The organism is Cecembia lonarensis LW9 (assembly GCF_000298295.1).
Classification (GTDB): Bacteria; Bacteroidota; Bacteroidia; order Cytophagales; family Cyclobacteriaceae; genus Cecembia; species Cecembia lonarensis.
On sequence record NZ_AMGM01000012.1, the window covers coordinates 1 to 81,157 of the forward strand.

The window sequence follows — 81,157 nt, forward strand, 5'->3', positions numbered from 1 at the left end:
CCAGCTTCAAAGCGGGCGAATGAAGATGTATGCTTATACTTCGAATGAGCCCAATGAAGAAGATGGTATGCCTGAGGCTAGCCTGAAAATTTCGAATTTTGAAATTTTCAAGTGCACGCAAATCAAACTGGATCATTTAATAAGTTTGCACCCGCTTAAAAAGACAAGGCTTAATAAATTGGGTATTCATCAAAATTTAAAGAAATTATTCTCCAATTGGCGTTTTTCAGCACGCCCTAATTAACAGGGTTTAACCTAAGGAATACCCAAATAATTAAGCCTATTTATGGCATTATCAATTGAAGGAAAACATGATTAACTTGCGCGATTATAAAAACCACAACTTTAATGAGATTTTACATTCCCTTTATTTTCATGGCTTTTTGCGTACTGCATGCCAATGCCAATGAAGACAGTACCGCGGTGGACCTTGGAGGTATAACCATCATGGAAAACAGATTGGAAATCCCCTTTAATAAAGTATCCAGAAATATTTCAGTTATCCAGCGTAAAGCCATTGAAACAACCCCGGCAAGAAGCATTCAGGAGGTACTGGCTTTCACCCCGGGGGTAGATGTAAGACAGCGGGGAGTAAGTGGTGTGCAGGCCAATATCGGCATACGCGGGGGAAGTTTTGAGCAAACCCTGGTGCTGCTTAATGGCATTAAACTGACAGATCCTCAAACTGGTAATCATATGATGAACATTCCGGTACCTTTCCAGTCTATTCAAAGAATAGAAGTCTTGAAAGGACCAGGCTCCAGAATTTTTGGACAAAATGCATTTGCCGGTGCCATCAATATCATCACCGAATTGCCCGAAACAAAAAGCTTAAATATCCAGGGCTTCGGAGGTGACTTGGGCATGAGGGGAGGCCATGTGATTGCCTCTTTGCCCGTTGGAAAATACAAACAAACACTGTCTATCTCCCATGATGCTTCAGATGGACATTGGTATAATTCTGATTTTAAAGTCAGCAATGTGTTTTACGAGTCAGGTTATGAATTGAACGATAACCATGAATTCCATGCCATGATGGGTTTCAGCGACCGCAGCTTTGGCGCCAATGGTTTTTACACCAATGCCTTTCCTGACCAATGGGAAAGCCTCCAAACTTACCTTTCTTCGCTCAGCCACACCTATCGCAAGGGTAACTTTTATTTACAAAACAGGGCCTATTGGAGAAGAAACGTGGACGAATTCAGGCTGAGAAGAAATGAACCTGAATTTTTTACAAACAACCACATTTCAGATGTTCTGGCCTTAGAGATCAATGGGGCATATACTTCCAAATGGGGGACGACAGGATTGGGAATCGAAGGCAGAGATGAAAGGATTGACAGTAATAACCTAGGACAAAGAGACCGACAATTCTTAGGACTCTTTGCAGAGCATAGGGTTGAGTTTTTAAATAAATTTGATGCCAGGGCAGGCATTTACTCCAACCTATACGATGAATTTGGCTGGAGGCATTTCCCTGGGGCGGAAGTGGGCTATCAACTCAACAATTACTCCAGGTTTTATTCCAACTTTGGTATGAGTTACCGTATCCCTTCTTTCACAGAACTGTATTATGAAGATCCCAGCAATTTCAGTAATCCCAACTTACTTCCGGAGGAAGCCTGGAATTATGAATTCGGTTGGAAAATAGAAAAAAATAAAATGAGAGGGGAAGTGGTTTATTTTTATAGGTTTACGGAAAACCTTATCGATTACACCAGAAATCCCAGCGATCTGATTCCCAATCCCAACAGGTGGACCCCTGGCAACATCAGTCAGGTCACGTTTAGGGGTGTGGAAACCGCCTTTCAGTACCTTGCCAATTGGGGAGGCAGCCAAGCCAAGCTAAGGGAACTGAGTCTAAGCTATAATTATATCGATGCAGATTTGGTACAGGCCGAGGGTGTAGAGTCCCGTACTGCCCTCAATGCCCTGACCCATCAGGTCATTGCCGGCCTTCAAGCTGAGTTTTTACAGAAATTAGAATTCACCATGAAAGGCCGGTATATGGAAAGAATGGCTTTGGACCCTTATTTTTTATTGGACAGCAGATTGGATTACAACAGGTTGAAGAAATTGGGATTCTTTTTAGAGGTCTCCAACATCACCAATACCGACTACATTGAGGCCGGTTTTGTGCAGATGCCCGCTAGATGGGCGAAGGTGGGGTTTATGGTTAGGTTGGATTGATTTGGAAAAAATTTATTGCTTAAAATCAGATGATTAGTGTATACCAATAAAAATATCAAATCATTGTTTGTAGACAAAAAATTTAAATCATACATTTGCACTCCGTTCTGATAAAGATTAGGATTGTTCGGGATGTTAGCTCAGCTGGTTCAGAGCATCTGCCTTACAAGCAGAGGGTCGGGGGTTCGAATCCCTCACCTCCCACTTAATAAAAAGATTATTAATATTCCTCGGGAGTTTAGCTCAGTTGGTTCAGAGCATCTGCCTTACAAGCAGAGGGTCGGGGGTTCGAATCCCTCAACTCCCACAAAGCCTCATCAGAGGCTTTTTTCATTTTATGGCTTGCTACTTTTATATATTACATTCTGAAATCTTGGGAAAGACAAAAAAACACAAAATCCATAAGTAGGTTTTAAGGGTTTTGAAAGTGGAAACCTCAAGAAGTTTAATGCTCAAAATTAATGAATTAGGCTATACCCGAATCATGCCATCCTAATTATTCTATTCTTTTGTTCTCTTTTGTCTCTTTGTGGTTCATAAATCATTCATCCATTTACACAAAAAAAGCCTCCAAACAGGAGGCTCTTGACATCTTAAGTTTTTCTTACTTTCTGCTAAACGTCAGCTTTTCAAATATCAAACTTTATCCCCTGCGCCAATGGCAGGGCAGTGCTGTAATTGATCGTATTGGTCTGACGGCGCATATAGGCCTTCCAGGAATCAGATCCGGACTCTCTGCCTCCACCGGTTTCCTTCTCACCACCAAAAGCGCCACCGATCTCGGCCCCGGAAGTTCCGATATTCACATTGGCAATTCCGCAGTCCGAACCTGCCGCAGAAAGGAAGGCTTCTGCTTCCCGCATATCCAAGGTCATAATGGCCGAAGACAAGCCCTGAGGCACGCCATTGTGCATGGCTATCGCTTCTTCCAAGGTATTGTATTTCATCAGATATAAGATGGGTGCAAAGGTTTCCTCCTGAACCATTTCGTAATGGCTTTCGGCTTCAACAATACAGGGCTTGACATAACAGCCGGATTCATATCCGGCCCCTTCCAAAACTCCCCCTGGCACTACTTCCTTCCCTCCTTCTGCTTTGACTTTTTCAATGGCCTTCAAGTACATATCTACAGCATCCTTGTCTATCAGTGGGCCCACATGGTTTTTCTCATCCAATGGATTACCGATCACCAACTTGCCGTAAGCCGATGAAAGCCTTTCTTTCACAGTTTCATAAACAGAGGCATGAATGATCAACCTCCTCGTAGAAGTACAGCGCTGACCGGCAGTTCCTACCGCTCCAAACAAAGCCCCTCTGATCGCAATGTCCAAATCGGCATTTTCCGTAATGATGATCCCATTGTTACCTCCAAGTTCCAATAAAGATCTTCCCAATCTGGCAGCTACTTCCTGCCCTACAATTTTACCCATACGGGTAGAACCTGTCGCTGAAATCAAAGGCACCCTTTTATCTTTGGTCATCAGCTCACCTACCCTGTAGTCTCCTACAATTAAATTCGAAATCCCTTCAGGAAGGCCATTCTCCTTAAATACTTTGGCAACAATGTGCTGGCAGGCAACGGCTGAAAGCGGAGCCTTTTCTGAAGGCTTCCAGACACAAACGTCACCACATACCCAGGCGATCATACTGTTCCATGACCAAACTGCCACAGGAAAGTTAAAAGCAGAAATGATACCCACTAGCCCTAGCGGATGCCACTGCTCGTACATCCTATGACCGGGCCTTTCTGAATGCATGGTCAGACCATAAAGCTGTCTGGACAACCCCACAGCAAAATCACAGATATCGATCATTTCCTGCACCTCACCCAACCCTTCTTGATAGGATTTACCCATTTCATAAGAAACCAGTTTACCCAGGTCTTCTTTGGCATCCCGCAGGGCATTGCCTATTTGCCGGATGATTTCTCCTCTTTGAGGGGCAGGTTTCAACCTCCAGGTTTCAAATGCCTCCTTAGCTTTTTGGATGACTGACTCATAACTCTCTTGATCTGTTTCTTGTATTTTCCCTATCACGGCTCCATCTACAGGAGAATAGGAGGCAACATAATTACCTGAAGTTTTCAGCCATTCACCACCTGTGGATGTGCCTAAATTTTCAGCCTTAACGCCTAGCCTCTCCAGGGTTGCTTTGATGCCAAATGTATCCATCATGTTATTTTGGTTTATTCAGTTTCAACAGGAAGGTAAATCTAAATAAAAAATCCCGTGGCAACGGCTTAATTTTTATTCTTTTGTTTCCGATTGATGGGAAGGTATTTCTCGGGATCTATATAATCCAAGTATTTCTGTAACTTAGGACCAGGCTGGAAACGATAGATAAAATTGATCCGGTAATTGCCCGTAACGAAAGCTGAATTAAAATCTTCCACTTTTGAAAAGCGGACATAACTTCTTACATAATTGGCGTTCAATGACCATTTGGGTCCGTTATAACCTATAAAACCTCTTCCAAAAAAATTAGGCTGAACACCCCATCTATATTCCCTGCCTCTTTCCAGGTCAAGGAAACTTCTTCCCAGATCAAGATTGGCAGATAACATCCCTGTGATGAAAAACCTCTTCCAAAAAACCAAAGTATGAACATATCCTGCATTGGGACCTATTTGAAAGAATCCTAAGCCAGAAAAATTTCTATTGATAGGGACTGCTTCAGTTGAGAGCATCAACCCTTCATTATTGGCCCAGCCTCCATATACTTCAAACCCTGCCAGAAAACTTCCTGCAGATTTCCTTTGCCAGGCACTCTGTAAAAATGCAGCCTTCATGGAAAGCTTATCTCCGGAAAATAAATATTGAAAATTACCTCCAATCATCCTTAAGCGAAGGTCCGGATAAATAGACCCTAATACACCAGGGATATCGGCATTGAAATTTTGCACGAAATAGCCCCTGTAAAACTGACCGAAAAGATCAATGACAAAATTCTTGGGATATATATGTGCCTGCAAATCCAGCCATTGGGTCTCACCAGTGCCCCTGTCAGGATTCATAAAACCAAAACCAGCAGCTAAATTGAGGGTGAAATCATTGTAAGTAGCACCAACCCCTAAATTCAATGTAGTATTTGGCTCAAATCGCCACCGGTAATCATTGAATTTGTCATTCACAATCAAAGAAGTATATTTCCTTGAGGTATAAGCTCTCGTGGTGAGCTTGTTTTTATAATCAACATAGTAGGTACTATCCTGTGCTGCAAGACCTTTTAAAAGAAAGAGGGGAGGAAAAAACAAGACAACACTGAAGAGAAAAAAAACTTTTTTATAACGATTGGGATTGACACCATACAATTTACAAATTCTCAGCGGCCAAAAAAATTCCGCCAAGGCGGAATTTAAACTTAAGTGAAGGTCGGAAAAAGTAATTCTCAAAACAACCTTCATCTTATTTCATGCAAAAACAAATAGCAGAAAAAGTTGCTTAATCACCCGAGACAAATATAGATAAGTTTTGAAGTTAATTCCAAAAAACAACTTGGATTTTTTTGATTTTTTAGCAAAAAAGTAACAATTAGCACTGAACGACAAATTTAAAATATGCAAATTTTTGTATATTAAACGTAATAAAGACAGATTTCATTATTTTTCCAGCATTATTGAATTTAAAAAATAGTTTCCTAATTAATTTTTATAAATACATTTTTTTGTATCTTAAAATATTTTAAAGTGATTTTATTTAATTTTTTAAAAATATAGTTTCCAACAAACTTCCTTAGCAAATAAAACTTGACTTAAAATGTATTTATAAAAACCATGATTTTATACAGTTCAATAAATTCTTGTTTTTTTAATGTTTTTTAGAGTGAGATTTATTGAAAAATCCTATTACATACTTGACTAAAATCAAAAAAGCCTTCCAGTTTTGGAAGGCTTTTGAACTATCATATTGCATTAAGCCTACTGTATGCGGGCACAAGCTTCTTTAATCCGTTTAATTGCCTCAATAAGCTCTTCTTCAGAAGCTGCATAGGAGATCCTAACACAATTCGGAGCCCCAAATGCCTCACCGGTCACAAGCGAAACGTTTGCTTTTTCCAAAATATAAAGACAAAAATCGTCAGCATTCTTAATCTGAAAACCGTCCACTGATTTTCCAAAAAAATGAGAAACTTCTGGAAAGAAATAAAAAGCACCTTCTGGCACATGTGTTTTGAAACCAGGAATTTCTTGGATAAGCTGTAACACGAGATCCCTCCTTTTCAAATACGCTTTTTCCATTTCTTTGGAGGGAGATTGATCACCCGAAATTGCGGCCAAAGCAGCCCTTTGTGCAATACCAGTACCACCGGAGGTAAATTGCCCTTGCATTTTTTCACAGGCTTTGGCAATAAATAAAGGTGCACAAATATATCCTACCCTCCAGCCAGTCATGGCATATCCTTTTGAAAAGCCATTTACCGTGATGGTCCTGTCAAACATACCTGGAAATGAACCTATACTTGCATGATTGCCTGTAAAATTGATCAATTCATAAATTTCATCGGCAATGACAAACAAATTTTCCCTTTTCTTTACTACCTCAGCGATAGCCTCAAGTTCTTCCTTACTGAATACCGATCCCGTAGGGTTACAAGGAGAAGAGTATATAATTGCTTTGGTTTTATCGGTAAGTGCTGACGCTAATTGCTGAGCTGTAGCCTTAAAATTATTTTCTAAATCCCCTTCTATTAATACGGGGACACCTCCTGCCAATTTGATGATTTCCGCATAGGAAACCCAATAAGGAGAAAATATGACTACTTCATCTCCTTCATTCAGGAGGCACATAAATACATTGGCAATACTATGCTTGGCACCTGTTGAAACCACAATGTTTTCAGCCTTGGCCTCAGCAATATGGTTTTCTTCCCTCAGCTTTTTAGCAATTGCCTCTCTAAGGTCTTGATAACCAGCCACTGGAGGATAAGCAAAGTATTTGCCTTCATCAATGGCATTCTTGGCAGCTTCCTGAATATGTTTAGGCGTTTTAAAATCCGGTTCTCCTAAACTCAAGCTGATGATATCGATACCTTGGGACTTTAATTCACGGGCTTTTTTTGCCATGGCCAAAGTGGCCGACTCTTCCATTTGGATGATCCTTTCGGATAACATTTCAGTCATATTTTGGTAGGTTTGATATACGCGTTCAAAAATACGGATTACAATTATTAATTTTACCTTAAACTTGGAATTGATTTTGTATTTGTAACTTTATCGTAAAATAAACACAGCAAAACCTGCGTTACAAACACATGATCCGTAAACTCATATTAGTTTTAATTCTGGTACAGCTGAGCCAGGCGGTTCAAGCTCAAAAAAAACGAAAAGAGGAAAAAGCAGAAGACCCCGATTCCAGTGGGGTTGTGAATGATATTTTAATGCCTACCAGCCTTCCTCTGTTGTTTTTTGACGAAACAGAAAGAAAAGAAAAGAAGAAAAAGGAAAAGAAGTCAAAAAAGAAAAATATCTATTATGGGCAAAAAACCAAAAGGGTAAGGATAAAAACCACATTTCGTAGCCAGACACAATTCCAAAACTTTTTCATTACCCACGAAAAAAAGGTCATTGATCCCTATATCAGGGATATCTTTTGGTATGACAAAAAAGATGACGTCATAAGAAACCGTGATTTTGATCCAAGCAGGGGATATCTATTACATGGCCCCTATACCAAATCTATTGACGAAACAGTGGTTGAGGAGGGCAATTATTATTTTGGCACCAGACATGGGATTTGGTTAACTTTCGACAACAAAAGTGTCCTGCAGAATAAGCTCCACTTTTATGAAGGATGGCCAAAGGACTCAAGAGTATCTTATTATAGCAAAGCAGACAACAAAATCGAAACGCTTACACCCATTGAATACGATCTGAAAGAGGGTAATTTTTTTCATTTCTATGAAGATGGTCAGATTGCTGTTTCCGGAGAATACCATTATGGAGAAAGAGTGGGCTTATGGACAGAGTATTGGGACAACAAAAATAAAGTCATCAGAAAAAGGGAAATACAGTATCAGGAGCAGCCTTTCACCAAAAACTTCAGGCCATTTATACGAGCAGAATGGGACAAGGAAGGAAACTTGGTATATAGAAAAGATTGATTTTTACCCATCATTAGCCGCATATTCGATCCGTTAAATCGTATTTCCGATAAAATGACTTATCTTTGTCGTGCTAATTATTTGTATGACACAGGAACAGTTCAGTAAGTACTCCTTTCTATTGGACCGCACGGCCAGGACGGTTAAGCAATACGCCCAAAGGAAATTCAAACTTGGGGATTTTGACATTACAGTCGATCAGTGGCTGATCATGAAAAACCTATCCGAAAATGAATTACTGAGTCAAGCAGAGCTTGCCCAATTGGTATTCAAAGACCAACCTACCTTAACTAGAATCATCGACATTCTTAGCAAAAAGGGCTATGTAGCACGTAAACCTCACCCACAGGACAGGAGAAGCTTTCAACTGATACTGACAGATGCTGGAAAAAATAAAGTTAAAGAACTGAAACCTCAAGTTGCCTCCATTAGGGAAAAGGCCTGGGAGAACCTTGATGAATCTGATTTTGAAGAGTTTAAAAGAATTCTGAATACCATTTATAACAATTTGTCATAATTAAGTAAGGCATATAATGTATTTACTTGTTATGCTAATTATATTTACACGAACAAAAAAGTCCTCAATTGGTTGTACCAATTAAACGAACACGAACCATGATTACTACTGACATTTGTATCATCGGAGCAGGGCCGGTTGGCCTATTTGCAGTATTTGAAGCAGGTCTGCTCAAAATGCGTTGCCATCTCATCGACTACTTACCTCAGGTAGGGGGTCAGCTGTCTGAAATCTATCCCCAGAAGCCCATTTATGACATCCCTGGATATCCTGAGATCAAAGCCCAGGAGTTGGTAGATAATCTGATGGATCAAATCAAACCCTTCAAGCCTACCTTTACCTTAGGGGAGCGCGTAGACCATTTGGCCAAGCAGGCGGATGGTTCGTACATTATCACCACCAATGACAACACGCAAGTCCATGCCCAAGTGATTGTAATTGCCGGTGGATTAGGTGTTTTTGAGCCAAGAAAGCCTGTTTTGGAGAATTTAGATCATTTTGAAGGAAAAGGAGTAGCCTACATGGTGAAAAATCCGGAAACCTTCAGGAACAAAAAGGTAGTACTTGCCGGAGGAGGCGACTCAGCTTTGGATTGGACCATTTATTTGGCCAATGTGGCAGAAAGAGTAACGCTTGTACACAGAAATGAAACTTTTAGAGGAGCACCGGACTCTGCGGCAAAAGTTTTTGACCTGGCCAACAATGGTAAAATTGACCTGATCTTATCAGCCAACTTGAAAGAATTGAATGGCAATGGTAAGCTTTCCAGCATCAAGTTAGAAAGTAAAAACAAAGAGGAACTGACTATCGATACAGATTATTTGATCCCGCTTTTTGGTCTGAGTCCAAAATTAGGCCCAATCGCCGACTGGGGTTTGAATATTGACAAAAACGCCATAGAGGTGGATACCAGGGATTATTCCACAGGCGTGGAAAGGATCTATGCGATTGGAGACATCAATACTTATCCCGGCAAATTGAAACTGATTCTTTGTGGCTTCCATGAAGCCGCCATTATGATGCATTCAGCCTTTAAGTACGTCTATCCGGATCAAAAATTAAGCTTTAAATATACTACCGTAAACGGAGTGAATGCATTTTAATCTTACATTTGCGCCATGGTAACATTTACAGTAGAAGACCAAGAAGGTAACAGGCAGGAAATCGAGGCACCCGACGACATGGGTCTCAGCCTGATGGAGATTTTAAAAGCTTCAGAATATCCAATTCTAGCAACCTGCGGTGGTATGGCCTTATGTGCCACCTGCCATGTAGAAATATTGGAAGGTGAAAATGAGCTAGGTGAAGCAACAGACGCCGAATTAGATCAATTAGAAAATTTGCCTGAATATTTCCCTACCAGCAGGTTAGCCTGTCAGATAAGAATCAGCCCTTTATTAGAGGGCGCTGTGATCAAATTAAGAGGAGAAGACAACTGATATTAAAAAAGTGGCATTTACTTAAAATGCCACTTTTTACATTTTAATCGCTACTGATAATTCTATTTCTACATCCTGCCTGATTACTTCAGATATCTCTTTTTTGATCGCCGAAAGCTCATTGATATCCAAAGGCGTTTCAGAGACAATCGTCACTGATAGTTTCAATGGTTTGACTTGGATTACGCCCACTTCCCGTACAACACCTTGAGCAATCTCTTTTCCACTAAGTTCTTGAATAATTTTATTCTCCTTAACCATTTCTGAAAAACCGAAAGCTAAAGGCGCGCTGATTATCCCTACAAAAATCAATGAGATGAACAGCCCTTTTCTTGCTAGCCTAAAGGGACTGAATCCCAAAAACAAAAACGTCAAAGCAGCAGAAAGTACCATACCTGCCAAATTGGTTCCTAATAGCAGTAAAGCTCCCCAAAAAACCGACCAATTTCCCCAGCCAAATCCAATTCCCGAAACTGCCAATGGTGGAACAAGGGCAACGGCAATGGCCACTCCTGCCAAAGTTTTTGCTATTTCTTTTTTAGCATGGGCATAGGCGCCCGCAACACCCGATGCAGCTGCTACCCCAAGATCAAGAAGATTTGGCCTTATCCGAGCTAAAATTTCGCCATTCATAGTATTTAATGGCGTAAGCCAAGTGATGATAATTGCAAAAATATATCCAAGTGCCATTCCAAAACCGATTGTTTTAAAACTATCACTTATCAGTTTTTGATCTTGTCTCAAAACCCCCATACCTAAGGATATTATAGGAGCCATTAAAGGAGCAAGAATCATTGCACCTATAATAACTGGAGAGGAGTTACCAAAAAGACCAAATGTGGCAATTACTGTAGAGATTGCCATCAATACCAAATAGCTTGAATTTAACTGAGAGTTTTCCCTTAAGATTGTAAAAAGCCATTTAAACTCTTCTGTGGTTGCATGATTGGTCAGAGGGAGGCTTTTTCTAAGCAATTCCACCCTAAGTTCTCCTTGGGGCAAATTTTGGGTCTTAAATATTTTAGAACTCTTGACCTCTTTGTTGGTCTCCAAAAATTTTCCTGGAACTACATTAATCAGTTTGGGTTTGACCTCCAAAAAAATTTCTTTGGAGCTCAGCAAAATATTATCTATTGCAAAATCAATATTTTTTTTACTGAATATTTGAATTTTATCAGTTTTAAGATGGGCCACATAGTTAGGCAGTTTCTGATGCTTAGCAGACTTGAAAATACTATAAAGCCCAAATTTAAAAACTTCCCATATACTTTTCGGGGCAAGTACTAGACAATTCATCATCCCGTCATTTGGATCAGAATCCTCCAACATCCTCCTCGAAAGGAGCGAACTTTTGCCATGTTGAACAACTAACATTCCCAGCGCAGCCGTATCAATTGCATGTTCTCTCATTTCATCACTTTCAATGGACCAATTAATTGAAAGATCGTGTAAGTGAGCTTTTTTAAGGGAACTTAGAAAACGTTTTATCCTCAGATAATATTTCAAAAATCCGGATTTCCCCAAATCCCCAGCATGTAAAAGGCTAAAGGTATTGCCAATGACCATGGAATTAAAAACGGGCTGATCATTGACATAGAGCATATCCATTTCTACTGTTTCTTCTCTACTGAGTATGTTTTCAACAGAAAGTTCCAGATTGGATGACACCCCAAAACCTTGGGCGACCTCAGCAAGTTCAGGATGTGGTAGAAATCCAATTTTCCAATGCTTTTGGATAATGGAATTGATGATATCTCTAAATTGTTGATCCGATACGTAAAATACCAGAAAATCACTCTCCCCAAATTCAAATGTCTTACACTTACTAAAAGGGACAGTAATTTTCAGGTTACTTCCAAATAAAGGAATAACCTTTTGCTGAACCAGTTCAGTTAATTTATCATCAAAAACCAGTGTTATGGATTTCATATCATTTACAAAAAACTACTTACTCAACGTATCATGTTTCCATAAGTTTATTCAAAATATCAATAGCTGCTTTTGCTATCACAGTCCCCGGGCCAAAAACGGCAGCCACTCCGGCAGCATAAAGAAAATCATAATCTTTGGGAGGGATCACCCCTCCTGCAATTACCATGATGTCCTCCCTGCCCAATTTTTTCAATTCCTCAATCAGTGCGGGCACCAATGTTTTATGTCCTGCCGCTAAGGATGATGCCCCTACTACATGTACATCATTTTCCACCGCTTGCATGGCCACTTCCTCCGGTGTCTGAAACAGGGGACCTATATCTACATCAAAGCCCAAATCTGCAAATCCGGTAGCAATGACTTTGGCCCCTCTGTCATGGCCATCTTGTCCCATTTTGGCCACCATAATTCTAGGTCTTCTCCCCTCCAGTTCTGCAAAACGGTTGGCCAATGCCTGAGCCTCTTTGAAACTTTTATCGTCTTTTGCTTCCCCTGAATACACGCCTGAGATGGATTTTACAGTAGCTTTATGTCTTCCAAATTCTTTTTCCATAGCAAAAGAAATTTCTCCTAAAGTAGCTCTTTTTCTGGCCGCATCCACAGCCAAAGCCAAGAGATTTCCTTCACCAGTACCAGCTGCTCGGGTTATGGCCTCCAAAGCCAATACTACCTCCTCTTGGTTTCTTGTTGCCTTTAACTCACCGAGTCGCTGAATTTGCTTTTCCCTTACAGTCTTATTGTCCACCTCCAAAATCTCAAACGCATCCTCTTCTTCTGTCTGATACCTGTTTACCCCAACTATCACATCTTTCCCACTGTCAATTCGGGCCTGCTTGCGTGCAGCAGCTTCTTCAATTCGCATTTTGGGAATACCAGCTTCTATGGCCTTGGCCATTCCGCCCAATTCCTCCACTTCTTGAATTAATGCCCAGGCTTTTCCCAGCAATTGATCTGTCAGATATTCCAAATAATACGACCCACCCCAAGGGTCAACCACCTTTGTGATACCCGTTTCTTCCTGCAAGTAAAGTTGGGTATTTCTGGCTATCCTAGCTGAAAAATCCGTTGGCAGAGCAATGGCCTCATCAAATGAATTGGTATGTAAGGATTGGGTATGCCCCAAAACGGCAGCCATGGCCTCAACAGCAGTCCTTGTAACATTATTAAAAGCATCCTGCTCAGTGAGGGACCAACCTGAAGTCTGACAATGTGTTCTTAGAGCCAGAGATTTGGGGTCTTTTGGGTTAAAACCCTTAACCAATTTGGCCCACAAAAGTCTGCCTGCACGCATCTTGGCAATCTCCATGAAGTGGTTCATCCCTATGGCCCAAAAAAAGGAAAGCCTAGGCGCAAAATCATCAATATCCAATCCAGCCGCGATTCCAGCTTTCAGGTACTCCAATCCATCTGCCAAGGTATAGGCCAATTCAAGTTCTGCTGTGGCACCAGCCTCCTGCATATGGTAACCTGAAATGGAAATAGAATTGAATTTGGGCATATTTTTGGAGGTGTATTCAAAAATATCCGCTATGATTCTCATCGAAGGTTGTGGAGGATAAATGTAAGTATTCCTTACCATGAACTCCTTCAGAATATCATTTTGGATCGTACCGCTGAGCTGCTCTGCTTTCACTCCCTGCTCCTCTGCAGCGACAATATAAAACGCCAAAATTGGAATTACGGCTCCATTCATAGTCATCGAAACAGACATTTGATCCAAGGGAATTCCATCAAACAACAGCTTTATATCCAAAATAGAGTCAATGGCTACGCCTGCTTTTCCTACATCCCCAACTACCCTTGGATGGTCTGAGTCATAACCCCTGTGGGTTGCCAGGTCAAAAGCCACTGAAAGTCCCTTTTGACCTGCAGCCAGATTTCTCCTATAAAATGCATTTGACTCTTCTGCAGTTGAAAATCCAGCATATTGCCGAATTGTCCAAGGCCGCATCACATACATGGTGCTATAAGGCCCTCTGAGATAAGGAGGTACTCCCGCTGCAAAATCCTTATGGAAAATGGATTGATATACCTTATCCGAAAACTGCGACGGCACTACAACTTTTTCTGCTGTTTCCCAAAACGCTTCAGTAAAGGTTCTGTTTTCTTTATTACTTGAAAATGATAGGTTTTCTAAATGCGGTCTCATGATGAAATTCTTGATTTTTCCTCTAACAATTCAGTTTCTCTTGCCCCAAAAAGTTGCCAATCTGCTTCCTGGATTTCATCATTTACAGTAAACCGAAGCACATCCTTATCCTGTCTGTACCTGTTGGCTCCTATCTTAACCACTTCCCCATTCAGCACTTCCACCTGACGCTTATTCCTACGGCCCTTAATGGTCTCTTGCATACTTTTATCGGAAAACATCTTGTACCAACCACCCTGTTGCTCGATAATGAGCAGTTCGGCCTTCAGTTTATCCAGCAAATGAGCAGTCAGGCTTTCGATAAAAAAGCTGCCTGCTACAGGATCTACTACCTTATCCAAATAGCTTTCTTCCTTCAGTATATTGGAAATATTTCTTGACATCCTGCGTGAAAAAGCCGTGGTGATACCTGTAACCTCATCATGCGGCCTTATCCAAAGGGCATTACAGCCTCCCAGGATAGCCGCCATTCCTTCCGTAGTGTTTCTTAGCATATTGGTATAAACGTCTAACCTGGACTTGGTCCAAGTACTGCTTTGACAAAAAACCTTTATATCCTCTGTAGGAAAGTTTACACTGTACAATTGTGCCAGGGCCTCATAAAAAATCCTTGCTGTCCTGACCTTGCTGATCTCCTCAAAATAGCGGGCACCAACCGAAAATCGCAACATGGTGTTTTTGAAAATGGCCTCTGATTGCATTCCCATCTCAGTCAGCTTATCAAGAAGCTCTATAAAGCCGGCAAAGGTATATTTCAACTCGTCCAAGACAGTACCTCCTGCCTCATGATAAACGGAGAAATCTAGCGTCAAAGCAGAAAAATCAGGGAATTCCGACAGTCCTTTAATCAATGATTTGGCGACATTTATTTTTTCTTCCAGCTTTCCTTCTACTTTCAAAAGGCCGGAAAGGGGATCCCACAACAACCCGCCATTCAGCTGTTCTTTATCAAATCCTTTTGTCTTTGCCCACTTCAATAAGTTATTCATTACATCTGTAGGACATACTCCTTCTTCAGGTTTGATATATAGCTGGATGTAGGCTATTTCAACATTTTTGAGCAGGGCATCTAAATCGGTATTCGCCGAAACCTGCAAAAACAAGGCATCACAACCATTCATCAACCCTTCTAAAATCTGTTTATTACCTTCTTTGGTATCAGTTTCGGATACAAAAAGGACATTTGACCAAACCCTGGGCGAAAGCCCTGGAATTTTGGGGGCTGGATGAAATTTATTTTGATAAACTTTAAGGTCTTTCGAGATGACAGCATCTTCAGCGGTATAGAAGGGCCAAATTTTTATCCCATCCAAGGTTTCAGAAACAAGCGCCTCACGGAAATCCTTACCCTTCAGGTCTTTAGTTGCCTGTTCTATCCATTGTGACTTACTGATGGGGTCAAAATCATCAAAAAGGTTATTTTTCATAGTGGATTCATATTATTCGGTATCATACCAAATTTAAGCTTGAGGTGTAAATATAGTTAAAGTTTAAAGGTTATCTTTACCTCAAAAATAAACGGTAGATATTTGGAAAACCCATTAATGCATTCAAATAGAACGATGGCGGGAAATAAATTTTATCAAATTCTCTTTCTGGTTGCTGGTCTATTTTTATTGACCAACTGTAAACAACAGCTTTACAAGTCCGGCAGTGCAGAATTCCTGACAGTAAGTGAAGAAATAGCCCCAGACCCTTTTTTGGATGACTTCATCCAGTCTTACAAAACCGCTTTGGAAGTTGAAATGAACAAAATCATTGGGGAAACCGATGAGGCAATTATAAAATCGGGGCCTGGAGAAACGGCTTTGGGAAACCTTGTTGCAGATTTCCAAAAGGAATTTGCAGAACAAAAATTAGGTCAGGTTATTGACATTTCCATCATCAATAATGGCGGCTTACGAAATAATCTACCTAAGGGCCCAATCACCCTAGGGAACATTTATGAGCTTTCTCCATTTGATAATTACCTGCATATTTTGGAACTCAACGCCGAGGATGTGAGGGCATTGGCTTCATTTGCAGTCAATCGAAGGATTTTGGGCATTGCAGGCATGAGTATTTTGGCAAAAGATGGTGAAATCATTGATATAAAAGTCGGAAACAAGGCACTCGTCGAAGAGAAAAATTACACTTTAGCCGTCAATGACTATTTAGCCAATGGGGGTGACGGTATGGAACTGCTCACCCAACTGCCTAGACTAGAAGAGACAAATATTTTACTCAGGGAACTATTAATCGACCGTATCAAACATAAAACTGATTTGGGTCAGAAAATTACCGCTAAGGTTGAAGGAAGACAAAAACTGGATTGAAATGGACAGAAGGAAATTCATCAAAAACAGTTTAATGGCAAGTGCCGCATTGGGTTTTGGTCAGGAAACCTTTGCTACAGGATTAAGCCCGGTTAAAAGTAAAACCATCAGTATCCTCCACACCAATGATATGCATTCGAGAATTGAACCCTTTCCCAATGATGGTGGAAGATGGGCCAATCAAGGGGGGATGACAAAATTGGCTGCTTTGGTATCAGACATTCGAAAACAAGAAGAAAATGTATTATTGCTGGACGCCGGAGATGTATTCCAGGGCACACCTTACTTCAACTTTTATGGAGGGGAGCTGGAGTTTAAACTCATGAGCAAAATGGGCTTCGATGCTGCTACTATGGGCAACCATGAATTTGACAATGGGTTAACGGGGTTTTATGATCAGTTGCCCCATACAAATTTCCCATACATTTGTTCAAATTATGATTTTTCACAAACTATCCTGAAAGATGCGGTACTACCTTACAGGGTTATTAAAAAGTCAGGACTTCGTATTGGAATATTTGGCCTGGGTATTGAACTTTATGGGCTTGTGGCCAAGAAAAACTTTGAAGCAACAGTATATGAAGATCCTGTAGCTGTATCGAGGGAAATGGTCCAAGAATTAAAATCCAAAAAAGCAGACTTAGTAATCTGTCTTTCCCACCTTGGCTATTCTTATCGGACTCAAAAAATTGACGACCTGAAACTTGCTGCTGCAATCAGTGGAATTGACCTCATTATTGGTGGGCATACGCATACCTTTTTGGAGGAACCTACCTTAATAAAAAATGCTGATGGTCATCAAACAATTATTCACCAAGTTGGTACTGGAGCATTGAGATTGGGAAAAGTAGATTTTGAGTTCGGAAAAGAAAACCAAATAATACACGCCAAGGCAAATAGTTTACCTATCTTTTAGAAAGTCAAGGCGTTTTGGATTTTTTATTTAAATTTATTTTCCCCAAATTTGATGCCCTTATAAAACAGGGTTAGATTTATATTAACTATTCTTCGCGTACCTATTTACTGAAGTACTAAATGAGTTCAGAGGCTAATGCAGTTTGGAGTGAATGTTTGCGTGTAATTGAACAGCACGTCAATGAACAGAGTTTTTCTACCTGGTTCAAACCCATCAATCCTGTAAGATTAGAGGGAAGTAGCTTGACCATTCAGGTACCAAGTCAGTTTTTTTATGAATGGTTAGAAGATAATTATGTTCAGGTTCTGAAATTGGCTATCAAATCTACTTTAGGCCCCAATGGGAGATTAGAATATGCTGTGGTGGTAGATCGTGGAAATTCACAGAACCAACCTTATGTGGTGAGTTTTCCCCAGAGCAACGCAAGCACGACGCCTAAAAAACCTTCTCAGCCAATAGTCAATGAAAATAAAAGCCCATTTGACCTGCCCTCACTGAATAGCGAAATGCTGCTTCAGTCAAACCTTAATCCTAATTACTCTTTTAGCACTTATATTGAAGGAGATTGTAATAGATTGGCAAGGTCAGCGGGTTTTGCAGTAGCAACCAAACCCGGGGTGACTTCTTTCAATCCGCTGATGGTATATGGGGGTGTTGGTTTAGGTAAAACCCACCTGGTGCAAGCCATAGGTAACGAAATCAAAAATGGACCCGAAGATAAATTTGTACTCTATGTTTCTTCGGAGAAATTTGTCAATCAATTTATGGATTCCATCAAAGACGGTAATATCAAGAGTTTCACCAACTTTTATATGCAGGTGGATGTTTTGATCATTGACGACATACAGTTTTTGGCGGGGAAAGACAGGACACAAGAAATGTTTTTCCACATATTCAATCACCTTCATCAAAATAAAAAGCAGATTATCATGACCTCCGATTGTCCCCCTAAAGACCTGAAGGGACTAGAGGAAAGGCTATTGTCCAGATTTAAATGGGGACTCACAGCCGACCTACAAATGCCGGATTTTGAAACAAGGGTTGCAATTATCAGAAAGAAGATGCAGTCTGAAGGTATTTTTATACCGGATGATGTGATTGAATACTTGGCCTACACCGTTGATACCAATGTAAGGGAACTGGAAGGGGTATTAATTTCCCTAATCGCCCATGCTTCTTTAAACAGGGTAGACATAGATCTTACTTTGGCCAAAACCATCATGAAAAATATTGTCAAAGATATCGAAACGGAAGTAGGGATTGATTTTATTCAAAAAACAGTCTCTGAGTATTTTGACATTAAAATGGATGACCTCAAGGCTAAAACCAGAAAAAAAGAAATAGTCACTGCCCGTCAGGTTGCCATGTACTTTTCTAAGGAGTTTACCAATCATTCTCTGAAATCCATAGGCTATCATTTTGGGGGCAGAGACCACAGTACTGTAATTCATGCCGTGCAAACGGTTAACGACCTGATGGAAACAGATACTGCTTTCAGAAACTCTGTCAACGAATTAAAAAAGAAGTTTAAAATGCGGTCTTATTGATCTTTTGAATGCAAAAACAGGTCAACAAATTCTTTGGCCTTAGAGATTGCTGAAACCTCTCCTTTTCTTATTTTTTCCATCATCTCGCCCATATTTTGTTTGATTACGGGGTCTGTATAGAATTTCATTTCCAAAAGATACCGTATGTGTTCATGCATCCAATTGACCCGCTGCGCTGATCTATTGAGCTCAAAAAAACCATTGAATTTCATTTTTTCAGCAAAATCCTGAACCATTTCCCAAATTGCATCCAACCCATGACCCGAAAGTCCAGAACAGATCTTCACCTGAGGATTCCAGCCATTCTCTTTGGCAGCAAAAAGATGAAGGGCGTTAGCGTATTCTCTTCTGGCTTTTTTGGCTGCTTCTAAATTTTCGCCATCTGCTTTGTTGATGACAAGAGCATCACACATTTCTATTATCCCCTTCTTAATCCCCTGCAGCTCATCCCCAGCACCTGCCAGCATCAGCAAAAGAAAAAAATCAGTCATCCCTTTCACTGCCGTCTCAGATTGTCCCACTCCCACTGTTTCGATGAGGATCACATCAAAACCTGCCGCTTCACAAAGCAGCATAGCCTCCCGTGTTCTGGCGCTTACCCCTCCCAATGTGGTTCCTGCGGGACTGGGTCTGATGTAGGCACGCTTATCCGAGGAAAGTTGCTCCATCCTCGTCTTATCACCTAAAATACTTCCTCGGGATGCGGGACTACTTGGATCAATGGCCAAAACAGCCAATTTATGACCTTGATCTACGAGCATTGTACCAAATTGCTCTATGAATGTACTTTTTCCAACACCGGGCACACCGGTAATGCCAACCCTAATAGATTTGCCTGTATAGGGTAAAACCGCTTCCATCACCTCTTCAGAAAGCTGTTGATCTGACACCAGAGTACTTTCAACAAGGGTAATAGCCCTACTAAGAACCATCCTGTCTCCATTCAAAACGCCATCTATGTACGCTTGGGCACTTAGCCTGTTCTTCTTTTTCAACATTTCAAACGATTGATGAGTATTGGATATAGCGAACTGGTTTCAACAATAAAATAACAGCCATTGATTTTTATCTAAGATCTAAAATTATCGATAAGCCAATATATGTCCAAAAGAAGAACAATTAATTCAACTGTTAATTAGGTACTCCGGCTTTTGAAATTACTCCTACTCGAATGGAAAACGGATAAAACGCTCCTGCCCCATGGCATTCTTTTCATAAAAAGCAAGGCAATGGGGTTCATAAGCCGGATCAAAATGGGGTTGATTAGACCTGATTTCTTTCGGTGAATTTTCCATAGAATTGAAGAAAAAAACCTTAGTGTTCCCATATTTGGTATGTGGCATAAATTCAGCATATCCTTTCATGGCCTCCAAAGAAGTATCAGCGGCATATATTGCATATATTCGGACTACTGGCCCTGTGTTATTTTCATTTCTAAAAAAAGCTGTTTCTACAAATTCTCCTTCCAAATCCACCACGCTGGGTTGATTTATGGTATCGCTGATAATCCAGACGACCATGGCCAAGACTGCCAGGAAAAGCGCATAAAAGACAAATCGGTTAGACATAATAGACAATAGTTTAGAATATAAGCCGTAATTTAGTGGAAAAATTCCATCATGGCCTTTGAATATCTAAAAGCGCTACACATCATTTTCGTAGTAACCTGGTTTGCCGGTTTATTTTACATCGTAAGGATTTTCATCTATCAGGTAGAAGCCATGGAACGCCCAGAAGAAGAACAAAAAATTCTCCTTCCCCAATTGAACCTGATGGCGCAAAGACTTTGGTATATCATCACCTGGCCTTCAGCCGTATTGACTTTGATTTTCGGTATCGCTGTTTTATACTATCGTTGGGGTTATATGCAGCTTGGCTTCATGCATGCCAAATTAGCTTTTGTGCTATTCCTGTACGTTTATCACATCATTTGTGACAAAATATATAAAGATTTACAAAAAGGGAAACCCAAATGGACCTCTACACAGTTACGTATATGGAACGAGGTGGCTACTGTATTGTTATTCGCCATCGTTTTCCTGATCGTCTTAAAAAGTATGATGAGCATGGTTTGGGGTATTGTAGGTTTAATTGGCCTAAGTCTCTTGATGATGCTCGGAATTAAATGGTATAAAAAAGTAAGAGAGTCAAAATGAAAAAACATAAGTTCACCATGAAGGTATTTTCTAGTATCCTATTTCTTATCATTGGCATATCTCTTTTGGGCTGCTCTGAGAAAAGCACGGAAGATCAAAATGCTACTTTACCCATTTTAGGCAATTGGCATATCAATGAATTTGAAATGGAGGGAAAAGTGGTACAAGACACCGTTTACCATTCCATTGCCAATTTTTCCTTCACCAATCAGGAAGGCAAAGAAATCAGTAATTATTCAACAGATGGGAAAGTTTATGTGGCCGATTTTTTCTTTACCACCTGTCCTACCATTTGCCCAATCATGAAAACACAAATGCTAAGGGTTTATGAAAAATTCAAAGATGAACCCAATTTCATGATATTGAGCCACACCCTTGACCCAGAACACGACACAGCAGAACTACTTAAAGACTATGCTTATAAGATTGGGGTTGAGAATGATGCTACCTGGCAGTTTCTAACTGGTGATCAGGAGAAAATATTTGAAATAGGGCAGACAAGCTATCTTACCACTGCAATGACTGATAAAAATGAGCCAGGAGGCATCTTACATTCCGGTGCGTTTGTATTAGTGGACCAAAATGGCAGAATCAGAGGTGTCTACGATGGGACCAAAGAAGATCAAGTGAACCGGTTAATGAAAGATATCCCAAAACTTCTGCGTTAATATTGATGAAAGGAAGTTGGACAATTTTAATTGCTTGGCTATTTTTCCTTGCTGCTTGCAGTTCAAAGGATAAAAAAGAGGAAAGTAGTACACTTGCCTCCATAAAGGATACCAAAGTACTTCAATATGCCATCGAGGGAAAGAATCTTTATGAAGCATATTGTGCCAATTGCCATCAAAAAGATGGGACAGGTTTAGGCAAATTAATTCCACCCTTGAACCCTTCTGATTATATGGCTGAGAACATAGGCAGAACGGCCAGAATCATCAAATATGGACAGACTGGAGAGATTATTGTCAACGGTCAGGTTTACAATCAAGCTATGCCGGGAAACCCTAGGTTAACCAACTTAGAAATAGCGCGTATCATGACCTATATTTACAATATATGGGGAAACCAAGAAGGGGTAATTGATGCCAATCAGGTAGAAGCTTTTTTAAAAGAGAGGGATTAAGTTGACTTAAGCTCTTCTTTGGCCACTTTCATGGCTTGTTTAATATCCGCATTTACTTTTTCTACCAGTGCTTTTTGATTAAGTAAGTAAGATTTAGCTTCATCCTCCTCTATTGTTTCATCAGGAGCCTTGAATTGTCGCATCCATACGAACATCCCCTCAAATGCATCTTCAAGCTGTCTTGAGACTTCCTCAAGACGTTTGATTTCTTCTGAAAAAGCTACCGAATCCATTACATTCAGACTATCTGACTTCAAATCAACCTCTTTTTTCAAGGTTCTCAACTCACCCATATAAGGCATTACTTCATCATGGATAGCAATGACTTCATCTTTGAGCAATTGATTCTCATCCACTTTTTCACCTTGACAAGAGAAAAGGATGGTAATTATAAAAAAAGGCAAGGGCTTAAAAATATTCCTCATTAGAAACTGATATTTTTTTTGCAAGATAGCACAAAACCGAATAAAAAAATTGATATTTTTCTTAATTTTTGAATTATGCTTAAAAAAATCTACTTTAAAATTTGAAAAATTATGATTTTCATCAGATTCAAAGTAAAGCAAGCCAAAGTCAAAAAATCCTTTTTCCTATTAAAAGAAACCTTATTTTTGATAAAAAATTAAAAGCCTTATGAAGCCCTTTTGTTTTGCCAATGACCGTATCATTGCTTCAGATAAAGCAACTCTTCACCCAATGGATATAGGGTTGATCCGTGGTTACGGTATATTTGATTTTTTCAGAACTGCTCACCACACACCGCTTTTTTTGAGTGACTATCTGGACAGGTTCATTCGATCAGCAGAAAAAACCCACCTTAAACTTGACTTAAATAAAGAAGAGTTAGCTCAAATTGTCCATGATTTGATAAGCAGGAACGATCTCGAATTTGGAGGCGTCCGAATGGTTTTGACAGGAGGTGTTTCAGAGAACCATTTCTCTCCGACTGCTGGCCAATTATTTATCTTTTGCGAAGCATTGGATTTCCCTGCACCAAGTAAATATGAATCAGGCATCAAATTGCTAGCTGTAGAACATATCAGAGCCATTGCAGATATCAAGACGACAAACTATGCCTTCCCTGTTTGGCACAGTGCCATCTGGAAAAAGGAAGGAGCAGATGATGTCCTTTACCACCTCAACGGTCAAGTATCTGAAAGCTCGAGGTCAAATATATTTGTAATAAAAGATGGGGAAATAGCCACACCAAATAAACATATCCTTCACGGCATTACAAGAAAGCGGGTGTTAGAACTTATTCCTCAAACAGAAATTAAAGCGATAAGCTTGGAAGAAGTTTTGAGGGCAGATGAGCTATTTATCACCAGCACCACGAAAAAAGTGCTGCCAGTTACTCAAATTGATAACAATAAAATAGGTTCAGGCAAACCAGGCCCCATAACACAAAAACTGATGCAAGACTTTGCAATCATGGAAAAAGAAAACTTACAAAAAGTGTAAAAAAAGGCGGTCATATTCAAAGTTTGACCGCCTCTTTTGACATGTTTGTCCATTAATTGCTGAGCAATTCAGCATCTTTTAAGATATACATCAACTTTTCAGGGTCTCTGTCATTTAAAGTCAGCTTACCTCTTACTTTCACTTTTTTGGAGGTATATTTTATAGGGTTTTTAAGCATCACCTCCATTACCGTTTCTGGCCCACCTGAGCCACAGAAAAAACATTCTGCCAACGGTAGAGAGGATAAAATGATATGTTCAGGCTTAAACATACCTTCAAAAGGAATAATAAACCCATCAGCCTCCACTACCTTACCCTCCAAACTCTTGATTTTCTGACTGAAAACCGGAATGTATAATTCTCCAAATTCATCCTGTCCTATTTTATAGGTCACATCAGAAAGATCACGCCAAACATTCTGGCTATATCCTGTGATGGCAAATGCAAAAAGCAATAGGCCAATGAACAATATTCTTTTCAATACCATGTGTTTAATCAATTACAATTAATCTGTTTTAAATTTAAGATTTGGTCAATTGCTTTGCAATATCAGTTTGATAAGCACTCCAAGCAGGTATAAGAGAGGCAATAATCCCTACAGCAACCGCATAAGCAATAATCCAAAGCTCCTCCACCAAGAATACCGATGCACTTAAGGTACTGATGGCTCCTTGGTCATTTTGCATAACAAGTATACCAATAAATAAGTGCCCTATAAGGATCCCTACTATTGCTCCAAGAACAGTTAATATAACACCTTCTAAAACAATGTGAATAAAAAGCTGCCCGGAGGAAGCACCTAAAGTTCTCATCACGGCGAGATCATATTTTCTTTCTTTCAAAGAATTGAACAAAGCAATGAATATGCCCAAGCCAGCAATGACAATAATAACAATGGCCAATCCTTGAATAAGTTTCACACCCACGCCCAATAATTCAAACAACCTGGAAATCTCAAATGATGGTGATGCTGCCTGTAAAGCACTTCTGCTATTAATATAACGGGGCAATTGAACAGCAGCCATGGGGTTTCTGTATTGAATAAGTAAAGAAGTGACCTCTCTGTCCTCATCTGTTTCAGGGAATCCGGTTTTGGCAACTGATTCTTCAAATTTTCCATGGTCATGATCATCATCATGGGTGTACCAAACAGATTCTATACTGGTCAGGATTAATTTGTCCAATACATTGCCCATGGGCTGTAAAATTCCGGTAATGGTGTAGGGGTGCTCATCATGCTCGTGGCTACTGCTCCCAATACCATGGGAGCCTACAAAATTATCTCCGATACCAAGACCCAATTTGGTAGCTACTTCAAAGCCTAGTACCACATCAAAAGGCTTATCCCATTTTGAACCTTCCTGAACTTGGGCATTATAAAGATCCAAATAATCATAATTGGTGCCCACAATTCTATATCCTTGGTAGTTATCCCCCAACCCCATAGGAATAATATTTTTTACCAATCGGTTTCTGGACAAAGCCATCGCATCGTTCATATCAATGTTTCCAGTAGGAAAATCGATATGATATACACTGGAAAGAATTAACTGCAAAGGGCTCCCTTTGGCACCTACTACTAAATCAATGCCTTGAGCATCCCGCGTCATTTTACTTTCAAACTGGTCTTGAATGACAATCAATACAGTGATAATGGCCAAGCCTAAGGCCAGTAACAGGATGTTCAAGCCTGTATTCAGCGGCTTAGCAATAAGATACTTCCAACTCAACTTCAACATATTCATGCTTCGCCTCCTATCGTAATTTGATTGGCAATATGATCTTTTACCCTCTGATCATGGGTAACAATTATTAAAACTGCATTGAATTTTTCTGCTTGCTCTTTCAATAATTTGACCACGTTAGCAGCATTTACATCATCCAAACTGGCTGTGGGTTCATCTGCTAAAATTACCTTAGGCGAATTGGCAAGTGCCCTGGCGATAGAGACCCTTTGAGCCTCACCTTCTGACAGGGTGTTTACTTTAGCCTTTCTTTTATGCAAAATTCCCAAATCACTTAGCAGGTTTTCATTTTTTCTTCCATCTTTACCTGAAAAAAAATTAGCCAACTTGAGGTTCTCCTCTACCGTTAGTGGCGCCAAAATATGAGGCTTTTGAAAAATAATGCCAATGTTATTCCCCCTGAACTTATCCAAAGCTGCCCCACTTAAACCATATAGTGAAGTCCCATTAATGAATACTTCACCTTGATGAGGTTTCAGTAGTCCTCCAAGAATATTAAGGATGGTCGTTTTACCGGAACCCGACTGACCGAGAATCAGTAATTGTTCCCCTTCTTTTAATGTTAAATCGGGTATATTAAATTTTTGGTCTTTTTGGTAAGAAAACTCAATGTTTTTCGCAATAAGCATGTCTATTTATTTACGGGTATCTTCACAAAAAATGTAGTACCTTGGTTTTGTTTACTATCAAAGGTAATCTCTCCTTCCAGCACATCCACACATTTTTTGACAATGGACAGGCCTAAACCTGAGCCTTCAATGATACCTACATTTTTTGCTCTAAAGAAACGGTCAAAAAGTTGATCATGTTCGCTTTCTGGGATACCAATACCATGATCGGTTATTTTAACCAATAAGTGGTTATCCTCTTCGTTGATTTCAAATTCTACAGACTGACCATCCTTAGAATATTTTACGGCATTCGAAAGCAGGTTTTCAAAAATCTGGTAAAGTAAATCAGAGTCTGAGGTCACCGTTTTAGGTATTTTACCCAATTTCAAATTGATTTTGACATCATGCTCACTTCCTGCTTTCACCACATCAACCACTTCATTGATCAAGGCATTGAGAAAAAGTTTTTTGGGTTTGTAGTCAATCTTGTTGGCATCTGCTTTGCCAAAGAAAAGTACTGAAGTCAGCAGGCTGTTCAGGTTTCTGACGGAGTGTTCTATTTTATCTGCATGCTTCATGATTTTTGCTTTAAAAGGATGTTCTTTTTCAGCGTACTTTTGAAGCAATTGCGCGGAACTCAAAATTGAAGTCAAGGGTGTTTTAAAGCCATGTGACACATTCAAAACAATCCTGGATTTCAGCTCCCCTATCTCCCTTTCTTTTTCCAATGCCCTGGTCAACTCCTTATTGGCTTCTGCCAAATCCTTAGTCCTCTGACGGACTTTCTCCTCAAGTTCATTATTGAGTTTTTGAAGTTCTTTTTCTTTCCTGTCCTTGAATATGGCCAATTCAATCACCATATTCAATTCCCTGATATTAAATGGTTTGATTACATAAGCAGAAGGATTGGTACCTACCACTTTTGTAAGTGTCTCGGCATCAGAGCTGGCAGAAAGATACACTACAGGAATATCATATTTTTCATTGATGATTTCAGTAGTACGAATACCATCCAATTCACCCGCCAAGTTGATGTCCATCATGACAATATCTGCATGATGCTCAGATAAAATCTCCAGGGCTTCTTCCCCGGACTCAGAAATACCAATTATCTGGTGATTATTTTTTTCAAGCGCTTTTTTAAGCAGAAGAGCTGATACATGATCATCTTCAGTAATCAAAATCCTTAATGGAAACATAGGCGTAGTCACTGTAACCTGCAAATTACAAGATATTATGGATTTGAAAAATCATTTATTCCCAATAGGCAAAATAATCAGCACACGGGTACCTTTATTCTTTTCGCTTTCAATAATTATTTTTCCTCTCATTAAATCTACCAAATTTTTGGTAATAGTCAAACCTAATCCTGTTCCTTCAAAGGTTCTTTCAAAACCCTGACTCTCCTGTTCAAAAGGCTTAAATATTCTATCCATAAAAGCTTTATTCATTCCAATACCCTGATCTATTACTTCAAAATGTAAATTTCCTTCCTTTTCCTCCATAAAGATGCTGATCAAACCTTTCTCTGAATATTTGATGGCATTTCCAACAATGTTATTTACAATCATTTCAAAGTACAATGGATCAATTTTGATAATACATGGCTCAGTCAGGCATTTCGCTGTTATTAAAAGGCCTTTTTTTACAGCAATTGTCTTAAGAGGAAGAAGTATTTTAGATAAAAATTCACCCGCGTTTATAAAAACAGGGTTCAATTCAATCTTATTGGCTTCAATTTTAGAAAGGTCCAATATGTTGTTGATGGTTTTTAATAGCCTTTCACCTGATTCCTGAATAATTTCCAATTGAGCAATCAATTCCAAATCATGCTTGCGGTTTAACATGATGTTTTCAGCTGTGCCTAAGATTCCATTTAGCGGAGTTCTGATCTCATGGCTCATATTCGATAAAAAGCTGGACTTCATTTTGCTGGCTTCTTCTGCTTTTTCTTTTGCTAATTTCAAGCCCTCTTCATATTGTTTTTTTTCTGTAATATCTCTAAATACTGAAAGGTATACATTTTGATCGCCTAAATTGGTCTTTAGCAAACTTGAGTAATAATCTATATACTTATTGCCGGCCTTAAAAGGAAGTTTTAACTCTATATTAATACTGGTTTCAGAAATCCCACTGTAACTGTCTTCCAGACGCTTTCTTTCTTTTTCATAAAATTCACGGTCACCAAATAAATCCCAAATATACCCAGCGCTTAATTGTTGGATATCAACACCAGCCAGCCGGGCAAGTGCCTCATTTGCTGCTATTATTTTACCATTTTCTGTAGACAGCATGAGGCCATCTTTGGAGCTTTCCCAAACATTCTTAAACTGGTCCTCTGATTCCTGAACCTTTTTATCCTTTTCGTTAACGACTAATTTAAGCTCGCCCGTTTCCTTAGTTTGTTCCAAGAATGATTTGATCAGGTACCCCACAGCTAGCAGAAACAAGGCCAAAACTACTAAAAACCAGATTTGTAGATAGATGGGCTTTAAGATTTTAAATGATGGGGATACAACAGTCCCTGTAAAATTAACACCATCATTACTGGCCTGCAAAAACAGCTGATAGCTTCCTGGAGGAAGGTTATTAAAGACCAACTCGTTGTCTCTTGGATTTCTGATTTCTACCCAATCATTGTGTAAACCTTCCAGTTTATATCGAACAATCAGTCTGGTATCTGGCAAAAAAGTGACTGCTTTATAAGAGAATTTAACACTGTTATTGGTATAGGGTATTTTGTTTTTATCTGTTATGTGTTCAGGAAAGTTTGTCAAAACAATGGGGCCTATCCTAACAAATGGGAAACTTCTCGTTGGAAAATCCGCAGAAGGATCGAACATGGAAAGCCCTTTTGAAGTACCTATCCAAACATTTCCATACTCATCCTCCAATAGTGCCCCTCTATTGATTTCCGCGCCTGCAAGCCCACTGCCCTCATCCAGTTGCCTGATGCCTTGCTCTTCAATAAGAAAAATTCCTTTATCTGTGCCAGACCATACCCTACCCAAGCTATCTTCAAGTAAAGCGAAAACGGGTCTATTAATTTTTTGCCCATACCATTCAAAATCCTTCAATTTGCCATCTAGAAAAACTTTGAGTCCAGTCTCAGTGCCTAAAAGTAAGTGGTTACCCCACTCCAGAAAATCATAGCCAATGATGGCCATACCCTTATCAAAGTTGATTACTTTATCCATTTCTGGGGTAGCACTTCCACCCTGCATCATGATCATACGGCCATCACTTAGCCGGCCAATCTTTCTTAAAAACACCTGCTGCTGTTCAAGTATTCTCTTTAGATCTGAGGATATTTCATTTTGAAAGTGTTCTCCCTTAGCGCGATTTATAGAAGAAAGATATACCCTGGTGTTAGCTATGATAAAAAGAGTATCACCTACCGCATAAACGGAATTAATAAATCTATCATTAGGACTTTTCTCAAAACTGGTAGTTTTGGTCTTAGGGTCAAACTTTCCAAGTCCCATGGCATTAGCTGTAAACCAAATTTGGCCATTCTTATCTTTGGAAAAATTTGTAATGCGAATTTCAGGCTGCCCTATTAATTCTTCATCTTTAAAAATGGTATGCACTTCACCATTCTCCCATAACTGAAGCCCATTATTAAAGCCAACCAACATCCCATTTCCATTGAGAGAAATTAAAGCAGTAATTTCGTCATCTAAAAATGGAGGCGAAGCAAACTTTAGAAATCTAAAAGAATTGATATTGATTAAACCCCGATGTGAAGTAACCCAAAGGACTCCTTCCCTGTCCACGAGAAAATCGTAAATGGCAGAAGTTCTTAATTGATTGAATGTACCGATATCAAAAACCTCATCCTTGTTAAGAGAATATTTAAACAATTGGGAGTTATGATGAAAAATTACATTTCGATTTGAAAGTTGAATACCACTAAAAGTCTCCGTAATATAAGAACTCTTCACAAATCCTTCGAAGATCATCCTATTTACAGTATCAGAACTTGGGCCTGATGCAAAATAGCCATCACCAAGGAAAAAGTACGTAGCAGTTGATTCATCAAATGCCATTTGAGAAACCGGGCCTGGCAGTTCAATTCCCTTCCATTCTACCTCAATGAAGCTTTCCCCATCAAAAAGAAGCGCTCCTTCCCCAAACATCAAGACGGTCTGTTCCTTGCCATGAAAGACACTTTGATACGTCCCATTTTTATCGAAACTTTCAGGGCTTTGATGCCAATTCTCCCCATCATAAAAATATATATAATCTCTAATGATAAAAAAATAGCCTTCAAAGCCTAGGTGATAGTAAAAATCAAAACGCTGATAATTTATATTTATCCCTTCTACTTCATTTGGCAATCGAAGTCTTGTCCAATTCCCTTCCTTGTACCGAAAGATGGCGGGAAGCCCAATTCTATTAAAAATCCAAATGGCACCGTCTTTCCCACTTAACATCCCCACCCTTTTGGAGAGTTGGGATTGAACGGAATCAGGTATGCTATAGGTGAAAAATCCATCTGAATAAAAGACACCCAAAGCTGTATTGAACCAGATTTGTCCTTCGGTGTCCTGTTGGATATCGTATATCACATCAGAAGGAAGGTCTACCCCCCTAATCTGATTGTTAATGGGGAAATATTGCGCATGAGCTTCACAAATCGTGACCAGGGCAATTATCCAACCAAATAAAACTCTCATAGGTACAGGGTAACAGGGTTCTAAATTAGAAAAAGATATTTATTCTGTAAATTAATTGGAGATTGTTTCCCATTTCTTTTTGTGGTAGGGCTGAATCTTTTATTTTTGTCCAAACTTTAAAAAACGAAGCATGAGTGTTTTAGTCAATAAGGATTCAAAAGTGATCGTGCAGGGATTTACCGGTTCTGAAGGTTCTTTCCATGCACAGCAAATGATAGAGTATGGCACCAATGTAGTCGGTGGTGTTACTCCAGGAAAAGGAGGCACCAAACATTTGGAAAAGCCGGTTTTCAATTCTGTGGAAGAGGCAGTCGCCAAAACTGGTGCAAATACTTCCATTATTTTTGTTCCACCCGCATTTGCAGCTGATGCCATAATGGAAGCAGCTGATGCGGGCATCAAAGTAATCATTGCCATCACTGAAGGAATTCCTGTGGCTGACATGATGAAAGCCAAACCTTACATCAAAGAAAGAGGCGCAGTATTGGTGGGGCCTAATTGTCCTGGTGTTATCACTCCAGGGGAAGCAAAAGTTGGCATCATGCCAGGTTTTGTGTTTAAGCAGGGAAGAGTAGGTATCGTCTCCAAATCAGGAACATTGACCTACGAAGCAGCTGATCAAATTGCAAAAGCTGGGTTAGGTGTTTCTACCGCTATTGGTATCGGAGGTGATCCAATCATCGGTACTTCTACCAAGGAAGCCGTACAACTATTGATGGAAGATCCTGAAACTGATGCCATCGTGATGATCGGAGAGATTGGTGGTAACTATGAAGCAGAAGCTGCCAAATGGATCAGAGAAACAGGCAACAAAAAGCCGGTGGTTGGATTTATTGCTGGACAGACTGCCCCTCCGGGACGTAGAATGGGCCATGCCGGTGCCATCATTGGTGGTGCTGATGATACAGCAGCAGCCAAAATGAGAATTATGGCTGAAAATGGTATCCACGTAGCCGAAAGCCCTGCAGAAATCGGAGCTGTTATGGCCAAAGTATTGGGCGTGGAAGCTTAATGAGATTTAGTAATTAGTTACTAGTTATTATTAGTTAGTAACTGACTGGTTAATATCAAGCCGCTCGGAGTAATCCGGGCGGTTTTTTTTGTTGACTTCAAAAAAATATCTGACTATTCGGAAAGTTACACGTATCAATTTGAGGGCCTCGGCAAGCTCGGCCACCGGGACTAGAATAAATAGGGGGGGGGGGTAGGGAAGAAATGCGGCAAAGCCGCATTTCTTCCCTACCCCCCAGGTTTTCCAAACCTAAATCCCGTTCCCCGAGCTCGGTTAGTGAGCTTGCCGAACTATGCCGAGCTTCAAAAGACTAGTCTATCTAGGATGATTGAGTCTTATCTTAATTCATTGGTCAATGAAAAAGATTTACTTTCTGAAAAAGGCCCTGAAATATCGCCATTTGTTAAAAGTATGCAAACAGGGATCAACATCCCTGAAGATTATGAATACAAAAAAGACTATAGGGATCACGTAGAGAAAAGACACCTATGAAAACAACATTCTTTCTCGATACCAATGTTGTTCTTGACTTGTTGGGTGAAAGGATTCCATTTTATGATCCGATAGCAAGGATAGCCTCTCTTGCAGACAGGAATGAAATTCAATTTATCTCAACCCTATCTCAATATCCGCCAATTACTTTTCTTTTTATTTCTAACCCAATATCAAATCAATATCAAAAAATATCCATCAATATCAATCTCTATATTTCCACTTTATTTCCATTAAAGCCTACCTTTGCCCCTTGAATTCCTAATCCCATGATATCAGTTGACAATATTGCCGTCATCCACGGCGGACATGCCTTATTCAGTGATGTTTCCTTCTCCATCAACCCCAATGATAAAATCGCGCTTATGGGGAAAAACGGAGCCGGAAAATCCACCATGCTCAAAATTATCGCAGGAGCAACCAAACCCTCCAAAGGTGGTGTTTCCGCTCCTAAAGATGCGGTGATTGCCTATTTACCCCAGCATTTGCTGACTGCGGATGATGCTACTGTTTTCGAAGAAACAGCCAAGGCATTTGCCTCCTACTTGAATCTCAAAGAGGAAATAGACAGGCTGAATGAAGAGTTGACGGTGAGAACGGATTATGATTCTGAAGAATATTACAAAATCATCGAGCGGGTTTCAGAAGTATCGGAGAAGTTCTATTCCATTGAAGAAGTGAATTATGAGGAAGAAGTGGAAAAGGTACTGCTGGGTCTGGGTTTTGAAAGGAACGACTTTCAACGACCAACCTCAGAATTTTCAGGGGGCTGGAGGATGCGGATTGAGCTGGCCAAAATCCTTTTGCAGAAACCGGACCTTATTCTGCTGGATGAACCTACCAACCACCTGGATATAGAATCCATTCAGTGGCTGGAAGAGTTTTTGACCGAAAAGGCCAAAGCGGTAGTGGTAATTTCCCACGACCGTGCTTTTGTAGACAACATCACCAACCGCACCATTGAGGTGACCATGGGCAGAATCTATGATTACAAAGCCAAGTATTCGCACTACCTCGAACTCAGAAAAGAACGCAGGGAACAGCAGCAAAAGCAATACGATGAGCAGCAGAAGTTTATTGCAGAGACTACCCAATTTATAGAACGCTTCAAGGGCACCTATTCCAAAACCCTTCAGGTCCAATCCAGGGTAAAAATGTTGGAAAAATTGGAACTGGTGGAAGTGGATGAGGTAGATACATCCGCTCTGCGCTTGCGCTTTCCTCCCTCCCCCAGATCAGGAAAATATCCGGTAATTGTGGAAGACCTTTCCAAATCTTATGGGGACCATGTGGTCTTCAAGAATGCCTCTATGACCATAGAAAGAGGACAAAAAGTGGCTTTTGTGGGCAAGAACGGGGAAGGTAAATCCACCATGATCAAAGCCATCATGGGGGAAATTGACTTTGATGGAAAATGTGAATTGGGACACAATGCCCAAATTGGCTATTTCGCTCAAAACCAGGCTTCCCTCTTAGATGAAAGTTTGACCATCTTTGAAACCATCGATCAGATTGCAGTGGGTGAAATTCGCTCCAAAATCAAGGACCTATTGGGTGCATTCATGTTTTCCGGAGATGACATCAACAAAAAAGTAAAGGTGCTTTCCGGAGGAGAGAAGACCCGATTGGCCATGATCAAACTTTTGTTGGAACCGGTCAATCTGCTGATCCTTGACGAACCTACCAACCACCTCGATATGCGGACCAAGGACATCATCAAGGATGCTTTAAAGGATTTTGACGGCACTTTGATCCTGGTTTCCCACGACAGGGACTTCCTGGATGGCTTGGCCACCAAGGTCTTTGAGTTCGGCAATAAAAGAGTAAAAGAGCACTTCGAAGACATCAATGGCTTCCTGAGAAATAAGAAATTGGAGAATTTGAGAGAGGTGGAAAGGAAATAATTTCATTGAAATAAATGGAAATATGCTTGAGATATTATAGTGGATATTAGAAGATATTAGCTTTAAGGTATTGATAGACCTGATCCTATAGTAGCCATTAAAATAAGAATGGAGGAAATGCAAAAAAAATGAACAGCTTGTAAAACGGTATAAGTTCATACTTTAAGGGTTTAAACAAATAATTTAATTAATTTTTTCGTTATTGCTAACCCTTAAACATTTCCTATCCGGGAGCGTATATGACAATATTGCTCTGAGATTGGTAGTAGCTTCCTTTTTGGTCAAAAATGTGTTTTCAATGGATGCCTTTTTCATCATAGTGATCATCTTCCTTCTACTCAACATTGGTTTGGGTCTAATTCGGCTTTGGCGGGGTCCCTCTATAGCCGACCGCTTGCTGACCACCCAACTTTTTGGCACGGCTGGTATGGCCATTCTGATGGTAATGGCCGGTTACCTAAATGATCTTACCTTGCTTAATGTAGTGATAACCTTCAATGTACTGTCTATTATTTTGGTCATCTGTTTGGTTCAGGTCTGGAAAAAAAAGAAAGGGGAAGCACCATGATGATCAAGGAGATATTCATTGTGATATTATTAGTAGCCGGTTGTTTCTTTTTTCTGGCAGGAACTTTAGGTCTGCTTCGTTTTCCAGATTTGTTTTCCCGACTTCATGCCCTTACCAATGCGGATAATCTGGGGCTTGGTTTTATAGCGGCGGGGATCGCTTTGTATATTGCCTCCCCATGGGCGACGGTGAAAATTTTCTTTATCTGGATATTGACACTATTATCAAGTGCTACCTCCAGTTATCTTATCGCTAGATTCCAAAGAGAGCAGGAAAAATCTAAAAATGGAGAGGAGGAGTAATGGATATTCTGATCGACAGCTTATTGGCCATTTTGACCATATATCTTGCCTTCCGTTGCATGCTGGCACCAAAACTTAGCAAGGCAGTATTTGTATTTTTTGCATTTGGTCTCATGCTGGCCCTTGCCTGGATCCGATTGGGTGCTGTGGATGTGGCCATTGCCGAAGCTGCGATAGCCTCAGGGTTTATGGGTGTACTTATGCTTGACTCCTTAAGGGATTTTTCCCTTATTTTTTCAAAAAACCAGGAAAGGCTTGAAGAAACAGCGTCTAAAATCCCTATAAAAAAGGACAGTTACCATTGGACCACAGCATTGGCTTTAGGTTTAGGTTTGATCCTTTTTTTGCTCATTTCGATACAGGCCATCTGGGAAGTCCCTCAGGGTGGTGGATTGACGGCCATCGCAGAAGCGAATCTTCCGATGTCTGGAGTTGAGCATCCTGTTACTGCAGTTTTATTGAATTACAGGGCTTATGACACTTGGCTGGAAATAGGAGTGATACTCATGGGGCTATTGGCCATATTTGCTGCCGGTGGCTTAAAGCAGTACCGTAAGCCTGGTCTTGCTCCTGCCCAAGACCCCTTACTTCGAAAAACGATATTGATTTTTACTCCGGTATTGTTCCTGTTTGGTGCTTTCCTCTTGTATTTCGGAAAAATGGGACCTGGTGGTGCATTTCAGGCGGCTGTCCTTTGGGGTGCCATTGGAATATTGCTTCACCTGGGAGGTTGGACGGTATTCACTGTCATTCCTCGCCGGATGCGACAAATTCTTGTAACAATAGGACTTGGGTTTTTCATGATATTGGGTTTTACCCAAATGGCTACAGGAGGAGCCTTCTTTGAATATCCCCCTGCCTATGCAGGATTCCTGATATTGGTGGTAGAAACCCTGGCGGCCATCAGTATCGCGGCAGCCCTGACTGCAATATTTGCCTTTTTAACCAAATAGAAGCATTCCAAGATGAAATCTAACCTAGCACTTAAAAATGAAAATAGGAACTTATGAAATTTACAGTTTAACTTCCGCAATACTCTTTGCCATCGGTCTTGGCGGAGTATTTTTGGCAAAACATTTTTTAAGAAAAATCATTGCCACCATCATCATGGGAGCGGGAGTGTTTCTTTGTTTCGTCAGCTTTGCTAAACGGGATGCCCTCACTTTTGCTGATCCAATTCCTCATGCACTTGTAATTACTGGAATTGTGGTAGCAGTTACAGCTGCTGCTTTTGCCCTTTCATTGGCCAGGCGCATTCATAAACTTACCGGAGAAGACACCTTTGGAAACGAAAAATGAAGGAATTTCCCACATCTGCATTGCCCGCGCTTTTGGTAGGATTGCCCATGTTATTGGCAACCATGAGTCTATTTTTTAGGGTCAAGGGTAGGGCTTTGCTGGGCGTATTGGGGAGTTTCTTGGTAGGATCTTTGGCATTTTTTGCCTTCATCGAGGTAGCAAAATATGGCACGATCATTCATATTCTGGGTGGTTGGGAACCTCCTTTGGGCATATTGTTGCGAATCGATCCTTTGGCAGCGGTGTTCATTGGTTTGACTGCCATCATAGGTATTTTCATCAGCCTTTATTCCTGGTGGTATTTTCGAGCACGGATTGCATCTATAGGCAGATTCCCCCTTTTCTGGCCTTTGTGGTTTTTCCTTTGGGCCGGACTAAATGGTCTCTTTCTCTCCAACGACCTGTTCAACCTGTATGTCACCATTGAGGTCATCACCATATGTGCAGTAGCATTGGCAGTGCTATCGGGTGAGGCAAAAGCACTGAAGGCAGGCTTACGCTACCTCCTGGCCGCCATTATCGGTTCAATGGCTTACCTTTTTGGGGTTGCACTGATCTATGGAAGCACCGGCACACTTGACTTAAACCTGCTGGGAGAAGTCCTTAAGCCAGGCAACACCAAAACTTTTGCATTGATTGTCATCACCTTAGGCCTATTGATTAAAAAAGCGGCTTTCCCTTTTCACTTTTGGCTCCCGCCTGCCCATTCCGCAGCCTTGGCTCCTGTGAGTGCCTTGCTTTCTGCTCTGGTGGTTAAAGGGGCATTTTACATGATGCTCCGGTTGTGGACGGAAGTGTTTGAGGTCTCCCTGACCTTCGCTGCAGGACAACTCATAGGGATTACAGGCGCAGCAGCGGTACTTTGGGGTTCTTGGCAAGCGCTTTTACAGACTAATTTCAAGCTGCTTGTGGCCCATTCCAGTGTCGCTCAAATGGGGTATTTGCTGATGATGTTCCCTTTACTCATCATGGCGCCAGGCCAGGATGCTGATTCAGCTGAATGGCTAGCACCAGCATGGACCGCTGGCATTTTTCAGGTAATGGCCCATGCTTTTGCCAAAGCCTCTTTGTTTTTATCCGCGGGGATTGTTGTGATGGCTTTGGGACATGATCGCATTGAGTCGCTGAGGGACTTGGTCGCCTGGATGCCTATGACGGCAATGGCTATAGGTATTGCTGGAGTGAGTTTAATCGGGCTTCCCCCAAGCGGAGGTTTTTTGGCAAAGTGGATGCTCTTAAAAGGCGTATTCCTCAGTGGCCAATGGTGGTGGGCACCTGCCATATTGGCCGGAAGCTTACTTACGGCTGGTTATGTATTTATGCTCCTGCGCTTGGCATTTGCTCCCGCACGGGTAAAGGATCCCTTCCGGCCAGTACCAAAAATCCTACAAGTCTGCGCCCTGCTACTTGCCTTGGGCTCCTTCTTGATCGTAATTCCTGCAGAAAACCTGATCCAGTTTCTGGAAGGCAGCAAAAGCTTTGGCTCAGGCATTGAATCCATAATGAAAGGAGGTGGGTATGGAAACGAATAGCTTACTGCTGATATTGATCCTGATCAGTTCGCTTATACCGGGAATCCTGATCCTCTTACTCGATGAAGCGCAAGCGTTTCAAAGGAATTTTTTAAACCTCTTTGGAGCAGTTGCCAAGGTCGCTTTGGTGGGATGGGTTTTTGTGGGGTACATGCAGGGAGAGACCTATGCTTTCATTTACGGTCTTGCACCTGATTTGACATTTGCCCTGAAGGCAGACAAAATGGGGCTGCTCTTCGCTGCACTCTCTTCTGTTTTATGGCTGGTCACTACGCTATATGCGATCGGATATTTAAAAGGCGGCAAACACCAAAGGCGGTTTTTTGCTTTTTTCAGTCTTTGTGTCACTTCCAGTACAGGCATAGCCCTTTCTGGAAATGTGGTCACCTTCTTTGTCTTTTATGAATTCCTTACACTGTCCACCTATCCCTTGGTCGTACACAGGGGTGATGATAAGGCCGTAGAAGCAGGAAGAACCTACCTTTGGTATACCATTGGAGGCGGTACGGTTTTGTTTTTGGGCGTGGTTGCTTTGTTTGTCCTTGCTGGCCCAATTTACTTTGGACAGACAGAAATCATTGCCAGCCTGGTTTCGGAAAATACGCTTCAATTGACCCTCATCTTCTTCCTGATGCTAAGTGGTCTGGCTGTAAAAGCAGCGATATTTCCTTTGCATGGTTGGCTTCCCATTTCTATGGTCGCACCAGCTCCTGTGAGTGCGCTTTTACATGCCGTAGCAGTAGTAAAAGCAGGAGCATTTGGCATTGCAAGATTGGTTTATGATGTTTATGGCATCCCTACTTCCGAAGAACTGAACCTGCTGACACCATTGGCAATTTTCGCTGGCTTTACCATAATCTATGGTTCGGTAAAGGCCTTTTACCAGGATGACTTCAAAAAATTATTGGCCTATTCTACAGTCAGCCAACTATCCTACATTGCCTTGGGTGTAGCCATTACAGGTGTACTCAGCGCCACAGGAGCAGTCGTTCACCTTGTACATCAAGGCATCATGAAGATCACGATGTTCTTTGCAGCTGGAAATGTGGCCGAGACTTATGGATTTTATAGAATCAGCCAGCTCAATGGCATAGGTCGAAAGATGCCCCTCACCATGGGTGCATTTACCATTGCTGCCTTTGGGATGATTGGACTTCCACCAATTGCCGGTTTTGTCAGTAAATGGTACTTGGGCTTGGGTGCTGTGGAAGCAGGGAGTTACTGGGTAGTTTTGGTCTTACTCGCTAGTAGCGCCTTAAATGCGGCCTATTTCCTTCCCATTGTTTACAGGGCTTGGTTTTGCGAACCGGACCAAAAAGAGGTTCTCCCCAAATATAGAGGGCCTTTTGAGGCCAAAGCCTTATTATTGATCCCAGTGGTACTGACAGGGCTGTTTTCTCTTGCTGCCGGATTATTTGCCGGTTCCAATTACAGTCCGCTTGCTATTGCCCGGGAAATAGCCGAAAAACTTTACCCCAATCTGCCATGATATGGTTGTCAGTCATCATATTGCCACTTTTGGCTGCATTGCTTACCAGCCGCTATCCTTCGGGGAGAAGGAATGCTGGGCCGATATTTGTTTTGGCCTCCTTACCTGCCGTTGGACTTGGGCTGGCTGAGGTGCCAGGTATCACTTTAGATTGGTTCATTTTGGGGACACAGTTTTCTCTGGATACTCCCCGGCGGATCATCCTACTGCTTACCGGTATACTTTGGGCAAGTTCGGGGCTATTCTCAGGAACTTATCTAAAAGACGACATCAGGCGAGGATCATTCAATTTCTATTTTGGAGGCGCCATGGCTGGAAATTTTGGACTGCTAATTACCGAAGATGCGGCCTCTTTTTACACCTTCTTTGCACTGATGACCTTTGCCTCTTATGGCTTGGTGATCCATAGCCAAACTGCTGCTGCCCGCAAAGCAGCCAAGACCTATCTGGTCATGGCCATCATTGGTGAACTATTTATTATCAGTGCTTTATTTCTGGCTGTCCAAAGTGCAGGGAGTATGCTACTCTCCGATTTACCTCCCGCCCTGGCAAATGCTTCGAATGGCCCCTTCATATTCCTATTGGGTCTAATCGGCTTTGGGGTTAAAGTAGGCGCCATTCCTTTGTATTTCTGGCTTCCCTTGGCACACCCTGCAGCTCCTGTACCGGCCAGTGCCGTCCTGAGTGGAGCGATGATCAAAGCGGGACTTATCGGCTGGATGCATTTGGCTCCTGTTGGCTTGGTAGATTGGCCTTCTTTGAGTCTCATGATGATCAGCTTGGGTTTTACGGCTACATTGGGCGCAGTCATCATCGGTTTACTACAAGTAGATCCCAAAACCAATCTGGCCTATTCAAGTATCAGTCAAATGGGGTTGATGACGGCATTTTTGGGTATAGGTTTATATGGCGGCATTCCAGGTAGCCTGCTTCTTCCTGCGATTGCCTTATATGCCTTTAACCACGGCACAGCCAAGGCCTTATTGTTTTTAGGGACAGCGCTGCCTGGAAAAGTGGGTGGATACTGGAGAATATTGATGTGGTTGGGTTTAGGCCTGGCCGTATTGGCCATAGCAGGTGGCCCTCTAACCGGTGGCCTTTGGACCAAATATTTACTTAAAACATTCCTTAGTAAAACCAGCTTACCCGGTATTGATGTCTTCGCGTATTTATTGACCCTTTCTGCGGTTACCACCACCTTACTGTTGAGCCGCTTTTTACACATCCTACGACAGGTAGAGTCACCAAAAGAAAGTAAGACTCCATCCTTTATCCTGCCATGGTTTTTTCTCTTGTTGGCAGGTGGCTGGTGGACGATGTCCCCTACCCTTTTACCAGAAGGGCTGATGTATCAGATTTTAGGAGAAAAAGGCATGATGGCTTTTTTCTGGAACCCCATCACCATCTGGGCTGCACTTTGGCCTATCATTCTTACTGCAGCCACACTTGTGGTGGTTTTCACCCTGAAGTCTTCATTCCTCAACCGATGGATAAAAGAAAAACCGCTAATTCCTCCAGGTGATTTCCTTTATGTCATCCTCTGGATAGGTAATTTATTTGAAAAGCAAATTCAGAAAGTAATTGCTTTCATGCATTCCTTTGGAGAATCAAGACATAGCGCGGAGAAAATCATCTATAAATTCATAGATAACAAAAAGACCATCCAGATCAGTACCCAAGCAGAGTCATTACTCAGGCGATGGGAGGTGGTAGGCATTAGCTTTTTTATCTTTTTTGTAGCCTTATTCTTCCTTCTTCGATAAATAAGATGACCATGAAGACAGATATCAAGCAACTGAAAAAAAGCGTACTTATCAAAAGCTTTGTTGGGCGTTTTTTGCTTTTTGCCGCAGGTTGGATTGTTTTGTTGGGAGGGCAAAAGCCCAGCGAAATCTGGCTGGTAGCGCTTTTTTTAACGGCAACCACAGTAATCAGCATTTACAGTATCCCTCCTGGAAAGTGGATGCTAAGGCCGATTGGTGTTATCCGCTTTTTTTTGTACTTTGTTACAACAGCCATAAGAGGCGGTTGGGATGTAGCAAAGCGGGTATTTCTAAAAAGGGTACCCACAGATCCAGAGTTCATCACAGTGAATCACTACAGGGATCCACTCAAAACCCTGCTTCTTGCCTGGGTAATCAGTCTGCAGCCGGGTACTACCAGCTGCATGATCAAGAAAAAAAAGATTGTCATCCATGTACTCGATAAAAAGATCCCAGTGGCAAAAGAAATCATCACCTTACAGCGCCGGATTGACGATATGTTTGCAGAAGGCTAATATTTACAGCCAACAAATTTTAATCCATTTGTGTTGAATCATGCTACATCCAACCCCCTTGCATCAAAATCAACAAAAGCACCTGCTGAATCGCCAAATGTCCATCCTTATTGATCCACCATTCGTCCAAGCTATGGGCACCGCCTCCCAAACCTCCACGGCCAATGGTTACCGCTGGAACGCCCATGGAAAAGGCTATATTACTGTTGGTCGAACTGGAACTCAATCTGGGATCATTCCCTGAAAGGTGTTTCGCAATCGCCATGGTCCGCTGAATCAAAGGGGAATCAGGGTCTGCCAATCCACTGGGCCTGTCCCCAACTTTTTCAATATCCACAGTCAAAGCCTCACCTCTTCGAATAATTGCATTTTCCTTCTCCAAACCTTCTTGGATAGATTCTAAAAATAATTGATTGATGCCCTGGAGTTTTTCTTGGGTTTCTGAGCGCATATCCACAAGCATCCAAGACTCGTAAGGAATGGAATTCACCGAAGTACCCCCACCGAGAACTGAAATACTGTAGGTAGTTTTAGGGCCATCTTTGGTAAAAGCATCAGCCTTAGGCACAAAGGAAACCACTGCTTGGGCTAAGGCATTGTGAGGATTGCCAATCCCAAATGCACCATAAGAATGTCCACCTGATCCCTTGAAAGTCACTTTGTACCTTAAAGACCCAATACCCCCATTGACGATATCTTCCAATCCTCCCCCATCAATGGCAATATGGGCAGCCAATGGATATGCACCCTCCCTAAACAGGTGCTTCATGCCCTTCAGATCTCCCAAACCCTCTTCACCCACCGTGCCTGCAAACCAGATATCGTCTTTGGTGCGGATATTTTCATGGATCATGGTTTTGAGTAAGGCCACCACAATGGCCAAAGACCTGTTGGCATCTGTAATCCCAGGGGCAAATAGGGTGTCCCCTCTTTGCTTGACGGTCACATCGGTACCAAAAGGAAAAACCGTATCCAGATGACCTTCCACCAAAAAAGTCCTTTCGGATTTCGTTCCTTTCCTAAGGGCAATCACATTCCCTACTTCATCCGTCCAAACTGAATCTGCTCCGGCATCCCTCAGCATTTGGGCGAAGACCTTCCCTTTTTCCTCCTCATGATGGGAAGGCGATGGAATTTCTGTCAGGGTAATCATATCCTGTACAGTCTGTTCATCAATACTTAGGATATGGTCAAAAGCTTTTTTTACAGCAGGATCTTGCACCAAAGTTTCTACCTGGTCTTTATAGGATTGTTGAATTACCTGGGCCTGTACAGAAATGGAAATAAGTACACCGAAAGCACTCAATGCGAGGAAATTGATTTTCATAAGGGTTTAATTTGGGATTTGAAATACTCAAAAAAATAGGTTTATGGCAATACCGTTTGTCAACTTATCCTTTTTCTGCGCTAATGAGCATTCATCTCAAGGGGAAAAATGTAAAAATCAGACAAAACTCTTGACTTAGTTATTTTTTTTTTAACTTTCATAACTAAATCATTAACTAAAACCAAATCTTTATGAAAAATTTCTTAAAAGCTTCAATTTTGACATTGATTATGTCAGCAGGAATCAGTTTTTCAAGTAATAGTGCATGCGCTGTTGATCCAGATACAGGATGTCTAATATGTGCTTTCAAAACAGTTCCTAATGACCCAGGAGCATGTAGAGGAACAGGTGGGGACTGTCCTGATATTCAGTGTGGGGGTTCCCAACAGTAAATCAATCTAATTTATAATCAACTTGTTACTTAACTTTCAAGTTGATTATATTTATTTTAAGATTTTAAAAAATATAGTATATGAGGGTACTATTTATCAACGTTTTGGTTATTCAATTATTATTGATCTCATGTGATAATTCCACAATTTCCAAAAATTCGGGAAATCAATTCTTAATTAAATCTAAATCAGTTAAATTTCCACTAGATGAAGTATCCACTTATGAATTTTTCATTTATCAGTCTGTGGGTGATTCTTTATTGGTTTTAAATCAGGTCAACTATTCATTGGACATCTACAGTTTATCTGAACAAAGCCTTATTGGCAGAATCAACATTGATAGAGAGGGAGTGAATGGAATAGAAAGACTCAATACGTTCTATTATCATAATCAGGATTCAATTTTTTTATTTTCACAATTTATTTTGAAGAATTCTCTTATTGTAAATGTAGAAGGTAATATTATAGATAGAATTAGGCATAATGAATTCAACAGTGACGTGGATGGCTTAATCAACCACGTAGGTACTCCTTCCATGCCAAACATAATCTTTGAAAATGAATTACACTTTTCAGTCTTTCAATTAACAAATGAAAGTATAGAGAATGATGATTTTATCCATGAGCATAGTCTTGATTTAGAATCAGGAAACTTTAAATCATATCCCTATGTAAAAAAACCTTCATTTATGAATAACCAAAGGTGGATTGATGAAACCTTTTCAAGAATAAAAATTGATAAGGAAGAATGGTATTTTTCATGGAACCTCTCAGATACAGTTTATCATATCATAGGCGAAAATGGAGTTTTAATTGAGTCAAAAGCAATACCTATGAATGGAGGCATTGGCACCAACCCAAAACCAGTCCCAAAAGAAAATTATGATGGAAAATGGCTGGAAATGTCATTAGAAGGATATGTATATGGAAAAATTTTATTGGATAGAAATAAAAATATTATACATAGGCTGAGGTATGTTCCAACAGTCAACCCTAATTCACCAAACAACTATTCCAATAATCCTTACTTGATAAAGAATTTTGAAATTCTTTCTTATAGGCTTGATGGTGAATTTTTAGGCACCACCAGAATCAATTCCAGAACTTATGATCCAAGACTATTATTTCTTGGTCCAAAAGGCATTTACATACCAAGAATTCATCCCAATTATGATGGTTTACAAGAAGATGAAATTGTATATGATGTGTTCAGTGTGGAGTAAAGTATCCTTTGTTTTGATTTTATTGTTCATGGCATGTACTAAAGAAACCAGTCAGGTAAATAGGGAACTTGAAAATAAAATCAATGCAGTGCCTCAGTTTGCTATCATTGATCTTGACCGTTGTAATTCCTGCTTTTCAGAATACGCAGACAGATTGAATCTCAGCGCAAACGATACATCTACTTTAGTCATAGTGCTTTCCAATTCCAAGAAAAAAGCCATGTTATTCGGTAATGAAAACAAGATTAAAGTTCTCTGGGACAGCACGCGTTATTTTGAAAATTATTTGGAAAAAAGCAGTCATTATTTCCAAACTAATCCTTCTGTAAAATGAAATCAGCAAAACATTACCTTCGGTGTATCTGTCTTTTTTGCCATCTGATTTTTCAATCTTCCTGCGAAAACCAAAAGGAATCATTTCATGATATTGAGCAAACAATAAAGATTGAAAAAATCAGAAACCCCAATGAGCTGCTTATGTCTTTTCATCAAGATGCTTTTTTTATTCTCCACAACTTCCGAACACAGCTGGATATATACAGGGAGAACAAATTGGATTCGGCCATTCAGCTGGTCGAGATGAAGCAAACTTATGCAGGATTTGAAATCAAAGGCCAATATGTTTCCAAATTAAATTATTTCGACCTAGAGACTCTTGCGATTTTAAAAATCTCCCCAAATGAATTTCATTTTATCGATACTGAAAATCCCTATAATGTCAAAGTATTAACCATAGACACTCCCTCGACCGAATTCATTTCAGATTTTACCAAATTTGATAAAAACCACCTTATTATTGGCACTTTTGAGTTCGAAAAACTGAATCAATTCAAAATTCATCTATACAATATCAAAAATCAAAGCTCAAAACTCCTGTTTGAAGAAACCTTGGCACACCCTGTTGCGGAGTATATCAAAGTGTTTGTAAAAGACAACAAAATCCACCTTTTGAATCCGTTCCATCAAATGCTTCTGACTATTGATAAAAAAGGAAAACTGCTTTCAAAAAGAAAATTCTCAGTTCCGGTAGAATTCAACTATAATTTCACAGAAAACAAGTGGTATGCCACCATGGAAGAATTCAATAAAGCAGAGGTTGATATACAAGAATACACCAGAGTAATGGATTTTACACTTTACAATGATCAGCTTTTATTAATTGTAACCCAGCATTCAGACAGGAAAACGTTGAGCAGACATTTGATAAAATGTGCTCTTGATGATACTCCTACAGCAGCATTAATGGATATCCAGCATATGCCTATTCATTTTGGGCCAAATGACCATTTATTTAATTATTTTGAAAAAGACAGTTTACAATACATAGAAATCACACCACTAAGTTCAGTTTTTAAATAAGTTCAAATGGCATGAATTCAAGTCCTCACAAAAGTTTTCCCGAAAAGGTATAATTTCTGTATCTTGAGGTATGAAATTTCGGATTACCCTCATTATTTTACTTTTAGCTTTGGAAAGCTCCGCCCAAAGTCTTTTTAATGGAAAAAACCTTAATGGTTGGTATATGGATGTACCCGAACTGGAAAAGGATTTCTCTTTGAGAAAACCATTTGTCGCTCGAGAGGGAATGTTGGTAAGTCTAGGCACCCCACTAGGACACTTAATTACCGAAAAGGAATTTGAAAATTACCGCTTGGAGGTGGTATACCGATTTCCAGGTGAGCCTGGCAATTGTGGGGTATTGGTGCATGCTTCTAGCCACAGGTTTCTATATGACATGTTCCCCAAATCTATAGAAGTACAGATGATGCATGAAAATGCTGGTGATTTTTGGGTAATCGGTGAAGACATTCAGGTTCCGGATATGGAAGCCCGAAGAGGTCCAAAAGAGAACTGGGGCGTGACAGAAGGAAAAGGCCGGCGTATCCTTAACCTCACAGACGGCTCAGAAAAACCTTTGGGAGAATGGAACCATATGCTGATCGAATGCCAAGGAGATGAGGTCAAGGTATGGGTCAATGGTGACCTGATCAACCATGGCTTTGGCGCTACCGCCACCAAAGGCAAAATCGCCATTCAGGCAGAAGGAGCTGAGGTGGAATTCAGGAAACTGGAACTGACCAAACTTTAAACAGTGATTCCAATCCAAATAAAAAATACACTCAAGCTTTACAAAATATTGGCTTTTCTTAATCAAACCTGAAAAAAACTTAAACACAAAAGACCACAACAGTCACAAAAACTTCCTGAATTAGCCCTAGACCCCATAAGCCGCCTCTTTTACCCTCTTTTGTCCCTTTTGTGGTTCAAAATAAAAAGCCGATTATCGGTAAATCTTGTCTATCCCAACCAACAAATCCAACAATTTTTCCAAACACAAAAGAACACAACAGTCACAAAAGCTTCCTGAATTAGCCCTAGACCCCATAAGCCGCCTCTTTTGTTCACTTTTGTCCCTTTTGTGGTTCAAAGTAAAAAGCCGATTATCGGTAAATCTTGTCTATCCCAACCACCAAAACCATCAATTCCCCCAAACAAAAAAGAACACAATAGTCACAAAAGCTTCCTGAATTAGCCCTAGACCCAAAAAGCCGCCTCTTTTGTTCACTTTTGTCCCTTTTCCCGACTTTCGGGACAGGTTGTGGTTCAAAACAATGCCGTTACCTGCATTCGGCCGATATGCACCAGCCTGCCCAATCCTTCCGAGTTTCTTCCCTCATACACCATATTCATCTGTAAACCCTCCCCGATTTTCTGCAGCCAATTCAATGACCAGGTCACATTGTTCCCAATAGTCAAAGCCTGTAACATTTCATAGCCTGTGGGGGTATTGGGCTGTCCGTTGTAATCGATATAAATGTACCTGAAGTTGGCATTGATGGTGGTTTTAATAGCCTTGGCGAACCTAAAATCAAGACCAGCTTGATGGATCTCCGCCCTTTCATTGAACTCTGTATTGGCCTGATTCACTTTATCCAAGTACTGATACATGAGGGTTGTCCTGAATACACTGCTCGGTTGATAGGCGAATTCCGGCCCATAACCATACTGTCGAATGTCATAATTGCGGTTGTCCAAAAAGTCTGAATTGGCTACCCTGTTTCCGGTTTGCCCTATCAACCGGAAGTTGAGATTTGGATTGATATTGTAACGGGTATTTAGCCGCCAGTCCTTTTGGATCAAATCATCAAATCCCCCGGCCAACAATTGCTTATTCTGACTGTCAAAAACAGAAAAATCAAAACCATATTTGGCCGAGGATCTGTTGAAGAAAAAAGAAGAACGTATCACCTGTCTTACAGAAATCAGGTCTTCATCTGCAAAGCCCCCCACAAAAGGGTTGATCCTGTCCCAAAATTCATTGGATGTAATTTTTTTCTCTATACTCACACTTGTCGTATTGGAAAATTTTTGCATAAACTGCTTAAGCCCCGCCTCTTTTCTCCAAGCATCAGGAAATCTGGCATTCAGGCGATAATTGAAAATCGTGGTGAAAGCCTGTACAAATTCAGTAGTGGGTACAAACACTTTGATGAAGTTTTTTTCTTCAGGATTCACTGCAAGGTAAAACTCATTCAATTGCTGAATGCCATCACCATTGTCATCCCTCCAAGTATGAGTACCCTCTCCAGTGGGTACAGGAAGAAAAACAAACTCCCGGCGAAATTCCCTGCCATTACCCAGGGCATAGCTGAGTTCATTTCTTATTGCACCTTTAGCCATGGTTCCTAAGTAATCTACTTTGCCCAAAACTGTGGTCTCTTTTTCTGAATTCAGCCTTAAAAATTCCAATTCCCGGTAAGTAAAGGTTGCGCTAAGGTCATGCCCTTTAAACCTTCTTTTTAATCCAAACATGGTTTGAAAAGCTTCTGTATCAGGAGACAATACACCATTTACCGGAAAAAGATCTTCCCTGAAAGAGGCATTTACAAAAAATGAATACGGTAAAGTATCGTTGCTGTTGATATACGCCATGTGCTCTATAAAGTTCATGGCAGTACTCACCACCGAATCCGTCTCTATATTTCTGACCGCATTTCTATCGAGCATCAGCCTGTAACCGGGAACCAAAATCTTTGATCTATACTGAACATCACCGGTATACCTGACCCAGTCTGAATTGAGATTACGCACGTCAGAGTCCAAAACAAAGAGCTCATTTTTTAAAAAAATCCTCCTTCCCAATTGCTGATTGAACTTGGCCATATGTTGGGTTCCGGACTGAATAGCACCCCGATTTCGGAAATTAAAGCGATAACTCATTTGGTTATGCAGGTCCTTGTTCAATTCAAATCCAGCATTGAAGATCCTTTCATGACCAGCCAGCAACATATCCTCTTGGGTCAAACTCCAGTCCCGGTCAAATTCTATGTATCGTAAGCGATCAATAAAGCTAAAATTGCTGGAGTTGTACTCAAATTCGGTCAAGGCATTGAATCGGTAACCTTTCAATTTTTCTAAGGGCCTGTTTTCGGAAATAAAACCTGACTTAATACCAAAACCATTATTCGTTTCATTGTCTATTTCTGAAAATAGGTTTTGATCCACGCTGGAAAAAGCCATTTCCGTGTAGACCTGCTCAAAAGCACTCAGTTTCACTTTAGCACCGGTAGTAAACATTTGCTTCTTGTTCGGTGCAGGCAATGGGGACAATATAGAGTAATTCCCCTGTGGCACTCCATTGATCCTGGGCCTAAAGACAAATACAGGTCCATTGGCCAATTGCCGGTCTCTCACGTAGTCACCATTGCCCTGTCCAACTTCAGAAAATCCCACAGCAAAACGGGCTTGTTCTGGGTCTGTGGAATACTCAAAAAATTCTATAGGGTTCCCTTGGTCATCCACATCCTGTACCCTCCTGTACAATACCCTGTTAGGGTCAAAGGCAACGGAGTCCACCCTAGGGACTGCAGCGGCATTTAAATCATTGCCTACTGAGGCCAAAAGTACTTTATCTGCATCGCTGAATTCAAAGAAAAGCGGTCTGTTTCTATTGTCCATTTCCCGGTAAAAATTCATGTATAAGGTTACCTTATCCGTTTCCTGAATATGATTGGCTGTCAAAATAGACCGGGTAAAATTCCTTTCGGCATATTCGTAATCAATTCTTATCCGGGTATATTGGGTAATCAATACATTAGGGGTAAAAGTGATTTCACCTTGATTGTAATCAATCACATAATCATAATTAAAGCCCCTTTGCAGTTGCTTACCATCTAGGAAAACCCTTTCCGAATTGGCCATAATGATTACAAAGCGCTCATTCTGTGGCCCGGGAATCCTATATGGCCCCAATGTACCCTCAGTTACTTCCAGAACAATAGAAGCAAATTTACCTTTAGCTACCGATGCCGCTGCTTGGGTAGAGGCTTTCCACTTATCTCCTATGGCATAATTGGTGGTCAATTGTGCACCTTGCACGTTTTTGTAATAGCGAAGAAACTCTGATTTACGCTGCTGTAAAACAACATCTCCCGCAGCAAGATTAAACTTGTCATTGTACAGCTCTACCAAAACATTGTCAAAATCCTGCAATTGTTGGGTATTACCTTCCGGCTGAAAAGGCACATTTTGGTCAGTAATACTGGCCCTAATATTAAGATTTTCGGATAGCTCACCACTCATTTGTAAGTTTAGTGAGGAGTTGACAAAAAGGTTTTGTGTATTACCAAAAGAAATTCCTCTGGTGAGGTTACCGGACTTATTCAGGTTGGTAGAGGGGAAAAGCTCCTCTCTAAAGTCAAAGGCAGGAATTGCTGCTTGCCTCCCATCCTTGAAATAAGCCATGGAGTCATAATCGGCCAACAATGTCCTTTTGGAAATTCTTTGTTGAAAGGAATAAGGGAAGGTTTTGTAACACACCATTACCGTCTCTTCTGCATAGCCTTCAGGAAGGTAAACCTGCAACATCCCTGATCCAAAATGGAAAGAAAAATCCAAAGCCCTTTCCTTCCCATCAGTGACCTGGATACTTTCTTCCAAAACACTCAAGGAATCCAGCAAAAACGGTTCAGATGCCACCGCAACTGGGACGTGCTTACAGGTTTCCGTCTGAGCTAAAACCCACGGAACCTCCAGAAAAAAGAGCATGATAAGAAAAAGAAAATATTTCCCCCTTGGCATATTCCCACACAAAATTCACACTAATGTAAATTTTATGCATGAAGAATGAAAATCGGGTAGTTAAACTACAAGAAACCAAAAATCAAACTCAAAAAATATTATTTCACCAATTGAAACTCCAGGTAAAAAACAGAACCCTCTCCCAAGTTGGTGTCAAACCAAATCCTACCTCCAGCGGTTTCAACTCCTCTTTTGGCTATTGCCAATCCAAGACCTGAGCCTTCAGACTTTGTACTGAAGTTGGGCATAAAAATCTTATCTTTTAATTCTTCAGGAATTCCTTTCCCATTGTCTTCTATTTCCAGAATCACTTTCCCTTCTTTCTCTTTGAGAAAGACTTTTATTTCTGGCTTGACCGGCTCCTCAACAGATTGGATACCATTGATAATCAAATTAGAAATCACCCTTCCAAACAAGTGATCATCACCCATAACCAACAGTTTTTCGGATTGGCTAAAGTCCTCAAAACTGATGGTTCCTTTTTCCCTGTTTTTGAAAAGTTCGAGCGTATCATGAACCACCTTCCTAAAGTCCATCACTTCATTTTTGGGTAAGGGCATTTTCGCAAAGGTTGAAAAAGAAGTAGCAATATCACTCAATGTATCAACTTGGTGGATTAAGGTTTCTATCGGTTTTTTGAGTTTTTGAACATCATCAAGCTTCCCCTCAGACTGAAGTCTCAATAAGTGTTGCAAGGTCAGCTTCATGGGAGTCAGCGGATTCTTGATCTCATGCGCCACTTGTTTGGCCATTTCCCTCCATGCAGACTCCTTTTCCGTACTGGCCAATACATTTTTACTGGACTCCAATTTGTATAGCATGTTATTGTATTCATTGACCAATAACCCGATTTCATCTTTAGCAGGCCAGTACATAGGTTCATTATTTTCCAAATCAGTAACTTTCAGTTTTTGGGTCAACAGTTTGAAAGGAAAGGTGAGATTTTTTGAAACGAAATAAGAGACAAAAAGAAATATTATAAAAACCAAAACAAAGATATTGAGGATATTGCTCAAAACATCCGCTATCAACATGTCCAGTTCATTTTCAGACTCAAAAAATGGAATGGACACAATGGCCTGAATATTCTGCCCATCCGAGGACCTTACAGCAGCATAAACGGTTTTATAGTTTAATGAACCTACCTGCTCTTGGATCAGTGCCAGATTATTTTGCCCCTCCACCAAATTCACGATTGCTTTTGGATTTATATTCTTAGTTAAAACGCGCTTATCAAAAATATTGAGCTGAGAACTAGTCATCAAATATCCATTATTATCATAAACATTGATTTCTAAATTCGTAGTACTTGCCAAACTGTTGACCATTTCTATGAAATCATCCCGATCAGCAACTCCTGCTTGCATTCTTTCCATCATTCCTGCAAGATTGTCTTTGATCAAGGTAGCTTTTTGGAAATACTGTCTGTGCAATTCTTCTTGATAAGAACTGGTCAAAAGTCCAAGAATAATAGCCGAAATAATAAGGATCGGGAAGAAGAATGCAAAATTGAGGTACATCTGCAGCTTGGTAGCGTAATTAAACTCAAAAGTTTTTAAGCCACGGGCTAATGCATAAACGCCTAAACTGATCAAAGTGAGAAGGATAAATGATAGAAAAAATAGCGATATATCTGCCAAAATATAATATAATGGATAAATAGGAGAGGATACAATGATGGTCTTGTCTCCACTGCTAACGCCTAAATGATGATAACCCTTTCTGTAAATCCCAGTTCCAAACAACTCAGATGCAGATAAAAGTGAAGCAAAATCCAAAGCCCTATAATTGAATACCCCAACAGAATATAAAAGATCATTATCCTGAAAAACTGCGTAATCATAATTTTTCTCGTTGATACTGGCCATATAATTTTTGTCCATCAACAACTTTGGGAAAACAGATCCAGGTAAAATCCTAAGTTGCTTCAACTCCAAATAGACTGTTCCAATCAAAAAGTCTTCTCTATAAATGGGCACAAAGGCGAAATATTGATTGCCAATATTTTCTTCATTCCCTTTTATGAAATACAGGTCCCTTATGGACGTGACATAATCACTTTTGACATAGCTGAAGCGGAGTGTTTCCAAGGTTTCATCATCATTCCTTGTCAATACATTTTCACCCAAAGGGCTGAATACTTTTACCCTGAGCGCATATTGATCAAAATAATTGGTCATATGCACTCTCCGTATTTTTCTTTCTATTTGCTCTTTTGACTGAAAGGGATCAGTCAATACATTTTTAATAAAAAGATCTTCCCTGATCCGTTCCATGATGTCGGATAGAAAGAATTCAGCCATCACATCATTTTCTGCCAGTTGTTGGGTGCCAAACCTAAATTTGGACTGCAGCTGCTTATTCAAATAGACATCATGAGCAGCAATACCGGCGATAATAGCTGTGATCATACAGGCAAAAAAGAAAGTTAAAAATGTATTGAGACCGATTTTAAAAATATTTTTATGTAGGTCGAATGTAATTATGGAAATCAAAAAAATAACATGGCTAATAAAAGCCAATAAATGTACCCAGTTGAAAACTAACAATAAAACTACAATGGGAATTGAGTAAATCAATAAAACTTTGAGGGCATACAATTTATCCTCTTTGATATTCCCTAATAATAGACTCAAGCCTAGGATAGAAAAAAGAATATAACTGGCAGCACCAATAAAAATAATAAGCAAGCTGATTATTTTAAGATAGTTAAGAGAGGGAAGGCTAAGGATATTGAGTTCCCATTGGGAATTACTGAGAATGTTGATATACAGCCCATAGAATATCACCAGTAAAAACAAAGAAATTGTGAAAATCAATACCAGGAAAAACCAGCGGTGGAAATAGATCTCTAATTCAGCGACACGACTGAGAAACCCTTTCATTCTAGAATAAGCCAAGATCATCGAAAAAAGTACTGCCAAACAAAGGATGTTGAGCAATAAGTCCCCCAAACTTGGATTCAACCAAGAAGATGCATATTGTCGCGCATCAAAAAGTTCGAAATCAAAGTAATTTTGGGGAAATCCAAAAAACAGCATGAATAGCCGGATAGTAATTAAAATAGCGGCTGTATAAAAAATTGCTGTCCCTCCATGACCTTTTAGCCATATCGTTTTGACAAAGCCATAGCCTAATATGAGTACCAAAAACAACAATGAAAAGAAAAAAACAAGAAGGGTAATATTATTTGTTTGTTCTACAGGCTGATAGTCTGGCTCGAAGCTCACAGAAAAAAGGTAATCCCCTTTTTCGCTAAGAATATCTTCATAACCCTCAATAGGCTGGGCGGCTATATTCAGAAAATCATTACCAAAAATTGTTTTGTTGAAACCAGACTGAAGAAATTCATTCTGAATTTCCCTTTTAAAATAAAGGGGATAAGTCTGTACCAAGAAGTATCCCTTCTCGTTTCTAGTAAATCTCCTGATTTTAGTAAAGAAAATCCCTTGACGATCTTCATATATAAATGGATTGCTTTGCTCTTTTATAACCTCAAAATCCGGAATAAAAGTAAAATCTGACCAATAGATTAATCTACCCTGATCTTCAAATACAAAGTAGGATTGTTTTGCGTCAATAGATAACCTACTGAATGCCAATGGATCCTCAGGCCGGTTTTGCATCAACAACTCTATAAAGTCTTCATCGAAATCCTGAAGAATTAAATTTAGCTTAAGGGTAACAGCTTTGGCAAACTTTTCAGAACTCTCCCTTCCGGCTGAAAAAAAATTTATCGCCAGCAACACCCCAATTGCAAAAATGGCAAGAAGTAGAAGATTTCTTTTTTTCTTTAACATATGGAGCTTAAAAGTAAAAAAGCAAAGTTTGAATGTCAACTTTGCTTTTTATATCAGAATTTATCCCCGTGAAAGATAAATTTGGTTTTCCTCTTTTTTGCGTTCCTGTACCACAGAAAACCAATTACCATCGCAATCAAATACGGCATGGTCAACAAGTACAAAATACCTGTGTTAAGACCTGCACCTATGCTGGTCTCTCCATTACTCACATTATTCTCTACAGTTGCCCTACACATGGCGCACTGCGCATACAAAGATGACACATTCACCATGAGATTAATTAGCATAGCAATAAAGGATATTTTAAATACTTTAATCATTACTTTATCAACGTAGCTTTCTTAAAATTAGTTTAAAAGTTATAGTAAGGGCTGATCATAAGATACACCAACACACCGGTAACTGTCACGTATAACCAAATGGGATAGGCAAACTTAACGATTTTTCTGTGCTTTGCTCGCTGATCGGTATACCCATAGTAATAGGCCAACAATATAGGAAATAAGGCTATAGCTGCCAGGATGATATGGCTGATCAAAATGAAATAATAAACAGGCCTGATCCAACCTTCGCCCCCAAAAACTGTACTTTCTGCTGCTGCATGATAGATAACATAAGACACCAAAAACACAGCACCCAAACCAAAAGCAACTGTCATGGCTGCCCTGTGCAAAGCAATATTGTTTTGCTTTATAAACACCAATGCCATTATCAAGGCTACTGTAGCAGCTGTATTAATGACAGCATTCAAATGGGGTAGAAAAAACACCCATTCACTTGCTACATCAATCTTAGATGGCATAAAGAGCAGCACTGCTACAACAAGAGGTACAAGGATTGCTATCACGGTAATTAATGTGATAATACCCTTGTTATCCTGATTCTGAATTAAACTATTGTTTTCCATGTAATAAGATTTTCGTCTCTAATATCAAAAGATCTACATCTTCTCGGTTAGTACCACTGTAATAGCCTCTGATCCTACCCAATTCATCGATTAGAACAAACTTGTCGCTATGAACAAAGTCATCCGGCTCCCCATAGCCATCAATGGTTGGAAGAATAAACCCACATCTTGCCAAATTATAAATTTCTTCCTTATCTCCTGTAAGGAAGTGCCATTTCCCAGGAGTTGCATTATGCCTCTCAGCATAATCCCTCAAAACTTCAGGTGTATCATACTCAGGGTCTATGGAAATAGAATAAATTTGAACCTCCTCAACATTCCGGAAAGCATCATCCACCCTTTCCATTTCCGTTGACATTACAGGGCATATACTGGGACAAGATGTGAAAAAGAAATCCACTATTGTGATTTTTCCTTGCATTTCTTGTCTACCTAATGGTAAATTATCGTGAGAAATCAATTCAAAATCCGGAATGTAGTGTTGGCCAGTTTCATTCACTTCACACTCACCAAATGGGTTTTCAACACCATCTTCAAAGAGAATGGGAATGTCATAGTGGTTTGTGCCAAATGTTTTCAAAAAAACGATTATCAGCACGGGAACCATGAGAATGCATACTAAGACCAAACCCTGAAGAATTCTAATACCTTTCATAATTGACCTTTTATCTATAACAAAAAATTAGGTTGGAGATTCACTCCCCAACCTAATTTTTTTATTTATTGGAAGGAAATTACCACCTCAACAGAAAGATGTCAGCGCCTTCCCTCATCAATGCGATCACCAACCATACAAGGAATATCAGTGGTACAACGATGGAATAGAATAGCGGCTTTGCTTCTTCCCCAAGGTGCATGAAATCCATCATGATATACTTTGCTTTCCAAATCGTAAGTCCTACGAATATAAGATAAAGTAGGATACCTCTAGGCAGGGTAAAAGCAAAGAAGAATTCAATTGAAGTCAACACCAAAAGGATGAGCGCAGTCTTCCATATTTTTTTTATTTTTTCCTCATTTCTAGGAATAACTTCCAAAGAGGACTTGTTTTCTTGTAGTGCCATTATAATATAATTTAATACCTTAGATCAAATAGAAGAAAGTAAATACGAACACCCATACCAGGTCAACAAAGTGCCAGTATAAACCGATTTTTTCAACCATTTCATAGTGACCTCTTCTTTCATACACGCCGACAGCTGCTTGATAAAAAGCAAGAAACAGTAAGAAAACACCAATAGTAACATGAAATCCATGGAAGCCTGTAATGAAAAAGAACAACTGAGCAAAAGCAGCAGGTCCATATTCATTTACAAATAAATTGGCTCCATAAACTGTTTCTGTTACCACTTGCCCCATCCTGTTTACGTAGGTCAACATTGAACCGCCATCGGTTCCATGGATAAAGTGGGACCACTCCCAAGCCTGACAGCTTAAGAAAGTAATACCTCCCAAGAGCGTCCATAATAACCATTTTACAACATCTTTTTTATCGTTTCTATGTCCTGCTTCCACCGCCAATACCATGGTCACTGAACTCATGATCAAAATGAAGGTCATTAAGCCTACAAAAGCCAATGGAATATGAACACCGTGGAAAAAAGGAATAGCATCAAAAACCATTTCTGGTACCGGCCAGTATTCATTTGAACCTACAAAAACATCATCTGGACCTGCATATCCAGGGTAACTTACCCTAATTGCAGCATAAGCCACCAAAAAGGCTGCAAATGTGAATATATCAGACAGAAGGAAAAACCACATCATAAGTTTTCCATAACTGGCTTTCAGCGGCTCATTACCACCTCCCCAGATTCCTCTTTTAGGGCTCAAGCCCACAGCAGTTGCAGTCGTTGACATAGTCTATTAATTAACAGTATACAAATTTTAATGATTCAATAATAAGAACATAAAGAGATAAAGCCAAAGCCCTCCAAGAAAATGCCAGTAGGTAACGCACATTTCCATGGCATTCATATTTCTAGAATGGACCTTATATCCAAAGGACGAAATTAATACAATAATCAGAAATATCACACCACTGATAAGGTGGATTGCATGCAAACCGGTAAATACATAAAGAAATGACCCTGCAGGATTCCCTACAAAGAATACTTCTCGGTCTACCAAGGCCACCCAACTGTACCATTGCATTATGAGGAACACAACTCCCAAAATCGAGGTTACAATCATTCCAACCTTTAACTTAGACAGTTCATCCTTTTTCGCTGCAAGATAAGCGAAGTGAAGTGTCAAGCTACTGACCACAATTACGATGGAACTATACCAGAAGATTGAAGGGAGTTCAAACTCCAACCAATTTCCTTCTGCCTGCCTAACAATATATGCACTGGTAAGGGAAGCGAAAATCATTACCACGCTCACTATGAACAACCACAATGCAAACTTTTTTGGATGCATGGCTATGGGCTGTTCAGCACCTTCTATGTATGCGAATTTTTCTTCCATTTTTTATACCTTATCCAACAAATACGCTATTTGCACAATTGGCAAATACAGAAACGAACCAAACATGATTTTCAAGGCAGACTTCCTGGAACAATCTTTCATTAATGAAAATGTCTGAGCTAAAAACAGGACCCCACAAATTGTGGCTACAATTCCGGAATTGATTCCAGTTAAACCAAAATAGGTTGGCAACAAACCCAGTGGCAAAAGAAATAACGTATAAATCATTATTTGGATAGCCGTATTAAGGTCTTTTTTACCCCCACTAGGTAATAATTTAAAACCAGCTTTTTTATAGTCTTCATCACTCACCCATGCGATGGCCCAGAAATGAGGAAATTGCCAGATAAATTGGATTCCAAACAGGATCAAAGCTTCATGGCCTATCATACCTGTAGCAGCAGTCCAACCCAACAAAGGAGGCATTGCTCCGGGTATTGCACCAACAAAAACGGCAATAGGACCAACCCTTTTTAATGGCGTATACACAAAAATATACAGAATCATACTTAATACACCTAAAGCTGTAGTAAGTGGATTTGTAAATAGCCACAAAATGGTGATTCCAGATATACCAGTTATAAAGGTGAACCAATAAGCCTCAAGCAAAGAAATTTGATTTAATGGAAGGGGACGATTTTGTGTACGCTTCATTAATTTATCAAAATCCTTTTCTAAAATTTCATTAGCCGCTCCAGAAGCTCCAGTGATTAGGAAACCTCCCCAGACTAAGGCAAAAAAGGCACCCCAGGAAAAGAAAGACCCTGAATCTCCAAGGATGAAACCAAATGCAGCAGAGAATGTAACTAAGGCACTTAATCTGAATTTGATTAATTCATAATAAGCACCAAGCCTTGAGGATATTAATTCTGCAAATGAAGTGTCAGATATATTAAGCGCTCTCATGAAACGATTTTTTCAACTTTCAACTTTTTTTGATCCTTTAGCAATAAAAGGATGACAAATTGAATCCCAATAATCAAGGATCCAAACAACAAATGGAGCGGCTGAAGGAAGGCTGGAATAGCAAAATAAGCCATTCCGACACCGGTTGCTATTTCTAGCATTACTACCAGCCCATAGGCCTGAGTCCATTTAAACAGGCTAACATTTCTAAGACTGTGCTTGTATACTTTAAAGATAAACCAAAGCGTAAATCCTAGTAAAATCAAGGAATAAGAACGGTGAATAAGGAACGGCAAACCAAGCATATCAACCCACTCACCTCGTAACATATTACCCATTTGAAAGGCAACAGTATCTACCGCTTCCCGGACTTGTGTTCCAAGCACAACCTGTACGACCATCAACACAATACTGACCAACATAATCCAATACAAAAGTGATGCTTTTTCGGTTTTAAACTTTATTTCGTTTTTCAACCTATAAGATCGATAATGTATGTATAACAATAGGCAGACAATTAATAGAGCCAGCAACATATGAATGGTGATCATCCAAGGCAATAAATTAGTGGATACCACAATGGATCCTATCCAAGCTTGAAAGAGCACCAAAACCAAATTAAAGAAGGCTAAAACTGTAATACCTCTATCCAAGGGCCATAATGCCAAGGAACGATAAAAGGTAAACAAAACCAGTAAACCAATGACCGCGCCTATAAGACGGTTCACGTATTCTATCCAAGTCTTTACAGCATTGAATTCCTCTTCAATTAAAATGGTCGGATCATTTTTGATCTCTTCGGCTTTATTATGGAAGCCTAAACTAGCCAATTGAGCTGCGAAACTTTCGTTTTTCTTAACCCTTTTGGCTAAGTAAATGTCCTGATAATCATTTGGGAGCTGATCCACATGTGTTGGTGGAATCCAGCTCCCAAAACATTTTGGCCAATCAGGACAGCCCATTCCAGAACCTGTACTACGGACTATACCACCGACTAATATTAGAAAATAAACAGCTAGCACAGTTATCAATGAGATACTGCGAAATCTGCTTATATTTTTAAACTTGTTTTGCTTCATTGGCAACTAATTCAGTTTCTTCATCAGCCATAATTTCCTTCTCAAGTTTCACCAATTCCTGCTCATGAGGAAGGTTGGACTCAGGAGTGGCAGATAAAGGAACTGTTTGAGGTATAAAGTCCTCCTTAGCACCAGGCTTGGAATAATCATATGGCCATCTGTACACCGTAGGAATTTCACCAGGCCAGTTACCATGTCCAGGATGAAGTGGGGTTGTCCACTCCAAGGTGGTCGATCTCCAAGGATTCAGAGAAGCCACCCTGCCTCTATACATGGAATAGAAGAAATTGAATACAAAGATAAACTGTGCAGCAAAGGTTATGATTGCAGCAACAGAAACAAACATATTCAAGTCAGTATACATGTTGGAGAATTCAAAACCAGTCCAAGAATAGTATCTTCTTGGGAAACCAGCGATACCTATGTAGTGCATTGGGAAGAAAACCAAATAAACACCTATAAAGGTCAACCAGAAGTGAATATAACCTAGTCTTGCATCCATCATTCTACCAAACATTTTAGGGAACCAATGATAAACACCAGCCATAAGACCAAAGAACGATGCAGAGCCCATTACTAAGTGAAAATGGGCGACAACAAAATAAGTATCATGTAGCTGGATATCTATTGCAGAGTTACCTAAGAAAATACCAGTAAGACCACCAGATATAAAGAAGGATACAAGACCTATTGAAAACAACATTCCAGGAGTAAATATCAAATTACCTCTCCAAAGTGTAGTTAGATAATTAAACACTTTTACCGCAGACGGGATCGCAATAATCAAAGTCAAGAACATGAAGATAGATCCCAAGAAAGGGTTCATACCAGACACGAACATATGATGCGCCCATACTACAAAAGACAAGATGGTAATACCAAGCATGGATATTACCATAGCTTTATATCCAAATATTGGTTTTCTAGAATTCGTAGCTATAATCTCCGAAGTAATACCTAGTGCTGGCAACAAAACAATATATACTTCAGGATGTCCTAAGAACCAGAATAAATGCTGATACAATACCGGACTACCGCCTGTGTTAGGCAACGCTTCATTACCAATATATATGTCTGATAAATAAAAGCTAGTACCAAAACTTCTGTCAAAAACCAAAAGTAATGCGGCTGAAAACAAAACTGGAAAGGATAGTAGACCAATGATAGCTGTCAAAAAGAAAGCCCATATAGTCAAAGGAAGCCTAGAAAAAGACATACCTTTTGTCCTTAAATTGATGACAGTAGTAATGTAATTTATACCGCCCAACAAGGAAGATGCTATGAAAAATGTCATAGCGATCAACCATAAAGTCATACCCAACCCAGATCCAGGCATAGCTTGTTCAAGTGCAGAAAGTGGCGGATAAACCACCCAACCACCTGAAGCTGGACCAGTTTCAATGAATAAAGATATGAACATAATCACGCTGGAAACGAAGAAAAACCAGTATGACAGCATATTCATGAAACCTGAAGCCATGTCCCTCGCACCAATCTGCAAAGGAATAAGGAAATTAGAAAAAGTACCACTGAGCCCGGCTGTTAATACAAAGAACACCATAATCGTACCATGCATTGTAACCAAAGCAAGGTAAAATTCTGGGTCCAAAGCACCGTCAGGGGTGATCCATCCACCAAGAAGTGGTCTTAACCACTCCAGGTTCATATCAGGAAAACCTAATTGCAATCTGAAAATTACAGATAATAATCCACCAATAAATGCCCACAACATACCGGTAATCAAAAATTGCTTACCGATCATTTTGTGATCTGTTGTAAAGATATACTTGGTGATAAAATTATCGTGATGCTCATGATCATGATGATCATGGGCCGTAGCACTGTGTGTAGCTGTGTTAGCTGTTGCCATAATTTGATAATTTAATTACTTATGTTCGCTGATTGTAATTTCAGCCAATTCTTTTAACTCTTCAGGAAGATCTGCTACCAAAGAAGGATTATTGACAATGTAAGGTTTTTGTTCTGCCATCCACTTTCTAAATTCGTCAGGCTCAACCACCCTAATCTCCTTTCTCATTGAGAAATGGCCTCTTCCGCATATTTCTGTACATGCTATTTCATATACAAAATCTGGATCGTTAAGCTCTGCCCTCATTTCTTCAGTAGTTTTAGTAGGCATAAACCAAAATCTGGTCGGCATACCTGGAACAGCATCCATTTTCAAACGCATGTGCGGTGCAAATACAGAGTGCAAAACATCTCTAGCTCTAATTTTGAACAATACAGGCTCACCTTTAGGAATGACAACAACAGGAGACATAAAATCATCCAATGCATTTTTATCCGTAAAGTCTACACCTGAGACATTGGTAGCGGAAGTAAGTCTGTAATCGTGATCGCCCAAAACATTATCCATGCCGGGGTACCTTACTTCCCATGCAAACTGATACCCCATAATTTCAACAACATGGGAGTTTTCGGGCGCAGGAGCAGTGATGTCGGACCATGCTTTCCATCCACCAATCACAAGTAGAGCCAATACTACTGCTGGAACAGTAGTCCAAATCACCTCAAGTTTGTTGTTGTCAGGATAAAAATCAGCCTTTCTGTTTTCTTGGTACTGATACTTATACGGAAACCAGAATAATAGAATGTGTGTGATTATAAACACAACACCAGTAACTGCCATGGTTATCCAAAAAAGCTGATCCGTAATTACACCGTGCTCTGATGCCACGGGTAGGTTATAGTTATCAAACTCTTTAATGGAATACCAGAACATTAAACCTCCTGCCCCAACAAGGAACAGGACAAACATGAAGGCATTCACTTTATTACTTCCGGTAGCGACCTTCTTGTCACTGCCTTTCATAACAGAAACTAATGTCTGTATCCTATATACCATCCAAATGATGGACAATAATAAAAGGATACCAACTGCAATAAGAAATCCGTACATAATGATTGTTTTTTCGGATAATTAAATATGATGATGATAACTTTCCTCTAGCATTGGGTGATTTTTCGTAATCAAAGGCTTCTTGGCTAAAGCACTCATTGCCACAAGTGTGAATGAAGCTCCATATACCAAGAACATACCAGCCTCCATAAGGCCAAATCCACCATGCTGTCTTAAAGTTCCTGGTTGAACCATCAAGAAGAAGTCAAACCAGTGTCCTAAGATAATTAAAGAACAAACCACTTTAAGAAAAATAGCATGTCTTTTTGCATCTCTTGTCATTAAAACAAGGAAAGGCAAGAAGAAGTTTAATACTAGATTTACAAAAATGAACGGGCTGTACACATCACTTTGCATCCTCTCAACAAAGTAAACTGACTCCTCAGGAATGTTGGCATAATAGATCAACAAAAACTGTGAAAACCACAGATAAGTCCAGAAAATGGAAAATCCAAATATCAATTTACCGAGATCATGAACATGGTTTTCATTAACCATTTCAATGTAACCTTTTTCCCTCAGGAATATTACTATCAATGTGATGGCAGATAAACCTGCAACAAACCAGGAAGCGAAAACATACCAACCAAATAGTGTTGAAAACCAGTGTGTATCGATGGACATCACCCAATCCCAAGAAGAAATGGAAGAAGAAACAGCAAAGAAAACAAGAAACAGGGCGGACCAAGTTCTCATTTTACGCCAATAATCAGTACCACCATGAATATCCTCTGCAAGTGTGAGTGATTTCATCTTGTTAAAGAAGAAAATCCAAAACCCAAAGAATAGGAATAACCTTATAACATAGAATAAGGGGAAAGAGCCTTTTTCCATGGGCCAATAGAAATATCCTCCCTTATCATCAATGATTTTATCATATTCAGGATGGCTTTTATCAAAAATATAACTATGAGTCCAGTGGAATAGATCATGATTGGCTATAAAGAAAGTAACAACCATTAATCCAAAAGCAATAGGTAACCAGGATCCAAAAGCGAGAGGAATTCTTAGAATAGGAACTGACCATCCAGCCTGGGCGGCATATTGAAGGGCAAAGAAAAACACGCCAATAATGGCAATGCCTGTAAAGTAAACATTGTTAATCCACAAATTAGCAAATACCCTTTGATACCAATGGTACGCATGGCCAGCTTCATCAGCATGATCATGGCTTGCACCAAACATTTCGGTGATGACACCAATAGCAAGAAGTACCGCACCGATAACCAATACGGTCATGATCGACTTTCTCAGCGCGGCTGTGAAGTCGAATTTTTGGTCTAGATTAAAATTCGTAGTACTGTGCGCCATGATTATTGTTTCTGAATTTCTTGTTTGACATAGTGAACAATTTTCCAAATTCTCTCTTGAGAAATTTGAGAACCGTGTGCTCCCATCCTACCTTTTCCTTTCATGATCACATGAAATATATGGCCTTCCGGAAGATCAATGTATGCGCCACCTTTAAGGTTGGCAACACCACCAACTACTTCACCGGCTTTACCATCTCCTTCACCATTGGGACCATGACAGGTTGAGCAATATTGCTGGTAAAGAACCTTACCTTGAGCAATAACCTGATCGCTAAGCTCAACAGGATTAGGAATAGTTGCCGCTTCTTCCAGTTCAAAGGCTTTTAATCTGTAAGGAAGAGAGCCATCTTTAGTTCTAGGAACAGTTCCCTCAACTGGCTCCCTCATGTTCATCCTATGAGGATTATTGATATTACTATTAAAGAATTCTCCTTTACCGTCTTCTCTTGTAGAAAGCCAAGATCCTTCTTCTTCGTTCACAATTTGAGTTAGTGGTTCATAGGCAACTGAATTATACATTTGGGGTGCATATTCGTAACCTGGATGATCACCTGAAGCACCACAGGAAGCCATTCCAAATGCTATTCCTGCTAATGCCAATGTGTATATAGAATGTTTTATTTTCATGACTTCTATTTACCTATTCAAAACTTTTTTTATTGACCTCTGTAGCACCTGAAGATTTGAGTACATCAGAAATGTTTTCTTCACCAAGACCGGCATTGGTAGCCAAATCAATCGCCATCACATGCTTATCATCTGTAATCCTAATATCAAAAATTCTGGGTTGTCCCCAAGGTTTCAAATTACTGGATATCATGAATACGCCCACCATACCGAAGGCAGCCAATAAAACCGTCATCTCAAATGTTACTGGTATAAAGGTAGGCAGAGAAGCATAGTCTTTACCGCCGATAATCATTGGCCAATCCCACTTCATCATGTAAAACTGCATGATTAAAGCAAGTGTAGTGCCGAGCATTCCAAAAAGAAAAGCTGCAATGGGAAGTCTGCTTCTTTTATAGCCCAAAACTTCATCAAGGCCGTGAACTGGGAAAGGTGAATATACTTCGTGGATCTTCACACCACTTTCTCTCACCTCAGTAACAGCACTTAGCAATACATCCTCATCATCGTATACACCGAGGATAAAATTTTTATCTCTTTCCATGCTTATTTATTTACTTTTTCAGATGAACTCTTAACAATGGATTTAACCTCAGCCATATTGATTACTGGGAAGAACTTAGCAAACAAAAGGAACAAGGTAAAGAATAGACCAAAGGTGAATAAGTAAACACCAATGTCTGCCCATGTTGGATAAAACATTGCCCAAGAAGAAGGCAGGAAATCTCTATGTAAAGAAGTAACAATAATTACAAACCTTTCAAACCACATCCCGATATTCACAACCAAAGAAAGGATAAACGTTAGTACAATTGACGTTCTGATTTTTTTGAACCAGAATAATTGTGGAGAGATCACGTTACAGGTCATCATGGACCAATACGCCCACCAATAAGGGCCAAATGCTCTATTAACGAAAGCATACTGCTCTGCCTCAACACCTGAATACCATGCAATAAAGAACTCTGTAATGTAAGCAATACCGACTATTGAACCTGTAATGATGATTACTATGTTCATTAGTTCGATATGCCCTATGGTAATATAATCCTCTAATTTAAACACCTTCCTTGTGATGATCATCAGGGTCAGTACCATGGCAAACCCAGAGAAAATCGCTCCAGCCACAAAATATGGAGGGAAGATGGTAGTATGCCATCCTGGAATTACAGAGGTAGCGAAGTCAAAGGATACAATGGTATGAACAGAAAGTACAAGTGGTGTCGCGAGACCGGCAAGAATCAAAGCAACCGACTCATACCTGCTCCAAGTTTTTGCAGCACCATCCCAGCCAAAAGCTAAAGCCCCGTAAATTGATTTTCTAATACCTGTAGCCCTGTCTCTGATAGTGGCAAAATCCGGAATAAGTCCGATATACCAGAAAACCAGAGACACAGAGAAATAAGTGGAAATCGCAAACACATCCCAAAGCAAAGGTGAATTGAAGTTTACCCACAGAGAACCAAAGGTGTTGGGTAAAGGCAAAGCCCAATAAGCACCCACCCATGGACGCCCCATGTGTATGATCGGGAACATCGCTGCACAAATTACAGCAAAAATCGTCATCGCTTCTGCTGCTCTGTTAATCGCCATCCTCCATTTCTGTCTGAACAATAAAAGTACAGCGGAAATCAAAGTACCCGCGTGGCCAATACCCACCCACCATACGAAGTTGGTAATGTCCCAGGCCCAGCCGATGGTTTTGTTAAGTCCCCACATACCAATGCCTTCCCAGAGTGTCGCACCTAGTGCGATGCCTCCAAGTACAAGGGCACCAACAGAAACCAAAAGGCCAAGAAGCCATCCTATGGTAGGCTTACCCTCAACCTGTCTGGAAATATCATGGGTAACATCTTTTAAGGTTTTACCGCCTGTAATAAGCGGTTCGCGTACGGATGAAGTAACCTGCATATCTTATAAAATTATTATTACGCTTCTGATTTATCCTTATTTCTGATTTTGGTAAAGTACCATACGTTTGGATTCACATTTAAGTACTCCAGTACATGGTATGCCCGCTCTTCATTCACTTCTTTCGTAGCAGAATCATCCTGGTCGACAATCTGCAACACGTTAGAAATTTTGCTTTCTGGATCATTCATATCACCAAACACGATAGCATCTGTAGGACAGGCTGTAGCACAAGCAGTGTTGATTTCACCATCTTTTACTTTCCTACCCTCTTTCTTGGCCGTCAACTTACCAGCTTGAATTCTCTGTACACACATGGAGCACTTTTCAATAACTCCTCTAGCTCTTACCGTTACATCAGGATTAAGGACCATCTTACCAAGATCATCATTTTGCGCCATATTAACGTTAGCGAATTCCTTATTATCGTGATATTTAAACCAGTTGAACCTTCTTACTTTGTAAGGGCAGTTATTGGCACAATACCTTGTACCGATACATCTGTTGTAAGTCATTTGGTTCAAACCTTCTGAAGAGTGCGTGGTAGCTGCAACAGGACATACCGTTTCGCATGGTGCATTATTACAATGCTGACACATCATAGGCTGGAAAATAACCTCTGGATTATCAGCAGCTTGTTCAAGTTCTGCATTGGAAGAAGCACCTTCTGGAGAAGAATAATACCTGTCTATTCTGATCCAGGCCATTTCCCTTCTGTTGAGCACCTCTTGCTTACCAACCACAGATACGTTGTTTTCAACCTGACACGCAATGGTGCAAGCGCCACAACCTATACAAGAATTCATATCTATGGCCAATCCCCAGTGATGCTGAGAGTACCTATGACCTTTCCATAACGATATTTTAGACGGTTTTACAAACTCCCCGTCCTTATACACTTTAGGAAAATCTCTTCCGGCAGAAGGGTTCTCTTTATATTCACCAAGTGTAGCTTCTTGAATCACAAACTCCCTTCCCATATAGGTCTGGTGGGTTTGCGTCTGAGCAATTTTATAAGTATCGGTAGTCAATTCAACACTTACACCTTCGGTAAGCTCAAAAGCTGTAAACCCATTGGCGTTATTCAACATTTCGTAGGCATTAACTCCAACGCCATTAGCCACTCTTCCAGCTTTTGTTCTTCCATAGCCCACTGCCAGACCAAAAGTACCCTGGGCCTGCCCAGGCTGTACGAGAATAGGTACTAGGATAGATTTATCACCAACAGTCAGCCTGGCTTTTCTGGTGGCACCTTCAAACATTTTGACACCGTTTTCAGCAGCCCAAGATTGGGAAACAGTAAGATAATTGTCCCAAGTTGCTTTAGAAATTGGGTCTGACATCTCCTGTAACCATGGATTATTGGCAAAAGTACCGTTTCCAATACCAACTTTAGTATAGACTATAAGCTCAGCGCCAGCATTATCAGCTTTGTAGACCCTTCCTATAGCAGAAGCAGCAGCATTTACATCAGCAGTTCCGCTGACAGTAGAAGGCTCAGCAGGGATAGCATAAACGCCATTGAATAAAGATCTGTCCCAGAACTCCTGAAAATTGGAAATTTCAGATTGAGAAGCAAAAAGTGTAGACCTCCAGTTATCCTGAAGAAAATCATAATAATTAGTGCTGTCCCCAGCCCAAGTCAGGAAAGAATCCTGAGCCTGCCTTGTTTTGAACAAAGGAGAGATAGTAGGTTGGGAAAGACTATAATGTCCTTTACGCGGATTGAAGTCATTCCAAGACTCTAAATAATGATGATCTGGAGCAAGATATTGACAAAGAGAAGCGGTTTCGTCTGGTGTCGAGTTTGTAGCTATTGAAACTTTAGCCTTAGCTATACCTTCTGCTACCTCTCCTCCTCTGATGTAATCATAAACGGGGTTACAGTTAAAGAATACTACTCCACCTACTCTACCCGCATTCAAATCAGTAACAAACTGATTCATTTTAGCATCATCACCTTTTCTGAAGTAAGATGGAGTAGAGAAATCTACAGTTGCTCCATTATTATCTAACAAATCATTGATTGCATTGATAACAACTTGAACGTTTGGATCATTTGAACCAGAAACTACCAAAGATTTTCCTCTATTGGCCCAAAGTTCATTGGCAGCTTTATCCAGGTATTCAACTTCTATAGCAGGGGAAGAAACAGTAGTACCTCCTGCTTTTCTAGCAATGGCATTATATAAGGAAAGCACAGCCAAACCGCTTTGAGAAGCCCGGATCGGAGTTCTGTAATCAGCATTGGCCCCTGTCAAAGATAGATTTGACTCAAACTGGAAATGCCTTGACATATAAGGCTTTTCTTTGGTGATCTTTCTTGTCTTGCTGTATTGCTTTGCAAATTCAATAGGAGAAATCCAAGTTCCCAAGAAGTCGGCACCAAAACTTACAATAACGGAGGCCTTATCAAAATGATAAGTTGGCAATATGGCTTCACCATAGGTAGATTCCGCGGCTTTGGTGATACCATAGCTGGAAAGCGCATCGTAAGTAATTACTTCAGCACCTCCAAGAGCGGATGAAAAAATATTTAACACCTTTTCAGTAGATGGTGAAATGATGGTATTGGTCACGATTTTTACCGTACCAGCACTAGATAGTTTGGATTTAACCTCAGCATCAAATGCATCCCACTCTGCTTTCTCCCCATTTATCATTGGTCCGGAAAGCCTTTGTTTATCATAGAGGGATAAGACAGAAGCCTCTACAATAGCAGAGACACCACCTTGGGAAATTGGAGACAAATCGTTTCCGTCTATTTTTATTGGTCTACCTTCACGCGTCTTAACCACTACAGAAGCATAATCGCCTCCAGAAGCAAAAGTAGATGCATAATAGTTAGGTATCGATGGGTTGATATCAACTGGCTTATTCACATAAGGAATAGCTTTTCTAACAGGAGCCTCACAAGCAGCCAAAGAGGCAGCCGCTAAGCTAAATCCCATTAGTTTTAGAAAGTCCCTTCTTGAGGATCCATCTAGATTGGATGGTCCCTCGGGAAATTCTCTTTCAGCGTTTTTTACAAACGACTCGTCATTTGTAAGTTCTTCTAACCCTTTCCAGTAGGTCTTTTTATTTTCTTTCATTGTATATTCAAGAAAAGTAAGTTCTGAATTGATTTAATTAATAGTGACACTTAGCACATTCCAACCCACCAATATCCTTGACTTTAAGTGCGTTTTTAGATCCGCTATGAAGCTGAACCAACTTATCATAATACTCATTTCCATCAGCACGGATATCAGTTTGTCTGTGGCAATCAATACACCAGCCCATGGTCAGTGAACTGTGCTGATAGACAACTTCCATTTCTTCTATAGGACCGTGACAAGTTTGGCATTCTACACCACCTACCGCTACGTGCTGCGCATGGTTGAAATATGAAAGATCGGGGAGGTTGTGGACCCTTACCCATTCAATCGGCTGATTATTGTCTACTGCCGCATAGATCTTAGCAATTTCAGGGGAAATACCGTCCTTGCCATCAACATTTTGTATATGCATGTGGCAATTCATACAAATATTTGCAGAAGGAATATTAGCTGATTTACCGATTTCCACGCCTGTATGGCAATATTGACATTCTATTTCATATTGACCGGCATGAAGGGCGTGTGAAAAAGCGATTGGCTGCTTAGGCGCATACCCCTGTTGAACACCTACGGTGTATAGTTCATCCAATGCTGTCTTAGCTACAAAAGCTATCACCAAGGCCGTAACGATTACCAAGAAGGCATCAGAACGAAGTATTTTTTTGAATTCAAACTTTTGTTCTAAGAATTCTTTATCATCCTCCTCAAGCGGCTGGGATTTCAGGTATCTGGTCAGTACTGATATAATCAGTCCTAATACTACAAGAATTAATAAAAGGACAACAACCAATACGCCAAGTATGATAGTCAGGTATTCACTAGGTACTCCAGCGCCACCAGCGGCTACTGCCCCGCCTTCACCTGCAGCTGCTGCTGTCGCATCAGCTTTATCACCATATTCAACGTATGCCAATAAATTCATTAAGTCATCGTCTGACAAGAACTCATGTGATGGCATGACTAATTGGTTGTATTCATTGTAAATCGCTACCGCTTCAGCATCACCTGATGCAATTAAAGCTTGAGAATTACGGATGAAACTTTTGGTCCAATCAATGGAATGACGGTCTGTAACGCCTCTAAGAGCAGGACCTACGTTTTTTTGGTCTAATCTGTGACAGGATCTACAATTGGCATTGAAAATAGATTTTCCAGCCGAAATTGCTTCTTCGCTGTCAGAAACTTCCGGATTAGCCGCAAAGACCTGTGTTCCCATCAGGATAAAGAAGAGCATCATAAAGGTGCTTAACTTCACCGGAACACTTGTTAATGAGCGCTTGATCGACATATTTATTCTTAATTAAACAGTTTGGTGCATTTTTAATAAGCACTGCAAATGTACTACCCCAATTCTATTTTTCAAACTTGAACGGAATAGTGAGGTAAAGGGTTAGATAGCAACACAAGACATTATAATAAACTGTTTTTCAATTATTTAAATAAAAAAAATGGTGCCAGGCATTAATTTAGAACTATTATAAATAATACAATATCTTGTCTTTTAGACCAATTCATATTCGGTCCCTCATTGAGTTCCCAAAAGTCTTATAAAATTTCTTGATGAAATGAATAAAGAGCCTTTATAAATAAGGGATAAATTTTATACTTGCTTTTGTAATAAGGGACAGATTCTCTACATTTGCATTCCAATTACAACAGGGTCGCGTGGCCGAGCGGTTAGGCAGAGGTCTGCAAAACCTTGTACAGCGGTTCGAATCCGCTCGCGACCTCTAATTAAGCATCCCCGCAAAGGATGCTTTTTTATTTTATACCTCCTTGAAACTTCTTACCGTTGGTCGGGAACATGGTACCACTAATACCTCATTCATTGGATTTTTTTATCTAAATGCTTAGATTAAGTGTTCATCGTTTTTGATAAAATATGAAAAAGCCCCTTGAATTACAGGTCAATGGAGCCGTCAAAACTGTGGAAGTTGATCCGGAAGAACCACTTTTATATGTCCTCAGAGAAGAATTTAGCTTAAATGGCCCCAAGTTTGGCTGTGGTTTACACCAGTGTGGTTCCTGTTTGGTTTTGGTAGATGGTGAAGCCAGTTACACCTGCAGAATACCATGCGCCTCTTTTGAAGGTAAAAAGATTCAAAGCATAGAAGGGCTTTCCAATGGGGATAAACTTCATGTGTTACAGGAAGCTTTTTTTGAAGTCCAAGCAGCCCAATGTGGATACTGTGTCAACGGAATGATGATTGCTGCACTGGAATTGTTGGAAGGGAATTCAAACCCTAAAATGCAAGAAATCAAATCCGCATTGAACAGGGTCATTTGCCGCTGTGGCACACACAGCCGCTTTATTAAGGCTGTAAAGAAGGCCACATCCTCCAATTCAAACCTGTAAATCATGCATCTTCCAAACACTGATAGACGGACTTTCTTGAAAACTACCGGGCAATTCCTCATAGGTTTCAACCTGTTTCCCTTATTGAACTGCAGCCCTTCTGAAAAGGACCCTAATATCCTTCAGGCCTACTCAGGCATTCCTGAGAGACCTCATGGTGGTAGAGACCTGATTGATTCCTGGATAAGGCTGGATGCAGAAGGGCATGTAACCGTATTAACCGGTAAAAAAGAGTTGGGACAAGGTATCCGGACTGCCCTGATCCAAATAGCAGCCGATGAATTGGAAGTGGATATCCAAAGATGCCATATCATCAATGGTGACACCGGTCAGACAGCCAATGAGGGCTATACTTCAGGCAGCAACTCTATTGAAGGAAGCGGAAAAGCCATCCGTGAGGCAGCAGCAGAGGCCAAATTTTTCCTCTTGCAACTTGCATCCGCAAAATTGGAATGCTCCCTGGAAGACTTGAACTTATCCGACGGAACTATCGAAGGGCTTCAAAACAAAAAAACCAGTTACTGGGAACTCCTGGATGGCCAATACTATGAAAAAACCATTTCCGGAGAAGCTCCGATATTGGACAATAAGAGGCACCAATATGTGGGAAAACCCATTCCAAGAGCGGATATTCTTGAGCTGGTTAAAGGAAAAGCCCACTTTGTTCATGACCTGAGACTTCCTGACATGGTGCATGCACGCGTTTTGCATCCACCTACCTATGGTGCCAGACTTTTGTCTATAGACAAAGCAAAAGTGGAAGCACTACCTGGTGTATTAGGGATTTTTGTGGATGGAAGTTTTATTGCGGTCATTGCTGAAAGAGAATTTCAGGCTGTAAAGGCTTGGGAAAAACTCAAAGAGTCAACAGTCTGGGAAAAACCAAGCATAAACCCTCTACCCGACCGCCTATTTGCCGACATGCGCAGCAAAGCCCAAAAGCCGGAAATCATACAGGAAAACCCCAATATCTCTGAGAAGCTGAACAACTCTCCTATCCGACTTAAATCTGCCTTTCAACGACCTTATCACATGCATGGGTCTGCGGGCCCTTCCTGTGCTTTGGCAAAATGGGAAGAAGAGAAGCTTACGGTTTGGTCTCCTACCCAGGGCGTCTACCCTTTACAGTCCACACTGGCAGACCTTTTTCAGGTGGAGCTGACAAATATCAGGTGCATTGGTGTACCTGGTTCTGGCTGTTATGGACACAATGGTGCTGATGACGTATCCGCAGAAGCAGCACTCATCGCAAAGGCCTTTCCTGGAAAAACTATCCGACTTCAATGGATGCGGGAAGATGAGCACCAATGGGAACCTTATGGTTCTGCCATGATCATGGAATTGGAAGCCGGTGTATCAAAGGAAGGGATGATTCAAGCTTGGGACAGCAAAATCTGGTCTGACTCCCATAGTACCAGGGCACGTGGAGATGCGGGACACTTTATCTCTGCCCGGTATTTGGAAAATCCTTTTGAATTCAAAAAAGGAGGATTTTCAGGAGGGGCCTACCGAAATGCCATTCCTCTATATGATATACCTGCCCTGAATTTAAAATTATTCAACTATGATGGTCCCTTGAGATCCTCTGCGCTCAGGGGACTTGGTGCTTATGCCAATATTTTTGCTTTGGAATCTTTTATGGATGAACTGGCTGAGACTTCTGACATGGACCCATTCACATTCCGGATCAATAACCTGAAGGATGAAAGGGCTATCGCAGTTTTGGAGGAATTGAAATCAAAGACCAACTGGAATGCCATGGGACGATCAGGGAACGAAGGGTATGGAATTGCCTTTGCCAAATACAAAAACACAGCTGCCTACTTTGCAGTAATGGCTGAAGTAGAAAAAGATCCAGAGCGGAAATCTTTCAAATTGACAAGAATGGTGGGAGTCATTGAAGCCGGACAGTGCATCAATCCTGATGGAATCATCAATCAGACAGAGGGAGGCATGATCCAATCTGCCAGTTGGACACTTATAGAAGCGGTCAAGTATGATGAACATGGGTTTTTAAGTAAAGACTGGAACAGTTACCCTATCTTGAGAACAAACGATGTCCCTGAGGTCGAGGTATATGTCATCAACCGTCCTGAACTCCCACCTTTGGGTGCTGGGGAAGCAGCTCAAGGTCCTGTAGCGGCAGCCATTGCCAATGCTGTTTTTGATTGTACAGGGACGAGGATTAGGGAATTACCGATTACAGCAGAAAAGATTAATTGGTGACATATTGCAACAAAAAAGCACGGATAAAGAAACCTATGTCATCCGGTTTCATTCATTTTCTCCTCAACTGTAGCTTATAAAACGTCAAAAAATCATGTTCTTCCCCAATGAAATCGTCATCTCTTAAAGCGTAAAAAGGTTTCTCTACTGATTCAATATTGAGGATCAGTTTGATTTTGGCAGGAATCATTATCGGGTTGGACCATCCTAATTCGTGGTTATAAATTTTGAGGTAGTTTTTGAGAAATTCCGGATATCGGTAAAAATTCTCCCTTTCCTTTAATTCGTTAATGGTGAAAGTTTCCTCATCAATCCCTCCATGATAGGTGAGGATAATATTTTTGGCATCAGTAAATATACCATAAACACTTGCTTCATACATTCTGATCATTTCCTGATAAGTGACAGGCGTTTTCTGTCCAGGCATTAATTTGAAATCTGATGCTCCTATATCAAAACTTCTCGTCCATGCGATACTATCCTCCATCGAATAAACATGAATCAAAGGTTCATTTGAAAACACTAAATAAAGACTATCATTGGCTATAGCAAAAGATATACTTGGACTTACATGAAAATCCTCGCCACTAAATTTTGAGGTAGAAGGTGTTCTTACTACTGGTATTGAATTTCTGGTTTTCAAGTCAAATAATTCCAAAAGTGGATAATCTCTATGAAAATAGTCTATGTATGGACTGACACCATCGCGCCCCGGATACCACAAAAGCAATTTTTCATTCCAAACAGTAATATTCTTTCTATTGTAAGCCCCTCCTCTCGCTTCACCTAAAAAAGGCATTTTAAGCGTTTCTTTGATATTAAGTTCTTTATCGAAATGATAGATATCTTTGAATGAGGTCAATCCAAAATATTCTCCATTATGTTCAACCAAAGTCTGCAACCACATTACTGATCCAGGACCTTCTTGAGGGAATTCCTTTTTAAGAAGAATTCTGCCTGTTGTATCAAACTTAACTAACGTGCTACTGGAAATATCCTTAATCAGACCTATCCCATTATTAAAAGTACCCTCCCTTACATCAGCTAAATAATCCACCTGAATAGAATCCAAAATAACCAGTTCCCATTCATTGGAACCAGTGGCCAATGAGGCTTTCTCTTCACTTTTAGAACAGGAGAAAAACAGCCCGAAGGCAAGAAAAGAAATCCCCAGTACAAATAATCGAAAAGCTTTCATAAGCCATTTAATTTTTAATTCAAAACTCAGAACAGGAATATTAAACTAAAAATTTATCCAGAAATCCCCAACTTTTGCCCTTAAAAATACAGCGCACACGTTGCTTATGAGGGTTTAACCCGAAATACGCATTAGGAGTTCTAAAATTTGGTATTTTCAGAGAATAGAATGAGGGTAAAAATGGTTGAGACAGGGCAAACTAATAAAGTTGTGTTTGTTAGAATCAATTTCCTGTTGGGCGGTAGTACGCCAAAAGTAATGTCTGAAATCCATGATAATAGAGGGAAAAAGCCTTATTCACTAATTTAATATAATTTTTGTGAATGTATTCACAAAAATTATATGATTTTTTCGATTTGATTCACAAATCTTCATATTTAATGTATTGTAGTACTCCAACAACACTATCAATTTTATAGGCATGGTTTCCTAAACCGGAATATTTTACTCACAACAATAAAAAAAGTGGCCACCTTCCGGCAGCCACTTTTTCAATTTACAAGACAAATCCCTACTTGGTAGGTTGTACTTAGTACATCAAAAATCCATTCATTTTTTTCTCAACAGAAGTTTATAAAATGTAAGGAAATCTTGTTCTTCCCCTAGAAAATCATCATCTCTTACTGCGTAAAATGGGTTTTCCAACTCCTCAATATTCAATATTGCCCCTATCCGGTATGGAATTATTATTTCATTGGAAAGTGAACTGTCCCGAAAAACAATTTTCAATACTTTATTTTGAAAGTTTTTATGTTTTGGAAAGTTGTTAGGATCATTCAATTCATTTTGTAAGAATGTTTCTTCATCGATTCCTTCTTCGTAAATCAAAACTGATCCTTTTTCGGTGACAAAAAACCGCTTTACACGTCCATCAAGCATTCTTATACCCGATACATACTGATATTTTTCTTGGTGTTCACCATTATCCAAAAATTTGGAAGGCTTGAAATCTATGGAATACAAATACGCTCCTCCATTATTTAGGTCATACTTATGGACAAACGTCTCATTGCTTAACACTAACTCAAGTGTATTTTCCTGAATGCCAAATTGTAACCAAGGCCTTTCGTAGAATTTATCCGATGCATATCTTGATATAGATGGAATTCTAATGATAGGTGTAGCCTCCCAAGTTTCAAGGTTGATTTTTTCCAATAAATAGTGATCTCTAAAAAAATGGGGATCATAGGGATTTGCACCGTCTCTCCCAGGATAAAAACTAATCAAAGAATTATCCCAAAATTCCAAATTTCGAAGAAAACCGCCTCCGTCCTTTGCCTCAGTTGGAAAAGCAAGTTTTATTTCTTCTTTCAGCGATAGATCTGAATTTAATTCATATAACCAACCCATAAAACTTGCTGCAAAAAGTTTTCCATCAGCTGTATACCGCAACTGTGTTGGATATTGAACTTTCCCTGGCCCATCCTTTGGATAAGAAGATTCGTGGATAATTTCTCCATTGGTATCAAATTCAATCAATTTATTTTCCTGAAAATTGAAAAATACCCCCTTTCCATTCCTAAAATCCCCTCCATCAACAGTTCCCAAATAATCCACCTGAACAGAATCCAAAATCACCAATTCCCATTCGTTGGAACCGGAAGCTATTGAAGCGTTCTTTTCACTTGAAGAGCAGGCCAAAAGTAAGCCAAGGATAAGAAAAGAAGCCCCTAATCGAATCAATTGAAAAGTTTTCATTAGTTATTCAATTTTAATAAACCCAGATCAGAACCATTAATCTAAATACTTCTTTTTAATTTCTTGGCTTTGCCGTTAAAAATAACAGCAAATCACTACATATGTTGGTTTTAAAAAATCCTTGAGGTTTAGGAGCAATTCACTGGATTTTAAGAGAAAAACTTAGAAGCTTGGAAAACCTCAAATCAATGGGTTTGAGAAAAAACCTTCGAGGTTTGGTAAACCTCAAAGGTTATAAAAAAAGTGGCTGCCTTCCGACAGCCACTCATTGTATTACTCACAAGATACTCATCTTGTTTCTTGCGTCTTATTTTTTCCCGCCTTCCATCTTCTCTTTCAACTCCGCCAAAGCATCGATATCACCTAAAGTGGATTTCTCTGCAGGGGTAGCATCAGCAGCAGGCGCAGCTTTCTTCGCCTTTTTAGGCGCAGCAGCAGGCTTGGCTTCTTCTTTGAAAGTAGCAGTGTGGGAAAGAACGATTCTCTTATCGTCTTTAGAGAATTCGGTCACTTTGAAGTCCAAAGCTTCACCAACTTCTACCTGAGAACCGTCTTCTTTTTCCAAGTTTTTAGAGGTAGCGAATCCTTCCAATCCGTAAGGAAGTTCAAGAACAGCACCTTTGTCATTCTTGGAGTTTACAGTACACTTATGTACGGAACCTACAGGGAATACTGATTCAAAAGTATCCCAAGGGTTTTCTTCCAATTGCTTATGACCAAGAGCCAATCTTCTGTTTTCAACATCCAATTCCAAAACAGCTACTTCCAACTCATCACCTACTTTCACAAACTCAGATGGGTGCTTGATTTTCTTGGTCCAGGAAAGGTCAGATACGTGTACCAATCCATCGATACCTTCTTCCAATTCAAGGAAAAGGCCGAAGTTGGTCAGGTTTCTTACCACACCTGTGTGCTTGGTACCTACAGCATATTTGGTCACCATGTCACCTTTGGTCCATGGATCTTCAGTCAATTGCTTGATGCCCAAAGACATTTTTCTTTCGTCTTTGTCCAAAGTCAATACTACCGCTTCGATTTCATCACCCACTTTCACAAAATCAGCAGGGTTTCTCAAGTGCTGAGACCAGCTCATTTCAGATACGTGGATCAAACCTTCAACGCCGGCAGCCAATTCCAGGAATGCACCGTAGTCAGCGACATTGACAATTTTACCTTTAACTCTGGAACCAACTTCCAACTCAGCAGAAAGCGCATCCCAAGGATGAGCAGTCAACTGCTTCATGCCCAAAGAAATTCTCTTCTTGTCATCATCGAAGTCAAGAACCACCACCTGAACTTTGTCGTCCAAGTTGAGGACTTCTTCCGGATGGTTGATTCTTCCCCAAGAAATATCGGTAATGTGCAATAGACCATCTACACCTCCCAAATCGATGAATACACCGAAGTTGGTCATGTTTTTGATCACACCCTCCAATACCTGACCTTTCTCCAGGTTATTCAAGATCTCTGCTTTTTGCTTCTCAAGATCTTTCTCGATCAACACTTTGTGAGAAACAACTACGTTATCATTGGTGTGGTTGATTTTAACCACTTTAACTTCCATTTTCTTACCTACGTAGACATCAAAGTCTCTGATAGGCTTTACATCAATCTGGGAACCCGGCAAGAAGGCCTCAACACCGTAGATATCTACGATCAAACCACCTTTGGTTCTTCTTTTTACAAGACCTTCGATGACACTGTCATTGGCCAAGGCATCTTCGATATCCTGCCAAGCACGTACCATTCTGGCTTTCTTTCTGGATAATACCAATTGACCCAATGAATTCTCCTGCTCTTCGATGAAAACTTCAACTTCATCACCGATTTTAAGATCAGGAACATCACGGAATTCGGAAGCAGGTACCAATCCGTCAGATTTGAAGCCGATATTGATAATGATATCCTTGTCATTGATACCCACTACAGTACCTTTGATCACCTCTTTTTCAGTGATTTCATTCAAGGTACCTTCGTAAAGAGCCTCCATTTCGGCTCTTTTTTCTTTGGAATAACCTTCACCAAATCCTTTGGTGTCGAAATCGTCCCAGTTAAACTCTTTTTGATTAGACATAATAATGATTGACCCTGATTTTCAACAACCCTAGGGTCATGGGGTTGAGGTTTTTAGTTTTACATCAAGTCTTTGATTAACAATCAAAAACCCCGTTCACCCGAACGGACTGCAAAGGTAAGGAATTTTCATAAACCGAGTACCCCGAAGAGAAAAAAAATGAATATATATACGTATAGGGATGGTGCCTTTCAGAAGGAATTAGCCTACACGCACTCTTATTTTGCTAATTCCATTTTTAATAAAACAGGCAATTCCGAATCATCTATTGACGATAAATCTTCTTGGATGTAAGCCCTGAAATTTGACAATATATCCGCATCTGCTAGTTGAATCAAATCCTTTAGTAAGATGTAAAAATAAACATCATTGCCAAAAGCTGCCAATGGACCAACTAATTTCCTCGTAAAATCGTCCGCTAAACTTATTTTTGACTGTTTATTTCTTTTATCGAATACACCAATCCTAAAGTCAACAATCCGATTGCTTGATGGACTTTTTTTCCTATTCCACTGAAAAACCAAATGGGATCCTGTCTCTTCAAAAAATCTGCCTAAGAAGTCTAATTCTCCCTTAGAAAGTTCCATGAAAAAAGAATTGAGCTTGTGTTTTTCAGTTTCTGGCCACATCGGATTTTTACTGGAAAAAGCATACTTTGCTTGTAATTTTTCTTTTGATATTTCCCAAATTATGGATGATGCGGGTTCATTATATAATAATTTACCATCAAATCCTTTGGTCAAGTGGCCCGAGATATTTTTTAAACCAATTGCAAAAACATCTTGAGGGAAAGGAAAAAAATAACCCAAGTTTTTAATCTCAGAGTTGATCAATTGAAAATTGTGATAGGCTTCATTGAAATAGGTAATTGACAATCCGATCTCATTGTCTTTATTCAATCCAATCATATCTGCTTGATGATCTAATTTCTTTTTTCCAATGAATCTATTGTCAAAATCAAAAGTGTGCAAAGATTTCTCTTCTTGATTTAAAAGGATTATAGTCTTGGAATTTTGATCAACCGTGAAATCCGTAATCACTGGCATTTCCTCAGGGCCATTCCCAAATTTGCTGATCCTATTGAGTGGTATTCCTTTTGAATTGTACCTTATCAGGTTTGTGAACTGCTCATCCAGCACAAAAATAAAATCTTCTGTAACCACTAATCTGTTAATCTGACTCAAAAAATTACCCTCCAATTGTCTTAAAGGAATAATTTCAGTTACGTTTAAGATATCATGTATTGGTGTCTCCGATTCCACCGAAACCTCAAAGGTGGGTCTCATATTTTCATAAGGATCATTTGATTTTTCCGAGCAAGCTGCTAGGACTAGCAAAGCTAAAGCTTTAAAAATGTGTTTCATTATTATTGATATTGAATTAAATTGTTTTGATCAATCAACTAAAAATACCCCCCCATTTCAAAAACAAATATTTTGTCCAGTTTTTTTGTTGCAAATCCAGTGCTATGTTCTCTAATGTGGTTAAAAATTACACCACATAGCAGCATAGCTAACATAGCTCAACAGCAGCAAACCTTTATTTTTAAAATCAGGCGGCAGATATAGGGGAACTATGTGTGCTATGTTCTCTAATGTGGTTAAAAAAAAACACCACATAGCAGCATAGCTAACATAGCTCAACAGCAGCTAACCTTTATTTTTAAAATCAGGCGGCAGATATAGGGGAACTATGTGTCCTATGTTCTTTAATGTGGTTAAAAAAAGCACTACATAGCAGCATAGCAAACATAGCGAAACAGCATCAAACCTTTATTTTTAAAATCAGGCTGTA

At 40.1% G+C, this 81,157-nt stretch carries 68 protein-coding genes and 3 tRNA genes; 34 read left to right on the top strand and 37 right to left on the bottom strand.

The window, feature by feature from the left end; genetic code table 11:
* From B879_RS23145 to B879_RS05675, 4 genes are all read left to right on the top strand, one after another.
* Positions 1–244: hypothetical protein (locus B879_RS23145; protein WP_238542087.1), on the top strand; the 244-nt coding region annotated here is incomplete at its 5' end.
* 104 nt (positions 245–348) lie between these two features.
* On the top strand, positions 349–2,190 hold the full coding sequence (locus B879_RS05665) for a TonB-dependent receptor (protein WP_009184196.1): 1,842 nt from the start codon (positions 349–351) through the stop codon (positions 2,188–2,190).
* A 129-nt stretch (positions 2,191–2,319) separates the two neighbouring features.
* Positions 2,320–2,394: transfer RNA gene (locus tag B879_RS05670), tRNA-Val, on the top strand.
* 28 nt (positions 2,395–2,422) lie between these two features.
* Positions 2,423–2,497, top strand: a tRNA-Val gene (locus tag B879_RS05675).
* A 322-nt stretch (positions 2,498–2,819) separates the two neighbouring features.
* Here B879_RS05675 and amaB read toward each other — a convergent pair.
* The 3 genes from amaB to B879_RS05690 form a co-directional block, all read right to left on the bottom strand.
* Positions 2,820–4,364 carry an L-piperidine-6-carboxylate dehydrogenase gene (amaB, locus tag B879_RS05680; RefSeq protein WP_009184197.1) on the bottom strand — a complete coding sequence of 515 codons (1,545 nt, stop codon included), beginning with the start codon at positions 4,362–4,364 and terminating at the stop codon, positions 2,820–2,822.
* Between the two features lie 65 nt (positions 4,365–4,429).
* A complete protein-coding gene (locus B879_RS05685) occupies positions 4,430–5,536 on the bottom strand; it encodes a DUF4421 domain-containing protein (RefSeq protein ID WP_238542088.1) in 1,107 nt (368 codons plus the stop codon).
* Between the two features lie 570 nt (positions 5,537–6,106).
* A complete protein-coding gene (locus B879_RS05690; protein ID WP_009184199.1) occupies positions 6,107–7,309 on the bottom strand; it encodes a pyridoxal phosphate-dependent aminotransferase in 1,203 nt (400 codons plus the stop codon).
* Between the two features lie 131 nt (positions 7,310–7,440).
* Between B879_RS05690 and B879_RS05695 the strand changes: the two genes are divergently transcribed.
* The 4 genes from B879_RS05695 to B879_RS05710 all read left to right on the top strand — a co-directional run bounded on the left by B879_RS05695 (position 7,441) and on the right by B879_RS05710 (position 10,245).
* Positions 7,441–8,289: a toxin-antitoxin system YwqK family antitoxin gene (locus B879_RS05695; protein WP_009184200.1), complete on the top strand. Its 849-nt coding sequence runs from the start codon at positions 7,441–7,443 to the stop codon at positions 8,287–8,289.
* A gap of 85 nt (positions 8,290–8,374) precedes the next feature.
* A complete protein-coding gene (locus B879_RS05700) occupies positions 8,375–8,806 on the top strand; it encodes a MarR family winged helix-turn-helix transcriptional regulator (RefSeq protein ID WP_009184201.1) in 432 nt (143 codons plus the stop codon).
* A gap of 98 nt (positions 8,807–8,904) precedes the next feature.
* Complete coding sequence (locus tag B879_RS05705) at positions 8,905–9,909, top strand: NAD(P)/FAD-dependent oxidoreductase (RefSeq protein WP_009184202.1); 1,005 nt, start codon at positions 8,905–8,907, stop codon at positions 9,907–9,909.
* A gap of 15 nt (positions 9,910–9,924) precedes the next feature.
* Entirely contained in the window at positions 9,925–10,245 is a 321-nt protein-coding gene (locus B879_RS05710) for a 2Fe-2S iron-sulfur cluster-binding protein (RefSeq protein ID WP_009184203.1), read from the top strand.
* 36 nt (positions 10,246–10,281) lie between these two features.
* Here B879_RS05710 and B879_RS05715 read toward each other — a convergent pair whose 3' ends face one another.
* Genes B879_RS05715 through B879_RS05725 form a run of 3 tightly spaced genes read right to left on the bottom strand, consistent with a single transcriptional unit; the run spans position 10,282 to position 15,753 of the window.
* Complete coding sequence (locus B879_RS05715; protein ID WP_009184204.1) at positions 10,282–12,174, bottom strand: TIGR00341 family protein; 1,893 nt, start codon at positions 12,172–12,174, stop codon at positions 10,282–10,284.
* A gap of 31 nt (positions 12,175–12,205) precedes the next feature.
* Entirely contained in the window at positions 12,206–14,326 is a 2,121-nt protein-coding gene (scpA, locus tag B879_RS05720; protein WP_009184205.1) for a methylmalonyl-CoA mutase, read from the bottom strand.
* On the bottom strand, positions 14,323–15,753 hold the full coding sequence (locus tag B879_RS05725; protein ID WP_009184206.1) for a methylmalonyl-CoA mutase family protein: 1,431 nt from the start codon (positions 15,751–15,753) through the stop codon (positions 14,323–14,325). The genes scpA and B879_RS05725 overlap by 4 nt, the downstream gene beginning before the upstream one ends.
* Before the next feature lie 117 nt (positions 15,754–15,870).
* Here B879_RS05725 and B879_RS05730 point away from each other — a divergent pair, with 117 nt between their 5' ends.
* From B879_RS05730 to dnaA, 3 genes are all read left to right on the top strand, one after another.
* The gene (locus tag B879_RS05730) at positions 15,871–16,641 is read left to right on the top strand and encodes a 5'-nucleotidase C-terminal domain-containing protein (RefSeq protein ID WP_009184207.1); all 771 of its coding nucleotides are present in this window, start codon (positions 15,871–15,873) and stop codon (positions 16,639–16,641) included.
* Between the two features lies 1 nt (position 16,642).
* On the top strand, positions 16,643–17,557 hold the full coding sequence (locus B879_RS05735; protein ID WP_009184208.1) for a bifunctional metallophosphatase/5'-nucleotidase: 915 nt from the start codon (positions 16,643–16,645) through the stop codon (positions 17,555–17,557).
* Between the two features lie 119 nt (positions 17,558–17,676).
* Positions 17,677–19,104: a chromosomal replication initiator protein DnaA gene (dnaA, locus tag B879_RS05740; RefSeq protein WP_009184209.1), complete on the top strand. Its 1,428-nt coding sequence runs from the start codon at positions 17,677–17,679 to the stop codon at positions 19,102–19,104.
* On the opposite strand, the gene meaB is transcribed toward dnaA, so the two are convergent.
* Together meaB and B879_RS05750 are read right to left on the bottom strand one after the other, a co-directional pair.
* The gene (gene meaB, locus B879_RS05745) at positions 19,098–20,102 is read right to left on the bottom strand and encodes a methylmalonyl Co-A mutase-associated GTPase MeaB (protein WP_009184210.1); all 1,005 of its coding nucleotides are present in this window, start codon (positions 20,100–20,102) and stop codon (positions 19,098–19,100) included. The two genes, dnaA and meaB, sit on opposite strands and share 7 nt — an antisense overlap.
* A gap of 165 nt (positions 20,103–20,267) precedes the next feature.
* Positions 20,268–20,672 (bottom strand): hypothetical protein, encoded by a 405-nt coding sequence (locus B879_RS05750; protein ID WP_009184211.1) that lies wholly within the window; start codon positions 20,670–20,672, stop codon positions 20,268–20,270.
* 51 nt (positions 20,673–20,723) lie between these two features.
* Between B879_RS05750 and B879_RS05755 the strand changes: the two genes are divergently transcribed.
* From B879_RS05755 to B879_RS05765, 3 genes are read left to right on the top strand one after another with little or no spacing between them, the layout of a single operon-like run.
* A complete protein-coding gene (locus B879_RS05755) occupies positions 20,724–21,260 on the top strand; it encodes a CopD family protein (RefSeq protein WP_009184212.1) in 537 nt (178 codons plus the stop codon).
* Positions 21,261–21,277: 17 nt separating this feature from the next.
* Positions 21,278–21,928, top strand: a complete 651-nt coding sequence (locus tag B879_RS05760) for an SCO family protein (RefSeq protein WP_238542089.1) — start codon at positions 21,278–21,280, stop codon at positions 21,926–21,928.
* A gap of 5 nt (positions 21,929–21,933) precedes the next feature.
* Positions 21,934–22,383 (top strand): c-type cytochrome, encoded by a 450-nt coding sequence (locus tag B879_RS05765; RefSeq protein WP_009184214.1) that lies wholly within the window; start codon positions 21,934–21,936, stop codon positions 22,381–22,383.
* Here B879_RS05765 and B879_RS05770 read toward each other — a convergent pair.
* Positions 22,380–22,808, bottom strand: coding sequence for a hypothetical protein (locus B879_RS05770; protein WP_009184215.1), 429 nt, complete (start codon positions 22,806–22,808; stop codon positions 22,380–22,382). The genes B879_RS05765 and B879_RS05770 overlap by 4 nt on opposite strands.
* Positions 22,809–23,016: 208 nt before the next feature.
* Between B879_RS05770 and B879_RS05775 the strand changes: the two genes are divergently transcribed.
* A complete protein-coding gene (locus B879_RS05775; protein WP_009184217.1) occupies positions 23,017–23,844 on the top strand; it encodes an aminotransferase class IV in 828 nt (275 codons plus the stop codon).
* A 52-nt stretch (positions 23,845–23,896) separates the two neighbouring features.
* Here B879_RS05775 and B879_RS05780 read toward each other — a convergent pair whose 3' ends face one another.
* Genes B879_RS05780 through B879_RS05800 form a run of 5 tightly spaced genes read right to left on the bottom strand, consistent with a single transcriptional unit; the run spans position 23,897 to position 30,879 of the window.
* A complete protein-coding gene (locus B879_RS05780) occupies positions 23,897–24,331 on the bottom strand; it encodes a hypothetical protein (protein WP_009184218.1) in 435 nt (144 codons plus the stop codon).
* A 34-nt stretch (positions 24,332–24,365) separates the two neighbouring features.
* The gene (locus B879_RS05785) at positions 24,366–25,589 is read right to left on the bottom strand and encodes an ABC transporter permease (protein ID WP_009184219.1); all 1,224 of its coding nucleotides are present in this window, start codon (positions 25,587–25,589) and stop codon (positions 24,366–24,368) included.
* The gene (locus B879_RS05790; RefSeq protein ID WP_009184220.1) at positions 25,586–26,218 is read right to left on the bottom strand and encodes an ABC transporter ATP-binding protein; all 633 of its coding nucleotides are present in this window, start codon (positions 26,216–26,218) and stop codon (positions 25,586–25,588) included. Before B879_RS05790 ends, B879_RS05785 begins: the two co-directional genes overlap by 4 nt.
* A 2-nt stretch (positions 26,219–26,220) precedes the next feature.
* Positions 26,221–27,399: a hybrid sensor histidine kinase/response regulator gene (locus B879_RS05795; RefSeq protein WP_040400312.1), complete on the bottom strand. Its 1,179-nt coding sequence runs from the start codon at positions 27,397–27,399 to the stop codon at positions 26,221–26,223.
* Positions 27,400–27,450: 51 nt separating this feature from the next.
* Positions 27,451–30,879, bottom strand: coding sequence for an ATP-binding protein (locus tag B879_RS05800; RefSeq protein WP_009184222.1), 3,429 nt, complete (start codon positions 30,877–30,879; stop codon positions 27,451–27,453).
* A gap of 130 nt (positions 30,880–31,009) precedes the next feature.
* Here B879_RS05800 and sucD point away from each other — a divergent pair, with 130 nt between their 5' ends.
* From sucD to B879_RS05855, 12 genes are all read left to right on the top strand, one after another.
* Entirely contained in the window at positions 31,010–31,891 is an 882-nt protein-coding gene (gene sucD, locus B879_RS05805) for a succinate--CoA ligase subunit alpha (RefSeq protein WP_009184223.1), read from the top strand.
* A gap of 276 nt (positions 31,892–32,167) precedes the next feature.
* Positions 32,168–32,383: a DUF6364 family protein gene (locus tag B879_RS21740; RefSeq protein WP_051012662.1), complete on the top strand. Its 216-nt coding sequence runs from the start codon at positions 32,168–32,170 to the stop codon at positions 32,381–32,383.
* Complete coding sequence (locus B879_RS21745; protein WP_009184224.1) at positions 32,380–32,640, top strand: hypothetical protein; 261 nt, start codon at positions 32,380–32,382, stop codon at positions 32,638–32,640. Before B879_RS21740 ends, B879_RS21745 begins: the two co-directional genes overlap by 4 nt.
* 12 nt (positions 32,641–32,652) lie before the next feature.
* Positions 32,653–34,287, top strand: a complete 1,635-nt coding sequence (locus B879_RS05815) for an ABC-F family ATP-binding cassette domain-containing protein (RefSeq protein ID WP_009184225.1) — start codon at positions 32,653–32,655, stop codon at positions 34,285–34,287.
* Positions 34,288–34,489: 202 nt separating this feature from the next.
* Positions 34,490–34,855 carry an MrpF/PhaF family protein gene (locus B879_RS05820; RefSeq protein ID WP_009184226.1) on the top strand — a complete coding sequence of 122 codons (366 nt, stop codon included), beginning with the start codon at positions 34,490–34,492 and terminating at the stop codon, positions 34,853–34,855.
* Complete coding sequence (locus tag B879_RS05825) at positions 34,852–35,157, top strand: cation:proton antiporter (RefSeq protein WP_009184227.1); 306 nt, start codon at positions 34,852–34,854, stop codon at positions 35,155–35,157. Before B879_RS05820 ends, B879_RS05825 begins: the two co-directional genes overlap by 4 nt.
* Positions 35,157–36,110: a hydrogenase subunit MbhD domain-containing protein gene (locus tag B879_RS05830; protein WP_009184228.1), complete on the top strand. Its 954-nt coding sequence runs from the start codon at positions 35,157–35,159 to the stop codon at positions 36,108–36,110. Before B879_RS05825 ends, B879_RS05830 begins: the two co-directional genes overlap by 1 nt.
* A 37-nt stretch (positions 36,111–36,147) precedes the next feature.
* The gene (locus tag B879_RS05835) at positions 36,148–36,456 is read left to right on the top strand and encodes an NADH-quinone oxidoreductase subunit K (RefSeq protein ID WP_009184229.1); all 309 of its coding nucleotides are present in this window, start codon (positions 36,148–36,150) and stop codon (positions 36,454–36,456) included.
* A complete protein-coding gene (locus B879_RS05840) occupies positions 36,453–37,988 on the top strand; it encodes a complex I subunit 5 family protein (RefSeq protein WP_009184230.1) in 1,536 nt (511 codons plus the stop codon). The genes B879_RS05835 and B879_RS05840 overlap by 4 nt, the downstream gene beginning before the upstream one ends.
* The gene (locus B879_RS05845) at positions 37,975–39,477 is read left to right on the top strand and encodes a proton-conducting transporter transmembrane domain-containing protein (protein WP_009184231.1); all 1,503 of its coding nucleotides are present in this window, start codon (positions 37,975–37,977) and stop codon (positions 39,475–39,477) included. Before B879_RS05840 ends, B879_RS05845 begins: the two co-directional genes overlap by 14 nt.
* Positions 39,474–41,240: a complex I subunit 5 family protein gene (locus tag B879_RS05850; RefSeq protein WP_009184232.1), complete on the top strand. Its 1,767-nt coding sequence runs from the start codon at positions 39,474–39,476 to the stop codon at positions 41,238–41,240. The genes B879_RS05845 and B879_RS05850 overlap by 4 nt, the downstream gene beginning before the upstream one ends.
* Before the next feature lie 11 nt (positions 41,241–41,251).
* On the top strand, positions 41,252–41,755 hold the full coding sequence (locus B879_RS05855; RefSeq protein WP_009184233.1) for a Na+/H+ antiporter subunit E: 504 nt from the start codon (positions 41,252–41,254) through the stop codon (positions 41,753–41,755).
* Positions 41,756–41,798: 43 nt separating this feature from the next.
* Here the strand turns inward: B879_RS05855 and B879_RS05860 are convergent, their stop codons facing one another.
* Positions 41,799–43,082, bottom strand: coding sequence for a M20/M25/M40 family metallo-hydrolase (locus B879_RS05860; protein ID WP_009184234.1), 1,284 nt, complete (start codon positions 43,080–43,082; stop codon positions 41,799–41,801).
* Between the two features lie 472 nt (positions 43,083–43,554).
* Here B879_RS05860 and B879_RS05865 point away from each other — a divergent pair, with 472 nt between their 5' ends.
* The 4 genes from B879_RS05865 (at position 43,555) to B879_RS05880 (ending at position 46,786) form a co-directional block, all read left to right on the top strand.
* Positions 43,555–44,697, top strand: a complete 1,143-nt coding sequence (locus B879_RS05865) for a DUF4221 family protein (RefSeq protein ID WP_009184236.1) — start codon at positions 43,555–43,557, stop codon at positions 44,695–44,697.
* A gap of 28 nt (positions 44,698–44,725) precedes the next feature.
* Positions 44,726–45,031, top strand: a complete 306-nt coding sequence (locus tag B879_RS05870) for a hypothetical protein (RefSeq protein ID WP_040400316.1) — start codon at positions 44,726–44,728, stop codon at positions 45,029–45,031.
* Entirely contained in the window at positions 45,028–46,056 is a 1,029-nt protein-coding gene (locus B879_RS05875; RefSeq protein ID WP_009184238.1) for a hypothetical protein, read from the top strand. Before B879_RS05870 ends, B879_RS05875 begins: the two co-directional genes overlap by 4 nt.
* 70 nt (positions 46,057–46,126) lie before the next feature.
* Complete coding sequence (locus tag B879_RS05880; protein ID WP_009184239.1) at positions 46,127–46,786, top strand: 3-keto-disaccharide hydrolase; 660 nt, start codon at positions 46,127–46,129, stop codon at positions 46,784–46,786.
* A 515-nt stretch (positions 46,787–47,301) separates the two neighbouring features.
* Here the strand turns inward: B879_RS05880 and B879_RS05885 are convergent.
* From B879_RS05885 to B879_RS05970, 18 genes are all read right to left on the bottom strand, one after another.
* Positions 47,302–50,778, bottom strand: a complete 3,477-nt coding sequence (locus tag B879_RS05885) for a DUF8818 domain-containing protein (protein ID WP_009184240.1) — start codon at positions 50,776–50,778, stop codon at positions 47,302–47,304.
* A gap of 98 nt (positions 50,779–50,876) precedes the next feature.
* Positions 50,877–54,578: a sensor histidine kinase gene (locus tag B879_RS05890; protein WP_009184241.1), complete on the bottom strand. Its 3,702-nt coding sequence runs from the start codon at positions 54,576–54,578 to the stop codon at positions 50,877–50,879.
* A 53-nt stretch (positions 54,579–54,631) separates the two neighbouring features.
* Positions 54,632–54,868, bottom strand: coding sequence for a hypothetical protein (locus B879_RS05895; protein ID WP_157231541.1), 237 nt, complete (start codon positions 54,866–54,868; stop codon positions 54,632–54,634).
* Between the two features lie 65 nt (positions 54,869–54,933).
* Positions 54,934–55,488 (bottom strand): DUF420 domain-containing protein, encoded by a 555-nt coding sequence (locus tag B879_RS05900; protein ID WP_009184243.1) that lies wholly within the window; start codon positions 55,486–55,488, stop codon positions 54,934–54,936.
* Positions 55,475–56,143 carry an SCO family protein gene (locus tag B879_RS05905; RefSeq protein WP_009184244.1) on the bottom strand — a complete coding sequence of 223 codons (669 nt, stop codon included), beginning with the start codon at positions 56,141–56,143 and terminating at the stop codon, positions 55,475–55,477. The genes B879_RS05900 and B879_RS05905 overlap by 14 nt, the downstream gene beginning before the upstream one ends.
* 79 nt (positions 56,144–56,222) lie before the next feature.
* Entirely contained in the window at positions 56,223–56,552 is a 330-nt protein-coding gene (locus B879_RS05910) for a cytochrome C oxidase subunit IV family protein (protein ID WP_009184245.1), read from the bottom strand.
* 19 nt (positions 56,553–56,571) lie between these two features.
* On the bottom strand, positions 56,572–57,348 hold the full coding sequence (locus tag B879_RS05915; protein ID WP_009184246.1) for a cytochrome c oxidase subunit 3: 777 nt from the start codon (positions 57,346–57,348) through the stop codon (positions 56,572–56,574).
* A gap of 27 nt (positions 57,349–57,375) precedes the next feature.
* On the bottom strand, positions 57,376–57,957 hold the full coding sequence (locus B879_RS05920) for a cytochrome c oxidase subunit 3 (protein ID WP_009184247.1): 582 nt from the start codon (positions 57,955–57,957) through the stop codon (positions 57,376–57,378).
* Between the two features lie 3 nt (positions 57,958–57,960).
* Positions 57,961–58,863 carry a heme o synthase gene (cyoE, locus tag B879_RS05925; RefSeq protein WP_009184248.1) on the bottom strand — a complete coding sequence of 301 codons (903 nt, stop codon included), beginning with the start codon at positions 58,861–58,863 and terminating at the stop codon, positions 57,961–57,963.
* Positions 58,860–59,942: a COX15/CtaA family protein gene (locus B879_RS05930; protein WP_009184249.1), complete on the bottom strand. Its 1,083-nt coding sequence runs from the start codon at positions 59,940–59,942 to the stop codon at positions 58,860–58,862. Before B879_RS05930 ends, cyoE begins: the two co-directional genes overlap by 4 nt.
* Complete coding sequence (locus B879_RS05935) at positions 59,923–61,812, bottom strand: cytochrome c oxidase subunit I (protein WP_009184250.1); 1,890 nt, start codon at positions 61,810–61,812, stop codon at positions 59,923–59,925. The genes B879_RS05930 and B879_RS05935 overlap by 20 nt, the downstream gene beginning before the upstream one ends.
* Before the next feature lie 15 nt (positions 61,813–61,827).
* On the bottom strand, positions 61,828–62,862 hold the full coding sequence (locus B879_RS05940; RefSeq protein ID WP_009184251.1) for a cytochrome c oxidase subunit II: 1,035 nt from the start codon (positions 62,860–62,862) through the stop codon (positions 61,828–61,830).
* A gap of 21 nt (positions 62,863–62,883) precedes the next feature.
* Positions 62,884–64,173 (bottom strand): hypothetical protein, encoded by a 1,290-nt coding sequence (locus B879_RS05945; protein WP_009184252.1) that lies wholly within the window; start codon positions 64,171–64,173, stop codon positions 62,884–62,886.
* 2 nt (positions 64,174–64,175) lie between these two features.
* Positions 64,176–64,802: a c-type cytochrome gene (locus tag B879_RS05950; protein ID WP_009184253.1), complete on the bottom strand. Its 627-nt coding sequence runs from the start codon at positions 64,800–64,802 to the stop codon at positions 64,176–64,178.
* A gap of 13 nt (positions 64,803–64,815) precedes the next feature.
* Positions 64,816–65,346, bottom strand: a complete 531-nt coding sequence (locus tag B879_RS05955; RefSeq protein ID WP_009184254.1) for a DUF3341 domain-containing protein — start codon at positions 65,344–65,346, stop codon at positions 64,816–64,818.
* Positions 65,347–65,348: 2 nt separating this feature from the next.
* Entirely contained in the window at positions 65,349–66,713 is a 1,365-nt protein-coding gene (nrfD, locus tag B879_RS05960) for an NrfD/PsrC family molybdoenzyme membrane anchor subunit (protein WP_009184255.1), read from the bottom strand.
* A 17-nt stretch (positions 66,714–66,730) separates the two neighbouring features.
* The gene (locus B879_RS05965; RefSeq protein ID WP_009184256.1) at positions 66,731–69,805 is read right to left on the bottom strand and encodes a TAT-variant-translocated molybdopterin oxidoreductase; all 3,075 of its coding nucleotides are present in this window, start codon (positions 69,803–69,805) and stop codon (positions 66,731–66,733) included.
* 37 nt (positions 69,806–69,842) lie between these two features.
* On the bottom strand, positions 69,843–71,099 hold the full coding sequence (locus B879_RS05970; protein ID WP_009184257.1) for a c-type cytochrome: 1,257 nt from the start codon (positions 71,097–71,099) through the stop codon (positions 69,843–69,845).
* A gap of 371 nt (positions 71,100–71,470) precedes the next feature.
* On the opposite strand from B879_RS05970, the gene B879_RS05975 reads away from it, so the two are divergent.
* From B879_RS05975 to B879_RS05985, 3 genes are all read left to right on the top strand, one after another.
* Positions 71,471–71,541 (top strand) — tRNA-Cys (locus tag B879_RS05975).
* A 152-nt stretch (positions 71,542–71,693) separates the two neighbouring features.
* Positions 71,694–72,167 carry a (2Fe-2S)-binding protein gene (locus B879_RS05980; protein WP_009184258.1) on the top strand — a complete coding sequence of 158 codons (474 nt, stop codon included), beginning with the start codon at positions 71,694–71,696 and terminating at the stop codon, positions 72,165–72,167.
* Between the two features lie 3 nt (positions 72,168–72,170).
* The gene (locus B879_RS05985) at positions 72,171–74,393 is read left to right on the top strand and encodes a xanthine dehydrogenase family protein molybdopterin-binding subunit (RefSeq protein WP_009184259.1); all 2,223 of its coding nucleotides are present in this window, start codon (positions 72,171–72,173) and stop codon (positions 74,391–74,393) included.
* Between the two features lie 52 nt (positions 74,394–74,445).
* Here B879_RS05985 and B879_RS05990 read toward each other — a convergent pair whose 3' ends face one another.
* From B879_RS05990 to B879_RS06005, 4 genes are all read right to left on the bottom strand, one after another.
* Positions 74,446–75,591 (bottom strand): hypothetical protein, encoded by a 1,146-nt coding sequence (locus B879_RS05990; RefSeq protein ID WP_009184260.1) that lies wholly within the window; start codon positions 75,589–75,591, stop codon positions 74,446–74,448.
* Positions 75,592–76,140: 549 nt separating this feature from the next.
* A complete protein-coding gene (locus tag B879_RS05995) occupies positions 76,141–77,289 on the bottom strand; it encodes a hypothetical protein (protein WP_009184262.1) in 1,149 nt (382 codons plus the stop codon).
* 307 nt (positions 77,290–77,596) lie between these two features.
* Positions 77,597–79,363, bottom strand: coding sequence for a 30S ribosomal protein S1 (gene rpsA, locus B879_RS06000; RefSeq protein WP_009184263.1), 1,767 nt, complete (start codon positions 79,361–79,363; stop codon positions 77,597–77,599).
* 218 nt (positions 79,364–79,581) lie between these two features.
* Positions 79,582–80,727 carry a DUF4934 domain-containing protein gene (locus B879_RS06005; RefSeq protein ID WP_009184264.1) on the bottom strand — a complete coding sequence of 382 codons (1,146 nt, stop codon included), beginning with the start codon at positions 80,725–80,727 and terminating at the stop codon, positions 79,582–79,584.
* Positions 80,728–81,157: the final 430 nt, after the last annotated feature.

Excerpts from the sequence above, each read along its gene's own strand:
- B879_RS05665 (WP_009184196.1), top strand. The coding sequence starts at position 349 with ATGAGATTTTACATTCCCTTTATTTTCATGGCTTTTTGCGTACTGCAT.
- amaB (WP_009184197.1), bottom strand. The coding sequence starts at position 4,364 with ATGATGGATACATTTGGCATCAAAGCAACCCTGGAGAGGCTAGGCGTT.
- B879_RS05690 (WP_009184199.1), bottom strand. The coding sequence starts at position 7,309 with ATGACTGAAATGTTATCCGAAAGGATCATCCAAATGGAAGAGTCGGCC.
- B879_RS05695 (WP_009184200.1), top strand. The coding sequence starts at position 7,441 with ATGATCCGTAAACTCATATTAGTTTTAATTCTGGTACAGCTGAGCCAG.
- B879_RS05700 (WP_009184201.1), top strand. The coding sequence starts at position 8,375 with ATGACACAGGAACAGTTCAGTAAGTACTCCTTTCTATTGGACCGCACG.
- B879_RS05705 (WP_009184202.1), top strand. The coding sequence starts at position 8,905 with ATGATTACTACTGACATTTGTATCATCGGAGCAGGGCCGGTTGGCCTA.
- B879_RS05710 (WP_009184203.1), top strand. The coding sequence starts at position 9,925 with ATGGTAACATTTACAGTAGAAGACCAAGAAGGTAACAGGCAGGAAATC.
- B879_RS05715 (WP_009184204.1), bottom strand. The coding sequence starts at position 12,174 with ATGAAATCCATAACACTGGTTTTTGATGATAAATTAACTGAACTGGTT.
- scpA (WP_009184205.1), bottom strand. The coding sequence starts at position 14,326 with ATGAGACCGCATTTAGAAAACCTATCATTTTCAAGTAATAAAGAAAAC.
- B879_RS05725 (WP_009184206.1), bottom strand. The coding sequence starts at position 15,753 with ATGAAAAATAACCTTTTTGATGATTTTGACCCCATCAGTAAGTCACAA.
- B879_RS05730 (WP_009184207.1), top strand. The coding sequence starts at position 15,871 with ATGCATTCAAATAGAACGATGGCGGGAAATAAATTTTATCAAATTCTC.
- B879_RS05735 (WP_009184208.1), top strand. The coding sequence starts at position 16,643 with ATGGACAGAAGGAAATTCATCAAAAACAGTTTAATGGCAAGTGCCGCA.
- dnaA (WP_009184209.1), top strand. The coding sequence starts at position 17,677 with ATGAGTTCAGAGGCTAATGCAGTTTGGAGTGAATGTTTGCGTGTAATT.
- meaB (WP_009184210.1), bottom strand. The coding sequence starts at position 20,102 with ATGTTGAAAAAGAAGAACAGGCTAAGTGCCCAAGCGTACATAGATGGC.
- B879_RS05750 (WP_009184211.1), bottom strand. The coding sequence starts at position 20,672 with ATGTCTAACCGATTTGTCTTTTATGCGCTTTTCCTGGCAGTCTTGGCC.
- B879_RS05755 (WP_009184212.1), top strand. The coding sequence starts at position 20,724 with ATGGCCTTTGAATATCTAAAAGCGCTACACATCATTTTCGTAGTAACC.
- B879_RS05760 (WP_238542089.1), top strand. The coding sequence starts at position 21,278 with ATGAAGGTATTTTCTAGTATCCTATTTCTTATCATTGGCATATCTCTT.
- B879_RS05765 (WP_009184214.1), top strand. The coding sequence starts at position 21,934 with ATGAAAGGAAGTTGGACAATTTTAATTGCTTGGCTATTTTTCCTTGCT.
- B879_RS05770 (WP_009184215.1), bottom strand. The coding sequence starts at position 22,808 with ATGAGGAATATTTTTAAGCCCTTGCCTTTTTTTATAATTACCATCCTT.
- B879_RS05775 (WP_009184217.1), top strand. The coding sequence starts at position 23,017 with ATGAAGCCCTTTTGTTTTGCCAATGACCGTATCATTGCTTCAGATAAA.
- B879_RS05780 (WP_009184218.1), bottom strand. The coding sequence starts at position 24,331 with ATGGTATTGAAAAGAATATTGTTCATTGGCCTATTGCTTTTTGCATTT.
- B879_RS05785 (WP_009184219.1), bottom strand. The coding sequence starts at position 25,589 with ATGAATATGTTGAAGTTGAGTTGGAAGTATCTTATTGCTAAGCCGCTG.
- B879_RS05790 (WP_009184220.1), bottom strand. The coding sequence starts at position 26,218 with ATGCTTATTGCGAAAAACATTGAGTTTTCTTACCAAAAAGACCAAAAA.
- B879_RS05795 (WP_040400312.1), bottom strand. The coding sequence starts at position 27,399 with ATGTTTCCATTAAGGATTTTGATTACTGAAGATGATCATGTATCAGCT.
- B879_RS05800 (WP_009184222.1), bottom strand. The coding sequence starts at position 30,879 with ATGAGAGTTTTATTTGGTTGGATAATTGCCCTGGTCACGATTTGTGAA.
- sucD (WP_009184223.1), top strand. The coding sequence starts at position 31,010 with ATGAGTGTTTTAGTCAATAAGGATTCAAAAGTGATCGTGCAGGGATTT.
- B879_RS21745 (WP_009184224.1), top strand. The coding sequence starts at position 32,380 with ATGAAAACAACATTCTTTCTCGATACCAATGTTGTTCTTGACTTGTTG.
- B879_RS05815 (WP_009184225.1), top strand. The coding sequence starts at position 32,653 with ATGATATCAGTTGACAATATTGCCGTCATCCACGGCGGACATGCCTTA.
- B879_RS05825 (WP_009184227.1), top strand. The coding sequence starts at position 34,852 with ATGATGATCAAGGAGATATTCATTGTGATATTATTAGTAGCCGGTTGT.
- B879_RS05830 (WP_009184228.1), top strand. The coding sequence starts at position 35,157 with ATGGATATTCTGATCGACAGCTTATTGGCCATTTTGACCATATATCTT.
- B879_RS05835 (WP_009184229.1), top strand. The coding sequence starts at position 36,148 with ATGAAAATAGGAACTTATGAAATTTACAGTTTAACTTCCGCAATACTC.
- B879_RS05840 (WP_009184230.1), top strand. The coding sequence starts at position 36,453 with ATGAAGGAATTTCCCACATCTGCATTGCCCGCGCTTTTGGTAGGATTG.
- B879_RS05845 (WP_009184231.1), top strand. The coding sequence starts at position 37,975 with ATGGAAACGAATAGCTTACTGCTGATATTGATCCTGATCAGTTCGCTT.
- B879_RS05850 (WP_009184232.1), top strand. The coding sequence starts at position 39,474 with ATGATATGGTTGTCAGTCATCATATTGCCACTTTTGGCTGCATTGCTT.
- B879_RS05855 (WP_009184233.1), top strand. The coding sequence starts at position 41,252 with ATGAAGACAGATATCAAGCAACTGAAAAAAAGCGTACTTATCAAAAGC.
- B879_RS05860 (WP_009184234.1), bottom strand. The coding sequence starts at position 43,082 with ATGAAAATCAATTTCCTCGCATTGAGTGCTTTCGGTGTACTTATTTCC.
- B879_RS05865 (WP_009184236.1), top strand. The coding sequence starts at position 43,555 with ATGAGGGTACTATTTATCAACGTTTTGGTTATTCAATTATTATTGATC.
- B879_RS05870 (WP_040400316.1), top strand. The coding sequence starts at position 44,726 with ATGGCATGTACTAAAGAAACCAGTCAGGTAAATAGGGAACTTGAAAAT.
- B879_RS05875 (WP_009184238.1), top strand. The coding sequence starts at position 45,028 with ATGAAATCAGCAAAACATTACCTTCGGTGTATCTGTCTTTTTTGCCAT.
- B879_RS05880 (WP_009184239.1), top strand. The coding sequence starts at position 46,127 with ATGAAATTTCGGATTACCCTCATTATTTTACTTTTAGCTTTGGAAAGC.
- B879_RS05885 (WP_009184240.1), bottom strand. The coding sequence starts at position 50,778 with ATGCCAAGGGGGAAATATTTTCTTTTTCTTATCATGCTCTTTTTTCTG.
- B879_RS05890 (WP_009184241.1), bottom strand. The coding sequence starts at position 54,578 with ATGTTAAAGAAAAAAAGAAATCTTCTACTTCTTGCCATTTTTGCAATT.
- B879_RS05895 (WP_157231541.1), bottom strand. The coding sequence starts at position 54,868 with ATGCTAATTAATCTCATGGTGAATGTGTCATCTTTGTATGCGCAGTGC.
- B879_RS05900 (WP_009184243.1), bottom strand. The coding sequence starts at position 55,488 with ATGGAAAACAATAGTTTAATTCAGAATCAGGATAACAAGGGTATTATC.
- B879_RS05905 (WP_009184244.1), bottom strand. The coding sequence starts at position 56,143 with ATGAAAGGTATTAGAATTCTTCAGGGTTTGGTCTTAGTATGCATTCTC.
- B879_RS05910 (WP_009184245.1), bottom strand. The coding sequence starts at position 56,552 with ATGGCACTACAAGAAAACAAGTCCTCTTTGGAAGTTATTCCTAGAAAT.
- B879_RS05915 (WP_009184246.1), bottom strand. The coding sequence starts at position 57,348 with ATGTCAACGACTGCAACTGCTGTGGGCTTGAGCCCTAAAAGAGGAATC.
- B879_RS05920 (WP_009184247.1), bottom strand. The coding sequence starts at position 57,957 with ATGGAAGAAAAATTCGCATACATAGAAGGTGCTGAACAGCCCATAGCC.
- cyoE (WP_009184248.1), bottom strand. The coding sequence starts at position 58,863 with ATGAGAGCGCTTAATATATCTGACACTTCATTTGCAGAATTAATATCC.
- B879_RS05930 (WP_009184249.1), bottom strand. The coding sequence starts at position 59,942 with ATGAAGCAAAACAAGTTTAAAAATATAAGCAGATTTCGCAGTATCTCA.
- B879_RS05935 (WP_009184250.1), bottom strand. The coding sequence starts at position 61,812 with ATGGCAACAGCTAACACAGCTACACACAGTGCTACGGCCCATGATCAT.
- B879_RS05940 (WP_009184251.1), bottom strand. The coding sequence starts at position 62,862 with ATGTACGGATTTCTTATTGCAGTTGGTATCCTTTTATTATTGTCCATC.
- B879_RS05945 (WP_009184252.1), bottom strand. The coding sequence starts at position 64,173 with ATGGCGCACAGTACTACGAATTTTAATCTAGACCAAAAATTCGACTTC.
- B879_RS05950 (WP_009184253.1), bottom strand. The coding sequence starts at position 64,802 with ATGAAAATAAAACATTCTATATACACATTGGCATTAGCAGGAATAGCA.
- B879_RS05955 (WP_009184254.1), bottom strand. The coding sequence starts at position 65,346 with ATGGAAAGAGATAAAAATTTTATCCTCGGTGTATACGATGATGAGGAT.
- nrfD (WP_009184255.1), bottom strand. The coding sequence starts at position 66,713 with ATGCAGGTTACTTCATCCGTACGCGAACCGCTTATTACAGGCGGTAAA.
- B879_RS05965 (WP_009184256.1), bottom strand. The coding sequence starts at position 69,805 with ATGAAAGAAAATAAAAAGACCTACTGGAAAGGGTTAGAAGAACTTACA.
- B879_RS05970 (WP_009184257.1), bottom strand. The coding sequence starts at position 71,099 with ATGTCGATCAAGCGCTCATTAACAAGTGTTCCGGTGAAGTTAAGCACC.
- B879_RS05980 (WP_009184258.1), top strand. The coding sequence starts at position 71,694 with ATGAAAAAGCCCCTTGAATTACAGGTCAATGGAGCCGTCAAAACTGTG.
- B879_RS05985 (WP_009184259.1), top strand. The coding sequence starts at position 72,171 with ATGCATCTTCCAAACACTGATAGACGGACTTTCTTGAAAACTACCGGG.
- B879_RS05990 (WP_009184260.1), bottom strand. The coding sequence starts at position 75,591 with ATGAAAGCTTTTCGATTATTTGTACTGGGGATTTCTTTTCTTGCCTTC.
- B879_RS05995 (WP_009184262.1), bottom strand. The coding sequence starts at position 77,289 with ATGAAAACTTTTCAATTGATTCGATTAGGGGCTTCTTTTCTTATCCTT.
- rpsA (WP_009184263.1), bottom strand. The coding sequence starts at position 79,363 with ATGTCTAATCAAAAAGAGTTTAACTGGGACGATTTCGACACCAAAGGA.
- B879_RS06005 (WP_009184264.1), bottom strand. The coding sequence starts at position 80,727 with ATGAAACACATTTTTAAAGCTTTAGCTTTGCTAGTCCTAGCAGCTTGC.